The organism is Embleya sp. NBC_00888, from assembly GCF_045207655.1.
In the GTDB taxonomy this organism is placed as follows: Bacteria; Actinomycetota; Actinomycetes; order Streptomycetales; family Streptomycetaceae; genus Embleya.
In genome coordinates this window covers 4,951,307-5,066,649 of sequence record NZ_CP108785.1, presented here as the reverse complement: position 1 = coordinate 5,066,649, position 115,343 = coordinate 4,951,307, and the positions used below count along the sequence as shown (strand labels likewise).

General features: G+C 69.9%; 99 protein-coding genes and 9 pseudogenes (1 of these 108 cut by a window edge). 44 read left to right on the top strand and 64 right to left on the bottom strand.

The window, feature by feature from the left end:
* From OG948_RS56475 to OG948_RS56460, 4 genes are all read left to right on the top strand, one after another.
* Positions 1-788 carry the 3' portion of an MFS transporter gene (locus OG948_RS56475; RefSeq protein ID WP_331772865.1) on the top strand. 490 nt of this gene lie to the left of the window's left edge, so 788 of the gene's 1,278 nt are visible here — the last part of the coding sequence; its start codon lies off the left edge, out of view; the stop codon is at positions 786-788.
* A complete protein-coding gene (locus OG948_RS56470) occupies positions 785-1,462 on the top strand; it encodes an HAD-IA family hydrolase (RefSeq protein WP_331772864.1) in 678 nt (225 codons plus the stop codon). The genes OG948_RS56475 and OG948_RS56470 overlap by 4 nt, the downstream gene beginning before the upstream one ends.
* A complete protein-coding gene (locus OG948_RS56465) occupies positions 1,459-2,082 on the top strand; it encodes a DUF1349 domain-containing protein (protein WP_331772863.1) in 624 nt (207 codons plus the stop codon). Before OG948_RS56470 ends, OG948_RS56465 begins: the two co-directional genes overlap by 4 nt.
* Before the next feature lie 254 nt (positions 2,083-2,336).
* The gene (locus OG948_RS56460) at positions 2,337-2,807 is read left to right on the top strand and encodes a helix-turn-helix domain-containing protein (RefSeq protein ID WP_331772862.1); all 471 of its coding nucleotides are present in this window, start codon (positions 2,337-2,339) and stop codon (positions 2,805-2,807) included.
* Positions 2,808-2,925: 118 nt separating this feature from the next.
* Here the strand turns inward: OG948_RS56460 and OG948_RS56455 are convergent, their stop codons facing one another.
* On the bottom strand, positions 2,926-3,384 hold the full coding sequence (locus OG948_RS56455) for a hypothetical protein (RefSeq protein WP_331772861.1): 459 nt from the start codon (positions 3,382-3,384) through the stop codon (positions 2,926-2,928).
* Positions 3,385-4,000: 616 nt separating this feature from the next.
* Between OG948_RS56455 and OG948_RS56450 the strand changes: the two genes are divergently transcribed.
* Together OG948_RS56450 and OG948_RS56445 are read left to right on the top strand one after the other, a co-directional pair.
* Positions 4,001-4,813 carry a hypothetical protein gene (locus OG948_RS56450; protein ID WP_331772860.1) on the top strand — a complete coding sequence of 271 codons (813 nt, stop codon included), beginning with the start codon at positions 4,001-4,003 and terminating at the stop codon, positions 4,811-4,813.
* Entirely contained in the window at positions 4,810-5,037 is a 228-nt protein-coding gene (locus OG948_RS56445; protein ID WP_331772859.1) for a hypothetical protein, read from the top strand. Before OG948_RS56450 ends, OG948_RS56445 begins: the two co-directional genes overlap by 4 nt.
* A 420-nt stretch (positions 5,038-5,457) precedes the next feature.
* Here the strand turns inward: OG948_RS56445 and OG948_RS56440 are convergent, their stop codons facing one another.
* The 3 genes and pseudogenes from OG948_RS56440 to OG948_RS56430 form a co-directional block, all read right to left on the bottom strand.
* Entirely contained in the window at positions 5,458-5,790 is a 333-nt protein-coding gene (locus OG948_RS56440; protein ID WP_331772858.1) for a hypothetical protein, read from the bottom strand.
* A gap of 703 nt (positions 5,791-6,493) precedes the next feature.
* Positions 6,494-7,192: pseudogene (locus OG948_RS56435) on the bottom strand (ABC transporter ATP-binding protein); the annotation flags it as partial.
* Positions 7,185-7,913: an ABC transporter ATP-binding protein gene (locus OG948_RS56430; RefSeq protein WP_331772857.1), complete on the bottom strand. Its 729-nt coding sequence runs from the start codon at positions 7,911-7,913 to the stop codon at positions 7,185-7,187. The pseudogene OG948_RS56435 and the gene OG948_RS56430, both read right to left, overlap by 8 nt.
* 218 nt (positions 7,914-8,131) lie before the next feature.
* Between OG948_RS56430 and OG948_RS56425 the strand changes: the two genes are divergently transcribed.
* Positions 8,132-8,719: a transposase gene (locus tag OG948_RS56425; RefSeq protein WP_331772856.1), complete on the top strand. Its 588-nt coding sequence runs from the start codon at positions 8,132-8,134 to the stop codon at positions 8,717-8,719.
* 5 nt (positions 8,720-8,724) lie between these two features.
* Here the strand turns inward: OG948_RS56425 and OG948_RS56420 are convergent, their stop codons facing one another.
* The 12 genes from OG948_RS56420 to OG948_RS56365 form a co-directional block, all read right to left on the bottom strand.
* Positions 8,725-9,711, bottom strand: coding sequence for a branched-chain amino acid ABC transporter permease (locus OG948_RS56420; protein WP_331772855.1), 987 nt, complete (start codon positions 9,709-9,711; stop codon positions 8,725-8,727).
* Positions 9,708-10,616 carry a branched-chain amino acid ABC transporter permease gene (locus tag OG948_RS56415; RefSeq protein ID WP_331772854.1) on the bottom strand — a complete coding sequence of 303 codons (909 nt, stop codon included), beginning with the start codon at positions 10,614-10,616 and terminating at the stop codon, positions 9,708-9,710. The genes OG948_RS56420 and OG948_RS56415 overlap by 4 nt, the downstream gene beginning before the upstream one ends.
* Before the next feature lie 60 nt (positions 10,617-10,676).
* Positions 10,677-11,984 (bottom strand): ABC transporter substrate-binding protein, encoded by a 1,308-nt coding sequence (locus OG948_RS56410; RefSeq protein ID WP_331772853.1) that lies wholly within the window; start codon positions 11,982-11,984, stop codon positions 10,677-10,679.
* 15 nt (positions 11,985-11,999) lie between these two features.
* Positions 12,000-12,800, bottom strand: a complete 801-nt coding sequence (locus tag OG948_RS56405) for a cyclase family protein (RefSeq protein ID WP_331772852.1) — start codon at positions 12,798-12,800, stop codon at positions 12,000-12,002.
* Positions 12,801-12,843: 43 nt separating this feature from the next.
* Complete coding sequence (locus tag OG948_RS56400; protein WP_331772851.1) at positions 12,844-13,815, bottom strand: fumarylacetoacetate hydrolase family protein; 972 nt, start codon at positions 13,813-13,815, stop codon at positions 12,844-12,846.
* Positions 13,812-15,596 carry a helix-turn-helix domain-containing protein gene (locus OG948_RS56395; protein ID WP_331772850.1) on the bottom strand — a complete coding sequence of 595 codons (1,785 nt, stop codon included), beginning with the start codon at positions 15,594-15,596 and terminating at the stop codon, positions 13,812-13,814. The genes OG948_RS56400 and OG948_RS56395 overlap by 4 nt, the downstream gene beginning before the upstream one ends.
* 569 nt (positions 15,597-16,165) lie before the next feature.
* Positions 16,166-16,411 (bottom strand): hypothetical protein, encoded by a 246-nt coding sequence (locus tag OG948_RS56390; protein WP_331772849.1) that lies wholly within the window; start codon positions 16,409-16,411, stop codon positions 16,166-16,168.
* Complete coding sequence (locus tag OG948_RS56385) at positions 16,408-17,367, bottom strand: MBL fold metallo-hydrolase (RefSeq protein ID WP_331772848.1); 960 nt, start codon at positions 17,365-17,367, stop codon at positions 16,408-16,410. Before OG948_RS56385 ends, OG948_RS56390 begins: the two co-directional genes overlap by 4 nt.
* Complete coding sequence (locus OG948_RS56380) at positions 17,364-17,600, bottom strand: hypothetical protein (RefSeq protein ID WP_331772847.1); 237 nt, start codon at positions 17,598-17,600, stop codon at positions 17,364-17,366. Before OG948_RS56380 ends, OG948_RS56385 begins: the two co-directional genes overlap by 4 nt.
* A gap of 83 nt (positions 17,601-17,683) precedes the next feature.
* Complete coding sequence (locus OG948_RS56375) at positions 17,684-18,025, bottom strand: hypothetical protein (protein WP_331772846.1); 342 nt, start codon at positions 18,023-18,025, stop codon at positions 17,684-17,686.
* 16 nt (positions 18,026-18,041) lie between these two features.
* Positions 18,042-19,532 carry an AMP-binding protein gene (locus tag OG948_RS56370; RefSeq protein ID WP_331772845.1) on the bottom strand — a complete coding sequence of 497 codons (1,491 nt, stop codon included), beginning with the start codon at positions 19,530-19,532 and terminating at the stop codon, positions 18,042-18,044.
* A complete protein-coding gene (locus OG948_RS56365; RefSeq protein ID WP_331772844.1) occupies positions 19,525-20,547 on the bottom strand; it encodes a fumarylacetoacetate hydrolase family protein in 1,023 nt (340 codons plus the stop codon). The genes OG948_RS56370 and OG948_RS56365 overlap by 8 nt, the downstream gene beginning before the upstream one ends.
* Before the next feature lie 113 nt (positions 20,548-20,660).
* Between OG948_RS56365 and OG948_RS56360 the strand changes: the two genes are divergently transcribed.
* The 5 genes and pseudogenes from OG948_RS56360 (at position 20,661) to OG948_RS56340 (ending at position 23,923) form a co-directional block, all read left to right on the top strand.
* The gene (locus tag OG948_RS56360) at positions 20,661-21,326 is read left to right on the top strand and encodes a TetR/AcrR family transcriptional regulator (RefSeq protein WP_406300801.1); all 666 of its coding nucleotides are present in this window, start codon (positions 20,661-20,663) and stop codon (positions 21,324-21,326) included.
* A gap of 240 nt (positions 21,327-21,566) precedes the next feature.
* Entirely contained in the window at positions 21,567-21,830 is a 264-nt protein-coding gene (locus OG948_RS56355; protein ID WP_331772842.1) for a hypothetical protein, read from the top strand.
* Positions 21,794-21,918, top strand: a pseudogene (locus OG948_RS56350) (IS30 family transposase); the annotation flags it as partial. The gene OG948_RS56355 and the pseudogene OG948_RS56350, both read left to right, overlap by 37 nt.
* A 378-nt stretch (positions 21,919-22,296) precedes the next feature.
* A pseudogene (locus OG948_RS56345) lies at positions 22,297-22,898 on the top strand (nitrilase-related carbon-nitrogen hydrolase); the annotation flags it as partial.
* Positions 22,899-23,089: 191 nt separating this feature from the next.
* The gene (locus tag OG948_RS56340) at positions 23,090-23,923 is read left to right on the top strand and encodes a sulfurtransferase (protein WP_331772841.1); all 834 of its coding nucleotides are present in this window, start codon (positions 23,090-23,092) and stop codon (positions 23,921-23,923) included.
* Between the two features lie 1,226 nt (positions 23,924-25,149).
* Here the strand turns inward: OG948_RS56340 and OG948_RS56335 are convergent.
* Complete coding sequence (locus tag OG948_RS56335) at positions 25,150-25,728, bottom strand: helix-turn-helix domain-containing protein (protein ID WP_331772840.1); 579 nt, start codon at positions 25,726-25,728, stop codon at positions 25,150-25,152.
* 123 nt (positions 25,729-25,851) lie between these two features.
* Here OG948_RS56335 and OG948_RS56330 point away from each other — a divergent pair, with 123 nt between their 5' ends.
* Positions 25,852-26,310, top strand: coding sequence for an ATP-binding protein (locus OG948_RS56330; protein WP_331772839.1), 459 nt, complete (start codon positions 25,852-25,854; stop codon positions 26,308-26,310).
* Between the two features lie 339 nt (positions 26,311-26,649).
* The gene (locus tag OG948_RS56325) at positions 26,650-28,179 is read left to right on the top strand and encodes an APC family permease (protein ID WP_406300800.1); all 1,530 of its coding nucleotides are present in this window, start codon (positions 26,650-26,652) and stop codon (positions 28,177-28,179) included.
* Between the two features lie 417 nt (positions 28,180-28,596).
* On the opposite strand, the gene OG948_RS56320 is transcribed toward OG948_RS56325, so the two are convergent.
* The 4 genes from OG948_RS56320 to OG948_RS56305 form a co-directional block, all read right to left on the bottom strand.
* Positions 28,597-29,865: a VanZ family protein gene (locus tag OG948_RS56320; protein WP_406300799.1), complete on the bottom strand. Its 1,269-nt coding sequence runs from the start codon at positions 29,863-29,865 to the stop codon at positions 28,597-28,599.
* A gap of 121 nt (positions 29,866-29,986) precedes the next feature.
* Positions 29,987-30,433: a hypothetical protein gene (locus tag OG948_RS56315; protein WP_331772837.1), complete on the bottom strand. Its 447-nt coding sequence runs from the start codon at positions 30,431-30,433 to the stop codon at positions 29,987-29,989.
* Between the two features lie 882 nt (positions 30,434-31,315).
* Entirely contained in the window at positions 31,316-31,669 is a 354-nt protein-coding gene (locus OG948_RS56310; RefSeq protein ID WP_406300798.1) for a hypothetical protein, read from the bottom strand.
* Positions 31,670-32,116: 447 nt separating this feature from the next.
* A complete protein-coding gene (locus OG948_RS56305) occupies positions 32,117-32,740 on the bottom strand; it encodes a TetR/AcrR family transcriptional regulator (protein ID WP_331772836.1) in 624 nt (207 codons plus the stop codon).
* Between the two features lie 123 nt (positions 32,741-32,863).
* Between OG948_RS56305 and OG948_RS56300 the strand changes: the two genes are divergently transcribed.
* Positions 32,864-34,315 carry an amidase gene (locus OG948_RS56300; RefSeq protein WP_331772835.1) on the top strand — a complete coding sequence of 484 codons (1,452 nt, stop codon included), beginning with the start codon at positions 32,864-32,866 and terminating at the stop codon, positions 34,313-34,315.
* A gap of 512 nt (positions 34,316-34,827) precedes the next feature.
* Positions 34,828-35,121 carry an alpha/beta hydrolase gene (locus tag OG948_RS56295; RefSeq protein ID WP_331772834.1) on the top strand — a complete coding sequence of 98 codons (294 nt, stop codon included), beginning with the start codon at positions 34,828-34,830 and terminating at the stop codon, positions 35,119-35,121.
* A 350-nt stretch (positions 35,122-35,471) separates the two neighbouring features.
* Here the strand turns inward: OG948_RS56295 and OG948_RS56290 are convergent, their stop codons facing one another.
* From OG948_RS56290 to OG948_RS56245, 10 genes are all read right to left on the bottom strand, one after another.
* Entirely contained in the window at positions 35,472-37,862 is a 2,391-nt protein-coding gene (locus tag OG948_RS56290) for an Ig domain-containing protein (protein WP_331772833.1), read from the bottom strand.
* 152 nt (positions 37,863-38,014) lie between these two features.
* Positions 38,015-38,866 (bottom strand): fumarylacetoacetate hydrolase family protein, encoded by an 852-nt coding sequence (locus tag OG948_RS56285; RefSeq protein WP_331772832.1) that lies wholly within the window; start codon positions 38,864-38,866, stop codon positions 38,015-38,017.
* 70 nt (positions 38,867-38,936) lie between these two features.
* Positions 38,937-39,284 (bottom strand): L-rhamnose mutarotase, encoded by a 348-nt coding sequence (locus OG948_RS56280; RefSeq protein WP_331772831.1) that lies wholly within the window; start codon positions 39,282-39,284, stop codon positions 38,937-38,939.
* Positions 39,281-40,150 carry an amidohydrolase family protein gene (locus OG948_RS56275; protein WP_331772830.1) on the bottom strand — a complete coding sequence of 290 codons (870 nt, stop codon included), beginning with the start codon at positions 40,148-40,150 and terminating at the stop codon, positions 39,281-39,283. Before OG948_RS56275 ends, OG948_RS56280 begins: the two co-directional genes overlap by 4 nt.
* A gap of 274 nt (positions 40,151-40,424) precedes the next feature.
* Positions 40,425-41,330, bottom strand: a complete 906-nt coding sequence (locus OG948_RS56270; RefSeq protein WP_331772829.1) for an aldo/keto reductase — start codon at positions 41,328-41,330, stop codon at positions 40,425-40,427.
* Positions 41,327-42,100, bottom strand: a complete 774-nt coding sequence (locus OG948_RS56265) for an SDR family oxidoreductase (protein WP_331772828.1) — start codon at positions 42,098-42,100, stop codon at positions 41,327-41,329. The genes OG948_RS56270 and OG948_RS56265 overlap by 4 nt, the downstream gene beginning before the upstream one ends.
* Before the next feature lie 108 nt (positions 42,101-42,208).
* A complete protein-coding gene (locus OG948_RS56260; protein ID WP_331772827.1) occupies positions 42,209-43,213 on the bottom strand; it encodes a carbohydrate kinase in 1,005 nt (334 codons plus the stop codon).
* Positions 43,214-43,321: 108 nt separating this feature from the next.
* Entirely contained in the window at positions 43,322-44,584 is a 1,263-nt protein-coding gene (locus tag OG948_RS56255; protein ID WP_331772826.1) for an AGE family epimerase/isomerase, read from the bottom strand.
* An 873-nt stretch (positions 44,585-45,457) separates the two neighbouring features.
* A complete protein-coding gene (locus OG948_RS56250; RefSeq protein WP_331772825.1) occupies positions 45,458-46,501 on the bottom strand; it encodes an enolase C-terminal domain-like protein in 1,044 nt (347 codons plus the stop codon).
* A gap of 30 nt (positions 46,502-46,531) precedes the next feature.
* Positions 46,532-47,299 carry a FadR/GntR family transcriptional regulator gene (locus tag OG948_RS56245; RefSeq protein ID WP_331772824.1) on the bottom strand — a complete coding sequence of 256 codons (768 nt, stop codon included), beginning with the start codon at positions 47,297-47,299 and terminating at the stop codon, positions 46,532-46,534.
* Positions 47,300-47,624: 325 nt separating this feature from the next.
* On the opposite strand from OG948_RS56245, the gene OG948_RS56240 reads away from it, so the two are divergent.
* From OG948_RS56240 to OG948_RS56225, 4 genes are read left to right on the top strand one after another with little or no spacing between them, the layout of a single operon-like run.
* Complete coding sequence (locus OG948_RS56240; protein WP_331772823.1) at positions 47,625-48,923, top strand: sugar ABC transporter substrate-binding protein; 1,299 nt, start codon at positions 47,625-47,627, stop codon at positions 48,921-48,923.
* Between the two features lie 4 nt (positions 48,924-48,927).
* Positions 48,928-49,902 (top strand): sugar ABC transporter permease, encoded by a 975-nt coding sequence (locus OG948_RS56235; protein WP_331772822.1) that lies wholly within the window; start codon positions 48,928-48,930, stop codon positions 49,900-49,902.
* Positions 49,895-50,746, top strand: coding sequence for a carbohydrate ABC transporter permease (locus OG948_RS56230; protein WP_331772821.1), 852 nt, complete (start codon positions 49,895-49,897; stop codon positions 50,744-50,746). Before OG948_RS56235 ends, OG948_RS56230 begins: the two co-directional genes overlap by 8 nt.
* A gap of 39 nt (positions 50,747-50,785) precedes the next feature.
* Positions 50,786-51,955, top strand: a complete 1,170-nt coding sequence (locus OG948_RS56225) for a Gfo/Idh/MocA family oxidoreductase (protein WP_331772820.1) — start codon at positions 50,786-50,788, stop codon at positions 51,953-51,955.
* Positions 51,956-52,704: 749 nt separating this feature from the next.
* Here OG948_RS56225 and OG948_RS56220 read toward each other — a convergent pair.
* The 6 genes from OG948_RS56220 to OG948_RS56195 all read right to left on the bottom strand — a co-directional run bounded on the left by OG948_RS56220 (position 52,705) and on the right by OG948_RS56195 (position 61,164).
* Entirely contained in the window at positions 52,705-53,634 is a 930-nt protein-coding gene (locus OG948_RS56220; protein WP_406300797.1) for a DMT family transporter, read from the bottom strand.
* 17 nt (positions 53,635-53,651) lie between these two features.
* Complete coding sequence (locus OG948_RS56215) at positions 53,652-54,026, bottom strand: hypothetical protein (protein WP_406300796.1); 375 nt, start codon at positions 54,024-54,026, stop codon at positions 53,652-53,654.
* A 229-nt stretch (positions 54,027-54,255) separates the two neighbouring features.
* Positions 54,256-55,374, bottom strand: coding sequence for a glycosyltransferase family 4 protein (locus tag OG948_RS56210; protein ID WP_331773628.1), 1,119 nt, complete (start codon positions 55,372-55,374; stop codon positions 54,256-54,258).
* A 252-nt stretch (positions 55,375-55,626) separates the two neighbouring features.
* Entirely contained in the window at positions 55,627-56,439 is an 813-nt protein-coding gene (locus OG948_RS56205) for an SDR family oxidoreductase (RefSeq protein ID WP_331772817.1), read from the bottom strand.
* On the bottom strand, positions 56,436-57,617 hold the full coding sequence (locus OG948_RS56200) for a Gfo/Idh/MocA family oxidoreductase (RefSeq protein WP_331772816.1): 1,182 nt from the start codon (positions 57,615-57,617) through the stop codon (positions 56,436-56,438). Before OG948_RS56200 ends, OG948_RS56205 begins: the two co-directional genes overlap by 4 nt.
* A 1,132-nt stretch (positions 57,618-58,749) precedes the next feature.
* Positions 58,750-61,164, bottom strand: coding sequence for a SpoIIE family protein phosphatase (locus tag OG948_RS56195; RefSeq protein ID WP_406300795.1), 2,415 nt, complete (start codon positions 61,162-61,164; stop codon positions 58,750-58,752).
* A gap of 578 nt (positions 61,165-61,742) precedes the next feature.
* Between OG948_RS56195 and OG948_RS56190 the strand changes: the two genes are divergently transcribed.
* Positions 61,743-62,195 (top strand): GyrI-like domain-containing protein, encoded by a 453-nt coding sequence (locus tag OG948_RS56190; RefSeq protein WP_331772814.1) that lies wholly within the window; start codon positions 61,743-61,745, stop codon positions 62,193-62,195.
* A 1,316-nt stretch (positions 62,196-63,511) separates the two neighbouring features.
* On the opposite strand, the gene OG948_RS56185 is transcribed toward OG948_RS56190, so the two are convergent.
* The 8 genes from OG948_RS56185 to OG948_RS56150 all read right to left on the bottom strand — a co-directional run bounded on the left by OG948_RS56185 (position 63,512) and on the right by OG948_RS56150 (position 72,355).
* Positions 63,512-64,357 carry an alpha/beta hydrolase gene (locus tag OG948_RS56185; protein WP_331772813.1) on the bottom strand — a complete coding sequence of 282 codons (846 nt, stop codon included), beginning with the start codon at positions 64,355-64,357 and terminating at the stop codon, positions 63,512-63,514.
* Positions 64,358-64,507: 150 nt separating this feature from the next.
* Positions 64,508-65,200: an alpha/beta hydrolase gene (locus OG948_RS56180; protein ID WP_331772812.1), complete on the bottom strand. Its 693-nt coding sequence runs from the start codon at positions 65,198-65,200 to the stop codon at positions 64,508-64,510.
* Positions 65,201-65,302: 102 nt separating this feature from the next.
* Positions 65,303-65,908 carry a helix-turn-helix transcriptional regulator gene (locus tag OG948_RS56175; RefSeq protein ID WP_331772811.1) on the bottom strand — a complete coding sequence of 202 codons (606 nt, stop codon included), beginning with the start codon at positions 65,906-65,908 and terminating at the stop codon, positions 65,303-65,305.
* On the bottom strand, positions 65,905-68,061 hold the full coding sequence (locus OG948_RS56170; RefSeq protein WP_331772810.1) for an AAA family ATPase: 2,157 nt from the start codon (positions 68,059-68,061) through the stop codon (positions 65,905-65,907). Before OG948_RS56170 ends, OG948_RS56175 begins: the two co-directional genes overlap by 4 nt.
* The gene (locus OG948_RS56165; protein WP_406300930.1) at positions 68,058-68,942 is read right to left on the bottom strand and encodes an alpha/beta fold hydrolase; all 885 of its coding nucleotides are present in this window, start codon (positions 68,940-68,942) and stop codon (positions 68,058-68,060) included. Before OG948_RS56165 ends, OG948_RS56170 begins: the two co-directional genes overlap by 4 nt.
* A gap of 221 nt (positions 68,943-69,163) precedes the next feature.
* Positions 69,164-69,391 carry a hypothetical protein gene (locus tag OG948_RS56160; RefSeq protein WP_331772808.1) on the bottom strand — a complete coding sequence of 76 codons (228 nt, stop codon included), beginning with the start codon at positions 69,389-69,391 and terminating at the stop codon, positions 69,164-69,166.
* 370 nt (positions 69,392-69,761) lie between these two features.
* Positions 69,762-70,367 (bottom strand): GPP34 family phosphoprotein, encoded by a 606-nt coding sequence (locus OG948_RS56155; RefSeq protein ID WP_331772807.1) that lies wholly within the window; start codon positions 70,365-70,367, stop codon positions 69,762-69,764.
* A 461-nt stretch (positions 70,368-70,828) separates the two neighbouring features.
* Entirely contained in the window at positions 70,829-72,355 is a 1,527-nt protein-coding gene (locus OG948_RS56150) for a protein kinase domain-containing protein (protein WP_406300794.1), read from the bottom strand.
* 454 nt (positions 72,356-72,809) lie between these two features.
* On the opposite strand from OG948_RS56150, the gene OG948_RS56145 reads away from it, so the two are divergent.
* Entirely contained in the window at positions 72,810-73,460 is a 651-nt protein-coding gene (locus OG948_RS56145) for a helicase associated domain-containing protein (RefSeq protein ID WP_331772804.1), read from the top strand.
* Here the strand turns inward: OG948_RS56145 and OG948_RS56140 are convergent.
* The 3 genes from OG948_RS56140 to OG948_RS56130 form a co-directional block, all read right to left on the bottom strand.
* Positions 73,402-73,689 carry a hypothetical protein gene (locus tag OG948_RS56140; protein ID WP_331773627.1) on the bottom strand — a complete coding sequence of 96 codons (288 nt, stop codon included), beginning with the start codon at positions 73,687-73,689 and terminating at the stop codon, positions 73,402-73,404. The two genes, OG948_RS56145 and OG948_RS56140, sit on opposite strands and share 59 nt — an antisense overlap.
* A 167-nt stretch (positions 73,690-73,856) precedes the next feature.
* Positions 73,857-74,324, bottom strand: a complete 468-nt coding sequence (locus OG948_RS56135; protein WP_331772803.1) for an ester cyclase — start codon at positions 74,322-74,324, stop codon at positions 73,857-73,859.
* Positions 74,236-74,589 (bottom strand): SgcJ/EcaC family oxidoreductase, encoded by a 354-nt coding sequence (locus OG948_RS56130; protein ID WP_331772802.1) that lies wholly within the window; start codon positions 74,587-74,589, stop codon positions 74,236-74,238. The genes OG948_RS56135 and OG948_RS56130 overlap by 89 nt, the downstream gene beginning before the upstream one ends.
* A gap of 152 nt (positions 74,590-74,741) precedes the next feature.
* On the opposite strand from OG948_RS56130, the gene OG948_RS56125 reads away from it, so the two are divergent.
* Positions 74,742-75,362 (top strand): TetR/AcrR family transcriptional regulator, encoded by a 621-nt coding sequence (locus OG948_RS56125; RefSeq protein ID WP_331772801.1) that lies wholly within the window; start codon positions 74,742-74,744, stop codon positions 75,360-75,362.
* Positions 75,363-75,637: 275 nt separating this feature from the next.
* On the opposite strand, the pseudogene OG948_RS56120 reads toward OG948_RS56125, so the two are convergent.
* A pseudogene (locus OG948_RS56120) lies at positions 75,638-75,859 on the bottom strand (SDR family NAD(P)-dependent oxidoreductase); the annotation flags it as partial.
* A 230-nt stretch (positions 75,860-76,089) separates the two neighbouring features.
* Between OG948_RS56120 and OG948_RS56115 the strand changes: the two are divergent.
* The 4 genes from OG948_RS56115 to OG948_RS56100 all read left to right on the top strand — a co-directional run bounded on the left by OG948_RS56115 (position 76,090) and on the right by OG948_RS56100 (position 80,233).
* Positions 76,090-76,392: a muconolactone Delta-isomerase family protein gene (locus OG948_RS56115; protein ID WP_331772800.1), complete on the top strand. Its 303-nt coding sequence runs from the start codon at positions 76,090-76,092 to the stop codon at positions 76,390-76,392.
* A 161-nt stretch (positions 76,393-76,553) separates the two neighbouring features.
* Positions 76,554-77,162 (top strand): NAD(P)H:quinone oxidoreductase, encoded by a 609-nt coding sequence (wrbA, locus tag OG948_RS56110; protein WP_331772799.1) that lies wholly within the window; start codon positions 76,554-76,556, stop codon positions 77,160-77,162.
* 1,287 nt (positions 77,163-78,449) lie between these two features.
* Positions 78,450-78,581, top strand: coding sequence for a hypothetical protein (locus tag OG948_RS56105; protein WP_331772798.1), 132 nt, complete (start codon positions 78,450-78,452; stop codon positions 78,579-78,581).
* A 293-nt stretch (positions 78,582-78,874) separates the two neighbouring features.
* The gene (locus OG948_RS56100; RefSeq protein WP_331772797.1) at positions 78,875-80,233 is read left to right on the top strand and encodes a hypothetical protein; all 1,359 of its coding nucleotides are present in this window, start codon (positions 78,875-78,877) and stop codon (positions 80,231-80,233) included.
* 124 nt (positions 80,234-80,357) lie between these two features.
* Here OG948_RS56100 and OG948_RS56095 read toward each other — a convergent pair.
* Positions 80,358-80,456: pseudogene (locus OG948_RS56095) on the bottom strand (winged helix-turn-helix domain-containing protein); the annotation flags it as partial.
* 449 nt (positions 80,457-80,905) lie between these two features.
* Positions 80,906-81,055, bottom strand: coding sequence for a hypothetical protein (locus OG948_RS56090; protein WP_406300793.1), 150 nt, complete (start codon positions 81,053-81,055; stop codon positions 80,906-80,908).
* 36 nt (positions 81,056-81,091) lie between these two features.
* Between OG948_RS56090 and OG948_RS56085 the strand changes: the two genes are divergently transcribed.
* A complete protein-coding gene (locus OG948_RS56085) occupies positions 81,092-85,297 on the top strand; it encodes an NPCBM/NEW2 domain-containing protein (protein ID WP_331772796.1) in 4,206 nt (1,401 codons plus the stop codon).
* Between the two features lie 35 nt (positions 85,298-85,332).
* On the opposite strand, the gene OG948_RS56080 is transcribed toward OG948_RS56085, so the two are convergent.
* From OG948_RS56080 to OG948_RS56070, 3 genes and pseudogenes are all read right to left on the bottom strand, one after another.
* Positions 85,333-86,358, bottom strand: a complete 1,026-nt coding sequence (locus tag OG948_RS56080; RefSeq protein WP_331772795.1) for an MMPL family transporter — start codon at positions 86,356-86,358, stop codon at positions 85,333-85,335.
* Between the two features lie 302 nt (positions 86,359-86,660).
* Positions 86,661-87,896 carry an MFS transporter gene (locus OG948_RS56075; protein WP_331772794.1) on the bottom strand — a complete coding sequence of 412 codons (1,236 nt, stop codon included), beginning with the start codon at positions 87,894-87,896 and terminating at the stop codon, positions 86,661-86,663.
* 310 nt (positions 87,897-88,206) lie between these two features.
* Positions 88,207-88,506: pseudogene (locus tag OG948_RS56070) on the bottom strand (NAD(P)-binding protein); the annotation flags it as partial.
* A gap of 331 nt (positions 88,507-88,837) precedes the next feature.
* On the opposite strand from OG948_RS56070, the gene OG948_RS56065 reads away from it, so the two are divergent.
* Positions 88,838-89,374 carry a transposase family protein gene (locus tag OG948_RS56065; RefSeq protein ID WP_406300792.1) on the top strand — a complete coding sequence of 179 codons (537 nt, stop codon included), beginning with the start codon at positions 88,838-88,840 and terminating at the stop codon, positions 89,372-89,374.
* Positions 89,375-89,601: 227 nt separating this feature from the next.
* Here the strand turns inward: OG948_RS56065 and OG948_RS56060 are convergent, their stop codons facing one another.
* On the bottom strand, positions 89,602-91,212 hold the full coding sequence (locus OG948_RS56060; protein WP_331772792.1) for a hypothetical protein: 1,611 nt from the start codon (positions 91,210-91,212) through the stop codon (positions 89,602-89,604).
* Positions 91,213-91,551: 339 nt separating this feature from the next.
* Here OG948_RS56060 and OG948_RS56055 point away from each other — a divergent pair, with 339 nt between their 5' ends.
* Together OG948_RS56055 and OG948_RS56050 are read left to right on the top strand one after the other, a co-directional pair.
* The gene (locus OG948_RS56055) at positions 91,552-92,055 is read left to right on the top strand and encodes a hypothetical protein (RefSeq protein ID WP_331772791.1); all 504 of its coding nucleotides are present in this window, start codon (positions 91,552-91,554) and stop codon (positions 92,053-92,055) included.
* 314 nt (positions 92,056-92,369) lie between these two features.
* Positions 92,370-92,684, top strand: a pseudogene (locus OG948_RS56050) (tRNA (adenosine(37)-N6)-threonylcarbamoyltransferase complex transferase subunit TsaD); the annotation flags it as partial.
* A 341-nt stretch (positions 92,685-93,025) separates the two neighbouring features.
* Here OG948_RS56050 and OG948_RS56045 read toward each other — a convergent pair.
* Positions 93,026-93,379: a hypothetical protein gene (locus tag OG948_RS56045; protein ID WP_331772790.1), complete on the bottom strand. Its 354-nt coding sequence runs from the start codon at positions 93,377-93,379 to the stop codon at positions 93,026-93,028.
* A 397-nt stretch (positions 93,380-93,776) separates the two neighbouring features.
* On the opposite strand from OG948_RS56045, the gene OG948_RS56040 reads away from it, so the two are divergent.
* Together OG948_RS56040 and OG948_RS56035 are read left to right on the top strand one after the other, a co-directional pair.
* A complete protein-coding gene (locus OG948_RS56040; RefSeq protein ID WP_331772789.1) occupies positions 93,777-94,214 on the top strand; it encodes a hypothetical protein in 438 nt (145 codons plus the stop codon).
* A 46-nt stretch (positions 94,215-94,260) separates the two neighbouring features.
* Entirely contained in the window at positions 94,261-94,539 is a 279-nt protein-coding gene (locus OG948_RS56035; protein WP_406300791.1) for a hypothetical protein, read from the top strand.
* A gap of 369 nt (positions 94,540-94,908) precedes the next feature.
* Here OG948_RS56035 and lysA read toward each other — a convergent pair whose 3' ends face one another.
* On the bottom strand, positions 94,909-96,195 hold the full coding sequence (gene lysA, locus OG948_RS56030; protein WP_331772787.1) for a diaminopimelate decarboxylase: 1,287 nt from the start codon (positions 96,193-96,195) through the stop codon (positions 94,909-94,911).
* Positions 96,196-96,333: 138 nt separating this feature from the next.
* On the opposite strand from lysA, the gene OG948_RS56025 reads away from it, so the two are divergent.
* Positions 96,334-97,950: a helix-turn-helix domain-containing protein gene (locus OG948_RS56025; RefSeq protein WP_331772786.1), complete on the top strand. Its 1,617-nt coding sequence runs from the start codon at positions 96,334-96,336 to the stop codon at positions 97,948-97,950.
* On the opposite strand, the gene OG948_RS56020 is transcribed toward OG948_RS56025, so the two are convergent.
* The 4 genes and pseudogenes from OG948_RS56020 to OG948_RS56005 form a co-directional block, all read right to left on the bottom strand.
* Entirely contained in the window at positions 97,935-99,515 is a 1,581-nt protein-coding gene (locus tag OG948_RS56020; RefSeq protein WP_331772785.1) for a serine hydrolase domain-containing protein, read from the bottom strand. The two genes, OG948_RS56025 and OG948_RS56020, sit on opposite strands and share 16 nt — an antisense overlap.
* Complete coding sequence (locus OG948_RS56015; RefSeq protein ID WP_331773626.1) at positions 99,515-100,711, bottom strand: APC family permease; 1,197 nt, start codon at positions 100,709-100,711, stop codon at positions 99,515-99,517. Before OG948_RS56015 ends, OG948_RS56020 begins: the two co-directional genes overlap by 1 nt.
* Positions 100,712-100,723: 12 nt before the next feature.
* A pseudogene (locus OG948_RS56010) lies at positions 100,724-101,247 on the bottom strand (AraC family transcriptional regulator); the annotation flags it as partial.
* 110 nt (positions 101,248-101,357) lie between these two features.
* Positions 101,358-101,966 (bottom strand): TetR/AcrR family transcriptional regulator C-terminal domain-containing protein, encoded by a 609-nt coding sequence (locus OG948_RS56005; protein WP_331773625.1) that lies wholly within the window; start codon positions 101,964-101,966, stop codon positions 101,358-101,360.
* A 74-nt stretch (positions 101,967-102,040) separates the two neighbouring features.
* On the opposite strand from OG948_RS56005, the gene OG948_RS56000 reads away from it, so the two are divergent.
* The 7 genes from OG948_RS56000 to OG948_RS55970 all read left to right on the top strand — a co-directional run bounded on the left by OG948_RS56000 (position 102,041) and on the right by OG948_RS55970 (position 109,272).
* On the top strand, positions 102,041-103,288 hold the full coding sequence (locus tag OG948_RS56000) for an FAD-dependent oxidoreductase (RefSeq protein WP_331772784.1): 1,248 nt from the start codon (positions 102,041-102,043) through the stop codon (positions 103,286-103,288).
* Positions 103,289-103,481: 193 nt separating this feature from the next.
* The gene (locus OG948_RS55995) at positions 103,482-103,916 is read left to right on the top strand and encodes a hypothetical protein (protein WP_406300790.1); all 435 of its coding nucleotides are present in this window, start codon (positions 103,482-103,484) and stop codon (positions 103,914-103,916) included.
* A gap of 273 nt (positions 103,917-104,189) precedes the next feature.
* The gene (locus tag OG948_RS55990; protein WP_406300789.1) at positions 104,190-104,705 is read left to right on the top strand and encodes a transposase; all 516 of its coding nucleotides are present in this window, start codon (positions 104,190-104,192) and stop codon (positions 104,703-104,705) included.
* A 167-nt stretch (positions 104,706-104,872) separates the two neighbouring features.
* A complete protein-coding gene (locus tag OG948_RS55985) occupies positions 104,873-105,379 on the top strand; it encodes a SigE family RNA polymerase sigma factor (protein WP_331772781.1) in 507 nt (168 codons plus the stop codon).
* Positions 105,376-105,783: a cellulase gene (locus tag OG948_RS55980; protein WP_331772780.1), complete on the top strand. Its 408-nt coding sequence runs from the start codon at positions 105,376-105,378 to the stop codon at positions 105,781-105,783. Before OG948_RS55985 ends, OG948_RS55980 begins: the two co-directional genes overlap by 4 nt.
* Positions 105,784-105,944: 161 nt before the next feature.
* Positions 105,945-107,105 carry a hypothetical protein gene (locus OG948_RS55975; protein ID WP_331772779.1) on the top strand — a complete coding sequence of 387 codons (1,161 nt, stop codon included), beginning with the start codon at positions 105,945-105,947 and terminating at the stop codon, positions 107,103-107,105.
* A 631-nt stretch (positions 107,106-107,736) separates the two neighbouring features.
* Positions 107,737-109,272 carry a serine hydrolase domain-containing protein gene (locus OG948_RS55970; RefSeq protein ID WP_331772778.1) on the top strand — a complete coding sequence of 512 codons (1,536 nt, stop codon included), beginning with the start codon at positions 107,737-107,739 and terminating at the stop codon, positions 109,270-109,272.
* Between the two features lie 199 nt (positions 109,273-109,471).
* On the opposite strand, the gene OG948_RS55965 is transcribed toward OG948_RS55970, so the two are convergent.
* Positions 109,472-109,900: a hypothetical protein gene (locus OG948_RS55965; RefSeq protein ID WP_406300955.1), complete on the bottom strand. Its 429-nt coding sequence runs from the start codon at positions 109,898-109,900 to the stop codon at positions 109,472-109,474.
* Here OG948_RS55965 and OG948_RS55960 point away from each other — a divergent pair.
* The 3 genes from OG948_RS55960 to OG948_RS55950 all read left to right on the top strand — a co-directional run bounded on the left by OG948_RS55960 (position 109,784) and on the right by OG948_RS55950 (position 113,467).
* Entirely contained in the window at positions 109,784-110,365 is a 582-nt protein-coding gene (locus tag OG948_RS55960; RefSeq protein ID WP_406300928.1) for a helicase associated domain-containing protein, read from the top strand. The genes OG948_RS55965 and OG948_RS55960 overlap by 117 nt on opposite strands.
* A gap of 166 nt (positions 110,366-110,531) precedes the next feature.
* The gene (locus OG948_RS55955; protein ID WP_331772776.1) at positions 110,532-110,999 is read left to right on the top strand and encodes a hypothetical protein; all 468 of its coding nucleotides are present in this window, start codon (positions 110,532-110,534) and stop codon (positions 110,997-110,999) included.
* A gap of 68 nt (positions 111,000-111,067) precedes the next feature.
* Positions 111,068-113,467: an NACHT domain-containing protein gene (locus OG948_RS55950; protein ID WP_331772775.1), complete on the top strand. Its 2,400-nt coding sequence runs from the start codon at positions 111,068-111,070 to the stop codon at positions 113,465-113,467.
* A gap of 480 nt (positions 113,468-113,947) precedes the next feature.
* Here OG948_RS55950 and OG948_RS55945 read toward each other — a convergent pair whose 3' ends face one another.
* Both OG948_RS55945 and OG948_RS55940 read right to left on the bottom strand, forming a co-directional pair.
* Positions 113,948-114,385, bottom strand: a complete 438-nt coding sequence (locus tag OG948_RS55945) for a DUF4259 domain-containing protein (protein ID WP_331772774.1) — start codon at positions 114,383-114,385, stop codon at positions 113,948-113,950.
* A gap of 57 nt (positions 114,386-114,442) precedes the next feature.
* A pseudogene (locus OG948_RS55940) lies at positions 114,443-114,613 on the bottom strand (ISL3 family transposase); the annotation flags it as partial.
* Positions 114,614-115,343 lie beyond the last annotated feature (730 nt).

The window sequence follows — 115,343 nt, the reverse complement described above, 5'->3', positions numbered from 1 at the left end:
CGGTGCCGACGCTGCGTGTCCTGTTCTTCGTCGGCGGACTTGCCATGCTCCTGCACAACTTGCTCCGCCATCGGTACACCGTCGAGACGCGGGCCGGCTCCGAGGCGATGGAACGGCACGCCGACACCAGACTGCTGCGCAGCGTGCTCGACGGGGGGAAGCTGCTGCGGGCGGCGGGCCGACACGCCGCGCTGCGCCGTCTGATCCTGATGTACGTGTCGAGTTTCGTCGCCTTTCAACTCAACATCTTCCTGGCCGTGTACCTTTCCAAGACCTTGGGGTACGGACACCTCGTAGTCGGCGCGGTCCCGGCTGTGGGGGCGCTTGCCGCGCTGTTCTGCTACACGGTCGTCATGCCGCGGGCGTCCGGGAGGATCCCGGCAGGCGCAATGGTGCGTTGGTCACTCGTCACCAGCTGCGCCGGCTGGGCGCTGTTCCTGCTGCTGGGCCGGGGCGAGATCGTGCTGCTGTGCGTGTGCGCCGTGCTTACCTCGGCAGGACCCTTCCTGGTCGAGTCCTACCGGGATGCCATCGTCGTGAGCTGCGTCCACACGGGCGAACGCGCCGCGTTCTTCGCCGCGGTGCAGACGTTCACCGCCGTGGTGTCCATCCCGACCGGCTACCTCGCAGCGGTCGTCTTCGACGTGCGGCCGCTGCTGCTGTTCGGAGCGATCGCTGCGCTCTATGCCTTCGCCGCAGCGTGTACATTCGGCCGATCCGCGTCGTACCGGACGGACATCCGGCTCATTCCCCACAGCGATTCCTCGGACACGGTGGCGACTTCATGAGCAGGCAACGCAAGGCGCTGGTACTTGATTTCGACGGCCTGGTCGCCGACACGGAAGTGCTGTGGCTCGCGGTACTGCGCCGGCTCTACCGGACGTACTTCCAGGAATTGCCGTACGCCTCTGTGGTCGAGTCCGTCGGCGGAACGCTGCACGACTTCGATCCGTTCACGGACCTGTCCGCCCGGTGCGGGAGCGTGGACGCGAGCGAGTTGGAAGAACAGGCGGAAGGCCTTTTCAGAGCGTGGATGGCATACGAGGCGCCGCTGCCCGGTGTGCGCCGTCTGATCGCCGAGGCACGGCTGCGCGCCGTGCCGCTCGCCATCGCGTCCAGTTCCCGCGAGGCATCCGTGGTCCCTTACCTGGACCGGTTCGGGCTGCGCGATGCCTTTTCCGTGGTGGTCACTGCGGACGATGTCGTACGTGTCAAGCCGGCACCGGATCTGTACCTCCTGGCTGCGCGGCGGCTCGGGACGGAACCCGAGCACATCGTGGCCTTCGAGGATTCCGGGCGTGGGGTGCGGGCGGCCAAGGCCGCCGGCGCCCTGTGTGTCGCGGTGCCGCACGTGCTGACCCGTTCGCACGACTTCGACGCTGCGGACATCCGGCTCGACTCGCTGGCACTGTGCGATCTGGAGGACCTGTTGAGCCACGACCCCGGTAAGGTGCGCCGATGAATCCCGAGGCCGTCCGGCTGCCAGGGCTGCCGTTTCCGTTGACTGCCGGCGGCCCGGACGGAGCGCGGTGGAGGACAGTCCCAGACGGCACACTCGAAATCGTCGCCGCCGAAAAGAGCGACTTGTTCATCGACCCGACCGCCGGGCCCGGGCAGCCGCCGTCTGCCCTGACCAGGCTCACCGGAGCCGTCGCCGGGCCGTTTCAGCTGAGCGCCCGTGTTCACGTCGATTTCAAGCACACCTTCGACGCCGGCGTACTGGTGGTGTGGGCCGACGAGACGACCTGGCTGAAGCTGTGCTTCGAGTTCTCGCCCGCGGGCCGGGGGAGCGTCGTCTCGGTCGTGACACGCGGGGCGTCCGACGACGCGAACTCATGGGACGTGGCAGGGGATGCCGTATACCTGCGCGTCTCCCGTATGACCCACGCGTTCGCCCTGCACAGCTCGGCCGACGGCCGGACGTGGCACCTGGTACGCGTATGCAGCCTGGGAACACCGATCGACATGCCGGTCGAGGTCGGATTCCTCGCGCAGTCACCGAACGGCCTCGGATGCCGGACGACCTTTGCGGACGTGGCGTTCGCATCCGACGAGGCGGCCGATATCAGGGACAACAGCTGACCCTGTCGGCGCAGCTTGCGTTCAGGACGCACTCCGCCCGCCGATGTCCCCGGTCGCTCCGCGGCCGGGGACATCGGGAACCTGCCGTCTCGGACCGAGGGGCCTACTGCGTGGCCTTGATATCACGCTGTCCCCTTCGGGCGAGCCCGATCATCCCGGCTGTCGCCGAACTCCCGCCGTGAGAACCGCGGCTGGTACGGGCCCCGCCGCCCCGGCATCGGCTACGACCAGCCGGGCTGGTGACGAACTTGGCCATGAACATGCCGAGGTCCGCCGTGGCGCATCTGCTCGGGCTCAGCCGCAATACCGTCGCCGCGCATATCAGACGTGCGGAACAAGCCCTCGGCCGGGACCTCGCCGACGTCCACTCCCGCGCTGCCGTCCACCTGGCCCTCGCGCTGAGCAGCTCAGGCGCCGGCCCGGAACCCGACGACTACCAACCCGTTCCCAGCCTGGACCACTTGCTGAGCACCGAGCGCGCCGCCGTCTGGTCGCGGGCCACCCTCCGCCCCCTTGACGCCCGGCATCGCCGCACCCTTCAGGCGTGGATCGACGCCGATACCGACGCCCGGCAGGCGGCCTGCCGCATGGGCGTCAGCCGCAACACGGTCCGGGCCCACCTGCGTACCGCCGAGGCCCTGTTGGGCCTCGATCTGCTGACCACCGGCACCGGCATTCACGAGGTCGTGCACGCCCTTCACATCACCAACGCCCGCGCCGTCTGAGCATCGGGCACATCCGGCAGGCGGAAGAGTGCTCGGCGGCTCCGGAAGGGTGGAGGCCGCCACGGGTGCTGCCCCGGCCTTTCGAGCGCGGCCGGGGCAGCAGGATGCGGCGGTGATCCTACTCGCGGAACCACACCGAGTCCGTGCAACCCACCCGCTTGCCGTTGTCCCAGCCGCAGGCGCTGAAGTAGATCCGCTCGCCCTTGGGCAGGTTGCCGGTGCCGATGGTCTTGGTCTCGCCCGAGTAAGCGTGCTCCGAGTACGTCGTGCCGTGTCGGTAGACCTTCAGTTCGATGGACTGCCCGTCGAACTCGCGGTCACGTACCCTGACATCGTCCTTGTCGGTGCTTCCGTCATAGTCGTCCCAGAAGACGTTGCCGTACTTGTGCCCGTCGATGATGATCGCCACGCTGTACTCGTCCGGAGTGCCCGCCGCGCGCGCCTCGGTGCCGGTGTCGGAAGCGGAAGCAGGGCGGCCGTCCGCTTGGCCACTGTTGTCGGCGTGGGCGGTGCCCGCCATGCCGCCGGCGAGGGCCGGCACGGCCGCCGACGCGGCGATGAACGTTCGTATACGCATGGGTGTTTCTCCTCCCATATGTGCTGCTTGGATCCGTCACCTCGACGCTGGAAGCCACCGCCTCCTGCGACCAAGGTGCACGGTGCTCAACTCCGGGCGCGGGTTGTGCACGACGCTCAGACGGTCCGGTGGCACCGGAGCCGGTGGGAGGGAGGCCCGGAGGCGTCGGCGACGACCGTCATGGCCGACGACCTGCCGATGCGCGAACACCGCCCCGAAAGAGCGGTGTTCGCGCATCGGCACGTCATCAGATGTGGACCACGGGTCGTTCAGTGAGCTGGTTCACGGCTCAATTCGTCGAGGCCCCCGGCTGATCCCCTCGATCACGCTTCCGCGATGATGGGCCCGGTTGTGGTCGGTGGGACCCAGCCGGGGGATGGGGAGTCCTGTGTCGAAACGAACGCGATCGGTTTCGAGGCGGTCCGTCCGCAAGAGCGCGACACTCGCGGCGGTGCCGGCGCGGTCTCCGCGAGGCGGGGACGACGACGAAACGCCGGGCCCGTACCCGAGTTCGGGCGTCGAGACGACGACGGCCGTGTCCGGTCGGGGCTCGGTGTCGTACGACCGCCCGCCGTCCGCAGGAAGTCGTCGCCTTCTCCAGTCGGCACGAACGACCGTGCTCCGGCGATCGACAGCCGTGGCGGCGGCGCTGGTCGTGCTGCTCGCGACGGGCTGCTCGGTGGTGGGCGTACTCGACGAAACGAGTTCGGAGAGCAGCGACAACTCGGCCCTGAGCGACGCGAAACTGCGTGACCGGGTCAGGGCCCTGGTGGAACACGCCCGCTCCGTCCACGTCGTGGTCGACGCCATCGGGAACGGCGAGCCCGATACGCGCACGGACATGCGACTCGACGCCAGGACCGGGGACTTCACCGCCCGCATGGAATCCGGCGACCTGGTCGTCGAGGTGATCAGCGTCGGTTCCGACGTGTACGTCAGGGCGACCCGCCTGTTCTGGGCGGACGCACTCGGCTACCTGGACCCCCAGGACGACGCGTTGATCAACGACCTGTACGGCAAGTACGCCCACCTCCTGAGCGACGACCCGCTGCGCGCCGACGTCCTGACCACCTCGAAGTCCTACGATCCGCGCGGGTTCGTCGAGGTGCTCGCCCAGGCCACCCGTAGGGCCGCCCCCACGCCGAACGCCCACCCCTCGATCGTGTTCGAGCGGACCCGCCCGACCGGCACCACCCACGTGTACATCCCCGCCAAAGGACGACCGCTCCCCGAGCGCGCGATCCTCACGGGAGCACCCACCCGCTCGCGGACCATCGCCTGGTCGGACTACGACACCCCCACGCGCGTCCTGCCGCCGACACCGGACCTCATCCTCGAGATGCCCTACGACGTGAACCGATCACCGTCGATCACCGCTCCCACGCCCGTCGCTCTTGGCGCGTCGCCGGCCGGCGATGGTGTTCGATGACGAACTCCCCATCCCTGCTCGCGTCCAGCCGAATAACTTCCGACCGGCAGATCCGGGACTTCGACGTCGTCAACGTCGACGGACGGCCCATGGTGGTCTGCTTCGCGGCCCTGGTCCCCCACGAGCGTCCTCCACGCCTCGGGATCCGAGCCGTCCACGAGCCACCCCAGAATGTCGCCATCCCCCCGTCGAGCCCCAGGGCCAAAACGCCCAACCCCGCGTGACCAGGTCGGGTGGACCGGTCCTCTCCCAGACGTCGCGCATACCCTCGGTGGCCGTCTCCACCGTGCCCGCGGGAAACTCCGGCGACCACGCCCCCGCCGGAGCCGAGACACCGAGCCACTCCCCGATCTCCACGCACCCGTACCCGCGCACGAAGGCCACGTAGTCACTCGGATACGCCTCCTCGCCGGCGACACCGGGACGGGGAACGAACGTCTCGCCCGACCCCGGCTCCGGCGGCATCAACGACCCGAGCGCCCCGAACCAATCACGACCTTCGGCCATGGCCGCCCCCTTCCGCTTCACCCTGTCCCGCACGGCCCACGCTTCCTCCACGCCCCGAACCTCCTGTCCCCGACCCGAAAACCGTCTCACGCACGACCACCCTCGCGTCCGGCACGGAATACGGCGCGGGCCTCCCGTCAGGAGGATGCCGCCGGCGCGTTGTCGATCTGCGTGAGGGTGCCCTTGAAGGCAATTCGGTCGGCGAGCGCCCGCAGTTCGGCCCGTGCCGCGTCGTCACCGACGCGGAACAGGGCCGTCACGCCCGCGTTGGCCACCCTGGGGTTGCGCGGCCCGGTCCCCTCGACGTGCACCGGCGAGACGTCGACCAGCGCGGCGAGCGTGGCCGAGGTGTCGGCGGACGCGGGCAGGAACGACAACAGCCACGCCAGGCCGCGCAACGCGTTGGCGTTGTGCGGGTCGAAGCGTTCGTTGACGTCGCGCCACCGATAGTGGCCCTCGGCGAACGGCACCGTCCGGGCCTGCCGAGCAGTGCGAACCGGGTGTGACGTGACGGCGCACGATGTCGGGGCCCGCGTCGAAGAGCAACGCGCGGCCGACACGCTCCCACCCCGGCGGAGGGCCGCGCACCCGTGGCGGAGGCCGCGTGAGCCAGGAGTTGCTCCCACGGTTCGCCGTACGTCGCGGCGTCCGCGGTCGCCCGATCCGCCCACTCCTCCCCCGGGTTCAACGCCGGCCCCGCGTACCCCTCCAGGAGGCGTTTGATCCCGGCGCAGCGGTAGCGCACCAGGACGGTCCGGCGGAAGACCGCGGCGAGGGCCCGGTCCATCGGCCGCCCGGCCGCGACCTCCGCAACCCTCCACCCGGCGCAGCGGCCGGCGGCCCACACAAAGAGCGGACACGAGCAACTCCCGGACCCCACCGCAGGAACCGGGCCACGGCGCGGGGTGCCCACGCACGACTCGACGAGGAACTCGTCCGCAAACTCGTCATAATGGACTTCCTGCTCCTGCTCCCTCACGGCCGGCGCGTCGTCGTGGAAGTCGACGACAAGGAACCACCACGCGCTCGGCGATCGCGCGGACCCGGCCACCTACGCGACCACCATGCGCGCCGACCGCGACCTCAAACTCGCCGGCTACGATGGTGGGTGGGCCGGACGGACGTCGTGGACGGCGTGAGGGCGCGGCCGGGCTCGGGCTGCGGTCCTTCGTCCCCCAGGTAGGCGCTGCGGACGCTGTCGGATTGGAGCAGGTCGGCTCCGCCGGCGTCGAGGACGACGCGGCCGTCGGCGAGTACGTAGCCGTGGTCGGAGAGTTCGAGGGCGCGGCGCATGTTCTGCTCCGCCAGGAGGACGGTGACGCCTTCGTCGGCGACGAGGCTGATGGTTTCGAAGACCTGCGCGACGATCATCGGTGCGAGGCCGAGTGACGGCTCGTCGAGGAGGAGCAGTTGCGGGCGGGAGACGAGAGCGCGGCCGAGGGCGACCATCTGCTGCTCGCCGCCGGACATGGTGCCGGCGAGTTGATTGCTGCGCTGGACCAGGATGGGGAAGAGGTCGTGGACGAAGTCGAGTGCTCCCCCGGATCGGCGGCGGGCGGCGGTGGAGTGCAGGCCGAGCAGCAGGTTGTCGCGGACGGTCATGTCTTTGAAGAGCCGGCGTCCCTCCGGCACGAGCGCCATGCCGAGGGCCGGTCGGTCGTGGGGAGGGCGCCGGGTGATGTCCTCGCCGCGGAGCAGGATGCGGCCGGAGGTGACCGGTTGCATGCCCATCAGGGCCTTGATCAGGGTGGACTTGCCGGCGCCGTTGGAGCCGACGAGGGCGACGGTGGTGCCCTCGGTGACCGTCAGGTCGACCTGACGCAGGGCTGCGGCCTCGCCGTAGTTGACCACCAGGTCGGTGACTTCAAGCATCGGTTTCTCCTCCGAGGTAGGCCGCAACGACGCGGGGGTCGGTGAGCACCTCGGCGGGTGGGCCGGAGGCGAGGTTGTGTCCTTGGTTGAGCACGTACATGCGATCGGCCAGCGAAGCGACGGCCCGCACGTTGTGCTCGATGTAGATGACGGCGATCCCGGCATCGCGCAGCGACGCGATGAGTGCCATCCCCGCTTCGGCCTCGGTGGGGGTGAGCCCGCCGAGAACCTCGTCGAGCAGGATCAGTTCCGGCTTGAGGGCGAGCGCCCGGGCGATCTCCAGGAACTTGCGTTCGTGCAGGGTGAGGGTTTCGATCGATGCGTGGGCGTGGTCGGCGAGCCCGACCTGGTCGAGCACTTCCCGCGCCGTGGCGACGGCGGCGGAGCGGGCCTGCCGGCGGTGGCCGAACATGGCGCCGATCGAGACGTTCTCCGCCACGGTGAAGGAGCCGAGAGGTCGCGGCACCTGGAAGGTGCGCGCGATCCCGGTAACGGCGCGGTGGTGGGAGGGCGTGTGTGTGATGTCGCGGCCGGCGAACTCGATCCTGCCGGAGGTCACCGGGTGTGAGCCGGCGATGCAGCCGAGGAGTGTGGTCTTTCCGGAGCCGTTGGGACCCACCAGGCCGACGATCTCGCCGGCGCCGACCTCGAGGTCGACGTGGTCCAGTGCGGTGACGCCCCCGAATCGCTTGGTCACCGCCGTGCAGCGCAGCAGGGTCATCGGGTCCCACCTTCGTGCTCGGGCCGAGCGAGCCAGTCTTTGTGAGGTCGGCTCACGCGGGGGTGCTGGGTGTGGCTGTCATCGGGTTGCCGTTGATGGGTTCGGGTGCCCGGTTGCCCGGTGGCCCGCGACGACCCGCCTGCCGATGGGGTGTTGCGAGCGCTTCGCTGTGCAGGCCTGCGGCCCTGCGGCGTATCGGGATCAGGCGAAGGCACGGGGTGCGCAATCGCAAGGTCGGCGCTGCCGCGATCGCAGTGGCCGCCGCCGACGCCGCGGGCCGGCGGCACACCGCGTTGCCCGGTGAGAGGGACATCCCCCGGCTGGTGTACTCGCTTGCGAGAGAGGTGATAGCCCTCGACGAGAAGGTCGACAAGCTCATCGAGATCCGGTCTCGCGAGCACGAACGCGCCGAGGTGATCTCCGGACTGTCGGGCATTGGGCCCCTGCCCTGCGCCGGGATTCCGGCTGCCACCGGCGGTGCCTTGGACGCCTTCGGGGCCCCGGACGGCCTGGCCGGCTTCGCCGGTCTTGTGCCTGGGCTCCATGACTCCGGGCGCGTCGACGGCGTTCTCTGCCTGCCCCATTGCCATCACCGTGGCCCGCAGCGCGTCTGCTGCGCGTCCGCGGTGTTCGATGTCCGCCGCAGTGACGGGTCGCGTCGTTTCCATGACCGCAGGTGCACCGAAGCCGCACGTCATACGCAGGCCGTCCTCGTTCTCGGGCGGCGCCGGTTCCGTGTTCTGTGGGCCTGGCTGTGTGACGGACGGTGCCATCGACTCATGCCGCTGGTCATGGCGGGTGCTTGACGGCTTCATGGGGAGGTCCCGGCTCGGGTGGTCGCCAGGGGGCGGGGGCGGCTGAGGAACCCGGTCAGGCCGCGGGGCATCAGTGCGATGACGACCACGAGGGTGAGGCCCGTGACGATCTGCGCCAGTTCCGGGGAGCCGACGTCGAGCAGGGCCTCGCGCAGGATCGCCACGCTTGCCGCCCCGACGATCGGGCCGTACCAGCGGGTGGTGCCGCCGAGGATTGTCATCATGATCACCATCAGCGGGATGTTGAGGGTGAAGACCGAGCTCGTCTCGACGTACCCCAGGTAGACCGCCTGTGGTGCTCCTGCCAGGCCGGCCAGGGCGGCGCTGACGGCGAAGGTGGCGACCTTGTAGCGGTAGGTGGGCACTCCGAGCGACTGGGCGACCGTCTCGTCGTCGCGGATCGAGCGCAGGGCGGTGCCCCACCGGGTCGCGGAGGCGCCCAGTGCGACCAACGCGGTGAGTCCGGCGAGAGCGGTGCACACGAGGTAGACGTGTCGGGTGTCTTCGCCGATCCAGCTACCCGCCACGTGTTCTCGGATGAACACGCCGGTGCCGCCGTCGAGGGCGGGCACGTTGGCGACGACGGTCGTCACGATGAAGGCCATCGCCAGGGTGACCAGGCCGAAGAGGTCGCCGGCGAAGCGGGAGGAGGAGAAGACCGCGAGGCCCACGGCCAGCGCGAGGGCTCCGGCCGCGAGCCCGCCGGCGAGCATCGCCACGGGGAAGCCCATGTCGGTCGAACGCAGCACCGCGGCGGTGATGTATGTGCCGACGCCGAAGAAGACGCCGTGGCCGAAGCTGGCGTAGCCGGAGTTGCCGGAGAACAGGCTCCAGCTGACCGCGAGGGTGATCCAGAGCATGAATTGGGAGCCGAAGGAGACGACGAAGTTGCTCCCGAGCGGCAGCAGGGCGCAGGCCAGGCCGGTCACGGCGACGACGGTCAGGACCTGACGTGCCATCGGGGAGGTGATGTGCCTCGTCATGCGGGGCTCCTGGAGGTGAGGCGTTCGCGGGCCACTCGGGCCAGTGGCTGCGCGGCGAGGAGGGCGAAGAGGATCCCGTAGGTCACCGCGGGGGCCCATTGCGGCGGGAACCACAGCGACCATGCGTTCTGCGCCATCATCAGCACGGCGGCGGCGATCAGGGCGCCCAGCGGATTGCCCAGTCGGCCGAGCAGTGTGGCGACCACGACGATGCCGATCCAGTTGAGCGGCAGGGTTGGTGAGAGCGGCATCCTGAGGGCGAGGACCATGCCGGCCAGGGCGGCGGTGGCGGCGGCGAGACCGGATACGACAAGGGCGACGGGGAGCACTCGGACGCCGAGGGTTTCGGCGATCGCCGGGTCTTGGCGCATCGCTTTCAGAGCGCGGCCCCAGCGGGTGCGGCGCAGCGTGTAGGCGGTGGCCCCGACGAGTCCGACGGCCCAGGCGAGGGCGACCAGGTCGACGGGGGCGACCACCAGCTTGAAGGGCCCGGGCAGGCGCAGGCTGCCGGTGAAGCTGTCGGGCAGGTACGGGCGCAGGCTGAGCAGGTCGGGGCTCCACACCAGGGACACGGTGCTCTGGACGACGATGAAGAGCGCGAACGTCAGCAGCAGCATGGTGAACGGGTCGGCGTTGAGGAGGTGGAAGACCCGCTGCACCCCCACTCCGACGAGGAAGAAGAGGGGGACGGTCAGCGCGATCGACAGGAACGGGTCGAGCCGCAGTTCCGTGACGAGGGTGTAGGTCGCGTAGGCGCCGAGGAGGGTCAGCGAGAGGTGGAAGAAGTCGGCGACGCCGAGGTAGCCCCACTTGATCGTCATGCCGAGCGCGATGGTGCCGAAGAGGCAGCCGAGCAGCGCACCGTTCAACAGGGTCTGGACGAGGGCGATGACGGAGAACGACATGGTGTGCCTCCAGGTCGGACGGCGGGATCCCGCGAGGGGCCGCGCCGTCGGGACCGTGCGTCAGGGCTGGTACTGGATCTCGGCGCCGGCGACGTCCTTGGGCCACACCAGGACTCGCTTGCCGTTTTGCATTTGGGCGACTCGGTTGAAGTCCGAGCCGTAGTTGTTGAACCCGTCGAAGGACACGGTGCCGGCGAGGGTGTCGACCTTGTGCGCGTTGAGGTAGTCGATGATCGCCTTGTTGTCGACGCCGGCCTTGAGCACGCCGGTGAGGAGGATCTGCCAGGCCGAGAAGCTGGCCGCGGCCTGGGTCTCGACCACGGGGAGGATCTTCCGTGCCGCGGCGCCCTTGCCGTAGGCGTTGGCGAAGTAGCGGGCCACCTCGGAGCCACCCAGCGGAGCATGGTTCTCATACAGCGAGGAGAGCAGCAGACCGTCGGCCCGCGGACCGAGCGCCGCGACCGCGGCCGGTGCCGGGAGAGCAACGAAGATGCTGCGCGGTTTGTAGCCGAGCGCGTCGAACGCCTGGTAGAGGTTCGTGACGTCCGCGCCCAGGCCGCCGACGTAGACCAGGTCGGGGTCGGCGGCGGCGATCCGCGTGACGATCGCGTTGAAGTCGGTCGTGGTCAGGTCGTATTCGACGGATCCGACGACCTTGACGCCGGCCTGCTTGAGCCGCTGGGTGGCGGCCGCGGCGTAGCTGAGCGTGGTGGGAAACTTCGAGGTCGCGAAGAAGACCGACTTCGGCGGGTGGCCGCTGGACTGCAGGGCGTCCCAGAAGGTCTCGGCCTGCTTGGCGAACATCTGACTCGGGTCGTTGACGCCGCCGCCGATCTGCCAGGCGGGGAAGTGGTTCTCGCCGATGAGTTTGTTGGGCGCGCCGTTGGTGTGGGTGAAGTAGGCGTAGCCCGCGTCGGTGACCGGGCCGGCGCCCGCGAGGGTCGCGGCCCCGCCGTAGGGGCCCATCACGAGGGCGACCTTGTCGCCGATCAGACGCTGGTAGTTGGAGGTGACCTGGGTCGGCGTCGACTGGTCGTCGAGCACCTTCCACTGGAGCGGGCGGCCGTCGATACCACCGCACTCGTTGACCCATTTCGTGACGATCCGGGCGACCTCGTCGTGAACCACCGCTGTGGGTGCGAGCGGGCCGGTGAGGCTGAGGGAGCCGCCGACGACTATGGGCTCGCCGGTGGGCTTCTTGGAGGTATCGCAGGTCATGTCCGCTATCGGCGCGACGAGCTTCGCGTCGGACACGGGGGCGGCGTCCTGTTGCGTGTCCGTGTGCTTGACGCCGACGCAGCTCGTCATCAGGGCGAGGCCGGCGGCAACGGCCAGGCCGGTGCGCGCGGTGGTGGTGATCGCAGCCATGGGATTCTCCTTGGGTCAGTCGTCGAGGAAGGCGACCGCGCGGCAAGGGGATGCGCTGGTCCGCAGGAGCTTGAGGGGGAAGAATCCGACGCGGAAACCGGCGAGCGGCAGCGCGGCGAGGTTGTCGAGCTGCTGGATGATGAAGGCTTCCCTGTCGGCGACGGCGAAGTGGCCGTCCCAGATCTCCCCGGGGTTTCCGGTGGCCTCGTAGGCCGCCTTCATCACCGGAAACGGCCGGTCCCAGGCGAAGGCGTCGGTGCCGAGGATCGTGGCGCCCAGTCCGGTCAGAAAGCGGGTGCCGTCGCCGCTCATCCCGGGATACCGGAAGAACTCCGGGTCGCCGACCTTGAAGCGTTCCTGGCCGGTGCGGATCAGCAGCGCGTCGCCCTGCTGCACCTCGCGGCCGGTGGCGGAGATCGCGTGTTCCAGGGCCTCGATCGTGATGGCCTTTTCGGGTTCGGCCCACTCCCGGACGTCGAGCACCATGCCGGGGCGGTAGAGCTCGGAGAGGTCGAGGTCGCTGATCGTGCGCGCGGGGCGGCCCTCGATGAGACTGCCGCTGTGCAGTGGGGCGTCCACGTGGGTGCCGCAGTGGGTGTTCATGTTGGTGAGCCAGTCCTCGCCCCAGCCCTCGCCGTTGGGCAGGTCCTCGGCGCGGCACCCGAAGATCTCGACCATCCGGTCGAGGCCCTCGCCGCCGGGGTGCAGGTAGCGGATTTCGGGGGCGAGCACGTTCGCCAGCAATGCGTAGGCTTCGGGTACCCCGTCGCGATTGGCGGGGTCGAGGGTCCGCGAGAGGTCTATGAGAGTCGTCATGGTGGGTGCCTTCGTGGGCTGGGGCGGTCGGGCGGATGCCGTTTCAGTACGGGAGTTGGACGCGGTTGCGGAGTACTCCGATGCCTTCGATCTCGAGTTCGACCTCGTCGCCGTCCTTGAGGCGCCTGCCGATCTCGATGGGGCTGCCGGTCAGGACCGTGCCGCCGCCGACGATCTCCCCGGCGTACACCGTGCGGTTGCGGCTGAAGTGGACGACGGCGTCCTCGAAGCTGTGGTGCATGGTCGACGTCGAACCCGCCGACCAGAGCTCACCGTTGACCTTGGCGGTCATGTCGAGGTTGTACGGCGCCCCCAGCTCGTCCGCGGTGACGATGCACGGGCCGAAGGTGTTGGCCCCGTCGAAGTCCTTGCCGCGGGAAGGACCCAGCATCGACTCCATGCAGACCCGCTGCAGGTCGCGGCAGCTCCAGTCGTTGAGGATCGTGTAACCGAAGATGACATCCGTCGCGTCCTCATCCGACACGTTCGTGGTCGTGCGGCCCAGGACGGCGGCGAGTTCCAGTTCGTAGTCCAGGCGTCGGGTCTCCGCCGGCGCGACGATGAGCCGGCCGGGGCCGCTGACGGCGGTGTGGTCGCCGTTGTAGTAGATGACCTCTCGGGTGAAGACATCCGGTGTGTCGAAGTTCCCGGTGGCGACGAGCCGTTCGTACTCCGTCTCCGGGTCCTCGGCCTCCTCGGCGATGCTGCGGGCCAGGCCGCGCAGCGCCGGCTGCAGGTGGGCGATGAACAGGGAGCAGTCCCGGAAGCGCACCGGGTCGGGCAGTGGGGCGAGCAGGGTGACGTCGTCGAGGTCGAAGACCGCGTCGGCCGGGTGCGAGTCGAGCATGGCTTGGGCGTCGTCGAGGATCGTGCCGCCGGCCTGGATGAGGGCGAGCATCGAGGCCATCCGCGGGTCACCGCGGGAGGCCGACGTGTAGCTGACCGCGCGGCTGCCGGTGGCGTCCAAGGCGCCGACATGGGTGGTGCCGTTCGCGACGAACGTGATGAGCTTCATGGGGCCCCCTTCTCGGATGGGGCCCCAGCGTGCCGCGAGTGACCCACCTCACCACAAGGCGCGCCGTGACACCGTGGGGACCCGGCACTGTCATGCCGTGACAGGGGTGCGGGTGCGGTGTACCCGAGGGCGTAGGTCAGGGCGTGCATGCGCAGCGCCGTCTCCAGCCGGAAGCGGTCGTCGACGTCGCGAACGTCGATTCCCAGCAGGGTCTCGATGCGGGCGATGCGGTTGCGCACGGTGTTGTAGTGCACGTGCAGCGCCGCCGCGGTCGCGGCCAGGTGCCGGTCGTGCACGAGGTAGGCGCGGAGCGTGGCCACGAAGTCCGTGGCACGTTGTTCGTCGGAGTCGATGAGCGGACCGAGCAGGTCGCGGACGGTGGTGCGCAGATGGGCCGCCGGGAGACTGGCCACGCCGAGGATGCCCAGGTCGTGGGCGCTCACCACCCGGGCCTGGGGCGATGTGCCCGGGGGCGCGCCGCGTCGGCCGAGTTCGCACGCGGCGCGGGCCTCGTCGTAGGACATGGAGAAGTCGATGAGCTCGGTGCAGATCCGGCCCGCGCCGATCACGACGTCGTGGCCATGCCCCTGTCGGAGCACGGCGCTCAACTGTTCGCGGAGCGCTGTCGTGGAACGGCCGGCCAGATCGACGACGGCAACCAGTCGGCCGGCCCGCTCGGTGGTGACGCAGCCGGCGAAGGTCCGCTGCAGGGTGTCTGCGAGGCGGTTCAATGCACCGATCGGGGGGTCGGGGCGGGTGGGGCCGGCCACCAGCACCTGTGCCCGGGCGGCGACGCTCACGCCCATCAGCGCCATGCGCCGACGGAACGCCTCCGGGTCACTGATGCGGCCGGTGAGCAGCTGGTCGAAGAGTTCCCCGCTCAGCCGTTCGGTGGTGCGGTCGCCTTCGCGTATCCGGAGAAACTGCAGCCGGAACATACCGACCGCCAGATCGATCATGGCGCGGCCGACGTCGTCGAGATCACCGGTCCGGATGACGACGAGGATCAGGCCGTCGGTGCCGGCGATTTCGGAGCGCGAGACCGTTCGGGGGTTGCCCTGCCCCAATTCCCCGGCGGAGTGCAGCAACCTGCCGTCGGGCCGGCGCAGTTCGATGCGGCCCCCGACCTCGAGGGCGAGCATGTCGAGGGCGACGCCGGCGTCCGCCTGCCCGGTCAGGTTGCCCGCGAGGCGGGCACAGGCATGCTGACCGTGCAGGGCCCGCCGAAACCGTTGTTCCGCCTCGCGCGCCTGTGCCGCGTGGCGTCCCTCGACGTCGAGTCGGTGCAGCCGGACCGCCAGGTCGTGGGCGACCTCTTCGAGCAGACGCACCTCGGTCTCGGTCCATGGGTGGGGTCGGCGGCGGGCCGCGTACAACACGCCGAGCGCGGTGTCGGCCGAGAGCAACGGCACGGCCATGGTTGCGTGGATGCCCTCGTCGTCGATGAGGCGCTTCAGGAGACGCTCGCGGCGCGAGTCGTGCCGATAGTCGCGACTCGTCTGGGGCTTGCGCTCGGCGGCGGCGCGGCCTCCGATGCCTTCGCCCACTTTGAGCCGCCAGGCCGAGGCCATCTCGCTGGAGACGAGGCCGTGGTGGGCACCCATGACGAGATAGCCCGCGTCGATCAGGCCGGCCCACGAGACCTCGCATCCGAGGAGGTCGATCACGTGACTCACGGCCACTTGGAGGGCCTGGGTGATGTCGTTGCTCGCCAACAGGCGGTGGAGGTAGGGCACCATCACGGCCGGCTCGGCCACCGGGCCGGTTCTCGGCTTGCTCACCGCGCCTCCCAGCGCACACTCGGGTCCATCTCGGCCCCCGAGCCGAAATCGACGGGTCATACTTCACATCGCAGTCATTGCTTCCGACTGCCTCTTCACCTGGGCAACTAGGGGACACGCGGTGCTGTTTCGGCTGTTCGGGGGCGAGTGTGATGCCGAAGCATCCGATGGCGCCGGGCTGTCGACGGGATGGAGGAGTCGCGGATCCGGTGGTCGGGCGGCGCGCGTCACGCGATGGGTGACCGGGTCCTGCGGGGCGGATCGCGGTGGCGAGTTGGGAGGGTCTGCGGGCGCCCGGGGTCGCGGCGCTCGCACGCGGTGCCACGCCACGACCATGCGGAGGTGGCTGCACCGGTTCGACGAACGGGGTCCGGGCGGTGCTCGGAGATCGGCCCGGGTGCGACCGCAGGCGGCGGATCACCGGGTCCGAGCGTTCCCGGATCGTCGCCGTGGTTCGAGCCGCCTCCGCCCGGTCGCAGGCGCGGACATCACGACGCACCGAGTCGACAACGCCCCTTCGACGATCAGGCCGCCGCCCGTGGGCCCGTCGGGTGTGCGAGTTCTTCCGTTCAGGCCAGGCAGGTGAGTGCTCGTCCTCCGTTGTAGGCGCGCATGTCGGCCAGGGCCGCGCGGGTGCCGGCCTCGGTGGCGCACACGTCGATGGCGGCGGTGCGCGAACGTCCGACCAGGAAACCGGCGTTGTTGATCCACCATGTTCCGTCGGGGTGGACGTAGGCGAAGGCGCCGTCGCTCACCTCCTGCACGATCGCAGGCTCGGGCGCGTGGGCGTGGGCGTGGGTGAGGGTGGAGCTCATTCGGTGAATCCTTCGAGTTCGGCGATGCGGCGGAACACCTCGCGGGTGTCGACCCGCGCGAGGGTGGGGTCGAGTTCGTAATAGACGCTCAGGACGTTCTGGGCGATGCGACCGCGCTCGTCGAGTGCGGCGAAGCGGCCGAGGCTGATGTCGCGCACGGCGTCCTGCGGTGACATCCCCCGGTCGTGCCGAGCGCGCGCCTCCTCCTGGACCCACACCAGGTAATCCCGTACCTGGTGGATGTCCGTGGCGGCGACGACGGGTCCGTGGCCCGGGACCACCCGTTCGGGTTCGAGAGCGAGCATCCGGTCGCACGCCGTGATCCAGTTCGAGATCGGACCGGCCCAGCTGATCGGTGTGCCGCCGATGAACAGCAGGTCGCCGGCGTACAGCACGCGTTCGGAGGGCACGAAGACCACGCTGTCGCCGCCGGTGTGGGCGGGCCCGAGGTTGATGATCCGCACCTCGGTGCCGCCGACGACCAGGGTGAGTTCGTCGTCGAAGGTGCGGGTGGCGACCTGCGGAGTGATGTCCGAGAAGTCGAACGGCTCGAAGATGTGCCGTGCGAACCGGCCGACCGCGCCCTGCCGGCCGAGCAGGTCCCGGATGAGTTCGGGACCGTTCGTCGCCATCTCCTCGGCGGTGGCGCGCGAGGCGATGATCTCGCAGTCGGCGACGAGTTCGTTGCCGAACCAGTGGTCGCCGTTGGCGTGGGTGTTGACGACGGTGCGAATCGGAAGGTCGTCGGTGACCGGGCGCATGCCCTGGAGCATCTCGCGCGTCATGGCCAGGTCGAACAGTGTGTCGACCAGCAGCGATTCGCCGTCGCCGGTGATCAGACCGGCGTTGCTCCAACCCCAGGTGCCGTCCGGGACGAGCCAGGCGTGGCAGTGCTCGGTGAGGGGGTGCAGGCCGCGGGTGTAGGGGATCCCAAGGTTCGGTGTCGTCGTTGTCATCGGTGTTCCCTCCGGGATTGGTTGATGGCGTCGTTCACGGCCTCGAGGCCGGGCGCTGCCGGAATGCGGCGTACTGACTCGCGTGCCGGGTTGCGTCCGAGGAGGCCGACCAGTGCGAAGACGAAGCTGACGACCGCGAGGAACCGCCGGCCGGTGTTGAAGCTCGTGTGGGGGACGACGTGGCCGAAGACGATCGGGACGAAGAATCCGCCGACCGCGGCGAGGGTGAGCATCAGTCCGGTGGCGGTGCCGACGTGCTCGTGCCGGATCTTGCTGATCCGGGTCGGACCGGCCGACCACGCGGCGAGCCCGAAGATCAGGAAGAAGCCGATGCGGACATCGCGCCGGCGGCACCTTGGACGGCCGGTCCGATCACCGGGGTGCGCTTCATCCCGATGGCCGTGGCGAGCATGCCGCCGGGTACGTGGGCAAGACCGTAGCCGACGATGAACAGCGAGATCAGGAAGCTCAGCGGCCCCAGGCCCGCGTGGAATTCGGCGCCGATGAGCGGGAAGGCCGTGGCGACGTCGAACCGGTTGAGGGTGAGCGCGAGGAACCCGGAGCAGATCAGGGCGAGCATGCCCCAGCGCGGATTGCCGGACTCCGAGGGGGACCAAGAGGCGGACATCGTCGAGGCGGGGGCGGATGATGTGGTCATGCTGTCCTCCGAAAGGTCAGCTGCTTCTTCGCGGCGGACCGGTCGATCCGATCCGGAGCTCGGGCAACGAGCGGAGGTCGGCCTTGCGGATCTTGCCGACACTGGTACGCGGGAGGGCGTCGACGAACACCACGGAGCCGGGCACTTTGAAGGCGCTGAGCCGTTCGGCGCACCAGCCGATCAGGTCGTCCGCCGTGAGCCGGTGGCCGGGGCGGACGGTGGCGACGAGGACGATGGCCTCGTCGCGTATCGCGTCGGGGACCCCTACGGCGGCGGATTCGACAATCGCCGGGTGCTCGTTCGCGACCCGTTCGATCTCACCGGCCGAGACGTTCTCGCCGGCCCGTTTGATCATGTCCTTGTTGCGGTCGACGAAGTAGAGGAACCCGTCGTCGCCACGGCGGGCGAGGTCGCCGGTGCGCAGGCCCTTGTCCATGAAGGCGTCGTCGGTGGCGCGAGCGTTGTTCCAGTAGCCGGCCGCGAGGGTGCGGCCGGGACGTCCGACGATGCGCATCTCGCCGGTCCCCGGTCCTTCGACCGTCGCACCGTTCTCGTCGACGAGATCGATCGTGACGCCGGGCAGCGGGCGGCCGATGCTGTCCCAGCGGCGGGTGCCGTCGTCGGGGTTGATCGTGGGCGGCAGGACGGTCTCCGTCATGCCGTACAGCTGCAGCAGCCGGGTCCCGAAGCGGCTCTCGAACGCGCCGGCGTCGGTGGCGCTCAGGTTCTGGGCGAAGAGCACGGCGCGCAGACGGTTGTCCGCGTCGTGCGGCTGCGGGGCGGCGGCCAGGATCATCCGGACGGGCGCGGCGAAGAGGCTGGCGAGGGTCGCGCCCGTCGTCCGTGCCTGGCGTCCCCATCCGCCGGCCGAGAACCGCGGCGCGAGCGCGATCGAGGCGCCGGTCACCAGGGCCGACATCGTGCAGTAGTACTGGGCGTTGGCGTGGAAGAGCGGCAGGACGATCAGCCATCGGTCCGCCGCGGTGACGTTCAGGTGGTCGGCGACGGCCCGGCCCACGGCGACGTAGTTCGCGTCGGTGACCATGACTCCCTTGGCGCGGCTGGTGGTTCCGGACGTGTAGAGGATCGCCGCGACCATGCCGGGGTCACCGGCGTCGGCGTACCGGTCGGTGTCCGGGCCGTCGTCGCGCTCGATGTCGGCGCGAAGCGCGTCGGCCTCGGCAGCGTCACGGATCGAGACCGCGGGCGCGGCGTCGGCGAGGACGTGCGCGAGTTCGTCCGCCGACGACTGCGGACCGGTCGGCACCAGCACGGTGCCGGACAGGGCCGTCGCGAACCAGACGTCGAAGAACTCGGGGCAGTTCGGCAGTTGCACATGGACGCGGTCGCCGGGCCGCGCGCCGCGCCGCCGCAGCCCGGCCGCCGTTTCCCGGCTGCGGCGCAACTGCTCGGCGTAGGTGATCGTGACGCCGTCGTCGAGGACGGCGAAGACCCGTTCCGGGTCCTCGGCGTGCCGGCGCAGCAGACCGGCGACAGTGTCAGCCATGGTCGACTCGCGCCCGGGGTGAGCCGTGGTAGGCGGCGACGCCCGCGCCCTCGCGGCGGGTCCGCTTCTCCCCCACGGGATTGCGCAGGACGCCGACTCCGGACGCCTCGAGTTCGACGACGTCGCCGGGCTTGATCCACCGGTCGAGTTCGAGGCCGCATCCGCCGCCGACCGTCCCGAGGGCGAAGAACTCACCGGGATGGACGTCCTCGTCGAGGGAGGCCCAGGCCAGCACCTCGGCGAAGGAGAACTGGCGATGTGCGGTGCTGCCGGATGCCCACTCCTCCCCGTTGACCCGGGCCGTCATCTCGATCGACCACTCGTCGACCTCGTCCATGGTCAGCACGCACGGCCCCATCGCGGTGCAGAAGTCCTTGCCCTTGGAGGGCCCGATGGTGAGGCTCATCTCGAAGAACTGGATGTCCCGCGCGCTGACGTCGTTGAAGATGGTCACACCGGCGATCCGCTGCTGGGCCTCGCCGGGGGTGAGGTCGCGGCCGCCGCCCGAGGTGAAGAAGCCGAGTTCGAGTTCGAAGTCGAGCTGGTCGGTGTACGAGGGCCACAGCAGGGGCTCGTCGGGCCCGATGATCGTCTCGGTGTTGCACTTGTAGCAGATCGGCATGGCCTCGAAGGCCGGCGGAACCTTCAGCCCCGAGCCGCTGGCGTGCTGGGTGTAGGTGAGATAGTCGCGGACCCGGCGCGGCCGTGGCACGGGGGCGAGCAGTCTGACGTCCCCGAGCGCATGGACGACCGGCGTGCCCGAGTCGTCGGTGAGGGTGTCCCCGCGCTCGTGGCGTGCCCGGGCGGTCTCGAGCGCCCGCTCTGCATGGCGGTGGCCCTCGTCACCGCTCTCGAAGAAGGCGACCATCTCTGTCGCGACGTACGGGGTACGACCGGCGGCCGCGGCGCCTGCGCGCAACCGCTGGTCGGCCGCCAGCACCGGGCCCGGCTCGATGACCGTCGACCCGTCGAGGATCCCGAGCCGCGGATCACCCGCGGCGCTCTGAAACGTCACCAGTCGCACGCCGACCCCAATCTGTACTGCGGTTCATTTTTAGACTCCAGTTCAACTTGTGGGTAAAGTAGGCCACGTCGACGTGCCCGTCAATGGATCCGGCTGAGGGAGTTATGGGCGAGATGTTCTTGGAGTCCGCAGGGTCGGCGTCCTCGTCGGAGGCGATCGCCCCGGACCGGCGCACCCGGGGGCGCGAGCGGCGCCGCAACCAGGTCTACGAGGCCGCGGTCGCGCTGATCATCGACAAGGGGTTCGACAACACGACGATGGACGACATCGCGGAGCGGGCCGATGTCGCACGGGGCACGGTGTTCAACCACTTCGCCCGCAAGGCGGCGTTCCTGGACGAGTGGGGCGCACGCCGTCGCCGGCGCGCGCTCGACACGATCTATTCCGAGCATCTGGAAGACCATTCGCTACGCGAGGTCCTGGAGCGCTACATGATCGAACTGGCGGAGATCAGCACCCGGACCCGGACCGAGACCGTCGCGCTCATGGGCGCGTCCGTCCACGCCATCAACGTGCTGGAGAACCCGCCGCTCGCCGCCGAACTCGGCTCGATCCTGGCGCGGGCCCGCAAAGACGGCCGCCTCGCGCCCGGCGTGGACCCCCGACTCGGGGGGCTGCTGCTCGCGAGCGGGTACTTCGCGACGCTCACCGCGTGGATCGTCGAGGAGCCGGCACCGTTCGCCTTGCGCTCCCAACTGGTGAGCATGGTGAATATCGTGCTGGACGGGATCCTGCTGCCCGACCGGTCCGGCGACGCCGCCGGCGGATGAGCCGCACGCCGCGGCGCGGGGCCGGGACGTGTACCCCTCGGCGGCGCGGCGCCGGTTCGGCGGCGGCCCCGGTGGCGAGGACGCCGAGGCCGTCGGCCCCACCGACCCGCACGCTACGGCGCCGGTTCGAGTACGCCCTTCGAGGAACGCAGCACCAGCCATGACACCGGGCTCGACGACCGAGGTCGCACTGACCGCCCGCACCGGGGCCACCGGCAGCGACAAGACGCAGTCTTGGAAATGATTGCCGATCAGGAGGCCTATGCCGCGCGGTTCGACGACCTCGTCTCGGCTTTGGCACAGCGGCGTGGGTTCCGCGAGTACCCGGCCGGGTTGTTGCTGCCGAGGGACCGCAACAAGACGCCGACCTGCCTGGCCGGTGCGGAACCCGTGGTCGGTGCACGGCATCCGGCGGTGCGGCGGCCGCAGTTCTTGCTGTCCCAGTCGATTTGGGACCACGAGCGCATCTGCTGCGGCAGTACTTCCCCAAGGGCACCGACCTGAGCCGTTACAACCGGGACGATCTCACCGCCGTCGCTGCCGCTCTCAACGAACCCGCCGCAAAACACTCGGCCGGCGAACACCCGCCGAAGGCCCCAGCGGTCACCTACTCTCGCCACAGAGAAGCGCTGTTGCAACGACTCCTCGAACCCGGAGCAAGCTCAATGCACGCCGGCTGCGAAGGGCACCACGAGGGCGCTCCATCGGGTCGGTCGACACCCTGTTCTGCCGACACCTTCCCGGATACACCGGCTCCGACATCACCCGGCGTGGCAGAGGCGTCGAACGCGACACGCGCTTCAGCGCCCAACTCCAGGACCTGCTCGACGAATGGCTCGTGCACTGGCACCAGCGCCCCCACGATGGGCCGCGCCATCTGCGCCACCCGGTGATGCCGAAGGTCACGCCGACGCCGCACCACCGCGCTCGTCGCAGTCGCCGGGTACATGCCGGTACCGCCGAGCGATGTGTGATCGGCACCGTCGAGCGCGCGGCTCGACCCTCCACTGCTCGGCACTGTCCTTCGGTCCGGACGGACTCCTCGGCAAGCACCGCAAACCCATGCCGACCGCCACCGAGCGGCTGATCTGGGGCTTCGGCGACGGCTCCACGATGCCAGGGTCGACACGGGCCGCGAACGGCTGGGCTCTGCCATCTGCCGGGAGAACTACATGCCGCTGTTCAGAACCGCCATGTACGCCAAGGGTGTTGACGTCTGGTGCGCGCCGACGGTGGACGACCGGGAGAACTGGCAGGCCACCATGCGCGTGGCCCTGGATGGCCGCTGCTTCGCCCTGAGCGCCAACCAGCACCTGCTCCGCTCCGACCTGCCCCGACCTCCACCCCGTGCAGGGCGACACTCCGGAGACCACACTGATTGGCGGCGGCAGCTCCATCATCTCCCCACTGGGCGAGGTCCTGGCCGGACCCCTGCGGCACGACGAAGGCATTCTCACGGCCGAACTCGACCTCGGCGAGATCGCCCGCGGCCGCTTCGACTTCGACGTGACGGGCCACTACGCCCGGCCGGACGTCTTCAGCCTCACCGTCGACGAAACGCCCCGGCCGGCGATGGACGGACCCGTTCTTGCCTCACAGGCAAAGTATTTGACCGTGAGGCAGAGGCCCGCCTATACCTGGTCAGGACACGCCGCCCTCCGGATACGGCCGGGCGTCGCCCCTCACCGTCGGGCTCCAGTGGTGTGCTCCGTCTCGATGGCTCCCTTCGCCTGCCCGACGCCTACCGCTTGGGAGAACCTGCCGTGAGCCGAACCCGCGTACTCGTCGACGCCGACTGGGTCGAAGCCCGCCTCGACGAGCCCGGCGTCGTGCTCGTCGAGGTCGACGAGGACACCGCCGCCTACGACAGGAACCACATCCGCGGCGCCTTGCGCATCGACTGGCGCCAGGACCTCCAGGACCCGGTCCGCCGCGACTTCGTGGACCGGGCCGGCTTCGAGGCGCTGCTCTCGGCCAAGGGCATCGCACGCGAGGACATCGTTGTACTCTACGGCGGCAACAACAACTGGTTCGCCGCCTTCGCGTACTGGTACTTCAAGGTCTACGGCCACCAGGACGTGCGGCTTCTCGACGGCGGACGCAAGAAGTGGGAGCTCGACGGCCGTGAGCTCGTCTCCGAGGCCGTCTCCCGCCCGGCCACCGTCTACACCGCCTCGGCCCCGGACGATTCGTTGCGCACCCTGCGCGACGAGGTGCTCGAGTCGATCGGTTCGCAGAACCTGGTCGATGTCCGCTCCCCCGAGGAGTTCTCCGGTGCGCTCAGCGCCCCGGCCCACCTGATCCAGGAGGCGGCCCTCCAGCGCGGTCACATCCCCACGGCGGTCAACGTTCCGTGGTCCAAGGCGGCCAACGACGACGGCACGTTCAAGTCCGACGAGGAACTTGCCGCCCTGTACGCAGCGGTGGACACCGAACGCGACACCATCGTGTACTGCCGCATCGGCGAGCGCAGCGCGCACACCTGGTTCGTCCTGAGCGAGATCCTCGGTCTGCCGGGCGTCAGGAACTACGACGGATCGTGGGCCGAGTACGGCTCCCTGGTCGGTGTTCCGATCACCCTGCCCACCGCTGAATAGCACGCCGACGAGGCGGCCCCTGCCCGAGTCGCCGCATCCGCTGCCGAAGGAGTGACACACATGGTCGACCGGCCGATGTCCCGGCCGCCCGGGCCGCCGGCCCTCACCACCGGCGTTTCAGGCGACCTCGGCCCGGTCTCCGTCCGCTCGCCCGGGACGGCGCGTTCATCGAACTGCCCCCGGCCCTGGCCCAGGACGACGCGTGGGAGGACCCTGCCCCTGCCACCGACCGGGCCGGCGGGCGTGAGACCGAGGAGCGGGACGACGAAGGCGGGGACAACGATCGGCCTGTTCGCGTTCGGGGCGGGCGGCCCGTGCACTCGGCACTGTCGACGCGTGCAGTCGCGTCAATGAACGACAAGGCGATCCACGGCCCCGTCGTCCACCGCCTGGAACTCGCCGGTGCGCCCGTATGGGCCTGATCGCGCAGCCGCGGGTGGTCGTCGTCGAGATCACCGATCCGAGTGCACGAGCGTCTACTCCGGCCTCCCCCTCGACGGTGGCCCGATCCTGCACGCAGCATCGCGAACTCTCCGCGGAGCCGGGCACCTTTTGTCGGGGGCCTTCGCGCGCAGCCGAGCCCCGACAACCCGCTGCGTTTCACCGTGGCCCGGCCGATACCCTGCATCCCGCACGGGGCAGGGCCTGAGCGCCAACTGATCAGGCTCCTGGACAGGTTCCCAGCCGTATCAGCGGAGATACCGCCGGGTACACGAGCGCTGATGTGTCCGTCGGCGCCCCGACTGGCCCGACGCCGTACCGGCCGCTCTACGACACCGTGGGTGGTCCGAGCCGCCGCTCGCCCGTCGCACATCGAGGCATCCGTGGGGCCGCCGTGGTTTCCGTGCCGACCCGCACGGCGGGGGTGCGGCGGTTCGCGGCCGGCAGGCTCGACTGGAGGAAAACGTCTCCGATCGACGTGGATTCGGTGGCGGCGACGATCTTGAGGCGGGTTCCGGTGTGGCGGGTCGCGGGTCTCGGCGTCGGTCCGATCCCCCGGCCCCGACACCGCCGTGTCGGGGTCCCGTTCCTCGCCGAGCGGGCGCACCGGGATCGCGAAGCCGATGCGGTCGGTGCTCGCGTCGTCGACGCGTCGGGGGAACTCGCGGAGCCGAGCGTAGTGGCTCTTCCGCGGGGGCGGGCCGATGTGGACTTCATGGAGAACGAGGCGGTCGCGACAGACCACCCCGTCGCCGTTGCCGGGCAGCCTCCGGGCCGCGCGCTGCTCAGGCGGAGCGGGCGTCGCCGTTCGCGGTGGCGTCGAGGAGGAGGCGGGCGGCGTCGCGGGCCTGGTGTGCGGGTTCGGGGCTGGCGATGATCGCCGCGGTTGTCATGGCGCCTTCGGCGAGCAGGGCCAGGTGGTCGGCCAGCGGGGTCGGCGCGTCGGCGGCCGTCGTCAGGTCGGCGAGGTAGCGGAAGAAGTGCTCCTTGTGTGCCCGGGCGGCCTCGGCGACCGCGGCTTCGCCGGCGCCGAGTTCCCCGAAGGAGTTGACGAAGGCACAGCCCCGGAAATCGGGCTCGGCGAACCAGTCGTGGAGCCAGTCGAAGACGGCCAGGATCCGCTCGCGCGGGTCGGTCCGGGCCTCGACGTACGCGGCCAGGCTCCGGCGCCACCGGAGGTCGCGTCGCCGCAGGTACGCCTCCACCAGGTCCGCCTTGGACGGGTGGAGCCGGTAGAGCCGCTTGAGGGAGACGCCGGACGCGGTGCGGATCTCGTCCATGCCCACCGCCTGGATGCCCCGGGCGTAGAACAGGGACTCGGCCGCGTCCAGGACCCGCAGCTCCGCGGTCTCGGAGTCGATCATTTCTCCCACCTTCTCCCTCTTGCCCTCTTGCGCAGAGAACCATCGTTCTCCTATAATAGCAGCAAGTTTTGAGAACGGTCGTTCTCCTCGGGGGTCGGGACCGACAAGATCGCGAGCCTCGCCATGTTCGTCTCACCGAACGCAACACCGCCGGCCCAGACCGGAGAGCTTCGCCGCCGGACACGGGCAACGTCGCCACCCGACACTCCCCGATGCGCCGCCACCGCCCTGCCGGCCCAGGAGTGCCGGGTCTCCGACGCCCGCCGATTCGCCCGCGCCCTCCTGGCCTCCTGGGGTGTGACCGGAGACGACCTGGACTCCGCCGTCCTGATCGTCGGCGAACTGGCCGCCAACGCCGCCCGGCACGGCCGCGCCGACATGACCCTCGTCCTGACCCTGACCGACCGCGTCCTGAACGTCGAGGTCGTCGACTCCGGCGAACCGGACGAGCACCCCCACCCCCCATGCGCCGACGACGAACACGGCCGCGGCCTGGCCATCGTGGAACACCTCGCCGAAAGCATCGACATCCGAGAGGAACCACGCCGCCACACCACACACGCCACCCTGCGCCTCACGTGATTCCGACACGCGCCGAGCCGACCCCACCCGACGCGAGGGAGCGCGCGCCGTGCGGCGTCCACCAGGGTTTCGGCCTTGTCGTCTTCGATTCGAAACCGTGGAAACCCGGGCCTTGTAAACAGGCCGGGATACTCGCCCCGGGGCCGGCGGTGGTCTGTGGCAACGATCACAGTGTCGATGTCTCGGGGCTTCTTCTGACGCATTGCCCGTTGCGGGGTTTTCCGGTCCGGAGGGACGCTTGCGGCCTGTCGGATCACGCACCGTTCGACGATCGGCCGTGGATCAGGCGTCCGTCACACGCGCCGTACCCATTTCGGCCGTACCCCTCCTGGAGGTGGGATGTCCACCCAGCAACAGCCCCTCGACAGTGCCGAGGTCGACGTGGCCGTGCCGATCCCCGGCGAACAGGTCAACCGGCTCAAGGCCAACTCCGTCGGGTTGGTCGGCGTCGTCTTCATGGCGGTCGCCACCGCCGCCCCGATCACCGCGATGACCGGCAACCTGCCGATCATCGCCGGGTCGGGCAACGGCATCGGCGCCCCCGCCGCGTACCTGTTCGCCACCCTCGTGCTGACCGTCTTCTCGGTCGGGTACGTCGCGATGGCCAAACACATCACCGCCGCCGGCGCCTTCTACGGCTTCATCTCGCACGGCCTCGGCCGGGTCGCGGGCATGGCGTCGGGCCTGCTCGCGGTCCTGGCGTACGTCGTCTTCGAAGCCTCCATCATCGGCTTCTTCGCCGCCTCCTTCAAACAACTCGCCGGCGACCAGTGGGGGCTCGACCTGCACTGGGGCCACTACGCGATGTTCGGACTGCTGGCCATCGCGGCGATGGCGTTCTTCGACATCCACCTCACGGCGAGGTTCCTCGGCGTCGCACTGATCCTGGAGATCGCGGTACTCGCCGCCGTCTCCCTCGCGGTGCTGTTCACCGGCGGCGGACCGGACGGCATCCTCGGCGAGGCGGTCGACCCGCTCAAGGCCTTCGACGGAGTCAACGGCAGCATGGGCGCCGCCGGCCTCGGACTGTTCTTCGCCTTCTGGTCCTGGGTCGGCTTCGAGTCGACCGCGATGTACGGGGAGGAGTCCCGCGACCCGAAGAAGGTCGTCCCCCGGGCCACCCTCATCTCGGTGGTCGGCGTCGGCCTGTTCTACATCTTCGTGTCCTGGATGATGGTCTCCGCCGCCGGCAGGTCCCACCTGGCCGAAGCCGCCTCCGAGGGCACCCTGTTCTTCGCACCCCTGGGCGACCACTTCGGCGACACCTCGGTCGAGATCTTCCAATGGCTGGTGGTCACCGGCTCCTTCGCCTGCGCGATGGCCTTCCACCAATGCGCCTCGCGCTACCTCTACGCCATCGGCCGCGAGGGCTTCATCCACCCCGCACTCGGCAGGACCCACCCCAGGCACGGCTCCCCGTACATCGCCTCCTTCGTCCAGTCCGTCATCGCGATCCTCCTCGTGCTGGCGTTCATCGTCGCGGACATGGACCCGTCGGTACACCTGTACGGCCTGCTCGCCCTACTCGGCACGATGGCGATCCTCATCGTCCAGACACTGTGCTCCTTCTCCGTCGTCGGCTACTTCCACATACAGCACAAGCACCCCGAGACCAGGCACTGGTTCACCACCCTCACCGCACCGATCACCGGCGGCGTCGCGATGGCCGCCGTGGTCGGCCTCCTCGTCTACAACATGGACACCGCCGCCGGCGCAGCCGCGGACACCCTGCTCTTCAAACTCATCCCCTACATCGTCGGCGGCTTCTTCCTCACGGGCATCGCCCTCGCCCTCTACATGAAACACCAACGCCCCGAACGCTACGAGCGGATGGGCCGCATCATCCTCGAAGACGCAGCCGAACGCTGACCCCCTCCACCCGGCCCCGGGCGGGCCCCAGCAACCCCGCGCAGGCCGGTCGGTGGGTTCCGCGAGATCCGCGACAAGGCCGCTCGGGACCGAACCGAGCCGTCGTGTATCGATCAAGCCCGCCAAGTCCCGGGCGTCGGCCTCGTCTGCCGTCCGCCCGCCGTGCGGGCGCGACACGGAGGGAAGGCGCGGGCACACCGGTTGCCCACGCCACAGCCACCGGGCTCACCCCTCGTACGCTCCCGTGGCGAACACTCCGGCCGCTACCCCGAACTACTCTGCTGTGGCAGCCTGTTCGAGCAGCGGAGCTCCTGTGGTGAGGACGTCTCGGAGTGACGGACCTTTTGCACAGCAGCTCCACCGCCTCGTTCACCGGCCTTGACGAGCAGCCCCACGCCTGTCCGAACGGCTTTGCCGCTAGAGGACTTCGCCGGTTTCTGCGTCGAGCATGCCGATCGCGATCGGGTTGGGGTGGGTGGCGTCGGTGAGCGGGAAACGCCAGGCGGGTCGCCACCGACCGCGATGTTCGACGGCGAGCAGGATGCCGGCTTGTGCGGTCAGGTCGGGGCGGGCTTGCTGCATTGCGCGGCGGGCGGCCGTTTCGTCGCGGACTCGGACCGGGGGCAGCACGGGGTCGGGGATGTTGCGGGCGCTGATCGTGGCGACGTTGCCTCGTGCGTCCAGGACGATGTCCAGGCGTTTGGGCATCAGGACGCCGTCCACGACGGAGGTCCACCCGACGTGCTGGTCACCCCACTCCCCGCTCGGATCCATGCGACGACGCGCGTCGGTGGCCCAGGGGAAGTGTTCGCGCATGAACGCGATCGCGTTCGCCTCGATCCTCGGGGCGGGCAGGCGCTCCGCGGCGGGGACCTGGGTGACGGGGCGGTTGTCCGACAGCTGACTCAACTCGCCACTGGGCCACTGGATTTCCAGGGAGTTGCCCGGTGTCGAGACGGCCAGGATCGGCGGCATGCCGTTCGCGCTCTTGATGTATTGGATCCGCTGGATGTCGGTGTCGGCTCCCAGGAAGGAACGGGTGACGCGCTCGGCGACGGCCCGTTGCCTACCGTCCGCCTCGAACGCGCCGTCCACCCCGTAAGGGAGACGCTCGATCCACCCGGCCCACACGATCGCCAGGACGACGAAACCGGCGATCGTTCCGTACAGGGGAGCGGGCGGGGCCACAGCGCTGGTGAAGTGTGTTTCCGTCTCCGAACGGTGTCTCGACCGCGGCGGGTCGTCGTTGGGCCGGAATCGGTTGATCCCGAAGGCCAGGACGGCGCCGACCACCGCTCCCGCGGAGTTGGCGACGACGTCGTCCGAGTCGCAGGCCCGGCCCAAGCCCACCAGGGCCTGGGCGACTTCGGTGGTGGCCGACAGCAGTATCGGTGTGGCCACGGTCAGGAAGGTGTTCCGGAACAGCAGGCCGGCGAACAGGGCGACGGGTACGAACATCGCCAGGTTCAGCAGCCACTGCTGTGTGCCGACCGCGAGGAACATGTCGCCGTTGACGACGCAGCCACGGCTGCCCCCGGATATCGCGCCCTCGGGATGCAGGGTGGCAGCGAGTTCGACGGCGAGGCTGCCGGCGAACAGGGCGCCGAGAATCCCGGCGCGCCCGCACCGTCGGGCGACGACGGCGCCCACGGGCACCAGGACGGTGATCGCCACGATCAGCGCCATCCACAGGGACTTGTTGTCACGAAATATCGCCGTGAGCAAAGGAATCTCGCAAGTGCAGGGGCCGACAGGTCGAGACGAGCGCGCGTGGCCGGGGCTCCGTCCCGGCCACGCGCGGATCAGATCAGCACAGGCTCATCGGCGGGATGCGGTAGGTGCCGTTGCCCACGGCCTCCATGAAGCCCACCACGGTGTCACACCCGTAGCGCCAGTAGTCCCAGGTGTAGCTGGTGGATCCCTTGCCCTGCCATTCCCAGTTGCCCCAGTGGTTCCCGCCGCCGTGGGCGTGCCCGAAGCGTCGATTCACGGCCGAGCCCCCGGTTTTGTTGTAGCCGACCTGGACCTGGGCCCCCCATTCACCGGCCTCGAAGTTGACGAACGTCGAACACAACTTGCCGTTGGTCAGCGACGTACACCAGGGGTAGGACCTGGCCCCGACCTCGCCTAAGGAGGCCGATGCGGCGGTCGGCTTCTGCGATGCACCACCCTCTGCGGCGATGGCAGGGGAGGCGACGGAGAGCGAACCGGCGACTATGAGGCCGGTGATGGCGAGCTTGGCAATTCTGGACATGTGGGATTCCTCGACCGTCGAAGCATGGAGCCGACCGGTTGGTGGCCTTTGGAATCTACAACTCCTTGCACCGGCCCGACAGCAGGGAGTCAAATGGCGCCATGTAACGCTTGTCATGGCGCCAAGGAATACCCAAGACACGTGTCGCTGCGCTACTTGGTCACTCCGCTGAGTCGTACCTTGCGGAAGAAACCCCGAATCGCTCCGACGCTCGAGTTCGGCATCCTTGTCGCGCAGGTTTTGGGCGGGTGCGAAGGAGGCCGGCCAGGCGCCTGGGAAGTAGTGACGGGCCGGTCTCTTTCGGCCCGGCCCTTCGGTGAGGTAGCGGTGGAGAAGGTTGAGGCTGCCGCTGTAGCCGAGTTCCTCGATCTCGCGGAAGAGTTGGAGTTTGGGCGCGGAGGGGTCGGTTGCCCGGCGGGCGCGCACGTGGTCGCGGAACGGGTTGACGAGCGTAAGACGGTATCGCGGCGCCCGGCGCAGTGCCTCGGTCTCGCGGGTGCGCGCAGCGTTTAACAGTGTTGAGCGTCAGGTTGAGTTGACGGGCACATTCGAGCAGGTCGACGCCTTTGCCGAGCACCTCGTGGACCTGGCGCTCTCGGATGGTCTGCTCGTATGCTCCGCCGGGCCGGCTCGGGTTGACGGTGGCCCGGCAGGAGTTGTGCGAGCGGAACTCGGCGGGAGTCCTGTCGCGGCGGTTCCGCCACAGGTGCGCCGATCGGACGCCTGCATCGCGTGTGGAAGCGCACGGCGTATCGCCTCCGCATGGGCGTCCGAGCCGTCCCGGCACACGGCCTCGACGCTCGGGCGCCCGCACACCACGCTGCGACTGCTTCCAGCCCGCGGTTGACAGCCCGTCGATCCGCTCGCCGGTCTCCGTGTCCGTCAGGTCGCACAGCGGTGGCGGTGATCGAGTGCGAAGTCGTCCACGCCGAGGATCTGCGGCGGCAGAAGTGCAAGCCGTAGCAGACGCAACGCGGTCGACCGCGATATCGCAGCGCCCACCGCGCGGGACAGGCGGGTACCCACCTGCGCGGGACAGGCGGATACCCACCCGCGCGGGACAGGCGGGTACTCGCCCTCCCTGCCAACCTCCTCGACGCGGAACCGCTCGTGCGGCGCCGCCGAGATCCCCCACGCCCGGCCGGACGACGCGGCCAGGACGTACGCCGCCGCCCGCACCCGCGGATCCGGGGCGTCCACGAGCGTGATCGGGATGTGCGCGTCCGCGGCGATCACGTCGCGGGCCGCTGCTCACGCGTGCTCCCGGGTGCGATGGTTCGGAACGGGGTCGGACGCGCCCTGGCGCGCCCGACCCATCCAAACTCGGCTGTGCCGGAAGCCGGAACCCTGCTCTGCCGCTACATCACCCAGGGCCGTGGCGAAGCCGATCTCGGGCGTGGTGTCGACGTCGACGCGGGGTCGCCGAAGGGATGGTGACGAAACGGAATCCGGCCTGCCGGGCGGCCTTGACCGGGACATCGGGGGGCTCCCCCGGCCGTACCCGTGTATTGCCGCCATCGGGTAGTCACGGATGACGGTGTCCCACAGATAGTGGTACGCGTCGATCATCATCGCGGGTCGAGCTCCCACACCATCGGCAGGCCCTGCGCGGCCCCGTCGTCGGCATCCGGCATCCGGCATTCGGCCCGGTGAATGCTCGAGTCGGCGGGCGGCGCAGGGCGGTCAGCCGGCCGCCTTGTATGCGCCGAGGTGGGAGCGGTGCCGGTCCACGATTCCCTCGACGATCCTCATCAGTCGGTCTCCCGTCTGATCGATGCTTCCGTTCTGCGTGCTGACCTGCGCCCCTTCGAGTACGAAGGTGATCTCGGCCGCGGCCTGTCCTGGGTCGGGCATCTGGGCTTCGGTGCACATGCCGATCAGCCTGCGGGTCTGGTGGGCCTTGTGCTCCTCGATCACTTGCCGTGCCGGATGAAGGCGGTCGGGCAACTCGGCGAGGGAGTTGATGAACGGGCAGCCCCTGTATGAGATCGCCGGCAGCCCCTCGGCGATGAAGCGGGCCAGGCCCAGAATCTGCTCCTCGGGCCGGTCGGGGTATTCGGTCTCCACGCGGTCAAAGGCCGCCCGATAATCGGCGGCGACGATCCGCAGCCACTCCGCGACCAGCGCGTCCTTGGTTCCGAAGTGCCGGTAGATCGCCATTTTGGTGGTCTCGGCCTTGTCGGCGATCGCCTGAACCCCCACCTGCCGGATCCCTTCGCTCTGGAAGAGCTCTTCGGCGGCGTCGAGAATGCGCTCACGAGGCGGCAGCTTCGCCACTCTGCTCGGCCTTCTGAGGGTCGATGCCATGACTGCTCCGTCACTCCGGTCGATCGTGGGGTTCGCAACCCCCTTACGGTACCAGCCCGAACCTTGCGATACTGTTGGGTATCATTCGGTACTCGCCGGTATCGTTCTTGTCAGGGAGTGACAGTGAGAGTTTCCGAATACGTGAGCTTTGACGCGGTCGGGCTGGCGGAGCTGGTGGCCAAGGGCGAGGTACTCCCCGCCGAACTGGAGGCAGCCGCACGCAAGGCTGTACAGGCAGTCGATCCGCGGATCAACGCCGTCGTGGAGACATGGCCGACCGACGACGAACCTGTCCCCGGCAGCACACCACTGGCCGGCGTCCCTTTTCTGATCAAAGACATCGCGGTGGCCATGGCCGGGAGGCGAATGGAGCTGGGAAGCCGTCTGGCGGCCGGTAACGTCGCCGGCGCCGACTCCTCACTGATGCTGCGCTTCCGTCGCGCCGGCCTCGTGACGTTCGGGCGCACCGCGACACCGGAGATGGCCTACGGCATCTCGACGGAATCAGCGTTGTACGGCGCGACCCGTAACCCGTGGGACCTGGAGCGGAGCGCGGGCGGATCCAGTGGAGGCGCTGCCGCCGCTGTCGCCGCCGGGGTGGTCCCGGTCGCCCATGGCACCGACGCCGCCGGATCGCTCCGTATCCCCGCCGCCTACAACGGCCTCTTCGGGATCAAGCCCACCCGTGGCCGGGTGTCCATGGGGCCCGAGGTCGACGAGGTCTTCAACGGCCTGGCCGTGCACGGCAGCGTCAGCCGCACCGTACGCGACAGTGCGGTACTGCTCGACCAGATACGCGGCCCGGAATCGGGCGACCCCTACTTCGCCCAGCAGCCGTCACGGCCGTACGCGGAGGAAGTCACCCATCATCCGGGCTCGTTGCGAATCGGTGTCCTCGCCCAAGCGTGGGGCGGACGCCGCACTGCCGCACCGGTGACCGACGCCCTCTCCCGCACCGTGCGGTTGCTTGAATCCCTCGGCCACCGGGTGCGGGAGGTTGAGGTCGACCTCGGCGCCGGCTGGGAGGAATTCGTCCTGGCCAATGCCCGACTCATGACGGTGAACCTCACCACCCTGGTCGACGGGTTGGCCGCCGCCTTCGGCCGTTCCATCGACTCCTCGACCCTTGAGCCGGCGACCCTCGCCGGCTACCACTACGGGCAGCGGGTCGGCGGCGCGCAATTCCTCACCGCTCTCGCGATGCGGAACCGGGTGGCCCGAAGCCTGGCACGGTACTTCGACGAGTACGACATCCTCCTCACGCCGACCCTGCCGGAGCCTCCCGTGCTCCTGGGCACCCATACCGAGGGTGCGGAAACACTGGACGGCCTCGGCTGGATCGAGCGCATCATTGACCTGTCGCCGTTCACCATGCCGTTCAACGTGGCGGGCACGCCCGCCATGTCCGTACCCGTGACGGCCGACGCCGGGACGGGGCTCCCGGTCGGTATGCAGTTCGCCGCCGGATATGGCCATGAAAGCCGGCTCTTCCGCCTCGCCGGACAACTCGAACAGGCAAGTCCGTGGTCAGGCCGAACCCCCACGGTATGGGCAGGAAACCACCCAGGCCGCTGAAGAACGCTCCTGGCACGCTACAGAGAGACATCGACGGATTCCTGCCGGCCTCGGGACCGAACACTCTCGCGGCGCACGGGACGGATGCCCTCAATGCCGAGGCGAAGCCGCGGGTATGCCGACCTCGACGATTTGGGGCGGCCCTCGTGATTGCCCCCTTCATGGTGGTGACCCAGCCTCGGAGGACCCTCTCGCGCATGCGATCGCGATCGATCCACCTGCGACGCACAGCACGGGAAAGAACATGACGTCCATGCCGTCGGGGTCGTGAACGCAGACGGGCAGGCCGTGAGAAATCCGAGGCGAATGCGGCGCCGCCAAGCCGCGAGCGGACGTAGAAAGAGCGCTCCACCAGGACGAACGCGACCAGATGGCCGGCAAGCCGCCCGTCTACGTACCCTTCGTCGACACCGACACGAGCCATGGCTCCCCGGCGGTCTACCCACAGAAGGGCGCGGCCGACTTCTATCTGCACCGGGCACCGGGCACCGGACGACACGTGGACGAACGAGGTGACCCTTCAGTCCAACCGCCGCGCCCGCGCCTACGAACCCGGTCAGTGGATCTCCCGCATCGCCCCCACCCCCCTGCTGATGCTCGTGGCCAAGGGCGACGACGTCGCCCCCGCCGACATTGCCCTCGACGGCTTCAACCGCGCCTGCGAACCGAAGAAGCTCGTCCTCACGGACGGCAACCACTTCTTGTCCTACATCCAGCAGTTCGAACTCTCTTCCACGGTCGCGATCGACTGGTTCGACACCCACCTCAGGACCGCCGAGAAGAACGACTCCCGCTCCGAGCGGTGAGCCCGCTTCGCTGCGTCCAGCCTCGGCACGGACACTCGGGTACCTCCCGATACGCTCACTCACCTGAAGAGCGCCTCTCCCCGTGCGGCTGACAGGACCCTGGATGAATCACATCGTTGCAGCTCAGGGGTCGGTCAAGGCATGGACGAGCGCGCTGACGAAAGTGCGAGGTTGACAGAGGAGTTCACCCGCGCGTGATGCTGTGGTCGAGGCCACGCGGTTCGCTGGTTCGGTGGGCCGTCGACGATCGGTCCCACACGCTTTCGGGTGTGGTGGTCGACGGCCCCCGGAAACCGCCGCGAGTCGACGATCTTCCGCGCTTCCGGTGGATTACCGAAAGCGAAGCACCATCAGGGTTTCCTCGGCGGCGTGGTCTTCACGCGGTAGGTGATCCTGGCGTCGGGTATTTCTCCGCCGTTGTGGGCCGTGATGGTGAACTTGCTGGTGCCCGGAGTGGCAGGCATGCCCGTGATGCCGCCGGTGTCCTTGTTGAGGGTGAGTCCGCGCGGGAGATGGCCGGATGTGACTTCGTAGCGGATCGTCTGTGGCGTGCTCGAGGTCACCTTGAACGCGTACAGGACACCGACCCGGGCATCGGGCGGCTCGGGTGTGACGAAGCCCGGCGTCGGCGCCTTGGCCCGCTGCGGCTCACCGATGGGCCGACCGGACGAGTCCACCTGCTGCAGCGACCATTCCTGGTGTGGCGTCACCTCGCTCAGGTGCCAGTAGGTGTTCGGGTCGCCCAACTGCTTCTTCTGTTCGGCCGTGAAGGCGCCGACGCCGCGCGCGGACTCCCACGTCCTGACCGCTTGAAGCAACGCGGCGGTGTTCGCTCCCGAAGCGAGACTCTGCACGCTGGTCTCGAAGTTGACGCCGGCGTTCAGGGACGCCGCGCGCGCCATGGTGACTTCGATCTTCTGAAGGCTGTCGCCGCCGGAGAACCCCTGTTGCCCCATCATTCCGGGCAGGCAGTTGGCGCGGTAGAACGTGTTGCTGCGGAGGATCTGGGCGTAGTCCGTCCTACCGATCTCGCCCCAACTGGCCCGGGATTGGGCGTCCCAGGTGTTGGACGAGAGGTTGCTGCACTCGGTGACGAACTCCTCGGAGTGGAGCTGCCGGTGGACGCCGTTGACCAGATGCGCGAAGCCGTAGCCGCCCCACCCGGTGTAGCCCGCCGATTCCAACCCGTCGTAGGACGTGGCCCGGATGCCGGTGTCGTTGTACGCGCCGGCCAGCCGGGTGGCTATCTCGTCGATGATCGGCAGGCCGCCCATCGCGCCGCCGTAGCCGTTCTGGATGAGCCGGGTGGCACGGGTACCGGCCGGAGACGATTGCGCGGTCGAACCCCATTGTGCCCGCGCCAGATCGCTCACCTGCCATTCGGTGCCGCCGACCTTGGTGACGGTGCCGTACGTGATGAACTCGTCGCCGATCCGCAGTCGTCGGCCGTCGACGCCGGGTCCCAGCGGGCGGTCGGCGTCCACGTACAGCGTGGTGTCCGACGAGCCGAGGGGTCGGGTCAGTCGGACGCTTCCTCCCACCGACAGCCGCGGGTCGGCCGGGGCCTGCACATACGGATCGTGGGGGTCGATGAAGTCGGACAGGGTGTGCACGCCGACCTCGATGCCCTCCTTCGCCGCGTCGGCCACCAACCGGGCCGCCGCCACGTCGGATCCGCCGAACGCGTTGTTGAACCGGTAGTGCCCGTGCGACACCCAGGGACCGTCGCCGGCGATGGCGTAGATGTTCCTGACCCCGGCCTGCCGGGCGTACCGGCTCGCGGCGGTGACGTTGCCCGTATTGAGATCGTGGACCCAGAAGTGGGACTGCGACGTGCGCTGGGCCGCCTTCTGCCACTGGCCGTCGAGAGTCGGGTACGCCTGACCCTGCTCCTGGGCGATCTGACTCAGCACGGTGAGGGACAGATCCGGCGCACTGGCGAACAGCGCGATCTTCGACCCGACGATTCGCCCCTCCGGCCCAGGCAGCGGTCCGAGCGGGATCTCGTACCCGTTGGTGCGCTGCCGCACCCGTTCCCGGCTGTAGTCGTAGGTGGTGGCGCGCAGCACGCTGCCCCACTTCGTCTTCGCCGCGACATTGCTCGCCAGCCACTCGTCCTTCTCGCCGGTCTGCAGGCCGTACGGATTCCAGACGAGATCCGGGCCGAACCCGTAGGCGAGGTGCTCGTTCGGCCACCCGCCCACCGTCTTGTCGTTGAGCGGGCGCACTCCCACGACGACATCGTCGTCGCCGACCATCCCGACGGTCTCACCGATCGTCCGGGAGATCCTCGTCGGCAGCGGCCCCCACAGCAATGTCTGCACATCCACACCCGGGGCCGCGGTCAGACCGGTCACCTCGAGTGTCGAGTACGTCGGAAAACCGACGACCTTCACTTCGATCGTCACCTTTTCGCCGGCGAACACCAGCACCCGCCGGTCACGCGGCGAGACCCTCACCCTGGTGGGAACCTCCTGTCGGCCATCGGCCACCACACTGACCAGCGGCACCGAAGTGCCCGCCGCCAGATAGTCGTTGCCGCTGCGCAGATCCAACAGGCCGTTCACCCGACCACGGCTGTCGACGCCCACCGACAGGAAGCCCGCGGTGATCCGATGCGACCGGGACGCCCCATCGGCGGTTCCTTCCACCGCCTGGGCGGGGGAGGCCGTAAGCCCCACCGTCCCCACCGTTGCGATCGAACTCAGGCCACTTGCGATGAGAAATTGGCGTCTGTCCATGTTTCCTCCTCGGTGCAGCAAATCTCGACGGAGTGTGTAAGTGCGGTCTTGCGCCCGATACGGGACGCGCGATACGCGATCCGCTGGGGCTGTTCTTCGTGTCGGCCTCCGGTGAGCGGGTCACCGCGGATCACAGGGCGCCGTTCTCGGCTTCATGCCTGATCAAGGACCTGGCGCTGGGTGCCCAGTCCTGCGATCTCGAGTTCGACGATGTCGCCGGGGCGCAGGTATGGAGTGTCCGGTAGCCCCAGGGCGACTCCGGCCGGGGTTCCGGTGTTGATGACGTCGCCGGGTTCCAGGACCATGTATTGGCTCAGGTACCAGACGATGTACGGCACGTCGAAGATCATGTTCTCGGTGTTGCCGTGCTGGCGCGGCACGCCGTTGACGGACAGGCGGAGCGCGAGGGACTGCGGGTCGCCGACCTCGTCGGGGGTGACCAGCCAGGGGCCGAGCGGGTTGAAGGTCTCGCAGGATTTGCCCAGGTCCCACTGTCCGGAGTACTCCAGTTGGAACTCGCGCTCGGAGACGTCGTTGCTGATCGTGTATCCGGCGATCACGTCGGTGGCGTCGTCGGGCGATTCGAGGTAGCGGGCCCGGTTGCCCATCACGACGGCGAGTTCGACTTCCCAGTCGGTCTTCGTCGAGCCACGGGGGATCGACACCGTGTCGCGGGGGCCGACGACGGTGGCGGGGTCCTTCAGGAAGACCACCGGCCGAGAAGGAATCGGCGCGCCGGTCTCCTGTGCGTGGTCGCGGTAGTTCAGGCCGATGCATACGATCTTGCCCGGACGGGTCACCGGGGCGCCGATCCGTGTGTCCACGAACGGGAGGTCTGCCAGCTTCCCGGCCCGGGCGGCGGTCCGGGCTCTTCGGAGGCCTCCGGAGGCCAGGAACGTGGAGTCGATGTCCGTGGTGAGGGTGGACAGGTCCAGCAGCCGTCCTTCGTCGGTCAGGATTGCCGGGCGTTCGCTCCCTGGGGCGCCGATGCGCAGTACCTTCATCTCGGGCTTCCCTTCGGGGTGGGGTGTCCGCCTCCGGGGCGTTCGGGCATCCGCTGCACGGCGGTGTCGCTCATTGCAGGAAGAAGATCGAAGGGATCTCGGTCCACTGCTGCCCCTCGGGTGTTCCGGGGAGGCGTTCCTGGCAGGGGTCGGTCAGCCTCCACCATTCCTGGGTGATCGGGTCCCGGGAGATGCGGGCCATGTCCGCGTCGAAGTCGGTTCCCCGGTACTCGAAATAGCTGAACAGGAGCTCTTCGTGGAGGAAGATGGAGTAGTTGGAGATGTTGCACGCTCGGAGTCGGTCGAGCACGCCGGGCCAGGGATCGGCGTGCAGGCGCTTGTACTCCTCGAGCTTCTCGGGCCTGACGCGGATCACCGATGCGATCCGTCGGACCCCGTCGCCCGTGCTCTCGTTCATCGCTCTCCTCGGGGAAGTAGTCCGTACACGCGGGTCGCCGTGCCGGCGAAGACGCTCGCCTGTTCGGTCGCGCTCAACGAGCCGGTGAGGGTCGCGGCGGTGTCGACCACGTCGCGGTAGGAGGCCGCGAGCAGGCAGACCGGCCAGTCGGATCCGAACATGAGCCGGTCCGGCCCGAATTCTTCAAGCGCCGTCTCGGCGAAGGGACGCAGGTCGCGCCAAGACCACGTCCGCCAGTCGGCTTCGGTGACGAGTCCGGAGAGCTTGCACACGGTATTGGGCAGTGCGGCCAGCGTCTTGATGTCACCGGCCCAGGGGGCTCTCTCGCGTGCTGCGATCGGCGGCTTGCCGAGGTGGTCGAGAACGAGGGTGAGTTCGGGCAGTGCCGCGGCGGCGCGGGCGGCCGCGGGGATCTGGTGGGGTTGTACGAGCAGGTCGTAGGCGAGTCCCGCCGAGGCGACGGCCGCGAGTCCGCGGATGACGTCCGGGCGGATCAACCAGTTCGGATCCGGCTCGTCCTGTACGGGGTGGCGGATGCCCACCAGGCGCTCGCCGCCCGGTAGTTCGCGAAGCGCGCCGATGGCTTCCGCGACATCGGGCGCGGTGAGGTCGACCCAGCCGACCACCCCGGCGACCAACCGGCTCGCCGCGGCGAGCGCGAGGAATTCCGGGGTCTCCTCGGCGACCGCGACCGTCTGCACCAAGACCGTCGAGGTGACGTTGGTCGAGACGGCCTCGGACTCCAGGTCGGTGAGCGCGAAGCTGCGCCGGATCGGGGCGAGGGCCGGGTCGGCGAGCCAGGGATGGTCGCGCGCGGACAGGTCCCAGACGTGATGGTGCGCGTCGACAATGGAATCCGGGGTCATGGAATGGGTCGCCTCGGTGGGTTGAGGACCGGTGTGGTTATGGGGACGGGGCGAGCGGCGTTGACGACGGCTCCGGGGAGGATTCGGTCTGCACGTCGATCCCCACGATGACGAAGGATGTGGGGGCCATGGACGTTTCGGTGCCGCGTATCCCGGTGCGGTCGCGGTGGGATCGACGTCGAACCGACGGCGGATGAGGCCCGGTCGGGGCCGTCCATCCCCGGATGGTCCGCGGTCGCGGGATCGCCCAGGCGATGGCGGGCGTCGGTCGCGATCATTCGAGACGCTCCCAGAGGTCGTCGGGGATGTCGAAGGCGGCCATCGCCACCGCGTCCGACACCTCGGCGGGAGTGCGCGCGCCGATCAGGACGGTGTCGACGGCACGATGAGCGGCCGCAAATTGCAACGCGGCGGCCCGCAGCGGGACCCCGCGCGCGGCGCACGCGTCCCGCAGCCGCAACGCGTGGGCGAGGATGTCGGCGTTGGCGGGCACGTAGTCGAAGTGGGCGCCGGGGCGCGGATCGGCGAGCAGGCCGCCGTTGTACACGCCGCCGGCCAGCACCAAGACCCCGCGCTTCGCGCACTGGTCGAGCAACGCGCCGCCGCTGCGGTCGAGCAGGGTGTAGCGGCCGGCGAGCAGCACGTAGTCCACGTCCGTCTCGGCGACGAAGCGGTCGAGCATCGCGCACTGGTTCATCCCGGCCCCGATGGCCCCGACGACACCCTGCTCGCGCAGGTCCGCGAGGGCGGGTATGGCTTCCCCGGATGCTTGTTCCCAGTGCTCGTCGGGGTCGTGCACGAGCGCGATGTCGATCCGGTCGAGCCCGAGCCGGCACAGGCTCGCCTCGAGGGAGCGTCGTACTCCCGCCCCGGAATAGTCGAGGATCCGGCGTCGTCGCGGCGTCCCGAAGAACCCGTCGCTGTATTCGGGCACGTCCGGGTCGTGCACCAGCAGCCGGCCGACCTTCGTGGACACTGTGTACTCGGCTCGCGGGACGCCGCGCAGGAACCTTCCCAGACGCTCCTCGGAGAGCCCCGCACCGTAGTGCGGCGCCGTGTCGAAGCAGCGGATCCCGCCGGCCCAGGCCGCCTCCAGCGTAGCCTGCGCCGCGGCCTCCGAGACCGGTTCGTACAGACCGCCGAGTCCCGCGCAGCCCAGGCCGAGCGTCGCGCCCTTCACCGCGCCTCCGCAAGGCGCAGGCGCAGCCCGTGCATCCCGCCGTCCACGGCCAGGCTCGTCCCGGTCGTCGACGCGGCCAGTGGGCTCGCGAGCGAGCAGATCGCGAACGCGACCTCGTCGGCGGTGACCAGGCGGCCCATCGGCTGCCGGGCGTTCAACGCGACCCGCTCCGCGTCCGCGTCCGCGGCGGCATCCAGCAACCGGCCCACCCACGGAGTATCGGCGGTGCCCGGGTTGACGCAGTTGACCCGGATGCCCTCGCGGACGTGATCCGCCGCCATCGCCAGTGTCAGCGATTGCACAGCGCCCTTGGACGCCGAGTACAGCGCCCGCCGGGGCAGCCCGGCGGTCGCGGCGACCGAGCAGGTGTTGACGATCGCCGCGTGCCCCGAGGCGCGCAGATGCGGCAACGCCGCCCGGGTGACCCGCACGATCCCCACGACGTTCACGTCCAACACCCGATGCCACTCGGCGTCGTCGTTGTCCGCGACCGTCCCGATGGCACCGATCCCGGCGTTGTTCACCAAGACGTCGATTCCACCGAGCAGCGCGGCCGCGCCGGACACCGCCTCGACGACCGACGCGTCGTCGCTCACGTCCGCAGCGAACACCGACAGGTCGGCATCGCCGACCAACGGTGACACGTCCCGATCCAACACCGCCACCCGCGCACCGCGCGCGACCAGCATGCGCGCGGTCGCCAACCCGATCCCCGCCGCCCCACCGGTCACCACCGCCACCAGCCCGGCGAAGTCCCGCTCCCCGGTCACGAGTTCGTCCCGGCAAGACTCGAACGCAACACCCTCATGAGCGAACCACCATCCCTCTCAACCCTGTTCACGCAACGGACGACACCTTGGAACCGGCCCTCGGACGTCTCACCCCACTCGGTTTCGGGGATTCACCGCGGGCTGCGCCGGTCCGAAGACGCGGGCGGGATCGACTCCGGCGCCATGGATGTTCCGCCGATGGCGCTCGACCTCCCGCGCGGTCGGCGGGTCGGCGCCCGGGCGCACGCAGGTGAGTGCGGAGACCAGGGATGCCTCGCCGAGCAGTTCCATGAGGGTTTCCGGGCCGAGACGGCGCAGGCGGGACGCCTGATCCACACCGAGGAGGTCGAGTCGGCGCAGCGCGTCGAGCAGCCCCGCGGTGAAGGCGTCGCCCGCGCCGACGGTGTCGGCGACCTCGACGGTGGGCGCCGGGCAGTGGACGTCGCCCGACCCGCAGACGCCGTAGGAGCCGGCGGCTCCTCGGGTGACCACGACCAGGGCCGGTCCGCGTTCGAGCCATTCCCGGGCGATCTCGGTGATGTCCCGCCCGGGGTAGAGCCAGTCGAGGTCGTCGTCGCTGACCTTGACCACGTCGGCGAGTGCCGCCCGATGCTCGATCAGCGTCCGTGCCTGTGCGGGCTCTCCCATCAGCGTCGGACGACAGTTGGGGTCGTACGAGACGGTGCAGCGCCCGCGGGCCTGTTCCAGGAGCCGTCGTACGGTGGTCGCGCCCGGTTCCAGGGTGACCGCGATCGAGCCGGTGTGCAGGCAAGCCATCCCGGCCGGGAACTCGTCCGGTTCCGGTGTCGGGTCCCAGGAGATGGCGAACTCGTACGTGGCGCTGCCTGTGGTGTCCGTCCGCGCGATCGCCGTGCCGGTGGGGGTCTCGCCCATGGTGGGGTTCCCGATCACGGTGACCGAGCTGTCCGCGAGGTGGGCCGCGAGCATCTCGCCGTGGGGGTCGCGGCCGAACCGGGTGAGCAGGGAAACCGGGCTGCCCAGTCGGCCCAGGCCGACCGCCACGTTGGCGGGGCTGCCGCCCGGATGAGCGGTGGTCTCGCCGTGCTCGGACGTCACGATGTCCACGACGGCTTCTCCGACGACGATGATCACGCCTGGTCTGCTTTCGGTCTCTGCTGCCCGCGCTGGGCAGGTCGTGTCGGTCGGTTCGCCACTTCCGGTCGGGAGCGGTGCCCGCTCATGAGCGGGGCCCGCGTGTGCTCACGGGATCGTCCGGCGCAGCGCTTCGGCCATCGCGGGGGCTGTGGGGAGTCGCGGAATCAGCGTGGCCTGGACGGTGTGGTACACATCCGGTTTGCCGGGCCACACGGTCGCCGCGGGGGTGTTTTCGGGCGTGAGTTCGTGGTGCCAACTGCCGTGGGCGCGGTCGATGAAGACCTCGTCCGCGTGTGTCCACCAGGTGCGGTACCAGTACTGGTAGTCGGCGTTGCCGGTGACGCGGTGGAGGACGGCGGCTGCCGCGATCGCCTCGGTGAGGACCCAGTGCATGCGGGCCCTGACGACCGGCTCGCCGGCCCGGTCCACGGTGTAGACGAATCCCGGTTCGCCGTCGACGTTCCAGCCCTCGCGGACGCCTGCGGCGAAGAGCGCCTCGGCGTCGTGGAGCAGCCAGTCGGGTGGGGTCGCCATGCCGGCGTGGAGGCCGAGCAGCAGTCGGGCCCATTCGAACCAGTGCCCGATGGTGGATCCGAACGGCCGGAACGGGTCGTCGGGCCGGTTCCTGTTGTATTCGTATTGTGGCGTCCAGTGGGCGTCGAAGTGCTCGACGAGGCGCCATCGGGCGGCTCGGGCGTGTTCGTGGACCACGTGCCGGGCGATGCGCAGGGCTCGCGCGTGCCAGACGGGTTCGCCGGTGACGTCTCCCGCGGCCAGGAACGCCTCGACGGCGTGCATGTTGGCGTTCGCGCCGCGGTAGTTCTCGCACAGTTGCCAGGGCAGGTCCCAGCTCTCGACGAGCCGGCCCTCCGCCTCGCTCCAGAAATGCCGTTCGATGGTGTCGAGCGATCGGGTCAGCAGGTCTCGGGCCCCCGGCCGGCCGGCGGCCGTGGCTCCGGCCGCCGCCAGGACCACGAACGCGTGCGTGTAGGCGGACTTCTCGGCGGAGAGCGGCCGGCCGTCGCCGTCCACCCCGGTGTACCAGCCGCCGTGTTCGCGGTCGTACAGCGGTCCCGACAGGGCGGCGAGCCCGTGATCCACCAGATCCGCCGCGTCGCGGTCGCCGCAGAGGCGGGCGAGCGCGAAGACGTGGGTCATGCGGCAGGTGATCCACGTGTGCACGCACCCGTCGTCCCGCACGGCACCACGGTCGTCGAGCCAGCCGAAACCGTCGGGCACCCGCGCACCGCGGGCGAAATCGAGCAGCCGGGCCTGCTCGGCGGCGAGCCACGCCGGATCACCCACCACCGGACACGGAGGCTTGTGTGCTGCCGGTTCCGGGCGCGGGTACTCGGCGTCGTCTGTCATCGGATTCCTCGGGGTTGATCCGGTGGATTGGTAGAGGTCGCCGCGGCGTCGGCGCCTCACCAGTGAGAGCACTCGATCCTGCGCGGACGGCGCACGCCACCCGTCGTCCGTCACGACTTCGCGGGATACATGCGGGACGGCGCTGCCACCCTGTGCCGTTCCTGATGCTCAGCGATCTTCTCGGCGCCCCGACCCCGCTCACCGGACACTTGGTCGGGGAGGGTCAGCCGAGGATCACGGGCTGAACGGCGCTTGGTTCCGTTGGTTCTCGAACACGTCAGACTCTAGACAGCGATATCCATCCGGAACAAGCACTTCACTCGGATATTTCTGATTCATCTGGGAGCTCGGCGATCGCAGGTCCGCATGGACACCGTGTCTCGAGGGCAGCCATCTCGTGCGGCCGCACGACTGATGTATTCCCGTGCGTGCCGACCATCCCTCCAGAGGCTTCGGCACGTTGCGATGCCAGGTCCGAGGGCACGTTCTCCGACGAAGTTCCGCAGTTCGGACCTGGCAGCCGCGCAATGCCGGCGTTGCCGACGAAGGACGGACGCAGGATGAACCTGTCATCGGTCACACCCGAAATCGACGGCCGTTTCCGGCGGGCCCGGCCGGGCGCGCATCCTCCGATCCGGTCCGTATAGACCTGAACCATTGTGGTCACACGCGGGGCCCTGGCGAGCCTGTTGGCGCGTGAGCGGAGCGAGGCCGTCGGGGCTGAATAGCGGCGGCGCACAGGAGTTCGGATGATCGGCGATGCCGGCGCACGCCGAGGCTTCGCCGGCGTTGCGGCACGCCGACGCCCGCGGAGCACGGTGCCGTCTCCTTCAACGAAGAGAGTGGTGACGAACTCCCTCCGGCGGGAGTTCGTCACCAGCCCGGCTGGTCGTAGCCGATGCCTGGGACTGTCGGGGCTTGGACGAGCCCGTCGGCGCCCACCGCAGGTTCGCGCTGCACGGGGTTGGTGTAGACCAGGGATTCGTAGTAGGTGGTGTTGGGGATCGCCATGCACAGATGGGCGTTGACCACCCCGGTGCCGTGCACCTCGGCCCGCAGTTGGTAGCTGTCGGCCAGGTGCGCGATGCGCAGGGCCCCGGTGATCCCGCCCTTGTACTGCGCACTCGTCCTGACCCGGCCCGCCGCGCCGGCCGCGATGAAGTCGCCGACGTTCATGTGCGCGCCGTCGGAGGTCTCGGCGACCAGGAGCGGGACCGTGACCTGCTCGGCCAGTCGGCTGTAGGCGGTCACGCTGAACTCGCGCATCGGCTCCTCGTACCAGAGGTAGCCGGCCTCGGACAGCACGTGACCGAGCCGGATCGAGTCGGCGAGGTCGAACCCGGCCGAGCCGTCGTACATGAGTGGGACGTCGTCGCCGACGTGCGCCCGCAACTTCAGGCACAGGTCCGCGTCCGCCTTCGGGTCGCCCCAGGCATGGAGTTTGATGCCGACGTAGCCCAGCTCCAGGCACTGGGTGGCGACGTCGAGGTACTCCTCGACGCTGCCGAACGTGACCGTGCTCGCGTAGGCGGGGATGGCCTCGCGGTAGGAGCCCAGCAGCCGGTGGACCGGCTGCCCGGTCGCCTTGCCGGCCAGGTCCCACAACGCCACGTCGACCAGTCCCAGGGCATAGATCGGAAGCTCCTCGATCCGGTCCAGTTCCCACAGTCGCTCCCACAGCAGCTCGCGCATCATGGGATCGCGACCGACGAGGTCCCCGCGGATACGACGCTCGACCAGGTCGGCGACGATCACTCCGCGCCTGGTGTGCGCCTCGCCCACCAGGCCCTCGTCCGTGTGCACGCGCAGGATGCCGCCCACCACCGCCGGCTCCGAGCCCGGGAGCCCGTTACGCCATCGGAAGGGTGGCTGGGCGGGCAGGTCGACGAGTTCCATGGTCACATCGGTAATCAGCATGGGTGTCCTTCGGGGCTGGAGGTACGGAGTTCAGGAGTCGGTGCCGTGGTCGGGCACGACGCGACGCCAGATCTCCTGGTGGAACTGCTGGGCGGTCAGCTGGATGTGTCCGGCCATCAGGGCCTTGGCAGTGCTCGGTTCGCCGGAGGCGATGGCCTTGCCGATCGCCTCGTGCTGCCTCGCGGCCACGAGCAGTGACCCGCCCGCGACCCCGGCCAGTCCGATGGCGAGGACCTGGCGCTGCAGACGCCGCATGGCATCGACGGTGGAGACGAAGAACATGTTGGCCACCGCTTCCGCGATGCCGACGTGGAACGCCTCGTCCGCGGCGGTGAAGCCGTCGAGGTCGCCCTCCTCCGCAGCCTGAACGGACTGCCGCGCGGCTTCGCGCACCGCCTTGACCTGCGCGGGGGTGGCTCGCTTCGCGGCCAGGCCGGCAGCGGTGATCTCCAGGTGTTGACGGAACTCGAACAACTCGTCCACCTGCCGCAGATCCGCGGGGAGGAATTTGCTCAACGACGTTTGCCAGGAAGGCTGTTCGGGCTCGGCCACATAGATGCCGCGGCCCTTCTGGACGGACAGCCGCCCGAGAGCGGAGAGGATCTTCACCGCTTCCCGGACCACCGTCCGGCTCATCTGCACCTCGTCCGCGAGGTCCTTCTCGGTGGGCAGTCGCGCGCCGGGTCGAAGTCCGGTTGCGACGACGTACTCGAGGATGCGTTCGGCCGCGACCTCGTACCCGGGACGGTATGCACGCTCCACGCTCGCGGGCGCGGAGATCTTCTCTGAGCGGGCCAACGAATCTCCCCTTGGTTCCTACCGCCACTCGACGCACATCGTCTCGGCGTCTGCCGGCAACACATGTTACAGATACATCAAGTAGTAGATGTTTAGTGAAGCACAGCCAAACTCTTGACGCCAGGGTCCGATGACTTCAGACTCTCCCTATCTCAGCTGGGCCGATTCGCCCGCTTCTTCGCGGCACCCCCGCACGGAAAGCCGCTTCGAGCCGCAGAATCCGCAGCGATCCTCCGGGCAGCCGGCCAGTATCGAACGCGCGACCCAGGGCATGTATCAGATCTATACTCCTGCGCATCACACTCAGTAAAGATGGGATGTTCCAATGCATACTCAGCGTATTAGTGGACAAGCCGGTCAGACCGGCAGACGCTGGGGGGCGCTCGCCGCGGCCGCTGCTCTGGTCCTCGGTGCCGCCGCCTGTTCGGGCGGTTCGGACGGCAAATCGGCGGGCGGCAAGGTCGAGCTCACGTACCGGATCTGGGACTCGACCCAGCAGCCGGCCATGCAGAAGATCGTCGACGCGTTCGAGGCGACCCACCCGTCGGTCAAGGTGAAGATCCAGCTCACCGCGAACCAGGAGTACTGGACCAAGCTCCAGGCCGACGCCACCAGTGGCAGCGCGCCGGACGTGTTTTGGATGAACGGCCCCAACGCCCAGCTCTACGAGTCGAACGGCATGCTGCTGCCGCTGTCGGACAAGCTCGCCGCCAACGGCGTGAATCTCGCCGACTACCCGTCGAGCCTGGTCAGCCTCTACCAGCACAAGGGCAAGCAGTACGGCATTCCCAAGGACTTCGACACCGTCGGGCTCTGGTACAACAAGAAGCTGTTCGACGCGGCCGGCGTGAAGTACCCCGACGACACCTGGACCTGGCAGACCGTCCAGGAAGCCGCCCGCAAGCTCACCGACGCCTCCAAGAAGCAGTACGGCATCCTGGCACCGGCGTTCGGTCAGGAGAACTACTACAACACCATCTTCCAGGCCGGCGGCTCGGTCATCTCGGCCGACGGGACGTCCTCGGGCTACGACCAGCCCGCCGCCACCGCGGGCCTCAAGTTCTGGACCGACCTGATCAAGGACGGGTCCTCGCCGTCGCTGAAGTCCATGACCGACACCTTCCCCAGCCAGTTCTTCGAGTCCGGCAAGGTCGCCATGTACTACGGCGGAAGCTGGAACAGTTCGACGTTCGCCAAGAACAGCGCCCTGAAGGACGACGTCGACGTCGCCGTGCTGCCGCAGGGGACCAAGCGGGCGGTGGTGATCCACGGCCTGGCCAACGTCGCCTACGCCAAGACCAAGCATCCCGACGAGGCGGCCGCCCTCGTCGCCTTCCTCGGGTCCAAGCAAGCTGCGGAGATCGGGGCGAAGGAGAGCGGGGTCATCCCGGCCTTCAACAACACCCAGCAGGCCTGGGTGGATGCCACCCCGGGATTCCACCTGCAGGCATTCCTGGACGAGCTGCCCTACGCGATGCCGTACCCCACCTCCAAGAACACCTCCGTATGGCAGACCCAGGAGCCCATCACGTTCGCTCCCGCCTGGGAAGGCAAGAGCGATGTGGGGGCGGTCGCGCAGAAGATGGCCGATCTGATGAACACGGCGCTGAGCAAGGAAAAGTGACCCGATGACACACACTGCGGTTGTCCAGTCCACGGGTCGTGCCGCCCGTGCCGCCCGCGCCGGATTCCGGCGCGGGCGGCGCCCCGGCCGCCGCCAGTGGTTCTGGGCCTACCTCATGGTCGCGCCGATGGCCATCGGCCTGGGGATCTTCTACCTGTGGCCCATCGCGCAGACCTTCTACTACAGCTTCACCGAATCCGGCCCGTTCGGCGGGCACACCTGGACCGGCACGGACAACTACAAGGCACTGGCCGACGATCCTACGGTGCTCAAGTCGGTGATCAACACGCTGACGTACACCGTGATCCAACTGGCCGGCATCCCACTCGCGATCATGCTGGCCGCACTGCTGAACCAGAAGAACCTGCGCGGCCGGGCGGTCTACCGGGTGATCTTCTTCCTGCCCGCGGTCACCATGCCGGTCGCCATGGCGATGTTGTGGCGGTGGATGTACGACGGCAACTACGGACTGGTGAACTACCTGCTGTCCACGGTGGGAATCTCGGGGCAGCACTGGGCCTCCGACCCGGACATCGCGCTGTACGCGCTGGCCGCGATCGGCATCTGGATGTCCCTGGGCTACAACATGGTGATCTTCCTGGCCGGCCTCCAGGCGATACCCGCCGAGTACTACGAGGCCGCGCGGATGGACGGCGCCGGACCGGTGCGCACCTTCCTGCGCATCACCGTCCCCCTGCTCAGCCCGAACATCTTCTTCGTCACCGTGCTCACGATGATCAACTCCCTGCAGATGTTCGACCTCGCCTACATGATGATGAGCACGCCGGGTTCCACCGCCGGCGCCGCCAATCCGGCGCTGCCCGAGGTTCGGTCGGTTTCGTACCTCTTCTTCCAGAAGTCCTTCGTCGAGCACAACATCGGGTTCGGGGCCGCGATCGCCTTCGTCCTGGTCGGCTTCATCGTGCTGATGACGGCCATCCAGTTCCGTCTGCAGAAGAGGTGGGTGCACTATGCCTGAGGTCTCGACCCGCTCCGGCCCTGCGCGCCACCTCGCCCGCTCGGTGGCCACCCACACGATGCTCATCACCATGTCGGTGCTGATGCTCGGCCCGTTCCTGTGGGAGGTGGTCACCGCGCTCAAGTCGTACGTCGAGACCACCCGGCTGCCGCCGACCCTCCTGCCGCAGACCTGGCAGTGGTCGAACTTCAGCGCGGTGTTCCACGCCATGCCCTTCGGGCAGATGTTCGTCAACACCGTTGTGATGACCATCGGGCGGGTCGCCGGCCAGCTGATCTTCTCCTCGATGGCCGGCTACGCGTTCGCCCGGATGCGGTTCCGCGGCAGCGGCTTGCTGTTCGGACTGTTCCTGTCGGTGCTGATGGTCCCGGCCCTGCTCTTCCTCATCCCGCAGTACATGATCATCCAGGACCTCGGCTGGCTGAACTCCCTGCAGGGCCTGACCATCCCGGGAATGTTCAGCGCCTTCGGCACCTTCCTGATGCGCCAGTTCTTCATGGCGCTCCCCTACGACATCGAGGAGGCCGCGCGGCTGGACGGCGCCAACCCGTGGCAGGTCTTCTGGCACGTCGCGCTCCCGCTGGCCAAGCCCGGTCTGTTGGCACTCGGCATCCTGACCGCGATGTGGTCGTGGAACGACCTGATGTTCCCACTGGTGATGAACACCGACCCGGAGAAGATGACCCTCTCCGCCGGCCTGGCCACACTCCAGGGCGAGCACTTCACCGACTACTCGGTGCTGATGGCCGGGGCGCTGATGGCCACCGCACCGATGATCGTGGCGTTCATCCTGCTGCAACGCCACTTCATCCAGGGCATCGCCTCCACCGGCAGCAAGGGCTAGCTACGCCCTGCGGTCGGAACCCCTGAAAGGACAAGCGCAGTGAACGACATCAGGCTCGGCGTCATCGGCCTCGGCATGCGCAGCGACCTGGGCGAGCTGGCCCACCGGCCCGGCTCGGGCTCGCTGGTGGCCGCGGTCTGCGACCGCGACCCGCGGGCGCTGGCGCACGCCGAGGAGCGCTTCGGCGCCCGGGTGAGGACCACCACGGACCACCACGAGCTGTTCGATGCCGGGTTGGACGGCGTGTTCGTGCTGACCCCGGACCACACGCACGAGCAGATCGGCCTGGACTTCCTCGCGGCCGGAATCCCGGTCTTCCTGGACAAGCCGATGGCGATCACCACCGAGGGCTGCGACCGGCTGCTCGAGGCGGCCCGCGAGCACCGGACACCGTTGTACGTCGGCCACAACATGCGACACGCGCCGGTCGTGGTGGCCATGCGTGAGCTGATCACCCGCGGGGCCATCGGCGAGGTCAAGGCCGTCTGGTGCCGCCACTTCGTCGGCAACGGCGGGGACTACTACTTCAAGGACTGGCACGCCGACCGACGCAACACCACCGGGCTCCTGCTGCAGAAGGGAGCCCACGACATCGACGTCATCCACTGGCTCGCCGGCGCATACACCCGGCGGGTCAACGCCATGGGCGCCCTGACGCTCTACGGCGGCCTCGGCTCGCGCCGCGACCGCAGCGGGGAACGGATGATCGACTGGCTGTCGGCGGAGAACTGGCCGCCGCTCAGCCAGACCGGTCTCGCCCCGGTGGTGGACGTCGAAGACCTGAGCATGATGCAGATGGAACTGGACAACGGCGTCTTCGCGAGCTACCAACAGTGCCACTACGCACCCGACAACTGGCGCAACTACACCGTGATCGGCACCGAGGGGCGGCTCGAGAACTTCGGCGACACCGAGGGCGCCGAGGTCCGGGTGTGGAACCGCCGTTCCGAATACCGCGCCGAGGCGGACCTGGTGGTGCGCGTCCACACCCCGCCCGGCACGCACGGTGGCGCCGATCCGGCGCTGGTCGCGGAGTTCCTGGAGTTCGTCCGGGAGGGTGGGGCCACCGTCACCTCGCCGGTGGCGGCCCGCGAGGCGGTGGCCGCCGGTTACGCGGCCACCATGTCACTCCGGGACGGAGGAAAGGCGGTCGATGTGGACCCCGTGGACCCGAAGGTGACCGCGTACTTCGAACACGACCAAAAGTAGAGCCGCCGACCGGAGGCTCGACGTCCGTGTACTCCGGGGCCCGCCGGCCGATCGACCGTCCAAACCCACCAACAACAGCCGGTCGTGGTCCTGCCCCGCCGACGCCGGCCTCGTTGTCCCGGACCAGCGTTTGTCGAGTGCCGCACCCTCGTCCGAGCAGGCTGACATTTCTGCCCGTTCCTCGCCACGTCAGGCGCCGCGTGGGCCGACCGACCACCAACTACCGCATGGTTGTGCCGCCGGCGCTGGAAACCCGCTGTACCTCCGCGCCGAGCGCCCGGTCCGAACGGGCCGATCGGAGGCGTGAACTCGACCATGGTTCCGGGCGTCCCCGCCGCTGGGTGTTCCGGGACCGGGTGCCGGACGGGGCTCGCCTCCGCGCGAGCCGCGTCCGGCACACCGGTCGGCCCGCCGGACCAGGGGGTGTGCAACTGCGGCCGGTGGGCCGATCGAGAGGCCGTCGGATCCGAAGGGGGAGGCAAGGTCCCCGACGGCCGGGCCCGGCCGCACCGATCCCCTCCGCCAGGCCCCGACGGTCGCGAAGCGCGTCCGCACGCCGAGGCCGGGCTCTTGCAGGCCATGTCCTCCGGTCCTGCCTCGCGGGTTCGCCGCCAATGCCGCCCTCGCCACTTACCGAGTCCGGAGCCCGCATCGGAAACAGGCTGGGCATCGCCGGGACCGGCGCTAGTCCGGACGGCCGTGCCCCGGTTGGCGGGCGTCGCCTGCGTCGACCGCCTCGAGTTCGTCCTTCACGAGGTCTCTTTCTTCGCCTGTGCGAACTTGCCGCGGACGACGATGGCCATTCCGACGAGCGTGAGCGCCATGCCGGCAATCTGTGCCGGCACGGGGGCCCCGGCGAGATGCAGCATCGCGGAACTGATGCCGACCAGCGGTGGGACGGCGAGCCCGAGGAGCGCCGAGTAGGAGGGTCCGCCGACCAACAGGATCCGATGCTGCAAGAGGTAGGCGGGAACGTAGATCACGATGCCGAGCAGGGCGAGCATCCCTGTCGTCCTCCAGCCTCCAGCGTCTCCCGCCGTGAGTTCCGTCGATGCCCACGCAGCGAGCGGGAGGGTCCCGACCGCGAAGATCGGCAGGATCCGCGGCGCCATCGCCCCCTGATGGCCCCGGTTCGTCCTTGCGAAGTAGAGGCCGTAGAACGCCATCGAGAGCATCGCGGCCACCGCTACCAGCGACCCGAGTGCCACGTCGCGCCCCAGTGTTCCCGCAAGTCGGGGAATCGCGTAGAGCACAGCACCGAGAACCGCGATGGCCGTTCCGGTGATCGCGCGCGCCGGAGGCCACGCACGCGCCACGAGGCCTTCGGCGAGCAGGACTACGGCCGGAGTGAGCGACATGGCCAGAGCGGGCAGCGCCGGGCCCGCGAGACTGATGGCAACGGTCGAGAACATTGTGTACGCGGTCACGCCCGTCAGCGCGAGAATCACGACCTGCCACCATCGGTACCGAGGAGCAGGGGTGGGGACGGGCGGTTCGGCTGTGGCCGTGGAGGTGGTGAACATCGACCTCCAGGAGAGCGCCAGCAGACCCACAACGGTGAATCCGGTACGGCCTGCCGACACGATTCCGGTACTCGCGTTGTGCAGTGACGCCCCCACGATCAGCCATGTCGAAGCCAACAGGACGACCAGAGCGGCGGATTGCCAGACGAGCGGCATCTGGCGACCTCGCCCTTTCACGTAGCCTCCACGGCCACCGCTGTCTCCTTCGTGTCCGCGGTCGAGAGCGCCGGCAATTCTTCGCACGCCACGTGCTGACCCGCGCGGATCGCGACGAGGCCGACCTCCTTGTTCCCGTCAGTGATCGCACGGGCCTCGTGGACCGCGGACCGTTCGAGCAGCCTGTCGAGGCTGTGCACAGCCCCGACGTCGTGGTCGGCACCGTGGGCGGATCGATTCCCGGCATCGTTGTCGGCGGTGGGCGCCGTACCCCACGCCCGCTTTCCGACGCAGGCGGTCGGATGGGGGCGGGCGAAATCGCCTGTTCCCATCCGACCGACATCGCGCCTCCTCATGCAACCGCCTTTCGTTTTCGGCCCTATGGCGGTCATCGGTCAATCCTGGTATCCGCTCGGCGGACGACCGGTGGGGTGGCGCCGGTGGCGAACCGGGTCATGGGGGAAGCAACATCCCTCAGGCCGGGCGAACGGCGGGACGAGCGAGTGCTTGGGAAAGGCCAACCTGCGGGATACCGGGCCGAGTTCGGGTTCACCGTGTGGCGGATGCGGCTCCGAAAGGGCCAGGGCTCCTTGCACCGGCCCCGGGCCGTCATCTCCGGGTTCACGCCCGAGGAGAAGGTGAGAAACCCGATGATTCGGCACAGTCGGCGATCTGTCCCCGGAGTACGTCCTCGTACACGGCGCATGTCCGCTCCACCATCACATCGGCCGTGAACATGGCTCGATACCGATCGCGCGCTCTGCTCACCAGGACCGCACCACGATCCGGCCGTGACAGGACCCTCAGAGCGGCCTCCGCCAGGCCCTGCGGATCGTCCGGAGCAACCAACAAGCCTTCGACTTCGTGCCGGACCAGCTCCGGGATACCTCCCACGGCCGCCGCCACGATCGGGATCCCGGAAGCCATCGCCTCGAGGAGGACGAGGCTGGCAGCGTCGGCTCGTGACGACGCGAGGATCACATCGACGCCGATCTCCGCTGTCAGGGCCCCGGACACACTCCCGTGGAAGTCCACGTGCTCGGTGAGGTCGAGCGCAGACACCATTTTTCGGAGAAGGTGCTCATCGGGGCCCGTCCCGACAATGTGCAGCTTCGCGCCGGGCAGCGAACGGAGAATCACCGCGAAAGCGATGACAGCGAGGTCGGCACCCTTCTCCGGTGACAGCCGACCGCAGTACAGAACGTTCGGCCCCGGTGATTTATTCACCTTGAATCCTGATGGTACGGGCACGTCGACGCCGTTCGGTACGTAATGAACGCGTGCCGCATCGCCAAGGAATTCGGCAACTATTTCTTCGGCAAAGTGGGCAACAGTGATGACGTGGAAATCTTTGCCCGCGACCACGGCAGCCCGGAGAAATGAATCGATCGGGTTCCACATGTGCTGCGTGTACACCAGTGGCACGTCGAGTTTCGCGGAAAGCTCCTCCCCACGGAATCCGGCGTGCACGAGATGGGCGTGAAGGATGTCCGGCCGCCACCGGGAACCCGGATCGTGGAGAGTCGCCGGATCGCCCGGCCGCGCGGGATCCCCGTTCGTCGGCGACATGATCGGATCGATGAAGACATCGGCTCCGACCGCACGGCAGCGCTCGGTCAGGACCCCATCGCTGGCCGCAATCACCCCTACCTCCAGGCCGCGGCGGACCTGGTGTGCGACCTGTGTTGCGACATGGCTGACCGTCCCCCCGGTCGTCGGTCCGCACTGCACAAGATGCATAACGCGCATGTATCGAAGCCTTTTCATCATGGATGACATCCGGTCCTGTTCCGGGGCGGAAGCCGGACCTCCACCGACCGGCTCGAATCGTGAGCATCGCAAAATGTTCGAGTCGTCCGGGCCGGTCCGTTTCACAGATCCCGACAATCCCGCAGGGTGCACTCCACGGGCCGATGACCGTCCCGGCGCCATCGAATCCGGTGCAGTCATGGACGGTGTGTCACCGCCATGCAATCAATGGGCCCGTGGCGATCAGCTGCCCTCGACGGTACGCGCCATGAAGGAATTTCCAGCCGTGAGTCCGCCGTCAACCGTCAGTACGGTTCCGGTAATCCAATTCGCGCTGCTGGACGCAAGGAAGCAGATCGAAGCCGCGACGTCTTCCGGTTCTCCCACTCGTCCCAACGGATACCACTGCTTGAGTGCCTCGAAGGTGGTCGGGTCCTTGGCGATCTGCTCGTCCCAGGCGGGGGTGCGGATCGTCCCCGGGCTGACCGCGTTCACCCGCACGCCGTACTCACCGTATTCCACGGCCAGTGAGCGGGTCAGGGAGACGATCCCGGCTTTGGCGGCGCTGTAGGAGGGGTGCCCGAAGTAGGCGAAGGCGTTCACCGAGACGACGTTCACGATCACGCCGTCGCGGCGCTCCATCATCACGGGCAGCACCGCCTGCGCGCAGCGCACCGCGCCATTGACGATCACGTCGAGGTCGGTCTCCCATAGATGCTGCGGCGCTTCGTGGAAGCGCGGGGGCACCGGGCAGGCCACGATGGCGTTGTTGACCAGCACGTCCACCGGCCCGCCCAATTGCTCCTCGGCCTGGGCGAAACCCGCCGCCACGCTCTCCGTGCCGGTGACGTCCAGCCGCAGGCCGACCGCCGTACCGCCTTCGGCCGATATCTCCTCGGCGAGGTTCACCGCTCCCGCCTCGTCGATGTCGGTGACCGCGACCGCCGCGCCGGACGCGGCCAGTCGACGGGCCGTCACCCGGCCCACGCCCCCCGCCGAGCCGGTCACCAGCGCAACCCGCCCGCTCAGGTCGAACCGATCCTGACGCCCGTTCATCCCGCCTCCACCTGACCGTTCTCGAAGTAGGCCCGCACCGCTTCCTCCAGCCTCGGCACCTGCAGCAACGCGCCGCCACCGCGCAGCGAGCGGGTGGCCATGTCGCCGGCCGCCACCGCCATCCGGGCAGCCACCGGCGAGGTGTCGGTGGCCCCGCCCTCGCGGACGAAGCGCACGAACTCCCGGACCACTTCGTCGTCCGCGCCTCCGTGCCCGCCGACCGCATCCGGGATGCGGAACTCCGCGTCCCCGGCCGGGTCGTAGTTGCGGCGGCCGGCGTACCACAGCCGGATGGAACCACCCGGATCGTCACCGAAGTTCTCCATCCGGCCGGCGTCCCCGATCACGGTGAAGGAGCGCCAGTAGTCGGGGGTGTAGTGGCACTGCTGGTAGGCGGCCAGCACTCCGTTGTCCAAACGCAGGTTGAGCAGCGAGAGGTCCTCGACGTCCATCACCGGGTTCAGGGCGCGCTGCTCGGACGGCGGCCACTGCTCCCGGCTCGGCCGAATCTCCGGTCCGGGCTCCCCCGGCTCACGGCGCGGCAGGCCGCCGTAGACGGTCAGTCCGCCCATCGCCTGCACCGCCTCGGTGGCACCGTCGACGATCCAGTGCATCGCATCGATGTCATGTGAGGCCTTCTGCAGCAGGAGGCTGTTCACCTTGGAACGGTCGGCATGCCAGTCCTTGAAGAAGAAGTCGCCGCCGTGGCCCACGAAGTGACGGATCCACACCGACTTGGGGGTACCGATCTGTCCCTGCTGTACCAGTCGGCGCATCAGTCGTACGAATCCCATGTGCCGCATGTTGTGGCCTACGTAGAGCCGGGAGCCGGACTCCCGCGCAGCGCGCAGCACGGCGTCGGCGTCCTCCACCGTGGTGGCCATCGGCTTCTCGAGGTAGACGGCCTTGCCGGCCCGCAGGGCGTCGATCGCTATCGGAGCATGGGTGTGGTCGGGAGTCGCCACCAGCACCGCGTCGACGTCCTCGCGGTCCAGCAGTCGGCGGTAGTCGGTCTCGGCGGTCTTGGCGTCGAAGAACTCGGCCTCGTTCAGCAGGGTGGTCTCGTCCAGATCCGAGACGGCGGTGACGCGTGATCCGCGTCCTGGTTCCTGGTGGGCGGCAACAGCGAGGCTGCGCCGATGTCCCAATCCGATTGCGCCGATGCGGAGATCGTCCATGCTCACTCAGAGCCCCAATCGTCTCCGGTGGCCGAGGTGGGTCCCCCGAACCACGCCCGCACCGCCGAGGGCAGGGAGTTCTCGCACCGCCCCCAGCAAGGTGCCGTGCGATCAGGATGCTCAATAGTGCACGTATTGGCAAGAGTTCACGCACATTCAAGCAGGATCGACAGCGTTCTGCGCAGTCTCTCCACACTGTGATGGCCTTGGTCACGGACGGCACTTTTGAACCGCCGACGAAATGAGGCTCGTGACGCTCGGATCGGTCCGGTACTGACGACCCAAGGGCGCGGTCGGCGCGGGCGAAGCGGTGGGATGTCGTCGAACTGTGGTCTCTGAAGGTGCTGTTGCCATCGGAGTGGAACGGGCGACCCGTTGTCCGAGATGGAAGAGGCATCCGAACCTCCGGTGTTCCGGCGGTCGTCTCCAACGACCGAGGCAGGTCCCCGGAACCACGCCGCACCACCGGAGAGCGGAGAGTTCTCGCGCCGCCCGAGCAGCTACCTAGTGACCAGGATGCTCAATGTTGCGTGACTTGGCAAAGATTCGCGCGTATTCAAGCAAAGGCTTCGGTGTCTCGTGCAGTCTTCCCATACCGTGACGGTCTCGGGTCGCAGGCCGCTCTCACCGGTACGTTTCGACGGCGGCTGCTCGTTGAGCGGTGAGGTGAGGCAGTCCGGAATCCGGGCGGTGTCGGCTCTGACCCGCAGGGTGGTACACGCACCAACCCGGGCTGGGCCGTGAAGAGTTCCCCGACGTGGGTGCGGGCTGAACGCGGGTTGTACGAACCGGGAGTTGATCGCGGTGGTCGCGCCGGCCGCAGGTGACGAGGCCGTTCCCGACGAAGCGCCGTAGGGCCCTTGGAGAGGATCCCGCCCTTGTCGAAGATGTCGTCGTCCACGAGGACAGCGCGGACCAGGTCCGGGTGGCACGAAAGTTCCTCGGCCTCGGTCACCAGGACCGCCGCAGGGGCTCGTCGCAGCCATCGGCACGCACCGCTCCCATCGGGTCGTGAGGTTGTCGGCCGGCCTGGTTCGACGCGGCGTCGGCGGCGTCCTGGCCGTCGGCGAAGCCGTGGGGCTCCGGACCCTGGGTGGGCGACCGTCGGACCTGGCAGTCCTGACACGCTCTGTCAGAACGTGTCAGGGTCCGGTTCGAGGCTTTGCTCGGCCCAGATGACTTTGCCGTCGGGGGTGTATCGGGTGCCCCACCTACGCGTGAGCCGGGCCACCATGTACAAGCCGCGTCCGCCCTCGTCGGTGGTTCGCGCGTGTTTGAGCCGGGGCGAGGTGCTGCTGCCGTCCCACACCTCGCAGATCAGCGTGGCCTGTCGAATCAAACGCAGCCGCACCGGGTCGCAGGCGTAGCGGACGGCATTGGTCACCAGTTCGCTCACCACGAGTTCGGTGGTGAAGACCAGGTCGTCGAGGCCCCAGGCGCGGAGGGTGTCGGCGGCCATCGCGCGCGCGTCCGCGACGACGGCGGGGTCCCGGGGCAGATCCCACGTGGCGATCCGGTCGGGGTCGAGGCCGTGCGGGCGGGCCATGAGCACCGCGACATCGTCGTTCTGTGGGGTGGGGAGCATGGCCGCGACGACCTCGTCGCAGGCCGCCTCCAGATTGGTCGGGGCGGCGGCGAGAACGGCGAGCAGACGGTCGGTGGATGCGGTGAGGTCGCGACCGTCGTCGAGGAGTAGGCCGTCGGTGAACAGCACGAGCACGGCGTCTTCGGGCAGTTGCATCGTGATGGCCTCGAACGGCAGTGTGCCGATGCCCAGTGGCGGTCCGGTGGGCAGTTCGGGATAGGTGGCCTTCCCGTCGGTCGTGACGACCGCAGGTGGGGGGTGGCCGGCACTGGCCACGGTGCACTCCCTGGTCGCGGGGTCGTACACGGCGTACAGGCACGTCGTTCCCAGCTCGGCGCACAGCGGCCCCTCGTCGTGCTGCAGGGCCACCTGTTCGTCGACCAGGCTGAGGACCAAGTCGTCGAGACGGGCCAGGAGTTCGTCGGGGGGCAGGTCGATGTCCGCGAGGGTGCGTACGGCCGTGCGCAGGCGCCCCATGGTCGCGGCCGAGGTGATGCCGTGCCCGGTGACGTCGCCGACGACCAGGGCCACACGAGCACCGGAGAGAGGAATGACGTCGAACCAATCGCCGCCCACGCCGCCGCGGCCCGTGGCGGGGATGTAGCGGTGGGCGATCTCGAGGGTGGACGCGGCGGGGAGCGCCTGGGGCAACATGCTGTGCTGGAGAGCCAGGGCGGTGTTGTGTTCACGTGTGTAGCGACGGGCGTTGTCCAGGCAGATGGCCGCGCGGGAGACGAGTTCCTCGGCAAGCGCGAGGTCGTCGGTTTCGAAGGGGTCCGACGTTCGGGAGCGCATCAGCACCACCAGGCCCAGCACCGTACCGCGGGCACGCAGCGGCACCGTGATCAACGAGTGCAGGCCCCAAGCCGCCATCGCCGCTCGACGGTCCGGATCGTCGGCAAGCCGGCCCTTGTCGTCGACGCCGAGGCGAGCCTCCAACACGGGCACACCGTCTCGGAGGCAACGGGCCATCGGAGACATGTCGGTGTACCGGGCGGGCCGCCCGAGGGCGGCGACGACCTCGGGCGCGCCGGGGCGGACCGAGTGATACGCCATGCGGCGCAATCGTGGCCACCCCGACCGTCCGGTGACGGTCGTGGGCTCCTGCCCGTCCAGGACCTCGTCGAACAGGTCGACCGCGGCGAAGTCGGCCAGGTCGGGCACAGCCGTTGCGGCCAGTTCCCGTGCGGTGGTCACGAAGTCGAGTGTGGTGCCGATGCGGGCGCCGGACTCGGTCAGCAGAGTGAGGCGTTCACGGGTCCTGCGCCGCTCGGTGATGTCCACGCCCATGTAGCACACGCCCATTACGCGGCCTTCGTCGTCGTCCAGCCGCAGGAAGGAGGTGGAGAAGGCGTGCCGACGGGTGGGATCGGCGGGGACGGTTCCCTGGTACTCGAAGTCGAGGACGGGGACGCCGGTGGAGAGCACCGTGCGCATCTGCCGTTCCACGGCGAAGGGCGACAGACCCGGGAGGACTTCGTGCATTCGGCGGCCGATGCGATCCGCGAGGGGCACTCCGGCCATGCGCTCGAGAGTTTCGTTGACCCACACGTACCGAAGCTCGGTGTCGAGAACGGCGATTCCGTACGGAGAACGGTCCAGAAATCGTCTCAGCACGGCGTGGCTGGCGTCCCACCACGAGGCGTGTCCCAGGTCGATGGCGGACAAATGCCAGTTCCGGTCGCCGGATGCGTACGCCAGGGGTGTGGCCCGGACACCCAACAGCAGCACGCCGCCGTCGCGGTGGCGGATCCGGACGACGAGGTCGTGATCCTGATCGGGACTGCCGGGCCACGGCGGGCGGGCGTCGTACGGCGTGAAGCGATCGACCGGTGAGGCGGCCAACGCGGAGACGGAGCGTCCCAGAATCTCCGCGGCGTCCCAGCCGGTCAGGGCGGCGGCGGCCTTCGACCACCCGACGACAGTCCCCCTCGCGTCCAGCACGGCGGTGACAGTGGGCATCAGATCGAAGGGCACGGGCCGATCTGCCGCGGCTCCGTCCCCTTCGGTTCGGCCCCCCTCGTCGCCCGTCGTCGGGTCCATGAGGATCTCCCCGGAACTGTGCGTCCGATTCTCCTACCGCCGGAGTCGACCCGCCATCGGATGGCAGCACGACGGCGTCACCGAGCCACGCCCCGAACCGGCCGCCCCACCCGGACACACCATGGGAGCGCTATCCGAATTCCGCGCGCAGCCCACCACCACGGCACGGGCTGCCGACGTCCTGGCCGTTGCCCGGCTCGGCTCCGTCACCGGGCCACGTCGTCCTGCTCAGCGACGGCCGGGTACGCCTCGACGGCCGAGCAGCCGTCGGTCACCGGACCGAATGCCCACCCATGCCGGTCGTGCAACCGTCGGTGACCGAACTCCACCGGAGCACCCCGACTTCACAAATCCTGCAAGACCCCTCTCGCGGTAGCCGGTGGCACGTGATGGTCCGCGAACACCCTACAGAAACCCACAATTTTATTACCGTGTTTCCGCGATTTTATAGCTTGCTACTCTGACGCTTCGAAACGAACGGACGTGAAAGGAAGCACATGTTCACGATGGAAGAAATACCGACATTGCGGATTGCCTATATGAGGCGCGTCGGCCCCTACGGGCCCGAAAACGGCATCCGGATGGAAGAGCTCAAGAAGTGGGCTGCCGCGAACGGCCTGCTCGGCGCCGCCACGGTCGTCCTCGGAATCCCCCAGGACGATCCGGCCACGACACCGCCCCATGACTGCCGATACGACACCTGCCTGGTCGTACCGAGCGACACCACGTGCCTTCCCGCCGAGATCGACGAGACACGGCTCACCGGTGGCCTATACGCGGTTCTCGTCGTTGCCCACACCACAGAAGGGATGTCGCGCGCCTGGGCCGGCCTGTTCCATGCGCTGGCGGACGAGGGCCTCACCCTGGACACGGCCCGGCCCATCCTCGAACGGTATCGGCCACCCATGCTTACCGACCACCTGTGCGAGATCTGCGTCCCCGTAATCTGAACCGACTTACAGTCGAAACACGAGGCGAATTCCCCGAGGCGGCAAATAGGCGGGGCTTCGGGCTTCCGGATACCGTTTCTTCCTCGGTATCCCCGAAGCCGCTCCGGTCACCGCCGACAGGCGGATCCGGCGCGCCGCCTGGTCCAAGGACCTCGGCGACACCATGGCCGCCAGGGCCGGCCGCCACGCCGTCGAAGTCATCTGACGGCAGCGCCCGATCCGACACGGCAACCGTTCGCTCTCCCGCGACGATCGCACCCCACCCGCCGAACACAGTCACGCGGCGTCAACCCGCGACCGGCTCCGAGGTCGTGACGACGGGCCGTCTTCGGCCGGTATCGGCATCCACCGCCCGCACGAACTGGCTGGGGATGGAACCGGGCCGCCTGCGCCGGGTCGTCCGGTCGGCGGCGAGACGCGGGTGGGCTCATTCCGGGCGGCCGGGCGGCCGCGCGGCGTTCCGGCCCGTCGGGCTGTCCCGACAGGGAATCGGAGGGAATGGACTTCGGGATACCCGAGCGAGAACCAGGCCGCGCGGGTCGGTGAAGACCTTGGTCCAGCCGCCGAAGGCCTCGTGACCGCCGGCATGTTCGTCGTCGACAGCCGGGCCCAGGGCACCCGCAAGACTCGTCCTGCGGTGCCCGGCGACCCTCGATTCGACGCGCCGGCTCCTGGGCACGCTCGCGGCGGGGCCGGCGTAGCGGCGCGGAGCCCGGGTCAGGAGCGGTGTCGGATGCGGTCCAGGTCCGCGCCCGGGACGACGAGGTCCGAGTGACCCCGCAGTCGCTGCCCGCGCCAGGCGAGCGCCCGAGGTCGGCCTTGTGCGCGGCCCCACGCCATGTCGGACGGTGGTGCCGGTGAGGATCGCGAGCAACTCGGCGTTCTCGCGGCTCCGGCGGTGGTAGCGGTTGGCGGGGGCGTAGCAGGAGAGGACCTCGGCGGGGAGGCCGGAGCCGGCCGCGGTGACTGTGTCGACCAGTCATCGTCGGAACGGCGTGTCCTGGGTCTGCCGGGCGGGGTCGTTGTCGTCGTACTCGGGATCGTGGGAACCGGACCGGGCCCTCCACGAAGACACGAATGAGCTGCTGTGCGGCACCGACCGGGCGGCTCTGGACGACGCCATGGGCCCGCCGAGGAGCGGCGTTCGTCGGGGCCGGGGAATCCGACCTCCGGGTGGGATGCCGTTCGTGCGCCCGTCGGCGCGGCGGAGCCTGGCAAGGCCGTGGGCGGTTCGGTCTGGTGGGACGGCGAACAGCGCCGCGGTCGGGTGCCGCGGCGCCGTCGTGCCCGCACGGTGTGTCGGTCGGCCCCGAAGGTCAGCGGGTGTCGTCGGCCGCGTGGTCGATGAGGCGTGCCACCGTGTCCGGGTGGCTGATCATGACGACGTGGGATGCGCCCTTGACCTCGACGACCTTACGGGCGCCCGCGCGCTGGTATTCCCAGCGCTCCACCGCCGCCGGGATGGCCTTGTCGGCCCCGGCCACGACTCCGTACGACGGGATGGTGCGCCAGGCCGCCGGGCCGTTGACGTCGCTGAAGGACGAGGCGCTGAACGGCCGCTGGCCGGCTCCGATCAGGGCGATGTCCTTTTTCGACAGGTCCCCGGCGAAGACGTCGCCGACCTTGTTCTGCCGGATGTACAGGTCGGTGCCGGTGCTGCCGTCCGCGTTGGTGAACGGGACCGGGTTCAGTGCGGCCTCGATCTCGCTGCCGGGATACTTGTTGATGATCTCGCCGAGCCGTTCGCCCTGGTCGGGCACGAACGCGGCGACGTAGACGAGCGCCTTGACGTTCGGGTTGCCGGTCGCGGCGTTGGTGATGACCGCGCCGCCGTAGGAGTGGCCGACGAGCACGATCGGGCCTTGGATGGAGCGGAGCACGCCGGCGATGTAGGTGGCGTCGTTGGGGATGCCGCGCAGCGGGTTGGCCGGCGCGATGACGGGATAGTCGTCCTTCTGCAGCCGGGTTGTCACCCCGTTCCAGTTGGACGCGTCGGCGAACCCGCCGTGGACCAGGACGACGGTCGGCTTGGGCGGGCGGGGGTGGCGGTCGCCGTCGGAGGCGAACGCCGAGGGGGTGAGGGTGGCGAAGGCCGCGGCTCCGGCGAGGGTGAACGCGGCGGCGCCGAGGCCGAGCTTCCGCGATCTGCGGTGTGATGCCATGTCGGGCTCCTCTGTTTCTGGGGTCGGTGAAGTCCCCTCCGGGCGTGGGGTGTTGCGGCTGCCCGATGGGTGGCTGTGACGGAGCGGCGCCCGCCGGCTCGCCCCTTGTGGGGGTGGGCCGGCGGGCGCCCGAGTGCCGGTCGGGCGGGTTCAGCTGCCGGCGGCCTGCTTGATCAGGTCGGCGACGGCGGCGGGCTGCGAGACGTAGACGGCGTGGCTGCCGGCCGTCTCGGCGACGCGGGCGCCGATCCGCTCGGCCATCGCGCGCTGCACGGGCGGCGGGATCATGTGGTCCTCGGTGGCGACCAGGTACCAGGACGGCTTGGTGCGCCACGCCGGGGTGGACACCGCGCCGGCGGCCGCGTCCAGGCCCCAGGGGACCTGCGAGTCGGCCAGGAACTCGGCCTGGGCGCGCGGCAGGTCGCCGGCGAACGCGTCCGCGAACTTGTCGCGGTCCAGCAGCAGGTAGCCGTTCACGGGCGGCAGGATCGGCGGCACGGCGGCGCCGGGCGGCGGGTCGGCGATCAGGGTGTTCACCGACTCGCCCTTGTCGGGCGCGAACGCGGCGATGTAGACGAGCCGGGCGACCTTGTCGTGGTTGCCCGCCTCGGTCACCACGGCGCCGCCGTACGAGTGGCCGACCAGGGTGACCGGGCCCGGCATCGCGTCGATGATCGTCCGGGTGGCGGTCACGTCGCCATCGAGCGAGAGGGTGGGGTTCTGCACGACGGCGACGTTGTAGCCGTCGTCCTTGAGCGCCTCGTACACCCCCTGCCATCCGGAGCCGTCCACGAAGCCGCCGTGGACCAGCACGACGTTTCCGCGCGCTGCGTTGTCGCTCATCATTCCTCCCGGTGTCCTTCGGCCGGTAGCCGCGGCCCCTGTCGGAACACTAGGAACGAGGGCGTTCGCCCGGCCTCCGTCATGTGACGTAGATCCGGGGAATCACCCGTGCGGCAGACGCTCCAGGGCGTCTCTCAATGCCGCGCGGGAGGTCACGCCGAGTTTCGGGAACACGTGGTGCAGGTGGGTGGAGACGGTGCGGGGCGAGAGGAACAACTTCTCACCGATCTGCTTGTTCGTCAGTCCCGCTGCCGCCAGGCGCGCGATTTCCCGCTGCTGCGGCGTCAGCCCGGCTGCGTCGGGATCGACCAGGGCGCGCACCGGCTCGCCGCAGGCGCGCAGTTCGTGGTTGGCGCGCTCGACCCACGGAGTCGCGCCGAGGCGTTCGAACGCTCCCACCGCGCCCCGCAGTTGCGCGCGGGCCTGGGCCGGGGAGCGGCCGCGCCGCAGCCGCTCGCCCCGGTACAGGCGGATACGTGCGTGCTCGAAGGGCCAGCGTTCGGCGTTCTCGACGGCGAGCGCTTGGCGGAACAGAGCCTCGGCGGCCTCGTCGTCCTCGGCGCCCAGCCCGGCGGCAGCCAGGAGCACCATGCGCAGCCGGGGCGAGGAGGTGTCCAGGCCGGCCTCCTCGGCCGCTCTGACATGGGCGCGGGCCTGGTCGCGTCTGCCGGTTCGGGCGGCGGCTTCCGCGAGGTCGAGGAGCGTCACAGCGCGTGCGGGACGTGGGCAGGCAGCTCGCCGGGCGGGGCGATCATCTTCGCGAGCTGGTAGGCGTCCTCGAAGTCGCCGTGCCCGAGGGCGTACAGGGCTTTGGCGTGCAGGATGTAGGACCGGACGCTTTCGGCGCGGCGGGGTACCGACCACAGTTCCATCCGGTCGGTCAGGTCCCGCATCACCGCGTGGTCGCCGCACGCCGCTGCGGTGCAGGCGAGCAGGAAGTGCCCCGGGCAGGCCAGCATCGAGTAGTCGTACTGGTCGCACAGGTCCAGTGCCTCGCGGGCGATCCGGCGCAGTTCCGGCCACTGCCCGGTGTGCCAGGCGTGGTTGCCGAGGAGGAACAGCGCGTCGATGGCGGCGGTGATGTTCTCGCCGCGGCGTCCGGCGAGTGCGACGCGGCGCAGCGCCTCGGCGCAGCCGCCCAGCCGGTCCAGGTAGGCGCCGGCGATGGCGACGCGGACGATGTGCAGCGGGTCGGTGTGGTGGGCGAGTTCCGCGATCTCCGCGTCGAGCCGGGCCAGGTCCGCGGGGGACGTGCGGGCGGGGTCGGCGAATGTGCTGCGTGTGGTCGCCAGGAGTGCGGGGACGGCGGTGTACTTGGCGGCAGCGGCGTCGAAGCCGGCCCACAGCTCGGGGCGGCCGCCGAAGAAGCACATCAGCAGCAGGGTGTGCATCGCCTCGGCGAGAGTGGCGTCGGTCGGTTCGTACGGCTCGAGTTGCAGGTCGATGGCGCCGACGAGCAGGCGGTGCGCGGTGTCGATGTCGCCGGAGCCGTTGAGCAGGTACGCCGATGCTGCGATGGCGGCGGCGAGCGAGTCCTGGCCCGGGGCGGCGTGGCGGGCGTCGTCCAGCAGTCGCGGGACGTCGCGCAGGTCGCCGGTGAGGTTGGCGCCGAGGTAGGCCGCCTTGGCCAGCCGCCGTGCCCGCTGTGGCGCGGCCGGGCTGAGGCCGGCGGAACGCAGGAGCGCGGCAATGGCGTTGGGGCCGTCGCCGCGGCGGGCGCTGATGTTCGCGGCCTCCTCGAGCAGGTCGGCGACGTGTGCGTCGGGTTCCTCGGCGGCCTGCGCGAGGTGCCAGGCGCGCTGTTCGGGGACGCCGGTCCACGCGTCGGCGAGCGCGCGGTGCACGCCGCGCCGTTGGTGGCTGGTGGACAGGTCGACCACGACCGAGCGGATGAGCGAGTGCCCGAACGCGAGGCGTCCGGTCGCGTCGTCGACGTGGACGAGGCGGGCGTGCTCGGCGGGCGCCAGGTGCTTGAGGTGGCAGCGTCCCTCGACCGCCCGGCGCACGACCAGCAGGTTGCCGGTGCCTTCCAGCGCCGCGACCAGGAGGAGGTGTCGGGTGGCAGCGGGGAGCGCGGTGATCCGGGACGCGAACGTCGCTTGAAGACGTTGGGTCAGCGGGATGCGCACGGGCAGTGGCTGGGCGGCGGCCCGCTGGGAGTCGGTGAGGGCGGCCGGGAGTTCCAGCAGGGCGAGGGGGTTGCCCTCGGCGTCGGCCATCAGCCGTCGGCGTACGCGTGGAGCCAGGGACGGGAAGCGCAGCCGGAGCAGTTCGTCGGACGCCGCCTCGCTGAGCGGGCGCAGGTCGTGTGCCGGAAGGCCGCTGTAGTCGAAGAAGGACTCATGTCCCAGCCGGACCGACGCCAGCATGGCCGCACGGCTGCCGGTGAGCCGGCGCGCGACCTGCCCCAGGACCACGGCGCTTGCCGGGTCCAGCCATTGCGCGTCGTCCAGGACCAGCAGGGTGGGCCGGTCCGTCGACCGTCGGACGACCAGGGACACCACGGCGTCGGCGACCGCATCGGGTCCGGGCGCGGCTGCCCGTTCGAGGTCCAGGGCGGCGGCGAGCACGGGTACCACCGGCGCATGCGACCACGCTTCGGGGGACGCCGCGAGCAATTGGCGCAGCGCGCTGTAGCCCGTCCGGGCTCGGTACTGCACGCCGACCGTGTGCAGCACCCGCATTCCCGCTGCTTCGGCGTCGCGTGCGACCGCCGCGAGCAGCGCCGTCTTGCCGATGCCCGGGTCCCCGAGCAGCACCAGGGCGCCACCGGAATGCGGGACGTCGGCCAGGAAGGCGCCCAGGCGCGCGCTGTCCGCCTCGCGTCCGACCAGCGCTGCCTCGCTTTCGCGTTCCGTCATCGCCCCTCCCCGACAGTCACGAATGCGCAGACCTCCCCGGCGAACAGCCCGGGCTCCTCAAGATGCCCGAAGTGCCCGCTCCGCTCCAGTACCAGCAGCCGCGACACCGGGATCAGGTTGTGGAGATCCTCGGCCCACCGCACCCCGCACACGACGTCGAACCGCCCGGTGATCACCAGCGCGGGCGCGGTCAGGCCGGCCAGCGCGGCGTGGTCGTCGACGACGTCGGGGGCTCCGTGTTCGTCCAGCCCCGAGATGTACGTCGCGCGCAGCCCGTCCCGGAAGGGAGCCCACCGTTCGACGTCGTCCCAGTAGCCGGCGATGTAGGCGGGCAACACGCCCTTGGCGGCCGCGAGCATGTCCGCGTCGGAGGCGATGGCGCCGACCCCGGCGAACGCATCCAGCACCGGGGCGAGTTCGGGTGCGTCGACGTGCCTGGACGCGAACTCTCCCACCCGCGCGGCGATCTCGGCGCCGAAGTCGGGGCCGGTGGTCGGCGAGCTTGCGTAGAGCACGATCCCGGCGAGCTGGTCCGGCCGGTGCAGCGCGTGGTACTGGGTGACGAATCCGCCGTGCGAGTGCCCGAGCAGGTGCACACGCCCGACACCCAGGTGGTCGATCAGGGCGGCCAGATGCCGGCTGTATCGGGCACGGGTATAGCCATGCGGGTGCGAGGCGAGCCGGCCCGCCCCGCCGGTGCCGAGCGGCTCGACGTACACCACGGTCAGTCGCTCCTCCAGCGCGGGTGCCCGCAGGTACTGCCAGTCGAATCCCGGTCCGCCCGGGTGCGCCACGCACACCGGACCGGAGCCGTGGACGTGATAACGCAGCGTTCCGCCCTCGAGGGCGAGGGTGTGAACGCCTTCGGTCAACGGTGCGATGCCAGGTGAGACCACGACTGCTCCAGATCTTGCAGGGTCGACGACACCGACAAGATGCGGGCAGCGAGCGGAAGTTCGATCCACTCACCGTGACGTGGGTCACACATTCGGCCTCCGTCTTCAGCGAATGCCGCGCTCGCGCCTGACAGCGCTCCGCAGCAGCCGCGGGCGGACAGTGGCCCGGGTCCTCGGCCGGGTTGATGTGGCGGCGGCCGACGCCGTCACTTGCTCTCGATCCGCCGAAGCGAGGGTGCCTTGACGTCGCCGCACGACCGGTTCTGCCAGTGCCTGACGTCGACCGCGTAGACCGTGGGCCGGCCGCCGCGGTCCGCCACCGGCAGATGGAACGGCGCCCGGAGAAGCTGCCACCAGCGGAAACGCTTCAACTTCCGCCCGTCCCCGGGCGTGACTCGCGCCACGGCCCGAAGGCGGCGCCACTCCTTGATCATGCCTGCACTAACTGACGCCCACCCACGGCGCAGCGGCGGGTTGGTGGGGCTGCCGGTGGCGACATGGGTGAAGCATCCACCGTCACATGGTGCTTCCGCCCGGGTGCAACGCTCCCGCACGGTGCCGCACCACGGATCGAAACCCTGCACCCCCCGGCTCGCCACGGCGGGTGTCGCCGGACCGAGGGGGTCAGAGACTGAGGCCGGGAAACCCCAGCCGAGCGCCTGTCCGAACTGCTGGCAGCCCTATCGACCGACCCCGTGTTGCGACGACCACACGAATTCGCCCATCGCTCCGGGGCCGCTTCAGCGTGAGAGACAACCGAGACCGAACCGCGGTCGACCCCAGACCAGACCGCCCTACGGCTTTTCAGGGCACGCGCCAGATGTTGTCGTAGGCGGCTTGTTCGATGGCGCGGCGCCGGCGTACGGCTTCGAGCTCCGTGACGGCGTTGTCGACTGCGGCGAGGACGGCGCCTACCGCGTCGTCGGCGGAACCAGGCGGGGATTCGACATCGTTGGCGCGGATGCCCGCGGCGGTGGCCAGAGCGGTGAGGACGGGCTCGTGCGCGGCCCACCGGTCGTGCGCATTGCGGTGGTCCTGGGAGTCGGCCACAACCACCTGGTCGGTCCGGACCGGGACCCAGCGGCGGCGCTCCCGGGTGAGTCGGCCTTCCGACGCGAAGGCGGCCGCGTACGTGGCGGCCAAGTCGCGGCCTCTGCGCCACAGCCAGTCCTCGACCGACTCGAAGGGCTGCTCCCGGGCGAGCGATGCCGCGGCCTGGTCGAGGAGGGCGTCGTCGAGGAGCGTCCGGATGCCCGGGACGATCAGGTCGCCGTCCAGCGTGACAGCCTCGGCGGCCAAGAGGTCGATGAGCTCGGCGCCCGCCAGGGCGAGGGACAGTTCGCCTTGCGCCACCGGGCGACTGGGCGACTCGTCCATGGCGGTGGTCATCAGATCGCGGGGGGTCGTCATGAGCGGGCTCCACGTCGTGGGCGTCAGGAGGCCTCGGGCCGCGCACCGGCACGTCCGAGTACGAGCCTAAGGAGCTCGGGCCCCGGCCGCACCCGATGTGAGACGAAAGCGGCCACGCACCCGGCAGCCGGTGGTGCGCGGCCGCGCCGTGATCGACTTCCACCCACCATGATCGGATTCATCATGACATGCACGGACGTGCCGGGAAACTGGTCGACTCCTGGCGAGCGCGGGCTTCGATGGAGTATCCGGCGGACCTGCTGCCGCCCCGGACGAAGCCGGAGATGCGCCGGACGCCGCCGTCCGCGCCGTGCCACGCGCAGGAGGCCGGGATCACCGACTCGCCAGTGGACCCGTTCACCCGGTTGGTGCCGCGGATCGACACCCGGGCGCAGAAGAGAGCGGACAGGGAGTTCACCGGCGAGCCGAAGGAGGTGGGCGTGGGGTGCGATCGGCGGTGGTCAGCCCGCGGCGATGCGCTGGAGGAGCTGGAGGAACACGGCGTCGCCGTCCCACTTGCCCTTGGTCTGTGCCTCGACGAGGCTCCGGCGCAGATCGCGGGCCTTCTCGGCGGCTTTGCCCGTCTCGCCGCCGCGCAGCTTCTGGGCGATCTCGTTCACGTCGCCGCGGGTTTCCCGGGCCAGTTTCTGCTGCATCGACGCGGACGCGGCGGAGTAGGCGGCGTTCAGGTCGGCGGCCAGTTGCGCCGGGCCCGCGGTGGACGGCGGGGCACTGCTCGCCACGGTCGAGGGCGGCGCGGTGCTCGCGGTGGACGGCGTGCCCGGCGTCGTGCTCGCGGGAGCAGGGGCGCCCGGACCCGTCGCGGAGACCGTCGCCTCGGCGCTGCCCGGAGCCGCCGACGCGGATACGCGGGCGGTGCTCTCGGACGCCGGACCGGCTTGGCTGCCTCCGGTGTCCACGGCCGCGAGCAGCACGATCACCAGCACCACCGCGAGCACCGCGCCGACCAGGGCCCCAACCAGCAGCAGGCCACGCCGGTCGCGGAGGTCGCCACGCCGTGCGCCGTGCGGCGGCTCGTCGTCGGACAGCAGCGGCGGCAACAGCGCGGTGGCCCCGTCGTCGGGCGGTGCGGCATCGGCCGGCGCGGACGCGGGTACGGGCGGCAGGAGCTGTGTCGCGCCCGCTTCGGGCACCGCGACCGCGGCGGGACCCGGCCCGGCCCAGGCGGCCAGCGCGTGCGCGGTCTCGGCGGCGGAGCGCGGCCGGTCCCGCGGGTTCTTCGCCAGCAGCCGGTGGACAAGCGCACCCAACTCGGCGGGGGCGTCCGGGCGCGCCCGCGCGACCGGTGCCGGTTCCTCGTGGACGTGCCGGTACAGCACCCCGGCAGGGTCGTCGCCGACGAACGGCGGGTGGCCGGTGAGGGCTTCGTACAGCACGCAGCCCAGCGCGTACAGGTCCGCCGCCGGGCCGGTCGGGTGCCCCAGGGCACGTTCCGGGGCGGTGTACGCGGCCGTGCCCAGCCCCGGCGCGCCACCCGCATCCGGCGCGGTGCCGGCATCGGCGGTGGCGGCGATCCCGAAGTCGACCACCTTGACCACCTGCTCGTCGGTGACCAGCAGGTTCGACGGCTTGATGTCGTGGTGCACCACCGACGCACGATGGGCCGCGGCCAACGCACGCGCGGTCTGCGCGCCCAGATTGGCAACGGTCGGCCACGGCAACGGGCCGTGCCCGCGGATCAGCTGCTGCACACTCGACCCGCGCACCAGCTCCATCACCAGGTAGTCCCGGCCGTCCGGGGCGCGGCAGACATCGTGGATCGCCGCGATGTTCGGGTCGCTCAGCCGCGCCACCGCCCGTGCCTCGTCCCGCAACCGCGATCCGGCACCCGAGTCCCCGGGCACGGCCGTGAGCAGCTTCACCGCCACCGCGCGCTGCAGCTCGGCGTCCCACGCCTCCCACACCTCGCCCATGCCACCCCGGCCGAGCAAGCCCACCCAGGTATAGCGGCCACCGAGCTGCTGCACCTGCACAGGGTCCACCCTTCCGAAGCCATCCCCCTCGCCACCGGTCGATCACCGGCGCACCGGACCCTACCAACCCACCGAACGAACACCCGGCACGGACGAACACCCGGCTACGCACAGCCACGTGTGGGCACAGGGCAGTATCACGGATTCGGCTCTGTTCCGTAGGCGGTGGCTACGGTGGGTAATTCCCTGTGATCATGGGGTGTGCTTGATGTCGACACGCTTGTGGGAACGGTGTTTTCGGGGTTGTCGGCGCTGGTCCTGGTCCGTCCGGTCCCGGGCTGCCTCGGCAGACCTTCCGTGAGCAGGTTCCCGGGCTGTTGGAGCGCCATCAGCGCCGCACCACGCGGCTGAGCGGCCAACTCTCCGGCTCGCGGCGAGACCAGCCGGCGCAGAACTGCGGTGACGGGCAGGTCGGTCAGCAGCAGCACACGACGCACGCGTCCTCGACATGCTCGCCACACCCGCCCCCAGCGGACCCAAGACCCGGGCGAGAGCGATCGACATCGACGACACCGACCGCCGAACCGCCGACGCCGGCGAGCACATCGAGGACCAGGACGACGCCGAGCCCGGTGACGGCGACCAGGACGACGCCGACGTCGAGGAGCGGTTCCTCGTCCGGTTCATGACCGACCGCGACCCCACCCTGCTCCGCGACTTCATCGACCTGCGCGTGATCAACCCCGAACGCCGCGACTGGCGACGCGGATATGTCGCCGCTCGGCGCCGGCACGCCACCCACGGCCACCTGCGCGCGCCGCTTCCGGGGCGCCGGCACCGACCGCCCGGAACGGAGCGCGGGCGCCGCGCCTCGGCCGTGGTCGAGGCGCGGGTACACGCGGCGTCGAACGGGTCGGGGACGGACTCGGCGGCGTCGGAGTGCGGGAAGTCCATGGCTGAACCGGTGGCACTTGTGGACGGCCTCGTCAACGACCTCGAGAGCTGTCGTCTCCCAGCTTCGAGATCCCCGCAGCCGAGCCTGACGCCGTCGTGCGCCACCTCCCGCCGTGGCGAAGACTTGACGAACGTAGGTTGTGGCCTCACCCACCCGTCGTATCGGCCCTGGTTCCACGGCAGTTGCCCACTGCCCCAGCCGTGACCGGTCGCGGCGATGAACTCGCTGGTGTGCAGCGCATCCACCGGGAACGGCGGCATGTACTCGGCATCGTCCGGCAGGCGCCGGCCGTTGTACCGTGCGGTGTGCACCCGCGCCGGCGGCTGATTCCACACCGGCCGGCCGTTCGGCCGGATGTGCGGCCGCGGGTCCCGTGCCCACGCACACACCGCGTCGTGCCGAAACAGTGATCGAACGAGCGGTTCTCCTGCATCAGGATCACCACGTGCCCGACGTCCTCGACCGTCCCTGTCGTGCGGGCGAGCTCGATCGCCGGCGCCTTGCCAATCGTCCCTGGAAGCAATTGCGTTGCCGCGACGCCGGCCGGCGATGCGCCGGCGCCGACACGCAGCAATGGTGCGAAGTCGGCCGGGGCACAGGTCACGCGGTCGGCATGTGAGTCACCGTCGCGGCCGCTTGAGCTGCCTGCGTTGTCACCACCGAGCCGGCCCGCGCGGCTCGTCCGGTGGCCCGCCACGCGAGCATGCGCATCCCGGCGGCCGGGGTGGGTGGGAAGACTCCCAGTTGACCGAGCATCGTGACGTCATCACGTATCGCCTTGTGCCGGATCACCTTGCCGTCACGCAGGTCGAGCACATGGATCTGCTCAAAATCGATCTCGCGCCCTGTGGGCGGCACGACCTGGTCCACGGCGCCCTCCTTGAAGAGGACGAAGGCGCCGCTGTGACGCCCCTGCATACGAAGTCGGACCCATACCTCGTCGTCGTTGTGAAGGGAACAGCGGGTCTTCGGCGGCGTTCTATTGCTCGGCGTCGACGCGGGAGACGTGGTACTGGCGGATCCGCCAGCCGGCGTCGTCGAGGCGGAGGACCAGTGACAGGTGCACATGGACCTCCCAGCCGTGCGCGTCGCCGAACGTGACGTCCGCGAAGCCTCCGGCGACCTGCTCGCCGATCGTGTATGTGCGCAGGACCGTCACCTCTGCCCTTCGGCCGGCCGGTACGGCTTCGTAGTAGCCCCGCACCGCGTCCCGGCCCGTGAGGACGGTGGGGCCGAAGCCCTGGAAGAGGGCGTCCGGGGTGAACAGGTCGGCCATGGCGTCGGACCGATGTCCGTCGAAAGCGGCTTTCCAGTACCGAAGGACGTCATGCATCGGATGGCTCATTGCTTCAACTCTCCTCGGCGCGGGGCGTGCGGGCAGCGGCTCCTGCCACGAATGGTCACGGACCATGACCGGAGGGTCTCGAGGATCAACCAGCCGACCGGTCCACTATAAAGTAGTCGAGCGGTCGTATACTCACAACCATGGGACGAACCAGTGACGCCAGGGGAAAGATCGTCAGCGCCGCGCAGTCGCTCATCGAGCTGCGTGGCTACTCGGCGCTGGGCGTGGCCGAGATCTGCACGGCGGCGGGGGTGCCCAAGGGGAGCTTCTACCATTTCTTCGCGTCCAAGGAGGCGCTGGCGCTGACCGTGCTCGACGAGCACTGGGTCGGCCGGCGTCGCGAATGGACCCGGGTTCTGCGCGGTGACGCCGACCCCCTGCAGCGGTTGCGGCAGCTCTTCGAGGAGACCGAGGCAAGCCAGCGCGCGGGGCAGAAGAGCTGTGGCACCGTCTCCGGCTGCCTGTTCGGGAACCTCACGTTGGAGTTGAGCAATCAGACCGAGGCGATCCGCGGGCGCCTGCAGGAGATCTTCGATGCCCAGGTCGACATGGTGGAGTCGGTCGTCGCCGAGGCGCGCGAGCGTGGTGAGGTCGCCGTCGCCGACACCCGTGAGGCCGCGCGAGCGGTCGTCGCGCAGTTGGAGGGACAGGTGTTGTTCGCCAAGCTCTACAACAACACGTCCCAGCTGAGCTTTCTCTGGGCGAACTGCCTGGCCCTGCTGGGCGCCCGGACGCCGCGGCAGGAGGCGGCCGAGGCGTGAACGCCGGTCCGCCGCCGGCGGGTCGCGGTGTCTCGCGCCGGAGTCCCGTCGGCCCGGAGGCCTCGGCGTGCGTCGGGCGCCTGGGCGTCTCAAGCGGCGAGGTCGTGCAGTGTCTTGTCTCGTCGTGAGATGGGACGGACTCGACCAGGGAAGGTAGTGGCCCGCCCGGGCCGGTCCCCGGGGTGGCCGGCCCGGGCGGTTCGTTTTCGCGGCAGTGGGCGGGCCCCGCCGGAGGCTGGTTCCAAGGCGGCCGCAGGGGCACGAATAGGCGCGCCCCGCCCCGGGGCCCCGACACCGGCGGCGATGACACGCTCTGCGGTCGCGCGGTCTGCGATGTCGCCCTGGACGGTGACGACGTCGGGGTCGTCCGATGCCGGGATGCGGCGCGAGGTGGCGACGACGCCGTAACCCAGCTTGCGGTAGGCGGTGACGATCCCGGCCCCGATGCCCTGCGACGCACCCGTGACGACCGCGACCTTCCGAACCTGCGTGCTCATGAAGACCTTCTTTCGGAAAGTTGAGGATGATCCGATCCAGCCGACCGGTCGCCTATTGTAGTAGACGATCGGTCGTCTATGTTGGATCCAGACGACCGCTCGGGATGGTTTCGAGGACCGTGCGCGCTGTCTGGAACGGGGCGTGCGCGCAGGACGCGCGGGCGGCCACACCGCCTTCGGCGCACCAGCTACGAGGGGCCGACGGCCCCGCAGAACCAAGGAGAAGTGCCATGAAGGAGTTCCTGGTCGAGCTCACCACCACCGTTCCCGAGGGCACCGACCCTGCGGAGGTCGACCGTCGTCGCGCCGAGGAATCCGCCAGGGCCGGGGAATTGGCCGCGGCCGGTCACCTCGTCAGGCTGTGGCGCCCGGCGGGCGAACTGCGCAGCATCGGCATTTGGCGGGCCGCGGACGAGGGCGAGCTGTACGAGAAGGTGCTCGGCTCCCTGCCCCTGTGGCCGTGGATGACCGCTGCGGTGACGGTCTTGGTGCCCCACCCCAACGACCCCGGCGGGGCTGCCGTCGCCGGCTGATCGCACGGACCCGACGGGCTTCGCCGCCGCAGCAGCCCACAGCACCCGATCTTGACCCATTCGGACCCGTCGCCTACGTTGAAATAGTCGACCGGTCGTCTAGTATCGAAGCCCAGTACCGAACCCCAGTACCGAACCCCAGTACCGAAACGGAGCCACCCGTGGCCACTCCCGTCAAGCTTGCGATCATCTACTACTCCTCCACCGGCACCATCGCCGAAATCGCCAAGGAACTGCGCGATGCCGGTGTGAAGGCGGGTGCCGAGGTCCGCCTGGTAAAGGCCGCGGAACTGGCCCCGCGGGCGGCCATCGAGGCCAATCCGGCGTGGGCGGCCAACCACGCGGCCACCGCGGACATCCCCGAGGCGACGCCCGAGGACATCGAGTGGGCGGACGCCGTACTCTTCGGATCCGCCACCCGGTTCGGCAACATCGCCGCGCAGCTCAAGCAGTTCATCGACACCCTGGGCGGGCTGTGGGCACAGGCGAAACTGGCCGACAAGGTCTACAGCGGCTTCACCTCGTCCGCGACCCTCCACGCCGGCCAGGAGACGACACTCCAGGCGCTCTACACCAGCGTCCACCACTTCGGCGGCATCGTGGTCGCCCCCGGCTTCACGGACCCGGTCAAGTTCGCCGACGGCAACCCTTACGGCACCTCGCACGTGGACGGGCAGGGCACGAACCCGGTGGACGACACCACCCGCGCCGCCGCCCGTCACCAAGCCGAGCGCGTGGTGACGATAGCGGCTCGGCTCAAGGCAGCCTGACCCATCCGCCGGCGGCATCGGGGCAGGCCGGCGCCGCCACACCGGCGGCGCCGGCCGATCGACCGCCGTCCGACGGTGGCAGGCTCGCCGCGAACCCGAATGGACCGGGCGCCCTGCCCGAACCGGATCGACGACGGACGGCATCCCGTCACAGCGCGGATAGCGGACGCGGGCGTGCGCCCGCACGTCATGGGGCCAGGACGTGCCCCACCGCCATCGCGGAGGCCACGGCACCACCGACCACGACGGCCGAAGCCGCGGCAACCGGCAGTCGCAGGGTCCATGCGCCCAGCTTCGCCGCCTTGGATGCCCGAGCCAGTATGGCGTCGCGTCCCCGCGGTACGGCCAACCCGACGCCGGCGGCCGTGGGGCCCGCTGCCCACATCCGTCGACCAGACCATCGGTCAAACGGTGGGCGTGGTCCGCGACGACCGATTCGCCATCGGACTGTGAGCGCGCAATGACCACGGAACTCGACCCGGCGGTAGCCGCCGTCGTTCCGCCGTATCCGGCACGCGACGCTGTAGGCACCGCGCGGTGGATCAACCGGCCTGCTCGGGGCCGTGATCGCTCGGGCGCCGTGTCCGCCGCTCCGGACCATTGGAGGGCCATGCGGCCCGGAATGACGACCTGTTCGGGACGCGCGCAGCGTCAGCCCCACGATGCGGGGGTGCGCGTTCCGGGCGATGACCGCCGATTGCGCGTACGGCGGCCAGGACGGCCTTTCGGGGAACTCCGCGATGCTGCAATGCCGTTCGTGATGACGTCGGAGCCACGACACGGGCTCCGGGCCCACGTCGACCAGGCCCACACCCCTGTCGACGCCGCCGTCCAGGCCTGGGAGAACGCCGGGATCCCGGTGACCGGCACACGGCTCCCCGCACCTTCCGCGACGGCCGCACCGAGACCTGGTGGGCCACATGGGCCGATGGGGACCGTGAACTGCACGAGCGACCGGTGGCGGCGTGTCCGTGGCGAGAGGCGGTCCGCAGGTGGGACGGGCGACGCGAATCCGCCGTCGCCCCGGGCCGCAGTCGTGAAAACCATGCTGCACTCCCCCAGAGCCGGCGACGAGCGGCCGTAGACCATCGACCGAGCAGCGCATCCGACTTCACCGTCAATTATCACTCGCCGGACCCTATTGGGTGATGTGCACACGTCGGTTGCGTGAAGAGTGTTGATCGCGTGGTGTCGTGACATGACCAGGCGGCGAACTCTCGTTGTCCTGACGGGGAACTCTCTTTGCGAGGGCGCGCAGAATTCGTCCGGAGAAGTAGCGTCCGCCGCATGACATGGATACGTGTGGTGGCCGAGAGAGGTCATGCGCTGCTCGTCTTCGGTTCGGGAGTCGGCGTGCGGTCCGGATCGGCGCACGTGTCGCCGCAGCACGTCGAACCCGTCGTCTCCACGAAGGACTGAGCCACCAGCGGGGGCTGTTCGTTCAGCGTGGCCTGCTCCCCGGAGCAGGCCGGCGCCTGGGCGTTGGACCTGCTGACCGTCCGGTGCCCGATCAGCACATCGGGCGTCACCGGCGACCCGCGGAGTGTTTGGCGATGTCGAACCGGTGTGAGGCGGCGACATCGACAAGTTGGACCTTTGCGCTGCTGAAGCGGAACGGGCTGCTCCACCGATAGGCACCCCCACGCGCTGCGGGTTGCCTTCCCCCGTCGGGGCAGGCAACCCGCGGGGCACCGTCGATCGAAAGAGTCACTGTGAAATCCCTTGCGGCGGCCCGATTCCGGGCACTGCGTCCGCTGCTCGTCGGCCTCCTGGCCGCGCCGATGGTGCTCCTCGCACTCGCGGGCACGGCCCAGGCACACCCCTTCGGCACCCCGCCGGTGGCCCGCGTCTCGGCCGAGGGCACGACCGTCGACGTCGTCTGGTCGGCCGCGTCGGACGACCTGGCCGTACTCGACGAGACGGCCCGGACCCAGGCGGTGACCCAGGCCCAATACCTGGGCTCGCACATCAAGGTGAGCCAAGGAGAAGTGGCCTGCCGACTCGACGAGGCGGACACCCAACACCTCGCCGCCCACGGCGCCCGACTGCGTTACGGCTGCCCCCGCCCCGTGGGCACGATCACCCTGTCCATCACCGCACTGTCCGACGTCGACCCGAAATACCGCACCATCTCCGTGACCCCGGCCGGCAGCGGCGGCCTGCACACCGCGAACGCGCCGACTCGTGAGCTCGCCGTCGGCCCGTCGAGCGCCGACCACTCCGTCGACACCGGAACGCCGCACGGACGTGGCACCGTGTGGACCACGGATCTGGCCGCACTCCTGGATCACCGTGCCGCGCTGCCTTTGGCGCTGCTCGTCGCCGCGCTCGTGGGCGCCTTCCACGCCTGCGCCCCGGGCCACGGGAAGATGCTCGCGGCAGGTTTCCTCCTCGGCGGTCGCGCCCGAGCGCGACACGCGCTGTGGCTGGGCGTCATCGTCGCGACGATGCACACCGCGTCGGTGGCCGCGCTCGCCGTCGGGTGGTGGCTCGCCGCCGAGAGCGCCCCGGACGTCGCCGCACTGACCGGCTGGCTCCAACTGATCGCCGCACTGGTCGTGGTCGGCGTCGGAGTGAACCTCCTACGACGCCACCGGTCCGCCCTCGCCCACCGACACAGCCACGACCACACGCATGGACACGGACACGATCACACGCACGGACACGAGGACGGGCACGGACACGATCACACGCACGGACACGGGCGCGGGCACAGTCATGCCATCCCCACCGAGTCGCTGCTCACCAGGCGCGGCCTCGTGCTGCTCGGCACCTCCGGCGGCCTGCTTCCCTCCCCCTCCGCGTTCCTCGTGCTGCTCAGCGGGCTGCTCACCGGCCGGTTCGGTGTCGCCCTCCTGATGGTGGCGGCCTTCGGCGTCGGCATGGCACTGACCCTCACCGGCGTCGGGCTGGCCGTACTGCGCGGACGCGACGCCCTCCTGGCCCAGGCATCCAAGTCGGCGAAACTGCGCGCATGGACCCGCCGACTGCCCATTGCCGCAGCTTCGGCCGTCGTGGCCGGTGGTGCCGTGGCCTCCGCGATGGCGGCGGGGCACGTCCTGGCCCCATGACGAGCGAGTGCGACGGCAACGATCCAGGCGTCGAGCGCCGCCGCGGTGCTTCCACCGCCGGCCACGTCTCCCGCACCCAACTCCGCACCGCGTCCTCGTTCCACTCCACCGCCCGCCGAGCCGGTTGCCGACACGACCACCCGGCACGCCGCAATGGATCCCACACCCCGTGGGTCGAGTACGTCACACCGAAACGGCGTCGGATCACCGCCTTCACTGGCATCGACGTCCAGCGCTGATCCGCCCAGCCATGGGCTCGCGGACCCTTCTCCAACTCCCTTTCCAATGCCGGCAGCCGACACACGAACTTCCCCTGCACGGCAGCCAGTTCGCCAACCCACAAGCCGACATCAGGAAGGTGACCACCGATCACCGGACGGATGGCGGGTCCCACGCACGGTCACGAAAGGAACCGTTGCGGACCGGTTTCCCCACGCACCCACAGGAGTTCACCCAGTGTAAATCCACGGCGGTGTCGCCGCCTTCTACGCTTCCGACTGACCCGTCGGGGCGACGTGCGCCGATGAGGGCGATACCGGCTCGCCATCTCTGCCATCCACAGGGGAAGTCCCAGCCTCGGGCAGCGACCGTGTGTGCGGACGGGTCCCTCCGGAATGCGAGCGATCGAATCAACGAGCTATCGAATCAATCTGCACCGCGATCAGAAAGAGGTCAGTCGATGCGCAGACTGTATCGACCCACCCGAAGCTTGACGGCTTCGATAGTGCACTCACTCATGGCTGTCACCGGTTCCGCGTCAGCGGCGGCCGTCGTGCCGGCCACCCCGGAAAGCGGCGTGGCGGCCGACACCGTCGCCGCCACGGGGACGTTCCTCGACGCGACCACATGGTCGTGGTCATGATGGAAAACCGGAACTCCTCCTCCCGGATCCTGTGCAGAGCAGCAGGTCTGGGCACCATGCTGCTCCTGCTCGTCGTGGGCTTTTGTGCCCAGCCGGCTGCTGCGCATGTGTCACCGCAGCACGCCGAACTCGTCGTCACGACCAAGGAGAACGTCACCAGCGGGCGGCTGATCGTCCATCGTGATGTGGTGTCGCCCGAGAAGGCGGGTGCCTGGGCGTCGCACCTGCTGAGCGCGGCGTGCCCGGCCACCGGCTCCGGCGTCGCCGGGGATGCCGGCGGTGTCCCCGGCGGTGTCGTGGTCGAGCTGGCGTGGAGCTGCCGCGTCGACAAGCTCGACCTGAGCGCGATGTTGAAGCAGGGCGGGCTGACCCAGGTCATCGCCGAGTTCGACGGCACCACGGTCAACGCCAACGCGCAGACCCCCGTCGTCGACGCCTCGGGTGCGCACGCGCTCCCCGCCTTCCCGTGGGGAGTGGTGGGGCTGGGCATCGCGGTGGCCGCCGCGCTGCTGCTCGCGGTGTGGGGGATCCGCACCGGGCGACTCGAGGTCGCCAAGCTGGTCGCCAGGGTGCGCGCCGGCCGTAGGCGGATGAGGCTGGCCGCTGTCGGCGTGGTGACACTGTCCTGTCTGGCTCCCCAGATGGCAGGGGCGGCGCCGCTCGCCGAGGAGTCGGCGGCGACCGCGAACACGGTCACGGGCACGGTCTTCGAGGACGTCAACGGCAACGGCAGGCGCGACACGGGCGAGGCCCCGATGGCCGGCGTCGATGTCACCGACGGTGCCGGCTGGACAACGACCGGCGCCGACGGCTCGTACAGCCTGCGGATGGACCCGACCCGCCGGGAGACCGACCTCGTCAGCATCGTTTCCCCCAACGGCTACACCCCCGCGCTGCGGGAGGATTACGTCCCGCAGTACTTCCACAAGGTCCCGGAGGGCGCGGGCCCGCACTCCGGGATCGACTTCGCGCTCGTCAAGGACAAGAACGCCGCCAACCCCACCGAGAAGTGGTTGATGGTCTCCGACACCGAGACGGCCGGCGGCCCGGAGTGGACCGGCCACGTCGAGGCGATGTCCGAGGTGGACGGCGCGTCGATGGCGATCGACACGGGTGACATGACGGTCATCGACGGGACTCCGCCGTCGGGCCGGCAGCGCAATTGGGACGGCCTGCGCAAGGGCCTGACCGACGGCAGACTCGGCATGCCCTTCTACCCGGTGATCGGCAACCACGACTTCGGTGGTGATGTCGACTCCCGTGGCTACGGCGGCAGTATGGAGTTCTACCGGCGGAACATGGGCCCGGAGTGGTACAGCTTCGACCGCAACGGCCGTCATATCGTCGTGCTCGAGGACAACTACGACTCCAGCGGCCTCGCACCGCAGCTCGAGTGGTTGCGTGAGGACCTCAAGCGCCACGCGGTCGGCAAGCAGGTGCTGGTCTTCGCGCACCGGTCGCTGTTCACCCAGTGGGGTCCGGGGGCCGGCATGCAGCCGACCGTCGACGAACTGGCGAAGTACGACGTGCGACTGTTCGCCGCGGGCCACAACCAGCAGGCCGAGTTCCGCCGTGGCGCCTGGGACCGCTCGGTCGAGATCAACAACCAGGGCAACTACGGCATCGACGGCTCCCAACCCGACTACAAGATCCTCGACTTCAAGGAGATCACCGACGACCCGGCCACCAAGCGCAACGAGGACACCGGCCTCGTCACCGGTACGCACCGGGAGTTCAACGTCCAAGACGATGCCGCGCTGGTCAGCCCCGCACAGGACAGCGTCCACCCCACCGGCGACAAGATTCCGGTCGAGCTGTACGCGGAGGACGACGGCCGCACCCCGGCCACCGCGTCCCTCGTCGTCCGTGACGACCGCGGCCGTACGGTGAAGAAGGGGAAAGACCTGAAGTTCGGCGTGAGCAAGGACCGGAGGGGCATCGAGAACTGCTACACGGCGCCCGGCGGCAAGCCGGAGCCGTGCCCGGACGCGCGGATGTCCTGGACCCGGGTCAGTGACCGGATCGAGGGTCTGGCCCCGGGAACGTATACGGCCGAGATGATCGCCGTCGACACCAAGGGCAAGGCGTGGCCCACCATCACCAACACCTTCCAGGTGGTGCCCAAGGGCAAGCTGCCCAAGCCCGAGAGCGGCCAGGACTGGACCCGTCAGGGCCGCGACGAGGCAGGGCGCTCCGCGAGCTCGGACGATCCGGGCAGCGAGCTCGGCCTGCGCTGGGCCGCCAACACCGGTGAACAGTTCAACCTCAACGGATCGGTGATCGCAGACGGCAAGGTGATCGTCGCCTCCCGGGCGTTCGACTCCCCGTACAGCATGATGCTCGCCTACGACCTCAAGTCCGGTCGCGAGATCTGGCGTACCTACCTGGACGGCGACGCCGAGTCGGTGCCCACCCTGCACGACGGCAAGGTCTACCTGACCACCGGTGTCGGCCGGATCTACGCTCTCGACGCCGAGCGCGGCCGGATCGTGTGGCAGTCGATCGACCGTGAGGAGCAGCACGGTGACACCGTGCGCCGCTACGGCCGCGCGGGCGGCCCGGTCAGCGTCTTCGCGCTTGCGGGCACCGACCAGCGCTCGGTCGCCGTCTACCAGGACGCGTACAACATCCGCTGCCGTGACGCCGCGACCGGCGCAATGCTGCCCGGCGGCTTCGGCGGCTCGTTCGCCTGGGGCCAGTTCCACAGCACGGCGATCCGTCGGCCCGGCTCCAACACCGCCTATCTGCACGATGGTTCCAGCAACAAGCTGATCGCCATGGATCTGGCGACCTGCACGAAGCAGTGGGAACAGGACACCGGCGGCGGCCTCGACAGCATGTCCTCCCCGGTCCTCACCGACCCGGCCGGCGGCGACCCGCAATTGGTGACGGCGACCGCGAGCGGTGTCCGCGGGCACGACCTCACGACCGGTAAGGTGCTGTGGAAGAACCCCTCGGACGACCCCTGGCTCTGCGAGCCCGGCAAGGCTCCGGTGACCAGCCCCGCCGTCTGGGGCGACATCGCCTACGTCGCGAGCCGTGAAGGTTTCGTCCGCGCCTACGACACCAAGGCGGCCGACCCGTCCAAGCCGCTATGGGAGACCAAGGTCGGCTACCTGCCCGGAGAAAGCCCCAAGGACGACAAGGCGAAGGTGGCGAGCGGCTGCGCCAAGGACACCGGGCCCGGATCCCCTGCCATGCACGCGCTGGCGACCAAGGACTATGTCTACGCGGGCACCCGCGACGGGCGTCTGCTCGTTCTGGACCGCGCCGCCGGCACGCTGGTGACCGAGTACAACCTCGGCGGCGGGGTGACCTCGGCACTGTCCGTCAGCGGTTCCTGGGTGATCGCCCTCACCGACGACGGGTCGATCCACGCTCTGGCGGCGAACGGCCGCCGGCGGCCGAAGACGTCCCTGACGGCGACCCCGACCGGGACGACGGATGCGCAACCGGGCCACGCCATCGACGTGCGCGGCACGTTCGATGTGTCGGCGAACGGGCCGATCAACGACGTGGACCTCAGCGTGACGCCGCCCTCCGGGTGGCAGGTCGACGGCCCGACGGTGTCGAAGCCGGATATGCGGGACGGTTCCTCGATCGAGGGCCGGTGGGCCGTCACGCCACCGAAGCAGGCTGCCTCCGGGTATTACGACCTGCCGGTCGTCGCCACCTACCATTTCCGATTCCCCAATGATCCGCTGGACCACCCGGTGCGTGTGGAGAAGGTGGTCCGGGTGTTCGTGCCGCCGCCCAACCCGAGCGGAACCGCGTATGTCAGCGACCTGCCGTTCCTGAGCGCGTCCAACGGGTGGGGCCCGGTCGAGCGCGACAAGTCCAACGGTGAGAACGGCGCCGGCGATGGAGCGGCCCTGACCCTCGACGGGAAGGCGTACGCCAAGGGCCTGGGAGCGCACGCGAGCAGCGATGTCACCATCTGGCTCGGCCGTTCCTGTAGCGCCTTCCACGCTGTGGTCGGTATCGATGACGAGAAGGCCGGTGGTGGTTCGGTGTCGTATCAGGTGCTCGGCGACGGCCGGCAAATCGCCGACACCCCTGTCGTCCGCGGCCCCGACAGTGCCCGCGCCGTCGATGCCGACGTGACGGGGGTGAGGATACTGACGCTGCGGATCAACGACGGCGGTGACGGCAACGGCTCCGACCACGCCGACTGGGCCGACGCCCGGGTGGTCTGCGGCTGAGCCATCCGCGGTCCGTTCTCACCGCGCGGTTGGCCTCATGACGCCACGGTGAGTCGGAACCGCCGTTCCCACCCGCACATCATCCTCGGCGTACGTGGTCCCTGGGTCGGCCTGTGGCAGACCCAAGGACCATCAAGCCGAGGATGATGTGCACCGGCCGCCCGCCTGCACTCCGACGGTGTGCGGTACGCGCATCCCGGCGGCCTCGGCCCGCCGGGCGAACGCGGTGAGCAGTGTCGTCTTCCCGACGCCCGGCTCCCCGAGCAACACCAACGACCCACCGCCGTGCCGGACATCGGTCCCGCGAACGCGGGTACCGCGAGCGCGGCCAGTGCCGCGAGGCCCGCGAGCAGCACGGCGAGCGGGCGCCGTACGACGAACCGGGCCCAGCGTTCCCCGGCAGCGGGGCGCGCCTTCCGGTCGACCGGGCGGCGGCGCGGTCGCGGCACGGCGACCGGGAATCGATCGATCCGGTGCCCCGCGAAACCCAGCAGCGCGGGCAGCAGCGTGATGGCCACGAGCACGGCGACGACGACCGCGGCCGAGGCCGCGAGGCCCATCGCGGTCAGGAACGGCACACCCGCGACGGCCAGTCCGGCCAAGGCGACGACGACGGTCAGGCCGGCAAAGACCACCGCGCTGCCGGCCGTCGCGTTCGCGCGGGCCGCGGCCTCGGGCACCGGCATGCCCTCGGCGAGGTGGCGGCGGTGCCGGGACACGATGAACAGCGCGTAGTCGATGCCGACCGCGAGACCCACCGTGAGCGCGAGCACGGGCGCGGTGGTGATGACTTCGAACGACCCGGACAGCGCCAGGAGTCCGGCCATCCCCACGCCGGCGCCCACGAACGCCGTCAGCAGCGGCAGTCCGGCGGCGACCAGCGAGCCGAGCGTGACCATCAGCACGATCGCGGCGACGACCAGGCCGACCACCTCGCCGCCTTCGACCTTCGCCGGCTCGGTGCAGGCGTCGCCGCCGAGCCCGGCCGGTCCGCGCTGCTCACCGAGTTCACCACGTTCGCACTGCGGGACCCGGACCCGCGCGACGTCATGCGCGCGCACAAGCGCACCGTCGAGCGGACGGCGGCGGACATCATCACCGGCCTCGCGAGCGACTGCGGGGAGGAACTCGCCACCCCCGCCGCGGACATCGCCATCCACTTCCTCGCCGGCGTCGACGGCCTGACGGAGCGGCAACTACTGCTGGCCGCGAGCACCCCGAGCACGCACGACACGGGCCCGGCGGCAGCGGAGGCCGAGGCGAGAGAGTTCGCCGCGGCCGAGACCGAGCGCGCCCTCGAACTGCTCGTCGGCGCGACGCTCGACCTCTGCCGCTGCCCGCCCGACAGGGCTGACGACGGCGCTCAGCCGCATTGCCGCGGCTCCGCCCGCGCGACCGGTACGACATCCTCCGCGCACGCCGGTCGCGGGATTGCCGCGAAGTGCCGAGCGCCGGCGAGGAGACACACCGCCACCGCGGCCGGCACCGCGTACGCGAGCGGAACTGCCCCGTGGAACCCAGCAGTCCGCTGACCGCGCCGCCCGTGACGACGCCCGCGTAGTTGAAGATTCAGGCGGGCCAACACCGCCTCCGAGGCCCCGGGACGCAACCGCGCCGCGGAGGCCAGACACAGCGGCGCCAAGGCCGACGCCCCCACGCCCACCGCGCCGGCCGCCAGGACGGCGAACGGCCAACTCGGCGCGGCGGCCATGCCTGCGAGGGCACTCGCGACCAACACGGCCGCGCCGCGGACGACCACGGACGCGCCGAACCTGTGCACGAGCCGGTCGGTGCCGGCGCGGCCGACGACCGTGCCGGCCTGGTACGCCGCGTACGCCATCGGGGCCACGGTCAGGGACGCGCCCAGAGCCCGGCGGAGGTAGACCGCCGACCACGCCGAGACGGTGGAGTCCACGACGTAGACGACCGGCAGCACCAGGCCGAACGGGAGGAGTTGCCGCCACAACCGGCCTCCCGTCGGCGGCTGCGCCGACGCGTCCGGCGTCGCCGCGGACGAAGGAAGGGGATGCGTGCGTATGCAGGCGACGAGCACCAGGAGAACGACCGCCTGGACGTCGAGGCCGCGGGCCGCGGGCCACTCCAGCCGGGCCGACGCCGCGGTGAGCATGGCCGCGACACCGCCCACGCTCCACGCCGCATAGAACGACCCGAAGACGCTGCGCCGATATGCGCGTTCGATCGCAGCCGCACGGGTGTTGGCCCCGACATCGAGGGAACCGACCGCGAGCCGAAGAAGACGTACGCGCAGACGACCGTCGGCGTGTCCGGGGGCCCACCCGATCAGCGTCAGCGCGACGGCGGCTGCCGCCGGCGCCCCGCGGGTCGTGACGAGGGGGCCGACACGACGGATCGCCGCCAACCCCAGGTAGCTGCCGACCCCCGCCATGAGCGCCACCGCCACCATCAACCCGGTGCTCGGGAGCGGGGCCAGGCGCAGGCGTTCGGTGACCGCGGGGACCGTCGTGAACACCGCGGCGACCGACATGCCCTGAGCGGCGAACGCGATGATCGCGGCCCGTCGAGCCCTCGCCAAGACGACGTGCCCGGTGCCGGTTCGGTCCGCGGCGCTGAGGGCCATGGTCGTCGCGCCTCCAATCCGTGTGTGTACCGCCAGTGCGAGGAACGGGTCCGGGACGCGAAAACCGTATTGGGGCGCGGACGCGGAACTCAGGACGGCGGAGGCCGTACAGGGGACTTCGCAGGCCATCCCTCATGACCGGTGCGGCGCGACGGCTACGGTGGTCGCCCAGGAGAAGGTGAGCGCGATGTCCTCTGCCCTCGACCGCACAGACGCCTCCGGTCGGATGGACCCGCACGGCACCAGCCGCAGCACATCGGCGACGATCCGGCCGAACATCCTGCGGTACCTCGTCGCGGTCACCGATCACCGTCAGCCCGTAGGCGTCCGCGAACGACCGCAGGTACGACAGGACCTGGCGGTGTGGCGGGTAGTCCGCGAAGTGCCCCGGCATCGGAAAGCCGCCGAAGCCCGACAGGGTCCTGCTGGAGATGAAATGCGCCGACTCGTACATCGGGCTTCCGGGATTGTCGATGTCCCGGATACCGCCGGGCCCGGTGTGCCGCTCCACATGCGTGTACGGCAGATTCCGCTCGGCAAGGGCCCTGGCGACCGCCGGCCCGGCAGGTCCCGCCCCGATCACACACGTATCCCACTGGCCTTCGCCCACGAGTCCGCCTCCTCCGTCATCCCGTTGCACGGGTGTTGAAGGCAACGTATTCAGCCGCCGTTCCACCGGAACCGACCCGGGCGGCCACAGACAGGACCTTGGCGGCCCGTGCCGGCGGAGGGGTCGATGCGGCGGTCCTGTCCTGTACGGCTACCGGGTCGCACGTCGAATCCCTGGTCCCGGGGCGGTTCTCCCGGATGGGTCGATCGCGCGAGGCACGAAGTCGGGGCCCTCGTGAGGGATCTTCGCCGGCTTTCGCAGGAGTGGGTCGACTGTGACGGTGAGGCCTCCGGTGGGGTTGGCAACGACGGTGAGGGTCCCGTGGTGTGCCGTGGCGACCGCGTGGACGATCGCGAGCCCGAGTCCGTGGTTGGACGGGGCCGAGACCCAGGTCCGCCGCCCGCAGGCGGAACGCCCCGGCCGCCGGGCGTTCGTCTCGGGCAAGCATCGGCAGAACACGATCAGGACGACGACGTTCAGCGACGGCCAGGGCCGTATGCTGCTGTCCGGTGTCGTTCGGCCGGGCCGCACGCATGACCAGACCGCCGTCCGCAGCGAGGGCATCGCCGAGCAGTTCCGCCATCGCCCCCGCGTAAAAGCCAAGGTCGACTCCGGATACATGGGGTTGGCCAAGGAATTTCCCCGACAGGTGATCGCCCCGCCGAAAAAGCCGAAGGACGACGTCTGCGATGGCGACCGGTACGCCTGGCGCGAGGCGCGGCGTCGGCAGTTCTCGGCCCGGATCTGCGTCGAACACACCAACGCCGAACTCCGGCAGTGGGCGCCTGCCGAATTCTTCGCCCCAGGGGATGTCGACGCATTCCCCGCCATCCCCCGAGCGGTCGCGATACCGGGCGGTCGCGAATAGGGCGCGACGGCCCCACGCCGTCGCTCCGGGTCTCCGATCACGATCCTGTGCCGCGTACGAGAACGCCCGGTGGCGTGGGCGCCGGCCGGTAGTGGCCGAGTAGTCCCACACCACCGGGCGAGTAAAGCGGCACCGTCCGAGGCGTCGACACCCGCACATCCCGACGCGTCGACTCGGTGTCGACCATCTCAAGCTCGGTTGACTCGAGCTTGGTTGACTCCGCTCGGCTAACTCAGGCTCAGCGTGAGCGCCCCCGAGTAGGTCCCCGGGCGTACGAACGCCGGGGTCGTCAACGTCAGGGCGGCGTCCGCCGAAACGCTGCCGCCCGTGGCTCGACCCTCGACCGGCGTCTGCGTGCACAATTGGGCCTGGGTCGCCCCGAGCGGCCCCGGAGTGCCCGGGGTGACCGTTCCGGGCGCGCCGTCGGCCGCCACGCACGCGGGGGTCCAGGCCACGCTCCCGGCCGGGAGCTTGTCGGTGCCGTTCTCGGCCGTCAGCTCCGACATCGTGCCGGTGAGCGACCACCCGAGGTCGGTCCCTCGGGCATCGACCACGGTGACCCGGTTGAGCGCGGCGTTCAGGCGCAGCGGTTTGCCGTCGATCGTCGCGCTGCCGAAGTCGATCCGGCCGCCGGCCTGGGACATCGTCAGGCCGCCGGGCTTGATCTGCCCGCTGACCGACTGGGTCAGCCGAGCCGGGCCCTCGCCCACCGTGTACGGCGTCCGCATGCCGATCGCGGGGTTGCCGAACTCGTACGCCGCGACCGCGGCGGTGGCCGCGGCGGTCACCGTGAACGTCGCGGTGAACGAGCCGTTCGCGTCCGCGGTGGTGGTCACGGCGTCCTCCGTCGGCGCCCCGGGCTCGTCCTGGGGTTGGACGGTGATCTGGGCGTTCGGTGAGAACGCGGTACCGGTGACGGTCACCTGGGTGCCGACCGGACCGGTGTTCGGGCTCAGCACGAGCCCCCGCCCGCCGACCGGTACGGACACGACGGTCAACGGCGCCTCCAGGGCCACCGATCCCGACGTGACCTTCAGGAGCGCCGCCGTACTGGGAACCGCGCCGGCGACGTGCACCCACCCCGACAGCACACCGTCGACGACCTTGACGTCGCTCGCGGCGATGGTCGAGTAGCCGTTGTCGCAGAATCCGCCGAACTCGGGGAAGCACATGGTCAACCCCACCGGACCGGCCGGCCAGTGCGCGCCGGACAGCGTGACCCGGGAGTTCGAGTCGACGGTGCTCGGCGTCGCGGTCAGCGTGGGCGCCTGACTGCCCTGCTCGACCGTGTACGACGCGACCACGCCGTTACCGGAGATCGGCACGCACGTCGCCGTCGCGAGCAGGTTTCCGCCGACGATGGTCTGCACCACGATCGACTTCAGGGTGAGGTCCACCGTGGATCCGGCCGCCGCACCGACGATCGTCGTAGGCACGGTGAACGGGGGCGGCACGATGGGCGTGTTCACCTCGATCGGCGTTTCGAACGACGGTGGCGCCGCCGAGAGATCCCCGGTCGTGCCGCCGGACATGGCGAACGTGTAGACGGACTTGATCGTCGCGAGCGGAATCGGGATCGGGCTGGTCGCCGGACTCCCACCCGCCACGACGTGCATCGAGGTGGCACCGTCACCGTGCGTCGGGTCCAGGGTCACCTCGAACTGCTGCTGCCCCTCGGGGGCACCGACCGGGGTCGTGCACCGCATGACCGGGGTCACGGTGCCCGCGCCCGCCGTCGGCGCGAGGGCGACCAGACCGCCGCCGAGGGTCAGGGCGGCCGCCGCCACCGAGGCGGCCCAGCGATGGCGGGTCAATCTTCGGGATAGCCGTTTTGACACGTTGCTCCTTCGTGTGGGCGGCCGGTGCGGACGACCTGTTCGGAGCCCGTCGGAAACGAAAGGCGTAGCGAACTATTCGCACATTTGGATCATCCGTAGTCAAGAGCGAGACGCGATCCGATTCATTCGACACGTGTCACCATGATCGAGAAATACCCGGGAAACCGAATATTCTTCGCCGATGTGACTGATCGTGAATTGCGATCATGAATTGTCCATCGTGGATTTCGCTGTCGGAGAATTGCGTTCCGATCCCGCTTGACGAAATCCGAAACTTCGGATTCACTCCAAATGCGCCGACAGGAACTTCCGCAGTATCTGTCGAAAGGGGCACCTTCCATGTCACGATCCAAAGCCCTCGCGGCCGGCGCCGCCGTCTTCGCCGGCGCCATGGCCGCGACCGTCGCACTCGGCGGCACGGCCACGGCCGGCGGCCCGTCCACCGCGAAGTACGACTGTCTGACCTCGATCGGGATCAGCTACACCGGCAAGACCGCGACCTTCACCACCAACGCGTCGCACCAGCTCTCGGCCACCATCGCGCTCGCGCCGCTGATCACCATCAACAACGGCGACCTCACGATCACCGCCAACCTCGGGGGTCCGAGCGGCACGGTCACCTTCAGCGGCACCGCCGGCACGTCCGGCCCCTTCGGTCCGGTCAACCTGGGTCCGCTGAACAAGACGGCGGGCACGATCTCCGCCGGTCAGGCCATGACCGTGATCCAGTCGGCCAGTCCGCCCAGCGCCACGAACTGGTCGGTCAAGCTGCACCACAATCCCAACAACGTCGACATCTGGTGTGTCGGCAAGAGTGCGTTCAGCCCGGCTTTGACCTACTGATCCACCAGCCCCGCACTCGGCGCGGCGGGGGAATCGACAGCCCGGGGTTCGACGCCGCCTCGATCGTCACGTTTGGGCCGGCCAGGCCCGAGGTGCCGTCGAACCCCGGTGCGCACGACCTCGCGACCTCGCGACCTCGCGACCTCGCGACGTCCCGACTCCCGACCATAGGCCGCGCTCGCGATCACCCGCCGCCGACTCCCACCCGTACGCCCTTGTCGACAGTACCGTCATGGCTGCCGTACACCGGGCCGCTCGGCCCCGCCCGGACGCCAGCGTTCGAGGCCGGGGGCCAAGGGCACGGGCCGCCAGGACGAGAGGGCGGCGTGAGCAGCATCGCCTTCCCACGCGGGCTGACCGGACCGCGCGACGCGCCCTTCGACTTCTCCTTCTCCGGCCTCAAGACCTCGGTCGCGCGCTGGGTCGAGGCCCGGCAGCGGGCCGGCGAGACGGTGCCGGTGGCCGACGTCGCGGCCTCCTTCCAGGAGGCGGTGGTGGATGGCCGGAGTTGGAAAGAGCAGGGCCTGTCTCCGATCGCTTCCGCCGTGTGCGGTCCGGTGGCATGGAGCCGGGACCGGCCGCCGTCGAAGTACGCGGCGCAAGAAGTCCTGGACCGGTACGGGATCCGCTCCGCCGGGTGGGCCCGGTGCGGGGACGCCTTCGGTTGGGGTGAAGGCCCGGCAGGGCCGGCGTGATGCCTGCGCCCTGCCGGGACCGGTTGGGTTGGTGTGACGGTGGGCGGGTGTCCGTCGCCGACCATGCACCCTGGACACGCCACCCGAACGTCGACGGGAAACGCCACCCGTTGCGGGCGATCGAACGATGATCCATGCCAGTGGCCGAACACCCACCCGACAGGGAGAACACCCGAGACGGGTACCGACACACGGCCCCGTCACGCCGCCACCGACACACCACCGCCGTCGCCGACCAGTGCTCCGCCCGGGGCCGTGGCCGACGTCAGGACCGCTCAGAGTGTCTCGAGGCCCAGCCCGTACAGGATCAGCGTGCAGTCGCCCCTGTTCAGCCACGCCGTGTGGCGCAGGTCGTCCGGCTGCACGTCCTGCGCGCGCAGGGTGTCCACCAGCGTCCGGGCCGCGAGCACCGCGTCCCGGGGGTGGGGGTGCGGGAAGTCGAGTACGTGGAATTCGGCCTCGGGGCCGGGCCGCCGGCCCAGGCCCGCGAGTGTGGACGGGCTCAGCACCGCGGTGCTCGCCTCCAGGTGCAGGAGCCGACCGTTGCAGATCAACTGCACCACGTTCGGGTTGTCCTCGTCCGTTCTCGGCCGCATCACCAGGACCAGTTCGTCGTCCAGTCGGCCCATGTCCCCCACCATCGCCGACAGCGTCTCCTCCAGCCACCGGCCGAACTCCTCCCAGGGCGGGCTCTCATCTCATCGAACTCGGGATTCGACATCGTCGAATCCGCCGACCGGCCACCGCCGAAACGGCGAATCCCGGGCACCTCCTGCCGGGTCGTGGTCGCCGGGCGCCGGCTCGTCTCGCCGCTGCGCCCGCGGCGCCGACCGGACTGTGACCTGACCGGGATCGCCGCCCACTACGCTTCGGCACCGGCCGGGATTCATGCGGACCGGGTCAAGACCCCTGCAACTGCTCCCCCTACACACGTCGCCCCGGTGAGAGGCGCCGACCGTCTCGTGAAGGACGCAGGCTCTCTTGCCGCTCGTGGCGTCGTCGTCAACACGAAGGAAGACGAACCCGATGTCCGAGCATTTGGTCGAGGACCTGGTCGCGGACTCGGTCCGTGTCCTGGACGGCCACGCAGAGGCGGGCGACCCGCGCGTCCGGGACTGGTTCGCGGTCTTGTACGACTTCGAGAGCCGCCACGACTGCTCGTTCACACGGTTTCGCGTGATGGACATCCTTCTGCGCCGCGGGTACACGTACCGATTCCCGGTCGACCGACACCCCGAGTACGCCGAGCGGTCCGCGTACTTCGACGCACCGACGGAGTTCACCGAGCTGCGCACCTTCGACGAGGACGCTCCCGACTTCGACGGCTACGAGTCCTGGCTCGTGGACGGTTACATCGCACCGCCGTTCCTGTACTGCGACGCCGGCACGCGCTGTGGCGACGCATGGTCGCCGTCGGTGAACTCCACGGTCCCGACGCCGCCCCGCTCCGCCGCACCCCGTTGACCGAAGTGGTCCGTGCACCGACGGGACATGCGAGATCAAGGTCGCCGTGGGCGACGTCGTGACGGTGCCGAGAGCGTACGGCCTCGGACCGATCAAGGTAACGGCGATCACCGGCGGCGCGGTCGAGATGGTCGCGCCGCTGACGGCGTCGGGCTACAGCGTTTCGGGCTGTTCCGGTGGCGGCGGGGTGTCCTCGAACGGGGGCGGCGGCGTCAGGCTGAGCTGCGACCGGGGAACCGTCGCGACCGTCAACGACGCCATGAGCCTGCAGGTCGTCGACATCCTCGACAGCACCGCGGTCCTGCGCATCACACCCGCTCGGTGACACGCGGCTCGGTGCCGAGCGGCAGGCCGAGCAATCCTGTGGCCAGGCCGCCGGCCCGGACGATATCCGAGTCGTCGCACCACGACACCGCCGTCGCAGATCGGTGACGAGGTCACGAGAAGGAACGGGAACCACCCCGACCCGCCCGATACCCCGACAACACCACGTCTTCCCTGTTCACAGCCATCAATCGAAGGCCACACGTTCGAGTTGAAATTCCGGGCTTCCGGCAACGCCGAGGAAGCAACGACCGCACCACCTACAAAGCCACGATCGGATCGACATCCTGGCCGCACCGACCGCTTGACACCCGGCCCCAAGCCCTCGATACGCGGCATCGGGAATAGCCCGGCTCGGCCGGCTGCGCCGCTACGGCAGATCCCGGCGCATCAGGTCGGCGTAGGTCTCGCGGCGCACCACGGCGCGGTGCGCGCCGTCGCGGACGAAGACCACCGGCGGGCGACGCGCGCCGTTGTAGTTGTTGCTCAGCGCATAGGTGTAGGCGCCGGTGACCGGCACGGCGATCAGGTCCCCGACGCGCGGGTCCGCCAGCGGGACGCCGGCGCTGAGGGTGTCGCCGGACTCGCAGTGCCGGCCCACCAGGCGGCACAGCTCGCCCCCGCCTGTCGGGCGGCCGGCGACGGCGGCCTCGAAGCGCTGCTGGTACAGGGAGACTTCGAGGTTGTCGCCCATGCCGCCGTCGACGGCGACGAAGGTGTGGCCTCCGCCGCGCTTGACGGAGACGACCCGGTACAGCGAGACGCCGGACTCGGCGACCATCGAGCGGCCCGGCTCGATGAGGATGCGGGCGTCGGCGGGCAGCAGGCGTCGGGCGACGTCGGTGACGGCGTCGAGGTACGCCTCCACCGTGGGCGGTCGGTCGGCGTGGGTGTAGCGGGAGCCGAGCCCGCCGCCCAGGTCGTAGACGGCGAATTCGCCGAGTTCGGCGACCGCCTCGACGGCCTGCGCGAAGGGTGCGAGGTCCAGGATCTGCGACCCGACGTGCACGTGGACGCCGTCCAGCCGCAGCCGGTCGCTGCCGCGCAGCCGCGCGATCGCCGCCCGGGCCTGCGGCAGGGGCAGACCGAACTTGGAGCCGTTCTGGCCGGTGGACACGGCCTCGTGGGTGTCGGGGCGGATGCCGGGGGTGACCCGGACCAGAACTCCCTGCTCCGCCGCGGTGCCGGCGAGGATCTTCTCCAGGCGGTCGATGTCGTCGAAGTTGTCGACGACGACCGTCCCGGCGCCGGCCTCGACGGCGAGGCGCAGCTCCTCCTCGGTCTTGGCGTTGCCGTGGACGACCAGGCCGGCCGGGTCTGCGCCTGCGGCGAGGGCGAGGGTCAGCTCGCCGCCGCCGGCCACGTCGATGTCGAGGCCCTCCTCCGCGAGCAGCCGGAGTACGGCGGTGCAGGGGAAGGCCTTGGAGGCGAAGGCGGCGCGGGAGTTCGGCCAACGGGCGGCCAGGCCGTCGGCGTACCGGCGGGCGCGGGCGCGGACCGACGCCTCGTCGAGGATCAGCGCGGGAGTGCCGTAGGACTCGGCGAGTTCGGCCGCGGATACTCCGCCGATCACCAGTCCGCCGTTCCCGTCCCGGGTGGTCCCGGGCGGGAACAGCCCCAAGAGTTCTCGGCCTGCCTGCGTCTGCATCGTTGCCATCCGCGCTCCTTGTGCCACTGATCCGTCCCGCTCTCCCGCCATGCTCCCGCTACGGTCACTTCGGATCATCGTTGACATCGTCAATGCAGGTCGCCCAGTCTTGACGCCCACAACAGTCCTTCGAGTCGGGGGTGCACCATGCGGGAGTCCGGCGCTCGGGGGCACCTGCCCGTCCGTCAGCTCGTGGACAACATCGGCCCGGCGCTGCTGCGCCTGGTCCAGGAGGGGACCGGCAGCGGCGGGCCGCTCACCGACATCGCCATCCATGCCCCGGGGGCGCCGACACAGCTCGGACCCGGGTGCGTGGTGCTGGGGGTCGGCGTGACCACGGAGGCCGAGCTGCGCGAGCTGACCGCGGCCATGCGGCTGGCCGGCGCGGAGGTGCTGGCGGTGAAGGCCCCGGTGCCGCCGTCGGCCGACGACAATCCGGCGATCATCGAGGTCAACCGGGACGCGTCCTGGATGCACGTGGCGACGACCGTCCGTGAGCAGCTGCTCGAGTACGCAAGGACGCGCGTGCGCTCCGCCGGCAGCGGCGCGGAGCTGTTCGCCCTGGCGAACGCGGTCTACGAGGCCGTCGGCGCCCCGGTCACCATCGAGGACCGCTTCTCCGCGCTGGTCGCCTGGTCGGAGGGGCAGGACCGGACCGACTCCGAGCGGATCGAGACCATCCTGGGGCGGGCCGTGCACCAGCGGACGCTCGCCGAACAGCGCGAGCGTCAGGAGTTCGAGCGGCTCCATGCCGGCACCGAACCGGTGTACATGGAGGCGACCGGGGCGGATCAGCTGGCAAGGCTGGCGATCGCGGTGCGGGCCGGTTCGGACGTCGTCGGCTACATCTGGGCCGCCGTCACCGGGCCGCTCGGCAAGGCGGCCACGGCCCGGCTGCGCGAATTCGCGCCGGTGGTCGCGCTGCAGCTGGTCGGCCTGCGCACGGAGACCAGCTACGCCCGCCGCCAGCGCGGCGAGCTGGCCGCCGCGGTACTCGGCGGGGCGGCCGACCCGGTGGAGGCGAGCCGGCTGCAGCTGGGCTCCGGCCCGGTCTGCGTCCTGGCCGCGGCCCCGCGGCCGGTCGGGAGTACGGGCTCCGACACGCTGGACGCCGCCGGGCTGCGCCGGTTCGCGGACACGCTGGAGTACTTCCTGGCGGCCGTGCACCCCCGTTCAGCCCTGGTGGCGGGCACCGGAGCGGTGTACGTGCTGGCTGCCTGGCCTCCGGCACACGCCACGGCTCTGGAGTCGGCCGTCGCCCTGGCCCGCGACTTCCTCGCGCGGACCCCACTGGCCGGTGACTACGTGGTCGCCGTCGGCGGCCCGGCCGAATCGATGGGCCGGATCGCCGACGTGCGGGCGCAGGCGGACGCCGCGCTGCGGGCGCTGCGGCACCCGGCCGTCCGCGGACCGGCCGTGCGCACCGTGGAGGACATGGCGCTGGCGGTGCTGCTGCTGCACCTCGCCGACGCGACCGAGGCGCTCGGCCTGCCGGACGCCGGCGGCGCACTGCACCGGCTGCGCCGGGAAGAGGGCCAGGACGGTCCGCTGGCGGCGACCCTGGCGGCCTATCTCGCCGCCGCGGGAGTCACCGACACCGCGGCGGAGGCCCTGCACATCCACCCCAACACCATGCGCTACCGGCTGCGCCGTATCCGCGAGGTCTCCGGGCTGGACTTCGCCGATGCCGACGCCATGCTGCTCGCGCACCTTCAGCTCCGGGTGCGCGAGCTGCGGACGGGCGCTCTTCAAGGCTCCGGCTGATCCCGGAACGAGCGCGTGTAGCGGCACCCGTCCAGGTCGACCCAGAGCACCGCGCCGTCCAGGGCAGGGCCGGACGTCAGGCGCTCCGGCAGACGGGGGTCGGCTCCGATGCGGAACGTCCCGTCGTCGAGCGGGACGAGTTCCGGTTCGTCGCAGGGCGCTTCCACGCCGGTCGCGGCGATCATGTGCAGTCGTCCCGCCCGCTGCACGATGCTGAAGCCGGGATACCAGGGGGTGTAGCTCCGGTAGTGACCTGCGAGCGCATGCGGGGGAGCGGTCGGCGGGGAGAGGCCGGGGCCCAGTGACTCGGGTCCGTAGAGCCAGCGTCCGTCCAGAGAGTGGTGGTAGGCGGACCATCCCGGGTGATCGCACACCAGCCGCCCGTCCCCCGCGTCGTACAGCCTGCCGGTCACCTCGTCCGAGGTGAGCGAGAGACGGTCGTCCCCCGTGGCCTCGACGCGGATCCGACGCGGCGTCGTTCCGTGGATCCCGACGTAGCGCTGGGCGTCGGGGATCCGCTCCGGGTCGAACAGCGCCGGGTCCGCCGAGGCTCCCTGGACGACGGCGAGCACATGGCGGGCGAAGCGGTCGATGATCTGGCACTCGCCGGGTGCGTTGGTCAGCACGGCGACACCGTGCCCGCCGTCGGTGTCGACGGCGAGGTACGAGCGGTATCCGACCATCCCGCCGGCGTGCGTCAGCCAGGTGCGTCCGTCGATCACTTCCACGTCCACGCCGAGCGCGTAGCCGGAACCGACCGCGTCGGCAGGCACCGTGACGATCTGTCGGAAACGCTCCGGCCCGATGATCCGGGTGCCGTCCAGGGCGCCCCGGCCCAGCAGCATGCGGGCGAACAGGCCCAGATCGGAAGCGGTTGCCAGCACGTTCCCATCGGCCGCCGAATACTCGAAGAAGCCGGCCGGCGCGAGCGGGGCCGACGGCAGCGGCGGGCGGTCGTGGCGCAGGAACCGGTACCCGGTGGCGAGTTCGGCGATGTCCTCGTGAGTGATCCGCGCCGCCGAGTCGCGCATGCCCAGGGGCCGCAGCAGCCGTCCGGCCATGGCGTCCGCCAGCGATTCCCCCGTCACCTGCTCGACGATCAACCCCAGCAGGTTGTAGCCCTCGTTGGAGTAGTGGAACAGCTCACCCGGTTCGGCCCAGGTCCTCGCATCGCGCAGCGCGTAGCCGCGTGCGGCGGCATCGGGCAGCGCGTCGGCCCCGGCCACCAGGCCGGAGGTGTGTTGCAGGAGGTGCCGGACGGTGATCGCGCGGGAGCCGCCGTTCGGGGCGAACCAGGGCAGGTGGTCGGCGACCGCCGCGTCGAGGTCCACCTTCCCCTCGTCCGCCAGTATGCCGAGCAGGAATGCGGTGAAGGTCTTGCTGATGGAACCGATCTCGAACCGCGTGCGACGGGAGACCGGCGCCCCGGACTCCGCGTTCGCGAATCCTGCGCTGACGAACGCGGACTCGCCGGTCCCATCGACGACACTGATCGCGATTCCCGGCACCGGCCGGCAGGTCCGCAACCGCTCCGCAAGCCCGGAGAGCACCCGTTGCACATCCATCAGACGCCCGCCTTCCGCGAACCGAATCCCGCGAACCGGTCCGGACCCAGCTCGACGTGGGAGAAGTCGATCTCCGCGTCCGGCCGGTCGCCTTTCACGAACCGTCGGCACAGCGGGTACAGCAGCACGGCCAGCAGCGCCACCGCGAGACTCGTACCGAACGTCGCGGTCTCGTCGACCGCCGTACTCCACGCCAGGTACACGATCATCGCTGTGGGCAGCATGACGACCAGGACCGCGCCGGGCCGGCCGCCGGGGACCCGAACCGGCCGGAGCATCTGCGGATATCTCCAGCGCAGGACCAGGAAGGCCACGAATTCCAGCAGGATCGAGGCCAGGGTGAGCAGCACCGTGGCCCGCAGAATCGAGCCGAAGTCGACGGCGGCGAGCACGATGACGACGGTGGTGCTCGCCAGCAGCGCACCCACCGGCGTGTTGAACCGTCTGCTGTCCCGGGCCATCCAGCGCGGCAGGTACGCGTCCGCGGCGAGCGCCCGCGGGACCCGGGTGCTCGTCAGCAGGATCGCCATGAACAGCCCCACCAAGGAGAGCGCCGATCCCAGGGAGATCAGCACCTTCAGCCAGGTTCCGCCCAGGGCGTCGCCGACCACGACGAAGTCGCCCTGGGCCCAGTCGGCGGGCGAGCCCCGGTGCAGCCCGCTGCCGATGGCGGCGAGGGTGGGCAGCAGGTAGCCGGCGATGATCAGCGGAACCGAGATGGCCAGGGCCCGGGTGTAGGTCCGGTGTGCGTCGGCGACCTCGCCCAGCACGGTGCTCGGGCCGTCGAAGCCGAGGTACAGCCACACGATCACGCTGAGCGCGCCGGCCACCGACGAGTGGACGCTCTGCCCCGGCACCGTGAAGGGCGAGAGCACGTTGATCCCGTTGCCGACCGCATGCCAGATGCCGAGGACGGTCAGCACCGCGAACGGTGCGAGGACCAGCAGCATCATCCCGACCGAGTACTCGCTCACCGCCTTGGAGCCGCGATAGTTCAGGTACGCCATCGGGACGATGAGGGCGACGGTGACGATCCAGTGCAGGTCCACGACGAAACCGCCGTGGAACAGGTCCACGATCACCAGCCCCTTCCCGCGGGCGATGTCCGGGGCCCAGGTGGCCAGGTAGTCGACCAGCAGGATCGGGTAGAGGGCGAGGTTCAGCACCGCCCCGATCGAATTCCAGGCCCCGAACACGAATGCCGCGCCTCTGAACTCGTGGCCGAAGTGGGCCTGGTCGAAGTGGCCTGCGCCACCGGCGAGGTCGCCGCGGTCGATCGGTCCGGCGGGGTCGATCGCGAACACGGTGGCGGCGCAGCGGTAGGTGCGGGCCGGCCGCTTCGGCGTGACGCCGACGAGCTCCTTGAACCGCCGTGCCGGATGAGCGCTGCCGACACCGGCTGCCACGCTCGGGTCGCCGATCGCCACCGCCCCGCCGGTCGCCGCGATGACGCTGCTCGTGTGGCGGACCAGCCCAGGCCGGCGGTCTCGCACAGCCGTCGCATCAGCTCCTCCTCGAGCAGCGTCGGCATCTCGTGCGGTCCGTCCGCCGTGGCCGGCCGGTCTCGCAGCTCGGGAACGGCGGGCCGGCCCCAAACCTGCTCCACCGTCACCGGCCGGTCACACAGCTCGGCCGCGGGCATCGGCAGGAATGGCCCCGGCCCCCACGGCTTGAAGTGCACGCCGACGGACCGGGTCCGGAGTGGGTGGCCGAACTCCAACGCGCGGGTGGGCGTTTGAGGGTGCGAGCTGTGCCGTCGCGTGGTGGGCGGCGATCGGGCCGCGGCAGTGGATCGCGCTCCGCCGCATCACCGATCCGATGCGAGCGGCGAGCGCCGGTAGCTCAGCAGGCCGCGGGGCCGGTTTCTCCGACGCGGTTTGCCAGGCCGTCCAAGACGAGGGCCAGCCCCGCCTCGAACGCCGACTCGTGATCGATCGGCGCGACGGCGGGGTGGTCGGTGCCGGCACGGGGGTCGACGCCGGCCTCCGTGCCGGCACCGAGGCCGGCGTCCGCCTGCTCCTCCAGAACGCAGCCGATCGTGAAGCGCCCGGCAGCCAGCATCGCCATTTGGGCATCTCGCTCGGGCACGCCGGAGGCGACCAGGAAGGCCATTTTGTGGGCGATTCGGTCGAGGTCCGTCCCCCCGGGGCTGCTTCCGGCGTGGAGCCGTGCGCCGTCGCGGCGCATCAGCAGGGTGCGGCGGAAACTGCGCGTGTTCTCGAGGAACCAGTCACGCCAGTCGTCGGCAGGCTCCGGTAGCGGTGCCGTCGCATGGGGTGTCATGGCGGCCTCGGCCATGGCGCCGAGCAGCTCCTTCTTGTTGCGGAAGTGGTAGTAGAGCGACGGCTGCTCGACGCCCAGTCGCTTCGCGAGCCGTCTCGTGCTGACAGCGTCCAGACCGACCTCGTCGAGCAGGTCGAGCGCCTCGCCGACGACGGTCGCACGGTTCATCTTCACGTTGACAACCTATCGGTGATAGGTGACGCTGTAAATCTACCTATCACCGATAGAAAGTGGGGTCTGCCATGACACGCGGAGCCGGAATGCCCTCCTTGAGAGTCCTCATCTGCGGTGGCGGGATCGCGGGAGAGGCTCTGGCCTACTGGCTCGCCCGAGGCGGTCACCAGGTGACCGTCGTCGAACGCTTCCCGGCACTGCGGGCCACGGGCGCCCAGGTCGACCTTCGAGGCCAGGGCATCGACGCCGTACGGCGCATGGGGCTCCTCGACGTCGTCAGGAGCAAGCTCGTGGACGAAGCGGGCGTCGCCTTGGTGGACGCTCGCGGGAAGGCGAGGGCGACGATCATGGCCAACACCTCCGGTCGAGGCCGGCAGACCCTGACCTCCGAGTACGAGATCATGCGCGGTGACCTGGTGCGCATCCTGCACGACGCGACGAAGGAGGACGTGAACCACGTCTTCGGCATGAGCGTGGACCGATTCGAGCAGGACGAGAAGCAAGTGGTCGCCCACTTCTCGGACGGCACTTCCGGCGAGTTCGATCTCCTGGTCGGCGCGGACGGGCAGGGATCGCGCCTCCGCCGGGCCATCCTTCAGCCCGGCGCTGTGGACCCCTACCGGCGACTGGGCATCCACATGGCCTACTGGTTCGTCCCACGCATCGCGACGGACACCAACATCCGGGACACCTACCACGCCCCCGGCCGGATGATCATGCGCAGGAGCCACAATCCGACCGAGACCCAGGTCTACTTCATCCTGCGGGAGGATTCCAAGGAATCCTCGGCCGTCCACCGGGAGCCGATCGAGCGCCGGAAGAAGTTCTGGTCCGACAGGTTCCGCGACGCGGGATGGCAGACCGAGCGTTTCCTCGAAGGCATGGAGACGACCGACGACTTCTACTCCCACGAGGTCGTGCAGGTGCGCACGGACACCTGGTCGAAGGGGCGCGTGGTCCTGATCGGGGACGCCGCGCACTGCGCTTCCCCCTTCAGCGGCATGGGGGTCTCCGGCGGCCTGGTCGGCGCATACGTCCTGGCCGGCGAGATCAATCGGAATGCCCACGATCTACCCAAGGCCCTGACGAACTACGACACCACGCTGCGGCCCTTCGTCGACGAGATCCAGGCCACGGTCAAGCCGCATCTCCTGCGACTGGCCATGCCCGGGAACAAGTGGGCCATCGAAGCCTTTCACTCCGCCGCCGCGGTGGCCTGCTTCCTGCACATCCCAGAACTCGTCGCGCGCCACGCGAAGGAGGACCGAGGCGGCGACTGGCAACTCCCGGAATACCCGGATCTCGACAACGGGTAGACACCGACGTCGTCGACCCCGCCGCACCGGGTCGGCGGGGGACGGCAGGCCACGCCCCGGTGACGAAGCCACGAGTCACGGTGACGAGGGTGTCGGCGAAGCGCGGTGTCGGGGCGGTCGAGGTGCCGCCGATCGTCTTGTCGAGTGAGGTGGTGTTCGAGCGCGGAGCGGTGGGCGGCGCGGCCGGCGGGAGTTGGAGGAGGCGCTGACGTACGGCGGGGACGCGCGGTTGGGCGGGGAGCACTTGCGCCGGTGGCGTGTGCGGGCACCGGCCGAGTTGGGGTGGTCCGAGACCGACGACTACCGCGTGTGGGCGAGCGCCGTGGAGACCCTGCACACCGTCCAGGAACGCACCGCGGCGTCGTTTCCCGTCCCGGCGCGGATGACCGGTCTCGATGTCCGCAACGTCCGTGACGCCCTGCGTCTGCTCGACGGCGAAGCCGTGACGGTGGGCAACGGGGACGTCCTCACGATCAAGGGTCTGCACTCGGCCGCGGGGGCCCTGGAGCGATTGACCGCGCCGGGGCGGTTCCAGGTCGCGGTGGTCCGGCAGGCGTTCGCGTACGACTTCGAGGGATGGCAACTCCCCCTGGGGCCCTGCGCGGAGACGCGCGTGGTCGAGGGCTGATCAACCCCGACGGGTGCGCGAGGCCATCGCGTCGGGAGGCCCGACACGGTTGTGTCTTCGCCTGTCCCCCGGACAGGAACTGCAGCGGCGACTGACGGCACACCTACCGCCCGGCGCCGACCTGCCCACCTCCTCGGGCGTGTTGTACGTGCGGCCGTAGCCCGCGGAGGCAGGAGACGCGGTACCCGAACGAGACTGACCGGACAAGTGATGGCGTTCGGGACTCCGACCGGCGGTCTCGAGTCGGTTCTCCGGCTGTCTCACACCACGATCGTGTTCGCGGACGAGACCACGCTGTCGCTGCTGCCGCCGGTCCGCGCCACACGGGCCCCGCGCGGCCGCACCCCGATCCTGCGGGTGAGGAGAGGGAAAGGGCCGTCACTGGTCGGGTGGTGCTGTTACCCACCGGACGGATTGCCGAAGTTCCTCTACCGCATGGTGCCGGGCTCGGTCACCGACCGGGATCTGATCCGCCAACTCCCGGACGTGCACAGGACGTTCGACCCAACCGTCGTCCTGGTGTGGGACAACCTCCGCAGTCATCGCAGCCGCCGGATGCGTGCCTTCGCCGACCGCGTCGACTGGCTGACCCTGGCCTTCCTGCCGCCCTACCCTCCCGATCTCAACCGGGCCGAGGGCGGTTTGGCGCATCTCAAGAGCGGGCCCCTGGCCAACCTCGGCGCCCGCACCCTCGACGAACTCGTCATCGTCGCCCGCCAAGGACTGCGGCACATCCGACACCACCCCGCGCTCCTCAACGAATTCCTCGCAGCCACCGACCTGACATGACAAACCACAACAACCCAATCCGCAAAGATCAGTAATTCCTGATACTCGCCCACCGGACCGACGCAAATGCGCAGTGACCTGGATCACAGCGATCCGGCGCATAGTGCAGTGGGGGTCAATGCCTTTCCAACGGTGTGGGGTTCGGGGAGACAAGAGGGACGGTGTCGATGGAGCAGTCTCGAACGGAAGGGTTCGACCGGTTCGTTGCGGCTCGCTGGTCGGCACTGTGCCATCTCGCGAGCCTGCTCACCGGTGGTGATCGACACAGAGCCGAGGACTTGTTGCAGGACGCCTTGGTCAAGCTCTGGTTCGCCTGGCCCAGGGTCGGCGAGCAGGCCCCGGAGGCGTACGTTCGCTGGGTGTTGGTGCGGGCCGCCGCTCGTTCGGCGCGCAGGCGGTGGCGGGGCGAACGTCCCGTCGAGTACGTGCCCGAGGTGGCCCAGGCCGGCGATTCGGCCGCTGCCGTGGACGAGCGCACGCGGTTGGAGACCGCGCTCGCGCAGTTGTCGGCCAAGCAGCGGACGGCGGTGGTGCTGCGCTACTACCTCGATTACACCGAGGGCCAGGTCGCACAGACCATGGGCTGTCCTCTGGGTACGGCACGTTCGCATGCGACACGGGGCGTGGCCCGGTTGCGACAGATCCTGGGTGAAGTCATCGAGCCGGTGGGGTGAACGACGTCATGGACGACTTCGAGAAGGAACTGGCGAGGATGATGCGCGACACCGAGAAGAGCACACCCTTCGATTCGGAACACGGAACCCGCCTGAGGGCGGGAGTGCGCGGCCGCCGGCGGGCCCGGACGGCATGGGCGGCCGGCGGCGCCGCGGCGGCGATCGTGGCGCTGGCCACAGGGCTGTTGTTCCTGCCCGGCGCGTCCGCCGACGAGGACCCGGCTGTTCCCGTTCCGACGGCCCCGCCGACCAGCCGGCCGCCGACCCATGCCCCGCCGAGCGCGACACGGCCTCCATCGTCGCCGACCACCGCCCTGCCGGTCACGACGCCGCCGATCCGCTCGTCATCGACCACCGGAGCGCCGATCGCCGGCGCACCCACCACGCGCCCGCCGGGCAACTGACCATTCCCTCCCCCGACGAAGACAAAGGTGAAGTCCGCGAAAGACGACAAGCACGTGGCCCCGTCCCGGGGATCGTCCCGGTCGGCTCCACGCGCGACACCGTTCCACCACGCAACCGACAGGATCGACGGGGCCTCGCCCCGAGTCTGGAGCGATACACCATGAATCGGATCACCGGCAGCGCCCGCGCGCTGCTCGCGACCGCCGCATTACTCCTGGTCGCCGGCACGGCGAGCACGGCCTCGGCCACAGCCGACACCAGCCGGTGGGCGAGCGAGCAGCTGCCGCCCGGCAACGTGAGCCTGACCGGCTACGCCAAACCCGATGCCCACACGACCTGGGCCGCCGGTTTCAGCATCACCGAAAGCGGCTTGGCCCCGGTGCTCTACGCGAAGGACGAACGAGACGACCGGGGTTGGATCGAGGTGCCGACCGCGCCCGGCTACGCCGGACGCGTCAACGCGGTGGCCGCCTCCTCGGCACGCGACGCCTGGCTCGTCGGCGACAAAGCCCGCACCGGCACCGCGATCGCCACACAACACTGGGACGGCACCTCCTGGAGCGTGTTCGCGGCCGATGCTCCGGCCGCGGCGAGCAGCGCCGGATACCTGAGTGTGGTCGCGCACAGCCCCACCGACGCCTGGGCCGCCGGCTGGGCCACGATCGTGGACGGCGTCACGACGGACCCGAACGGCGAGCCCACGCAGGTGATCCACCGAGAGGGCATCGTCGGACGCTGGAACGGCACCTCCTGGCAACGAATGACCCTGCCGCAGCCGTACCCCAGTTGGAACCTCAACGCCATCACGGTGGTGACGGCGAACGACGTATGGGCGGTGGGCAACGGCACCAATGACGACGACAAGCCGGTCACCCTGCACTACGACGGCCACGCCTGGTCCATCGTGCCCACGCCCGCCTTCACCGGCCTGTACGGCGAGCTCTACGGTGTCGTCGCGCACGGCCCGAACGACGTGTGGGCGGTGGGTCGAACCGTCCTGGACCCGAACGACCGGGGGCACGCGCTGATCATGCGGTGGAACGGCCACGCCTGGCGCCAGGTCTCCGTTCCGGCCGAAGCCGGCGCCTTGGCCGGTGCCGCGCCGGTCCCGGGAGGCATCGTCACCGTCGGCCAGAAGGCAACCGCCGACGCGGAACCGTACGGCCTGCACATCACGGCCGGCCAAGCCCGCTCGCTCGACCTCCCGGCGCCGAGCCCTGGCGGGGCCAACTACACATCGGCGGTGGGCGTGGACTGCGGCCGTGTCACGATCGTCGGTTCCGGCGCCCAGCGGGCCCAGATCCTGACCGGACGCCTGTGATGTCACCCCGGGGATCGCCGCGGCGTCGCGGTGCCGGCAAGACGGGTCGCCTCGGTCGAACGACTCCACGGGGACCGGCTGACTGTTGTCGGTCCCGGGCTCGGGCGTTGGCCGCAGGACTGTGCGGCAGACCCCGACTGCAGCGAGGTGTTGCCGCACACGGGGCGACCTTGGGCGTTCCAGCGGACCGTACGAGAGCAATCGCCGTCTTCGAACAGATTGCCGAGTCCTCGGCGCCCTGTGTCGAAAGCACCACGTCGTAGGTTCACCCGGAGGTCGTCGCGGGCTCGGGCACCGAGCGCGAGGTCACGCACCATACCGACGCAGACGTCCGAACCCCCCGGACGGCTGATCTTCGTCCCGGGTCCGCGCGACCGGCGGTGGGGGTAAGGGGAACCGGAGAGGTATCCGAGTCCTCCCACGTGAGAACGATGCCGCTCGAGAGCCCGCTTCCTACTCTCGTCGAGCAGGGAAGCGTCGCGCCCGCACCCGGGGCGCGACGTCGCCGGGACGCGTCGGGTGTGGACGCCGTGTCCCGGGGCGACGGCAAGACGGTCGTCGGCGTCTCCGGGCGCGCACGGTCCGGTCGCTTCCCCGCCTGCACGACCGACATCGATCGAGAGGCAGATTCGTGAGCCACCCTCCCCGGATCCCTTCCTCGGCCAAAGCCGCCGACGGCACCCGAAGCACACCCACCCGGCGCACCGTGCTGCGCGGTTCGCTGGCCGCCGCCGCGGTGGCGGGCACGGCCGGAACGGCGGTCGTCGGCACCGCGCCGGCCGCGCACGCGAGCGACGCACCACCGGCCGAGGCGGACCCTGCGGGCGACACGCCCACGGCCCGGCACTGGCGCTCCAGGCTTGCCACGCTGGCCGCCCGACACGAGGTCCCCGGCGCCTCGTTGGGCATTCTGGCCGGCGACCGGGTCGTCAAGGTCGCCACCGGTCTGGCCAACGCCGACGACCGTATCGAGGCCACGCCCGACACGCTCTGGCAGATCGGCTCCATCACCAAGGTCTGGACCGCCACACTCGCCATGCGCCTGGTGGACGAGGGCGCAATCGACCTCGACACTCCGGTCGTACGCCACCTGCCCGAGCTGCGACTGCCCGACCCCGACCGGACCAGGCGCCTGACGCTGCGTCACCTGCTCGCCCACACCAGCGGGATCGACGGCGACGTGCTCCCCGACACCGGGCGCGGCGACGACTGCCTGGAGCGGTTCACCGCCCTGCTCAAGGACGTTCCGGCGGTCCACCCGCTGGGCCGCGCGCACTCGTACTGCAACGTCGGCCTGATCCTCACCGGCCGGCTGATCGAACGCCGCACCGGCACGACCTGGGACACCGCGCTGCGCGAACGCGTGATCAGGCCGCTGGGCCTGACCCGCAGCCACACGCTGCCGGAGGACGTGCTCGCGCATCGCGCCGCCGCCGGTCACACCTCGGGACCGGACGGGCGGCCGCGCGTCGACCCCACGTGGATGCCCCGCTCGCAGGGCCCGTGCGGCATCGTGTGCTCCAGCGTCGGCGACGTGCTCGCCTTCGTCCGCCTGCACCTGAACGACGGCCTCGGGCCCGACGGCACCCGGCTGCTGTCGGCGCGCGCCGCCGAGGAGATGCGCTCGTTCCAGACGGCCACGCCCAACACCCCGGACACCGGCGAAAGCTGGGGCCTGGGGTGGGCCCGTTGGGACTGGGACGGTCGGGCGGTGTACGGCCACGACGGCAGGACCCAGGGTCAGTCGTCCTACCTTCGTGTCCTGCCCGATGCCCGTCTCGCGGTCGTTCTGCTCACCAACGGAGGCGACGCCCAGGCGCTCTACCACGACCTGTACCGGGAGATCTTCACCGAACTCGCCGGCGTCGCGCCCCGCCCGCCGCACGCCCCCGACGGCACCAGGCCACCGCACGACGCGGGAGGCTATCTGGGCCGCTACCAACGCGTGGGGGTGCTCGAAGAGATCCTCGAACGCGGCGGTGCGCTGTTCCTGCGCCGGACCTTCACGGGAGGCACTCCCAGCGAGTTCGAGCTCCACCCCGCCGGTCGGGACCTGTACGTCCACCGCTTGCCCGGCGTTCGCGACTGGGAGCCGCTCAAGTGCTTCACCCTGGACGGCACGCGCTACGTGTGCCAGAGCGACCGGGTGCTGCCACAGATCTCCTGACGGCGCGCATTCCGGATTCCGGATGACCGCTCGGGGCACGACACCGGTGGTGGTCGCGGGGGCGCCGGCGGCGGATCCGGCGCCCGACGAGGAGCCGGTGGCGCGCACGGCGGCCGAGATCGAGGCGTTCCTGACCGAGTTCTACGGGAAGACCGGTCCCATCCCCGAACAGCGCGAAACGCAGGGGCCTTCGGTCGGCTCAGGGTGCCGGTGCAGGGGTGCGTTCCAGGCCGGAGCCGCCGATCGGTTCGACGGTGACGGGCCCGGGGATCGCGTTCTCGGGGAGCGTGACGGACACGGTGACGGTGGCGATGCGTCCGGGCGTGATCGGCGCGTCGTGGTAGTCCAGCCACGCCCTGACCTCGTCGACCTCGGTGAGGTCGGGGCCGGTGAGCAGGCTGAGCGAGCGGCCCAGGCCGGAACGGGTCGAGGTGCCCAGGGCGATGGCGAGCTCGGTGAGGACGGCGAGAGCGACCCCGCCGGTGTCGAGGAGCGGTTCCTCATGCGGTTCATGACCGACCGCGACCCCGCGCTCCTGCGCGACTTCATCAACCTGCGCGTGATCAACCCCGAACAGCGCGACTGGCGCCGCGGCTACCACGCAGCCAAACGCCGGCACGCCGCCCACGGGAACCTGCGGGTGCCGCTGGAGAGCATCGACTACGACACCGACACCGGGACCTCGTACCCGATCGGGCAATGGGTCGGGGACCAGCGACGAGCCCGGGCGGCCGGGTCGATCACCCCGCATCGAATCGAGTTGCTCAAGCGGCTGGGGATGGTGTGGAACACCGACCGATCGGAGGAAAACCATGCCCCCCGATCAGCCGCCGACGGTCACTTTCGTGACCGTGCACAAGACGGGTACTCCGGGACGCGGGTTCCCCACGTTCTCACCGGCGACGACTTCTCGCGCCATCAGCATTCACGTCGGCGGCGCGGGTCGCGCGGAGTTCGACTCACGGAGCGGAACTCGGCTCGGGCGCCGAGAAGTTCAGGATCGTGGTGTGTGACGAGGCGCAGTAGATGGAGAAGACCGGGTTCAAGCTCCGGCACCAGCTGTGGAACGGCAAACGCACCGACAACATGGTGATCCCTGCCGGGAGCGACGGCGCCTCGGGAGTTCGGGAACAAGCGGCCGCACGCCCGCTGTTCCGTGCCGGGCACGCTTTGGGTCGTGGGTTCGCGGTTTTCCGACGGTGGGGTGGTTGCCTGCGTAGGCTGAGTGTTCGATAGCTTTCGTTCGCGGAGGGAGCGGCATGTTGGCGGAGTCGTTGTTGGCGTTGGCTTCGGCATCGGGCGCAGCGGTGGCTGCCGCCGCGGGCACGGACGCCTGGCTCGCGTTTCGGGAAGGCGTGGGTCGGCTCTTCGGGCGCGGGGACGAGCAGGAGACGACCATCGTGCTGGCGCGTCTGGATCGTTCGGGGGCCGAGGTGGAGGCGGCCGAACCGGCGGATGTCGAACGGGTTCGGGCCCGGGTGGGCGCGGTGTGGCAGGGGCGATTCGAGGATCTTCTGGAGAACGTCGAGGGGTCCGAGCGCGAAAGGCTGGCCGAGGGCCTGCGCGAGTTGATGGGGTCGACAGGCGCCCGGGTCCGGGCCGGCGACGGTGGTGTCGCCGTGGGCGGGAACGTGGGCATCACCGCCGAGGGCGGCTCGGCAGCCGCGTGGGCGATCGGCACGGTGAACCTGGAAAACCCTCCGTCGCCGGGCCCGCATCGCAGCTGAGCGCACCCGGCGACAGACAGACTGGGCACATCAATGCCCATACGGCCATTACAGCTTCCCACGGGGGTTTGGCCATCGGCCGGGCCCACACGGTCATTTCCTACCACACCGAGCCCGCCTCGGCCGCACTGCTGCGGCAGGCCGAGCTGCTGGCCCGCAGCGTCGCCGTCGTGGAACGCTCGGCGCGAAGCGGGCTGCTGGGGCCGAGCACAACCGCCGCCGAGGTGTCGTTCACCGTGCGGGTCACGCTCTTCCGAGGGCCCGGCGATCCCGTACCCGGGACCTCGGGAGCGCTCGCGGACGCCTATCTGCGTCTTCCGGAGCGGCGGATGGTGGTCACCGGGGCCGCAGGCGCGGGCAAGACGGTTCTGGCGCTGGAACTGTTGCTGTCGCTCCTGGAGCGCCGGCTGCCGGAGCAGGCCGTCCCGGTGCGGCTCTCGCTCGCCAAGTGGAACCCGGACATCTCGCTGGAAGCCTGGCTTGTGCGCGAGATCGCCGACACGTACGGCACCGGCGCGCGCGCCGCCCGAGCGCTGGTCGGCCAAAGGCTGGTCCTGCCGGTGTTGGACGGGCTCGACGAGATGGACGGCGAAGAGGGTTCGTCCACGCGAGCGGCGCGGGCCCTGGAACAGATCAACCGCTATCACGGCCTGCGCGGCACGACGCCCCTGGTGGTGACCTGCCGGACCGAGACCTACGAGCGGCTGAGCCGTGAGCACGGGGGGCTGAGCGCCGCAGCCGTCGCCGCCGTCGAGGAACTCGACACCTCACAGATCCGCGCCTACCTCGAACAGACCGTCGCCGCACGGTCCGACGAGGAGAGGCGCGCGTGGGCCGAGGTGATCGACAACCTGCACACGCTTCCCACCGGGACGCTGTCCACGCCCTGGCGTCTGTACCTGGCCGCCACCGTCTACTCGGGCGGGCGCGATCCACGCGACCTGCTCGCCCCGGAGGGCCCCGGCACAATCGACAACGCGTTGATGGGAAGGCTGATCCCCGTCGCGCTGGAAGCCCATCCACACCGGCGCTACGACGCGCAACACACCGTGAAATGGCTGTCCTCGCTTGCGGCGCACTCGTCCCACCCGGACGACGACAGTGTTCCGGGCGACGACATCGTGCTTCATCGGCTGCCGCTCGTCGTGGGGCGAAAGCGGGTGTGGGCCCTCCACTACCTCTTCGTGGTCCTTGTCGGGGCGATGCCCTTCCTCGCGTACACCGGCGACGTGCACTCCGGAAGGGACGCCGCGTTCCTGGCGTGCCTGGGCCTCGGCAACGGTGTGCTCTGGGGCTGCCTCTGCACGGGCAGGGCCGTGGAGCCGCTCCGCTGGGTACGCAGACGCATCACGAGGGGGGAGTTCTGGCGGCTGGCACGCCGAATGCTCAGCCGGGAATGTCGGGCGGCAATCCGCGGAGACGGCCACCGGACGGAACGATACGTGCGACTCGCCTTCGTACTCGGCGCTCTCGGAGCAGTCGGGGCTGTGGGCGGGTGGGCGTTGTCGCTCGCCACGACATGGCTCGACGTGGCCACGATCTGGCTGGCTCTAACGGTCATGCTCGGGCTGTTCCTGATGCTGATGTGGCTGGTCCTTTTCGTGCTGCTCCTACTCATGGACCTGGCGGAGCTCACGCTCAAGGGAACCGATGCGCTGCCGATGCTGCGACCGACCGATCCGCTGCGCCAAGACGCCCTGGTCAGTGCGGTCGTCCTCATAGCCACCGTCCCATGGGTCGCGCTCTCGTACCGGGGAATCGGGCTGTTGGCATTCGTCGCGCCGTTCGTCGCGAGCCGCGCCTGGGTGCGTTACATGGTGTGCGTCGCGGTCGGGCGGGCCCGGGGAACGCTTCCACTGCGGCCTGCCCACTTCCTGGCGTGGGCGCACCAGGCCGGTCTGCTGCGCGTGACGGGACGCACCTACCAGTTCCGTCACCAGGCCCTGCAGGAGTGGCTCGTCGCCGAGCACCGGCGCCGAGCGGAGATCCCGAGGCTGATCCGGCTTGTCAAAGACGAGTCCGTCCAGGCTGACCAACGCCTGCGGGCCGCCGAGACCCTGTTCACGACGGATTCCATCGAAGGGGCGTTCGCCCTCATGCGTCTCGCCGACGACGCCGGAGTCGGTCCTTGGCACCGCATGAGGGCGATGGAGGTGTTGGCCGGGATGGAGTTGTATCGCAGACACGCCATCGGTGTCGGCGTGTTGATCGCCTACGCCGCAGTTCCCCGTCACGACCCGGGAACCTTCGAGTACCGCTGGGCGGTCGAAGGCCTCGCCGGACTCGACCCACACGCCGCCGGGACCCTGCTGACGGAACTCACCGGATCCCTCCAGGCGAGAGACTCCATCCAGGTCTGGGCCGCCCACGCCCTGGCCGAAATGGGTCCACGCTCGGACACTCGGACGCCCACCCGCCGTGCCCAACGACGGAACCCGCCACCCGCGCACGAGCGGCCGCTCCACTGACCCGAGTGCGCGAGCCCGGCAAACGCGACATCGCCATCCGACAACGAGCTCCACGCAGGCACATAAAGGCCACCCAGCCCCGCATAGGCACGTGGGGCGCGCCCCTACGGACGGTCCGCGCTGTCGACCGCGGCGGTCTGCCTGAGGGGCTTGTACCCGCACCAAGTCTCCCTCGGCGTGAACGGTGAACTCGCCAAGAGACTCGACACGTCCCGGCTGCCGTCGCGGGTGGAAAAGCGCCGCTCGTTCCTCGGGAACGTGAGGAACACGCTGCCCACCAACCCGCTCGCGCCCTCGGGGCCGCACCGTCGGCATCCGAAGGTACTCCCGGACGGGGCGAGGGAGAAGCTGCCGGCCACGGTGAACGCCGCCCGGGACCGGCTGGTCGTCGACCGGGTCACGGACGGGGGGCCGGCTGTGTCCAGGCTGTGTCCACGTCCAGCGGATCTGGCTCGGATTCTGTGGAGCCGTGGCGGAGCGTCACATCGGTAGGTCGAAGAGCGGGACGTCCATCGACGGTAGTGGTGAGACCAGCACGTTGCCGAGGTCCCGGAATCCGGCGAGCCATGTTCGTGCGTCGGCTGCGGTGACCCGGTTCGAGACAAGGCCGGTTTCGTCGTTGACGATGCGTTCGAGGGCTTCGACGGCCAGAGCTCGAAGCTCGACGGCGAACGTGGGCATGGGTTCGTCGGGACCGTAGATCGGGTCGACGGGCTGTCCGCCGGGGCATTGCGCGGCGATGAGCGCGGCGGCGGCGATGGCCTCTTCTGGTTCGGTGAGATAGCCGTCGGCCGTGATGGTGCGCGTGAGGACGCCCCGGACGATTGACTCGCGTTCCTCCAGTCGGGCTTCGTCCAGCGTGATGGAGAAGTCCGCAGCCGTGTCGTTGTCGAACGGACCGGTGTCCCAAGTACCCACATGTTCTCCTCGGATCGCCTTCGGCGGTGATCTTTGCAGGACCCGCGGACACGTTGATCACTGTGCGAGCAGGACGCGCTTGCGCAGCAGGTCGAAGCCTGCTCGGCCGAACATCTGGCGTTTGAGCAGTTTGATCCGGTTCACGTGGCCTTCGACGACACCGGAACTCCACGGCAGGGTGAGTCCTGCGGTGACCGCGGCAAGGTCGCGTTCGAGGCCGGCCGCGAAGCCGTGCAGCTTGGGCAGGTCGTCATTGCCCCCGACGAGCTCCGCGCCGTCGACCCCGACGCTCGCGGTCGGCTCGGCCCGGGCAGGTCCGGCCGGCACCAGCAAACCGACCGGGAGAACAAGAGCAAGGGCCGCAACACGGCTTCGTACGGGCATCACATACTCCAGGGCACAGAGGAAGCGAATCCACCTGCCCCTCCCCACCGCCGGCACCCGTGCACACCGAGCAACCCGAACGGCCTTATCGCGTGCGCCATCCGGCAACCGAGAGGCCAAGCCCGGATGAGCCGGAAAGGCACAACCGACGATCTCGAGCGTCGACCGGCGCCCACGTCGCTCGCTCAATCGGTCGGATGAGACAGACCTCCTGGCGACGTGAAGCGTGCCCGAATCACCCCGAGTTCGGGTCGCACAATCCCTCGCACAACCGGCGGACTACGCGAGACGGTTCTGCGACGCTGAACGGTATGGACCGGATCCCGGATCGGGCCGCCGACGCGGTCTGGCGGCACGACTGTTCCAAGTGCTCGGCGACGGGCGGGAGTCCGTGCCGCACCCGGGTGGGGAAACCGCCGTCGAGTACCCCACGCCGCGGTTCGTCCTGGTGCCCGCGCCGCGCGAACTCCTGGACGTGCCCACCCCTGCCGGCCGTCGCCCGGGAAGGCGTGGATGCGCGCGAGCCTGTGGGCTCGGGCGGCGCTGTAGTGGTGGGGGCGGTGAGGTTTTGGCG

Bases quoted from the DNA above. Each gene is read 5' to 3' on its own strand.
- OG948_RS56470 (WP_331772864.1), top strand. From the start codon at position 785: ATGAGCAGGCAACGCAAGGCGCTGGTACTTGATTTCGACGGCCTGGTC.
- OG948_RS56465 (WP_331772863.1), top strand. From the start codon at position 1,459: ATGAATCCCGAGGCCGTCCGGCTGCCAGGGCTGCCGTTTCCGTTGACT.
- OG948_RS56460 (WP_331772862.1), top strand. From the start codon at position 2,337: ATGAACATGCCGAGGTCCGCCGTGGCGCATCTGCTCGGGCTCAGCCGC.
- OG948_RS56455 (WP_331772861.1), bottom strand. From the start codon at position 3,384: ATGCGTATACGAACGTTCATCGCCGCGTCGGCGGCCGTGCCGGCCCTC.
- OG948_RS56445 (WP_331772859.1), top strand. From the start codon at position 4,810: ATGACGAACTCCCCATCCCTGCTCGCGTCCAGCCGAATAACTTCCGAC.
- OG948_RS56430 (WP_331772857.1), bottom strand. From the start codon at position 7,913: ATGACCCTGCTGCGCTGCACGGCGGTGACCAAGCGATTCGGGGGCGTC.
- OG948_RS56420 (WP_331772855.1), bottom strand. From the start codon at position 9,711: ATGACGAGGCACATCACCTCCCCGATGGCACGTCAGGTCCTGACCGTC.
- OG948_RS56415 (WP_331772854.1), bottom strand. From the start codon at position 10,616: ATGTCGTTCTCCGTCATCGCCCTCGTCCAGACCCTGTTGAACGGTGCG.
- OG948_RS56410 (WP_331772853.1), bottom strand. From the start codon at position 11,984: ATGGCTGCGATCACCACCACCGCGCGCACCGGCCTGGCCGTTGCCGCC.
- OG948_RS56405 (WP_331772852.1), bottom strand. From the start codon at position 12,800: ATGACGACTCTCATAGACCTCTCGCGGACCCTCGACCCCGCCAATCGC.
- OG948_RS56400 (WP_331772851.1), bottom strand. From the start codon at position 13,815: ATGAAGCTCATCACGTTCGTCGCGAACGGCACCACCCATGTCGGCGCC.
- OG948_RS56390 (WP_331772849.1), bottom strand. From the start codon at position 16,411: ATGAGCTCCACCCTCACCCACGCCCACGCCCACGCGCCCGAGCCTGCG.
- OG948_RS56385 (WP_331772848.1), bottom strand. From the start codon at position 17,367: ATGACAACGACGACACCGAACCTTGGGATCCCCTACACCCGCGGCCTG.
- OG948_RS56380 (WP_331772847.1), bottom strand. From the start codon at position 17,600: ATGCTCACCCTCGCCGCGGTCGGCGGATTCTTCGTCCCGATCGTCTTC.
- OG948_RS56375 (WP_331772846.1), bottom strand. From the start codon at position 18,025: ATGACCACATCATCCGCCCCCGCCTCGACGATGTCCGCCTCTTGGTCC.
- OG948_RS56370 (WP_331772845.1), bottom strand. From the start codon at position 19,532: ATGGCTGACACTGTCGCCGGTCTGCTGCGCCGGCACGCCGAGGACCCG.
- OG948_RS56360 (WP_406300801.1), top strand. From the start codon at position 20,661: ATGGGCGAGATGTTCTTGGAGTCCGCAGGGTCGGCGTCCTCGTCGGAG.
- OG948_RS56355 (WP_331772842.1), top strand. From the start codon at position 21,567: ATGATTGCCGATCAGGAGGCCTATGCCGCGCGGTTCGACGACCTCGTC.
- OG948_RS56335 (WP_331772840.1), bottom strand. From the start codon at position 25,728: ATGATCGACTCCGAGACCGCGGAGCTGCGGGTCCTGGACGCGGCCGAG.
- OG948_RS56330 (WP_331772839.1), top strand. From the start codon at position 25,852: ATGTTCGTCTCACCGAACGCAACACCGCCGGCCCAGACCGGAGAGCTT.
- OG948_RS56325 (WP_406300800.1), top strand. From the start codon at position 26,650: ATGTCCACCCAGCAACAGCCCCTCGACAGTGCCGAGGTCGACGTGGCC.
- OG948_RS56320 (WP_406300799.1), bottom strand. From the start codon at position 29,865: ATGGCGCTGATCGTGGCGATCACCGTCCTGGTGCCCGTGGGCGCCGTC.
- OG948_RS56315 (WP_331772837.1), bottom strand. From the start codon at position 30,433: ATGTCCAGAATTGCCAAGCTCGCCATCACCGGCCTCATAGTCGCCGGT.
- OG948_RS56305 (WP_331772836.1), bottom strand. From the start codon at position 32,740: ATGGCATCGACCCTCAGAAGGCCGAGCAGAGTGGCGAAGCTGCCGCCT.
- OG948_RS56290 (WP_331772833.1), bottom strand. From the start codon at position 37,862: ATGGACAGACGCCAATTTCTCATCGCAAGTGGCCTGAGTTCGATCGCA.
- OG948_RS56285 (WP_331772832.1), bottom strand. From the start codon at position 38,866: ATGAAGGTACTGCGCATCGGCGCCCCAGGGAGCGAACGCCCGGCAATC.
- OG948_RS56280 (WP_331772831.1), bottom strand. From the start codon at position 39,284: ATGAACGAGAGCACGGGCGACGGGGTCCGACGGATCGCATCGGTGATC.
- OG948_RS56275 (WP_331772830.1), bottom strand. From the start codon at position 40,150: ATGACCCCGGATTCCATTGTCGACGCGCACCATCACGTCTGGGACCTG.
- OG948_RS56255 (WP_331772826.1), bottom strand. From the start codon at position 44,584: ATGACAGACGACGCCGAGTACCCGCGCCCGGAACCGGCAGCACACAAG.
- OG948_RS56250 (WP_331772825.1), bottom strand. From the start codon at position 46,501: ATGCTGATTACCGATGTGACCATGGAACTCGTCGACCTGCCCGCCCAG.
- OG948_RS56240 (WP_331772823.1), top strand. From the start codon at position 47,625: ATGCATACTCAGCGTATTAGTGGACAAGCCGGTCAGACCGGCAGACGC.
- OG948_RS56235 (WP_331772822.1), top strand. From the start codon at position 48,928: ATGACACACACTGCGGTTGTCCAGTCCACGGGTCGTGCCGCCCGTGCC.
- OG948_RS56230 (WP_331772821.1), top strand. From the start codon at position 49,895: ATGCCTGAGGTCTCGACCCGCTCCGGCCCTGCGCGCCACCTCGCCCGC.
- OG948_RS56220 (WP_406300797.1), bottom strand. From the start codon at position 53,634: ATGCCGCTCGTCTGGCAATCCGCCGCTCTGGTCGTCCTGTTGGCTTCG.
- OG948_RS56215 (WP_406300796.1), bottom strand. From the start codon at position 54,026: ATGACCGCCATAGGGCCGAAAACGAAAGGCGGTTGCATGAGGAGGCGC.
- OG948_RS56210 (WP_331773628.1), bottom strand. From the start codon at position 55,374: ATGCATCTTGTGCAGTGCGGACCGACGACCGGGGGGACGGTCAGCCAT.
- OG948_RS56205 (WP_331772817.1), bottom strand. From the start codon at position 56,439: ATGAACGGGCGTCAGGATCGGTTCGACCTGAGCGGGCGGGTTGCGCTG.
- OG948_RS56200 (WP_331772816.1), bottom strand. From the start codon at position 57,617: ATGGACGATCTCCGCATCGGCGCAATCGGATTGGGACATCGGCGCAGC.
- OG948_RS56195 (WP_406300795.1), bottom strand. From the start codon at position 61,164: ATGCCCACTGTCACCGCCGTGCTGGACGCGAGGGGGACTGTCGTCGGG.
- OG948_RS56190 (WP_331772814.1), top strand. From the start codon at position 61,743: ATGTTCACGATGGAAGAAATACCGACATTGCGGATTGCCTATATGAGG.
- OG948_RS56185 (WP_331772813.1), bottom strand. From the start codon at position 64,357: ATGGCATCACACCGCAGATCGCGGAAGCTCGGCCTCGGCGCCGCCGCG.
- OG948_RS56180 (WP_331772812.1), bottom strand. From the start codon at position 65,200: ATGAGCGACAACGCAGCGCGCGGAAACGTCGTGCTGGTCCACGGCGGC.
- OG948_RS56170 (WP_331772810.1), bottom strand. From the start codon at position 68,061: ATGACGGAACGCGAAAGCGAGGCAGCGCTGGTCGGACGCGAGGCGGAC.
- OG948_RS56160 (WP_331772808.1), bottom strand. From the start codon at position 69,391: ATGATCAAGGAGTGGCGCCGCCTTCGGGCCGTGGCGCGAGTCACGCCC.
- OG948_RS56155 (WP_331772807.1), bottom strand. From the start codon at position 70,367: ATGACGACCCCCCGCGATCTGATGACCACCGCCATGGACGAGTCGCCC.
- OG948_RS56145 (WP_331772804.1), top strand. From the start codon at position 72,810: ATGCTCGCCACACCCGCCCCCAGCGGACCCAAGACCCGGGCGAGAGCG.
- OG948_RS56140 (WP_331773627.1), bottom strand. From the start codon at position 73,689: ATGCAGGAGAACCGCTCGTTCGATCACTGTTTCGGCACGACGCGGTGT.
- OG948_RS56135 (WP_331772803.1), bottom strand. From the start codon at position 74,324: ATGTGCACCTGTCACTGGTCCTCCGCCTCGACGACGCCGGCTGGCGGA.
- OG948_RS56130 (WP_331772802.1), bottom strand. From the start codon at position 74,589: ATGCATGACGTCCTTCGGTACTGGAAAGCCGCTTTCGACGGACATCGG.
- OG948_RS56125 (WP_331772801.1), top strand. From the start codon at position 74,742: ATGGGACGAACCAGTGACGCCAGGGGAAAGATCGTCAGCGCCGCGCAG.
- OG948_RS56115 (WP_331772800.1), top strand. From the start codon at position 76,090: ATGAAGGAGTTCCTGGTCGAGCTCACCACCACCGTTCCCGAGGGCACC.
- OG948_RS56105 (WP_331772798.1), top strand. From the start codon at position 78,450: ATGACATGGATACGTGTGGTGGCCGAGAGAGGTCATGCGCTGCTCGTC.
- OG948_RS56085 (WP_331772796.1), top strand. From the start codon at position 81,092: ATGATGGAAAACCGGAACTCCTCCTCCCGGATCCTGTGCAGAGCAGCA.
- OG948_RS56075 (WP_331772794.1), bottom strand. From the start codon at position 87,896: ATGGCCCTCAGCGCCGCGGACCGAACCGGCACCGGGCACGTCGTCTTG.
- OG948_RS56055 (WP_331772791.1), top strand. From the start codon at position 91,552: ATGTCACGATCCAAAGCCCTCGCGGCCGGCGCCGCCGTCTTCGCCGGC.
- OG948_RS56045 (WP_331772790.1), bottom strand. From the start codon at position 93,379: ATGGGCCGACTGGACGACGAACTGGTCCTGGTGATGCGGCCGAGAACG.
- OG948_RS56040 (WP_331772789.1), top strand. From the start codon at position 93,777: ATGTCCGAGCATTTGGTCGAGGACCTGGTCGCGGACTCGGTCCGTGTC.
- lysA (WP_331772787.1), bottom strand. From the start codon at position 96,195: ATGGCAACGATGCAGACGCAGGCAGGCCGAGAACTCTTGGGGCTGTTC.
- OG948_RS56025 (WP_331772786.1), top strand. From the start codon at position 96,334: ATGCGGGAGTCCGGCGCTCGGGGGCACCTGCCCGTCCGTCAGCTCGTG.
- OG948_RS56020 (WP_331772785.1), bottom strand. From the start codon at position 99,515: ATGGATGTGCAACGGGTGCTCTCCGGGCTTGCGGAGCGGTTGCGGACC.
- OG948_RS56005 (WP_331773625.1), bottom strand. From the start codon at position 101,966: ATGAACCGTGCGACCGTCGTCGGCGAGGCGCTCGACCTGCTCGACGAG.
- OG948_RS56000 (WP_331772784.1), top strand. From the start codon at position 102,041: ATGACACGCGGAGCCGGAATGCCCTCCTTGAGAGTCCTCATCTGCGGT.
- OG948_RS55985 (WP_331772781.1), top strand. From the start codon at position 104,873: ATGGAGCAGTCTCGAACGGAAGGGTTCGACCGGTTCGTTGCGGCTCGC.
- OG948_RS55975 (WP_331772779.1), top strand. From the start codon at position 105,945: ATGAATCGGATCACCGGCAGCGCCCGCGCGCTGCTCGCGACCGCCGCA.
- OG948_RS55960 (WP_406300928.1), top strand. From the start codon at position 109,784: ATGACCGACCGCGACCCCGCGCTCCTGCGCGACTTCATCAACCTGCGC.
- OG948_RS55955 (WP_331772776.1), top strand. From the start codon at position 110,532: ATGTTGGCGGAGTCGTTGTTGGCGTTGGCTTCGGCATCGGGCGCAGCG.